At 66.7% G+C, this 113,572-nt stretch carries 106 protein-coding genes and 2 tRNA genes (1 of these 108 cut by a window edge); 65 read left to right on the forward strand and 43 right to left on the reverse strand.

Going from position 1 to position 113,572, the window contains the following annotated elements:
- Positions 1–27 precede the first annotated feature (27 nt).
- The 4 genes from egtD to NLI89_RS05735 form a co-directional block, all read right to left on the reverse strand.
- Positions 28–1,005, reverse strand: a complete 978-nt coding sequence (gene egtD / locus NLI89_RS05720) for an L-histidine N(alpha)-methyltransferase (protein ID WP_254686142.1) — start codon at positions 1,003–1,005, stop codon at positions 28–30.
- Positions 1,005–2,288: an ergothioneine biosynthesis protein EgtB gene (gene egtB / locus NLI89_RS05725; protein WP_254686143.1), complete on the reverse strand. Its 1,284-nt coding sequence runs from the start codon at positions 2,286–2,288 to the stop codon at positions 1,005–1,007. The genes egtD and egtB overlap by 1 nt, the downstream gene beginning before the upstream one ends.
- Before the next feature lie 61 nt (positions 2,289–2,349).
- Positions 2,350–2,943, reverse strand: coding sequence for a cob(I)yrinic acid a,c-diamide adenosyltransferase (locus NLI89_RS05730; RefSeq protein ID WP_254686144.1), 594 nt, complete (start codon positions 2,941–2,943; stop codon positions 2,350–2,352).
- 250 nt (positions 2,944–3,193) lie between these two features.
- Positions 3,194–3,424 (reverse strand): twin transmembrane helix small protein, encoded by a 231-nt coding sequence (locus tag NLI89_RS05735; RefSeq protein ID WP_056418893.1) that lies wholly within the window; start codon positions 3,422–3,424, stop codon positions 3,194–3,196.
- Positions 3,425–3,540: 116 nt separating this feature from the next.
- On the opposite strand from NLI89_RS05735, the gene NLI89_RS05740 reads away from it, so the two are divergent.
- On the forward strand, positions 3,541–3,891 hold the full coding sequence (locus NLI89_RS05740) for a DUF3147 family protein (protein ID WP_254686145.1): 351 nt from the start codon (positions 3,541–3,543) through the stop codon (positions 3,889–3,891).
- A 441-nt stretch (positions 3,892–4,332) separates the two neighbouring features.
- On the opposite strand, the gene gluQRS is transcribed toward NLI89_RS05740, so the two are convergent.
- Entirely contained in the window at positions 4,333–5,166 is an 834-nt protein-coding gene (gluQRS, locus tag NLI89_RS05745) for a tRNA glutamyl-Q(34) synthetase GluQRS (RefSeq protein ID WP_254686146.1), read from the reverse strand.
- Positions 5,167–5,255: 89 nt separating this feature from the next.
- On the opposite strand from gluQRS, the gene NLI89_RS05750 reads away from it, so the two are divergent.
- The 3 genes from NLI89_RS05750 (at position 5,256) to ppc (ending at position 9,290) form a co-directional block, all read left to right on the forward strand.
- Positions 5,256–5,822 carry an HNH endonuclease gene (locus tag NLI89_RS05750; RefSeq protein WP_254686147.1) on the forward strand — a complete coding sequence of 189 codons (567 nt, stop codon included), beginning with the start codon at positions 5,256–5,258 and terminating at the stop codon, positions 5,820–5,822.
- Positions 5,823–5,848: 26 nt separating this feature from the next.
- Positions 5,849–6,223 (forward strand): hypothetical protein, encoded by a 375-nt coding sequence (locus NLI89_RS05755; RefSeq protein WP_254686148.1) that lies wholly within the window; start codon positions 5,849–5,851, stop codon positions 6,221–6,223.
- 391 nt (positions 6,224–6,614) lie between these two features.
- Positions 6,615–9,290 carry a phosphoenolpyruvate carboxylase gene (gene ppc / locus NLI89_RS05760; RefSeq protein ID WP_254686149.1) on the forward strand — a complete coding sequence of 892 codons (2,676 nt, stop codon included), beginning with the start codon at positions 6,615–6,617 and terminating at the stop codon, positions 9,288–9,290.
- A gap of 153 nt (positions 9,291–9,443) precedes the next feature.
- On the opposite strand, the gene NLI89_RS05765 is transcribed toward ppc, so the two are convergent.
- Positions 9,444–9,836 carry an acyl-CoA thioesterase gene (locus NLI89_RS05765; RefSeq protein ID WP_254686150.1) on the reverse strand — a complete coding sequence of 131 codons (393 nt, stop codon included), beginning with the start codon at positions 9,834–9,836 and terminating at the stop codon, positions 9,444–9,446.
- Positions 9,833–11,887: a S9 family peptidase gene (locus tag NLI89_RS05770; protein WP_254686151.1), complete on the reverse strand. Its 2,055-nt coding sequence runs from the start codon at positions 11,885–11,887 to the stop codon at positions 9,833–9,835. The genes NLI89_RS05765 and NLI89_RS05770 overlap by 4 nt, the downstream gene beginning before the upstream one ends.
- 695 nt (positions 11,888–12,582) lie before the next feature.
- Between NLI89_RS05770 and NLI89_RS05775 the strand changes: the two genes are divergently transcribed.
- A complete protein-coding gene (locus tag NLI89_RS05775) occupies positions 12,583–14,391 on the forward strand; it encodes an aminopeptidase P family protein (RefSeq protein WP_254686152.1) in 1,809 nt (602 codons plus the stop codon).
- On the opposite strand, the gene NLI89_RS05780 is transcribed toward NLI89_RS05775, so the two are convergent.
- The gene (locus NLI89_RS05780) at positions 14,384–14,521 is read right to left on the reverse strand and encodes a hypothetical protein (RefSeq protein WP_254686153.1); all 138 of its coding nucleotides are present in this window, start codon (positions 14,519–14,521) and stop codon (positions 14,384–14,386) included. The genes NLI89_RS05775 and NLI89_RS05780 overlap by 8 nt on opposite strands.
- Positions 14,522–14,610: 89 nt before the next feature.
- Between NLI89_RS05780 and NLI89_RS05785 the strand changes: the two genes are divergently transcribed.
- A tRNA-Thr gene (locus NLI89_RS05785) sits at positions 14,611–14,685 on the forward strand.
- A 194-nt stretch (positions 14,686–14,879) separates the two neighbouring features.
- On the opposite strand, the gene NLI89_RS05790 is transcribed toward NLI89_RS05785, so the two are convergent.
- Positions 14,880–14,970 (reverse strand) — tRNA-Ser (locus NLI89_RS05790).
- Between the two features lie 88 nt (positions 14,971–15,058).
- Here NLI89_RS05790 and NLI89_RS05795 point away from each other — a divergent pair.
- Positions 15,059–15,916 carry a peptidylprolyl isomerase gene (locus NLI89_RS05795; RefSeq protein WP_254686154.1) on the forward strand — a complete coding sequence of 286 codons (858 nt, stop codon included), beginning with the start codon at positions 15,059–15,061 and terminating at the stop codon, positions 15,914–15,916.
- Here NLI89_RS05795 and NLI89_RS05800 read toward each other — a convergent pair.
- The 11 genes from NLI89_RS05800 to NLI89_RS05850 all read right to left on the reverse strand — a co-directional run bounded on the left by NLI89_RS05800 (position 15,913) and on the right by NLI89_RS05850 (position 26,357).
- Entirely contained in the window at positions 15,913–16,767 is an 855-nt protein-coding gene (locus tag NLI89_RS05800; RefSeq protein ID WP_254686155.1) for a pirin family protein, read from the reverse strand. The two genes, NLI89_RS05795 and NLI89_RS05800, sit on opposite strands and share 4 nt — an antisense overlap.
- Before the next feature lies 1 nt (position 16,768).
- Positions 16,769–17,341, reverse strand: coding sequence for an NADPH-dependent FMN reductase (locus NLI89_RS05805; RefSeq protein WP_254686156.1), 573 nt, complete (start codon positions 17,339–17,341; stop codon positions 16,769–16,771).
- Positions 17,342–17,528: 187 nt separating this feature from the next.
- Positions 17,529–18,323, reverse strand: coding sequence for a DODA-type extradiol aromatic ring-opening family dioxygenase (locus tag NLI89_RS05810; RefSeq protein WP_254686157.1), 795 nt, complete (start codon positions 18,321–18,323; stop codon positions 17,529–17,531).
- A 76-nt stretch (positions 18,324–18,399) separates the two neighbouring features.
- Complete coding sequence (locus NLI89_RS05815; RefSeq protein ID WP_254686158.1) at positions 18,400–19,458, reverse strand: spore photoproduct lyase family protein; 1,059 nt, start codon at positions 19,456–19,458, stop codon at positions 18,400–18,402.
- 36 nt (positions 19,459–19,494) lie between these two features.
- Positions 19,495–20,028 (reverse strand): response regulator transcription factor, encoded by a 534-nt coding sequence (locus tag NLI89_RS05820; RefSeq protein ID WP_254686159.1) that lies wholly within the window; start codon positions 20,026–20,028, stop codon positions 19,495–19,497.
- Between the two features lie 10 nt (positions 20,029–20,038).
- Positions 20,039–21,352, reverse strand: a complete 1,314-nt coding sequence (locus NLI89_RS05825; protein WP_254686160.1) for an ATP-binding protein — start codon at positions 21,350–21,352, stop codon at positions 20,039–20,041.
- Positions 21,349–22,065: an SURF1 family protein gene (locus NLI89_RS05830; RefSeq protein ID WP_254686161.1), complete on the reverse strand. Its 717-nt coding sequence runs from the start codon at positions 22,063–22,065 to the stop codon at positions 21,349–21,351. Before NLI89_RS05830 ends, NLI89_RS05825 begins: the two co-directional genes overlap by 4 nt.
- Positions 22,065–22,451 (reverse strand): cytochrome o ubiquinol oxidase subunit IV, encoded by a 387-nt coding sequence (gene cyoD / locus NLI89_RS05835; RefSeq protein ID WP_254686162.1) that lies wholly within the window; start codon positions 22,449–22,451, stop codon positions 22,065–22,067. Before cyoD ends, NLI89_RS05830 begins: the two co-directional genes overlap by 1 nt.
- Entirely contained in the window at positions 22,448–23,086 is a 639-nt protein-coding gene (gene cyoC, locus NLI89_RS05840; RefSeq protein WP_254686258.1) for a cytochrome o ubiquinol oxidase subunit III, read from the reverse strand. Before cyoC ends, cyoD begins: the two co-directional genes overlap by 4 nt.
- A gap of 19 nt (positions 23,087–23,105) precedes the next feature.
- A complete protein-coding gene (gene cyoB, locus NLI89_RS05845) occupies positions 23,106–25,106 on the reverse strand; it encodes a cytochrome o ubiquinol oxidase subunit I (RefSeq protein ID WP_254686163.1) in 2,001 nt (666 codons plus the stop codon).
- A gap of 9 nt (positions 25,107–25,115) precedes the next feature.
- Positions 25,116–26,357: a COX aromatic rich motif-containing protein gene (locus NLI89_RS05850; protein WP_439144479.1), complete on the reverse strand. Its 1,242-nt coding sequence runs from the start codon at positions 26,355–26,357 to the stop codon at positions 25,116–25,118.
- Between the two features lie 173 nt (positions 26,358–26,530).
- On the opposite strand from NLI89_RS05850, the gene NLI89_RS05855 reads away from it, so the two are divergent.
- Positions 26,531–27,862 (forward strand): MFS transporter, encoded by a 1,332-nt coding sequence (locus NLI89_RS05855; protein ID WP_254686164.1) that lies wholly within the window; start codon positions 26,531–26,533, stop codon positions 27,860–27,862.
- Between the two features lie 316 nt (positions 27,863–28,178).
- Here the strand turns inward: NLI89_RS05855 and NLI89_RS05860 are convergent, their stop codons facing one another.
- Both NLI89_RS05860 and NLI89_RS05865 read right to left on the reverse strand, forming a co-directional pair.
- Positions 28,179–29,339 carry an MFS transporter gene (locus NLI89_RS05860; RefSeq protein ID WP_254686165.1) on the reverse strand — a complete coding sequence of 387 codons (1,161 nt, stop codon included), beginning with the start codon at positions 29,337–29,339 and terminating at the stop codon, positions 28,179–28,181.
- 63 nt (positions 29,340–29,402) lie between these two features.
- Entirely contained in the window at positions 29,403–30,020 is a 618-nt protein-coding gene (locus NLI89_RS05865; protein WP_254686166.1) for a flavin reductase family protein, read from the reverse strand.
- A gap of 51 nt (positions 30,021–30,071) precedes the next feature.
- Between NLI89_RS05865 and NLI89_RS05870 the strand changes: the two genes are divergently transcribed.
- The 3 genes from NLI89_RS05870 to NLI89_RS05880 are packed head-to-tail and all read left to right on the forward strand — an operon-like array spanning position 30,072 to position 32,876.
- Complete coding sequence (locus NLI89_RS05870; protein ID WP_254686167.1) at positions 30,072–30,842, forward strand: cytochrome b/b6 domain-containing protein; 771 nt, start codon at positions 30,072–30,074, stop codon at positions 30,840–30,842.
- Entirely contained in the window at positions 30,839–31,600 is a 762-nt protein-coding gene (locus NLI89_RS05875) for a molybdopterin-dependent oxidoreductase (protein ID WP_254686168.1), read from the forward strand. Before NLI89_RS05870 ends, NLI89_RS05875 begins: the two co-directional genes overlap by 4 nt.
- Positions 31,601–31,649: 49 nt before the next feature.
- Entirely contained in the window at positions 31,650–32,876 is a 1,227-nt protein-coding gene (locus NLI89_RS05880; protein ID WP_254686169.1) for an SAM-dependent methyltransferase, read from the forward strand.
- Between the two features lie 156 nt (positions 32,877–33,032).
- Here the strand turns inward: NLI89_RS05880 and NLI89_RS05885 are convergent, their stop codons facing one another.
- The gene (locus tag NLI89_RS05885) at positions 33,033–33,512 is read right to left on the reverse strand and encodes an EF-hand domain-containing protein (protein ID WP_254686170.1); all 480 of its coding nucleotides are present in this window, start codon (positions 33,510–33,512) and stop codon (positions 33,033–33,035) included.
- 58 nt (positions 33,513–33,570) lie between these two features.
- Here NLI89_RS05885 and NLI89_RS05890 point away from each other — a divergent pair, with 58 nt between their 5' ends.
- Genes NLI89_RS05890 through NLI89_RS05900 form a run of 3 tightly spaced genes read left to right on the forward strand, consistent with a single transcriptional unit; the run spans position 33,571 to position 38,226 of the window.
- Positions 33,571–34,788, forward strand: a complete 1,218-nt coding sequence (locus NLI89_RS05890) for an argininosuccinate synthase (protein WP_254686171.1) — start codon at positions 33,571–33,573, stop codon at positions 34,786–34,788.
- A gap of 38 nt (positions 34,789–34,826) precedes the next feature.
- Positions 34,827–36,593 (forward strand): hypothetical protein, encoded by a 1,767-nt coding sequence (locus tag NLI89_RS05895; RefSeq protein WP_254686172.1) that lies wholly within the window; start codon positions 34,827–34,829, stop codon positions 36,591–36,593.
- A gap of 40 nt (positions 36,594–36,633) precedes the next feature.
- Complete coding sequence (locus tag NLI89_RS05900) at positions 36,634–38,226, forward strand: hypothetical protein (RefSeq protein WP_254686173.1); 1,593 nt, start codon at positions 36,634–36,636, stop codon at positions 38,224–38,226.
- On the opposite strand, the gene NLI89_RS05905 is transcribed toward NLI89_RS05900, so the two are convergent.
- The 4 genes from NLI89_RS05905 to NLI89_RS05920 all read right to left on the reverse strand — a co-directional run bounded on the left by NLI89_RS05905 (position 38,189) and on the right by NLI89_RS05920 (position 41,075).
- Positions 38,189–39,334: a GNAT family N-acetyltransferase gene (locus NLI89_RS05905; protein ID WP_254686174.1), complete on the reverse strand. Its 1,146-nt coding sequence runs from the start codon at positions 39,332–39,334 to the stop codon at positions 38,189–38,191. The genes NLI89_RS05900 and NLI89_RS05905 overlap by 38 nt on opposite strands.
- 179 nt (positions 39,335–39,513) lie before the next feature.
- The gene (locus NLI89_RS05910) at positions 39,514–39,978 is read right to left on the reverse strand and encodes a RidA family protein (RefSeq protein ID WP_254686175.1); all 465 of its coding nucleotides are present in this window, start codon (positions 39,976–39,978) and stop codon (positions 39,514–39,516) included.
- 204 nt (positions 39,979–40,182) lie between these two features.
- Positions 40,183–40,809 (reverse strand): HAD family hydrolase, encoded by a 627-nt coding sequence (locus tag NLI89_RS05915; protein WP_254686176.1) that lies wholly within the window; start codon positions 40,807–40,809, stop codon positions 40,183–40,185.
- Complete coding sequence (locus tag NLI89_RS05920) at positions 40,806–41,075, reverse strand: DUF3572 domain-containing protein (RefSeq protein WP_254686177.1); 270 nt, start codon at positions 41,073–41,075, stop codon at positions 40,806–40,808. Before NLI89_RS05920 ends, NLI89_RS05915 begins: the two co-directional genes overlap by 4 nt.
- Positions 41,076–41,130: 55 nt before the next feature.
- On the opposite strand from NLI89_RS05920, the gene NLI89_RS05925 reads away from it, so the two are divergent.
- On the forward strand, positions 41,131–41,493 hold the full coding sequence (locus NLI89_RS05925) for a response regulator (RefSeq protein ID WP_254686178.1): 363 nt from the start codon (positions 41,131–41,133) through the stop codon (positions 41,491–41,493).
- Between the two features lie 196 nt (positions 41,494–41,689).
- On the opposite strand, the gene rpmG is transcribed toward NLI89_RS05925, so the two are convergent.
- Positions 41,690–41,857, reverse strand: coding sequence for a 50S ribosomal protein L33 (gene rpmG / locus NLI89_RS05930; RefSeq protein WP_055881863.1), 168 nt, complete (start codon positions 41,855–41,857; stop codon positions 41,690–41,692).
- 190 nt (positions 41,858–42,047) lie between these two features.
- On the opposite strand from rpmG, the gene NLI89_RS05935 reads away from it, so the two are divergent.
- The 5 genes from NLI89_RS05935 to NLI89_RS05955 all read left to right on the forward strand — a co-directional run bounded on the left by NLI89_RS05935 (position 42,048) and on the right by NLI89_RS05955 (position 46,237).
- A complete protein-coding gene (locus tag NLI89_RS05935; protein WP_254686179.1) occupies positions 42,048–42,395 on the forward strand; it encodes a hypothetical protein in 348 nt (115 codons plus the stop codon).
- 3 nt (positions 42,396–42,398) lie between these two features.
- A complete protein-coding gene (locus NLI89_RS05940) occupies positions 42,399–42,965 on the forward strand; it encodes a TMEM165/GDT1 family protein (protein WP_254686180.1) in 567 nt (188 codons plus the stop codon).
- A 61-nt stretch (positions 42,966–43,026) separates the two neighbouring features.
- A complete protein-coding gene (locus NLI89_RS05945; protein ID WP_254686181.1) occupies positions 43,027–43,524 on the forward strand; it encodes a Dps family protein in 498 nt (165 codons plus the stop codon).
- Positions 43,525–43,799: 275 nt separating this feature from the next.
- Positions 43,800–45,392 (forward strand): cisplatin damage response ATP-dependent DNA ligase, encoded by a 1,593-nt coding sequence (locus NLI89_RS05950; protein WP_254686182.1) that lies wholly within the window; start codon positions 43,800–43,802, stop codon positions 45,390–45,392.
- Between the two features lie 71 nt (positions 45,393–45,463).
- The gene (locus tag NLI89_RS05955; protein WP_254686183.1) at positions 45,464–46,237 is read left to right on the forward strand and encodes a virulence factor; all 774 of its coding nucleotides are present in this window, start codon (positions 45,464–45,466) and stop codon (positions 46,235–46,237) included.
- A gap of 673 nt (positions 46,238–46,910) precedes the next feature.
- Here NLI89_RS05955 and NLI89_RS05960 read toward each other — a convergent pair.
- Together NLI89_RS05960 and NLI89_RS21725 are read right to left on the reverse strand one after the other, a co-directional pair.
- Entirely contained in the window at positions 46,911–47,684 is a 774-nt protein-coding gene (locus tag NLI89_RS05960) for a glutaminyl-peptide cyclotransferase (RefSeq protein ID WP_254686184.1), read from the reverse strand.
- A 32-nt stretch (positions 47,685–47,716) separates the two neighbouring features.
- The gene (locus tag NLI89_RS21725) at positions 47,717–48,571 is read right to left on the reverse strand and encodes a cold-shock protein (protein WP_302675630.1); all 855 of its coding nucleotides are present in this window, start codon (positions 48,569–48,571) and stop codon (positions 47,717–47,719) included.
- A gap of 319 nt (positions 48,572–48,890) precedes the next feature.
- Between NLI89_RS21725 and NLI89_RS05975 the strand changes: the two genes are divergently transcribed.
- The 5 genes from NLI89_RS05975 (at position 48,891) to rpoN (ending at position 53,285) form a co-directional block, all read left to right on the forward strand.
- On the forward strand, positions 48,891–49,511 hold the full coding sequence (locus NLI89_RS05975; RefSeq protein WP_254686185.1) for a ribonuclease D: 621 nt from the start codon (positions 48,891–48,893) through the stop codon (positions 49,509–49,511).
- Positions 49,508–50,164 (forward strand): LPS export ABC transporter periplasmic protein LptC, encoded by a 657-nt coding sequence (gene lptC / locus NLI89_RS05980; protein WP_254686186.1) that lies wholly within the window; start codon positions 49,508–49,510, stop codon positions 50,162–50,164. Before NLI89_RS05975 ends, lptC begins: the two co-directional genes overlap by 4 nt.
- A gap of 5 nt (positions 50,165–50,169) precedes the next feature.
- Complete coding sequence (locus tag NLI89_RS05985) at positions 50,170–50,718, forward strand: LptA/OstA family protein (RefSeq protein ID WP_254686187.1); 549 nt, start codon at positions 50,170–50,172, stop codon at positions 50,716–50,718.
- Between the two features lie 129 nt (positions 50,719–50,847).
- Positions 50,848–51,630: an LPS export ABC transporter ATP-binding protein gene (gene lptB / locus NLI89_RS05990; RefSeq protein WP_055881895.1), complete on the forward strand. Its 783-nt coding sequence runs from the start codon at positions 50,848–50,850 to the stop codon at positions 51,628–51,630.
- A gap of 143 nt (positions 51,631–51,773) precedes the next feature.
- Positions 51,774–53,285: an RNA polymerase factor sigma-54 gene (rpoN, locus tag NLI89_RS05995; RefSeq protein WP_254686188.1), complete on the forward strand. Its 1,512-nt coding sequence runs from the start codon at positions 51,774–51,776 to the stop codon at positions 53,283–53,285.
- Between the two features lie 150 nt (positions 53,286–53,435).
- On the opposite strand, the gene NLI89_RS06000 is transcribed toward rpoN, so the two are convergent.
- From NLI89_RS06000 to NLI89_RS06010, 3 genes are all read right to left on the reverse strand, one after another.
- Positions 53,436–55,070: a S10 family peptidase gene (locus tag NLI89_RS06000; protein ID WP_254686189.1), complete on the reverse strand. Its 1,635-nt coding sequence runs from the start codon at positions 55,068–55,070 to the stop codon at positions 53,436–53,438.
- 200 nt (positions 55,071–55,270) lie between these two features.
- The gene (locus tag NLI89_RS06005) at positions 55,271–56,281 is read right to left on the reverse strand and encodes a ligase-associated DNA damage response exonuclease (protein ID WP_254686190.1); all 1,011 of its coding nucleotides are present in this window, start codon (positions 56,279–56,281) and stop codon (positions 55,271–55,273) included.
- A gap of 400 nt (positions 56,282–56,681) precedes the next feature.
- Positions 56,682–57,287: a hypothetical protein gene (locus NLI89_RS06010; protein ID WP_254686191.1), complete on the reverse strand. Its 606-nt coding sequence runs from the start codon at positions 57,285–57,287 to the stop codon at positions 56,682–56,684.
- A gap of 92 nt (positions 57,288–57,379) precedes the next feature.
- On the opposite strand from NLI89_RS06010, the gene NLI89_RS06015 reads away from it, so the two are divergent.
- From NLI89_RS06015 to NLI89_RS06025, 3 genes are all read left to right on the forward strand, one after another.
- Positions 57,380–59,803, forward strand: a complete 2,424-nt coding sequence (locus tag NLI89_RS06015) for a ligase-associated DNA damage response DEXH box helicase (RefSeq protein WP_254686192.1) — start codon at positions 57,380–57,382, stop codon at positions 59,801–59,803.
- Positions 59,804–60,163: 360 nt separating this feature from the next.
- Positions 60,164–60,970, forward strand: a complete 807-nt coding sequence (locus NLI89_RS06020) for a retroviral-like aspartic protease family protein (protein WP_254686193.1) — start codon at positions 60,164–60,166, stop codon at positions 60,968–60,970.
- Positions 60,971–61,044: 74 nt separating this feature from the next.
- Entirely contained in the window at positions 61,045–62,442 is a 1,398-nt protein-coding gene (locus tag NLI89_RS06025; protein WP_254686194.1) for a M20/M25/M40 family metallo-hydrolase, read from the forward strand.
- Between the two features lie 160 nt (positions 62,443–62,602).
- Here the strand turns inward: NLI89_RS06025 and NLI89_RS06030 are convergent, their stop codons facing one another.
- Positions 62,603–64,519, reverse strand: coding sequence for a potassium transporter Kup (locus NLI89_RS06030; RefSeq protein WP_254686260.1), 1,917 nt, complete (start codon positions 64,517–64,519; stop codon positions 62,603–62,605).
- A gap of 214 nt (positions 64,520–64,733) precedes the next feature.
- On the opposite strand from NLI89_RS06030, the gene pdeM reads away from it, so the two are divergent.
- Entirely contained in the window at positions 64,734–65,396 is a 663-nt protein-coding gene (gene pdeM, locus NLI89_RS06035) for a ligase-associated DNA damage response endonuclease PdeM (protein WP_254686195.1), read from the forward strand.
- Between the two features lie 216 nt (positions 65,397–65,612).
- Here pdeM and msrA read toward each other — a convergent pair whose 3' ends face one another.
- The 4 genes from msrA to pabB all read right to left on the reverse strand — a co-directional run bounded on the left by msrA (position 65,613) and on the right by pabB (position 69,826).
- Entirely contained in the window at positions 65,613–66,272 is a 660-nt protein-coding gene (gene msrA, locus NLI89_RS06040; protein WP_254686196.1) for a peptide-methionine (S)-S-oxide reductase MsrA, read from the reverse strand.
- A gap of 49 nt (positions 66,273–66,321) precedes the next feature.
- Positions 66,322–66,468: a hypothetical protein gene (locus tag NLI89_RS06045; RefSeq protein ID WP_187502244.1), complete on the reverse strand. Its 147-nt coding sequence runs from the start codon at positions 66,466–66,468 to the stop codon at positions 66,322–66,324.
- A 348-nt stretch (positions 66,469–66,816) separates the two neighbouring features.
- Positions 66,817–68,016 carry a pyridoxal phosphate-dependent aminotransferase gene (locus NLI89_RS06050; RefSeq protein ID WP_254686197.1) on the reverse strand — a complete coding sequence of 400 codons (1,200 nt, stop codon included), beginning with the start codon at positions 68,014–68,016 and terminating at the stop codon, positions 66,817–66,819.
- A 49-nt stretch (positions 68,017–68,065) separates the two neighbouring features.
- Entirely contained in the window at positions 68,066–69,826 is a 1,761-nt protein-coding gene (gene pabB, locus NLI89_RS06055) for an aminodeoxychorismate synthase component I (RefSeq protein ID WP_254686198.1), read from the reverse strand.
- An 80-nt stretch (positions 69,827–69,906) separates the two neighbouring features.
- On the opposite strand from pabB, the gene NLI89_RS06060 reads away from it, so the two are divergent.
- Complete coding sequence (locus tag NLI89_RS06060; protein ID WP_254686199.1) at positions 69,907–70,575, forward strand: MBL fold metallo-hydrolase; 669 nt, start codon at positions 69,907–69,909, stop codon at positions 70,573–70,575.
- 259 nt (positions 70,576–70,834) lie between these two features.
- Here NLI89_RS06060 and NLI89_RS06065 read toward each other — a convergent pair whose 3' ends face one another.
- The gene (locus NLI89_RS06065; RefSeq protein WP_254686200.1) at positions 70,835–72,460 is read right to left on the reverse strand and encodes a M28 family metallopeptidase; all 1,626 of its coding nucleotides are present in this window, start codon (positions 72,458–72,460) and stop codon (positions 70,835–70,837) included.
- A complete protein-coding gene (locus NLI89_RS06070) occupies positions 72,457–72,900 on the reverse strand; it encodes an MAPEG family protein (RefSeq protein WP_254686201.1) in 444 nt (147 codons plus the stop codon). The genes NLI89_RS06065 and NLI89_RS06070 overlap by 4 nt, the downstream gene beginning before the upstream one ends.
- Positions 72,901–73,104: 204 nt before the next feature.
- Between NLI89_RS06070 and rpmF the strand changes: the two genes are divergently transcribed.
- From rpmF to NLI89_RS06095, 5 genes are all read left to right on the forward strand, one after another.
- Positions 73,105–73,284 carry a 50S ribosomal protein L32 gene (gene rpmF / locus NLI89_RS06075; RefSeq protein WP_128455117.1) on the forward strand — a complete coding sequence of 60 codons (180 nt, stop codon included), beginning with the start codon at positions 73,105–73,107 and terminating at the stop codon, positions 73,282–73,284.
- 35 nt (positions 73,285–73,319) lie between these two features.
- Positions 73,320–74,348: a phosphate acyltransferase PlsX gene (gene plsX, locus NLI89_RS06080; protein ID WP_254686202.1), complete on the forward strand. Its 1,029-nt coding sequence runs from the start codon at positions 73,320–73,322 to the stop codon at positions 74,346–74,348.
- Positions 74,345–75,313, forward strand: coding sequence for a beta-ketoacyl-ACP synthase III (locus NLI89_RS06085; RefSeq protein ID WP_254686203.1), 969 nt, complete (start codon positions 74,345–74,347; stop codon positions 75,311–75,313). The genes plsX and NLI89_RS06085 overlap by 4 nt, the downstream gene beginning before the upstream one ends.
- Before the next feature lie 94 nt (positions 75,314–75,407).
- Complete coding sequence (locus NLI89_RS06090) at positions 75,408–75,707, forward strand: integration host factor subunit alpha (protein ID WP_128455114.1); 300 nt, start codon at positions 75,408–75,410, stop codon at positions 75,705–75,707.
- A 4-nt stretch (positions 75,708–75,711) separates the two neighbouring features.
- The gene (locus NLI89_RS06095) at positions 75,712–76,140 is read left to right on the forward strand and encodes a MerR family transcriptional regulator (protein WP_254686204.1); all 429 of its coding nucleotides are present in this window, start codon (positions 75,712–75,714) and stop codon (positions 76,138–76,140) included.
- Positions 76,141–76,214: 74 nt separating this feature from the next.
- Here NLI89_RS06095 and NLI89_RS06100 read toward each other — a convergent pair whose 3' ends face one another.
- Entirely contained in the window at positions 76,215–76,730 is a 516-nt protein-coding gene (locus NLI89_RS06100; protein WP_254686205.1) for a MucR family transcriptional regulator, read from the reverse strand.
- Between the two features lie 754 nt (positions 76,731–77,484).
- Between NLI89_RS06100 and NLI89_RS06105 the strand changes: the two genes are divergently transcribed.
- From NLI89_RS06105 to NLI89_RS06185, 17 genes are read left to right on the forward strand one after another with little or no spacing between them, the layout of a single operon-like run.
- Complete coding sequence (locus NLI89_RS06105; RefSeq protein ID WP_439144480.1) at positions 77,485–77,745, forward strand: hypothetical protein; 261 nt, start codon at positions 77,485–77,487, stop codon at positions 77,743–77,745.
- On the forward strand, positions 77,742–79,082 hold the full coding sequence (locus NLI89_RS06110; protein ID WP_254686206.1) for an AtzE family amidohydrolase: 1,341 nt from the start codon (positions 77,742–77,744) through the stop codon (positions 79,080–79,082). The genes NLI89_RS06105 and NLI89_RS06110 overlap by 4 nt, the downstream gene beginning before the upstream one ends.
- Positions 79,079–80,416 (forward strand): NCS2 family permease, encoded by a 1,338-nt coding sequence (locus NLI89_RS06115; protein ID WP_254686207.1) that lies wholly within the window; start codon positions 79,079–79,081, stop codon positions 80,414–80,416. Before NLI89_RS06110 ends, NLI89_RS06115 begins: the two co-directional genes overlap by 4 nt.
- The gene (locus tag NLI89_RS06120; protein WP_254686208.1) at positions 80,413–81,330 is read left to right on the forward strand and encodes a 5'-methylthioadenosine/S-adenosylhomocysteine nucleosidase; all 918 of its coding nucleotides are present in this window, start codon (positions 80,413–80,415) and stop codon (positions 81,328–81,330) included. The genes NLI89_RS06115 and NLI89_RS06120 overlap by 4 nt, the downstream gene beginning before the upstream one ends.
- A 1-nt stretch (position 81,331) precedes the next feature.
- Entirely contained in the window at positions 81,332–82,915 is a 1,584-nt protein-coding gene (locus NLI89_RS06125; protein WP_254686209.1) for a gamma-glutamyltransferase family protein, read from the forward strand.
- On the forward strand, positions 82,909–84,309 hold the full coding sequence (locus NLI89_RS06130) for a Zn-dependent hydrolase (RefSeq protein ID WP_254686210.1): 1,401 nt from the start codon (positions 82,909–82,911) through the stop codon (positions 84,307–84,309). Before NLI89_RS06125 ends, NLI89_RS06130 begins: the two co-directional genes overlap by 7 nt.
- Positions 84,310–84,352: 43 nt before the next feature.
- Complete coding sequence (locus tag NLI89_RS06135) at positions 84,353–85,534, forward strand: pyridoxal-phosphate-dependent aminotransferase family protein (RefSeq protein ID WP_254686262.1); 1,182 nt, start codon at positions 84,353–84,355, stop codon at positions 85,532–85,534.
- Positions 85,531–86,406 carry an allantoinase PuuE gene (gene puuE / locus NLI89_RS06140; protein WP_254686211.1) on the forward strand — a complete coding sequence of 292 codons (876 nt, stop codon included), beginning with the start codon at positions 85,531–85,533 and terminating at the stop codon, positions 86,404–86,406. Before NLI89_RS06135 ends, puuE begins: the two co-directional genes overlap by 4 nt.
- An 8-nt stretch (positions 86,407–86,414) precedes the next feature.
- Positions 86,415–86,795 (forward strand): oxalurate catabolism protein HpxZ, encoded by a 381-nt coding sequence (gene hpxZ, locus NLI89_RS06145; RefSeq protein WP_254686263.1) that lies wholly within the window; start codon positions 86,415–86,417, stop codon positions 86,793–86,795.
- Positions 86,792–87,280 carry a 2-oxo-4-hydroxy-4-carboxy-5-ureidoimidazoline decarboxylase gene (gene uraD / locus NLI89_RS06150; protein WP_254686212.1) on the forward strand — a complete coding sequence of 163 codons (489 nt, stop codon included), beginning with the start codon at positions 86,792–86,794 and terminating at the stop codon, positions 87,278–87,280. Before hpxZ ends, uraD begins: the two co-directional genes overlap by 4 nt.
- Entirely contained in the window at positions 87,277–88,701 is a 1,425-nt protein-coding gene (locus tag NLI89_RS06155; protein WP_254686213.1) for an FAD/NAD(P)-binding protein, read from the forward strand. The genes uraD and NLI89_RS06155 overlap by 4 nt, the downstream gene beginning before the upstream one ends.
- Positions 88,698–89,030, forward strand: a complete 333-nt coding sequence (gene uraH / locus NLI89_RS06160) for a hydroxyisourate hydrolase (protein WP_254686214.1) — start codon at positions 88,698–88,700, stop codon at positions 89,028–89,030. The genes NLI89_RS06155 and uraH overlap by 4 nt, the downstream gene beginning before the upstream one ends.
- A 1-nt stretch (position 89,031) precedes the next feature.
- Positions 89,032–90,465, forward strand: a complete 1,434-nt coding sequence (xdhA, locus tag NLI89_RS06165) for a xanthine dehydrogenase small subunit (RefSeq protein WP_254686215.1) — start codon at positions 89,032–89,034, stop codon at positions 90,463–90,465.
- Entirely contained in the window at positions 90,458–92,740 is a 2,283-nt protein-coding gene (gene xdhB / locus NLI89_RS06170) for a xanthine dehydrogenase molybdopterin binding subunit (RefSeq protein ID WP_254686216.1), read from the forward strand. The genes xdhA and xdhB overlap by 8 nt, the downstream gene beginning before the upstream one ends.
- Positions 92,737–93,657, forward strand: a complete 921-nt coding sequence (xdhC, locus tag NLI89_RS06175; RefSeq protein ID WP_254686217.1) for a xanthine dehydrogenase accessory protein XdhC — start codon at positions 92,737–92,739, stop codon at positions 93,655–93,657. The genes xdhB and xdhC overlap by 4 nt, the downstream gene beginning before the upstream one ends.
- A gap of 14 nt (positions 93,658–93,671) precedes the next feature.
- The gene (gene guaD, locus NLI89_RS06180) at positions 93,672–94,976 is read left to right on the forward strand and encodes a guanine deaminase (protein ID WP_254686218.1); all 1,305 of its coding nucleotides are present in this window, start codon (positions 93,672–93,674) and stop codon (positions 94,974–94,976) included.
- Positions 94,976–96,115 (forward strand): nucleoside hydrolase, encoded by a 1,140-nt coding sequence (locus tag NLI89_RS06185; protein ID WP_254686219.1) that lies wholly within the window; start codon positions 94,976–94,978, stop codon positions 96,113–96,115. Before guaD ends, NLI89_RS06185 begins: the two co-directional genes overlap by 1 nt.
- A 3-nt stretch (positions 96,116–96,118) precedes the next feature.
- Here NLI89_RS06185 and NLI89_RS06190 read toward each other — a convergent pair whose 3' ends face one another.
- Complete coding sequence (locus NLI89_RS06190) at positions 96,119–97,060, reverse strand: LysR family transcriptional regulator (RefSeq protein WP_254686220.1); 942 nt, start codon at positions 97,058–97,060, stop codon at positions 96,119–96,121.
- A gap of 240 nt (positions 97,061–97,300) precedes the next feature.
- On the opposite strand from NLI89_RS06190, the gene NLI89_RS06195 reads away from it, so the two are divergent.
- The gene (locus NLI89_RS06195) at positions 97,301–99,781 is read left to right on the forward strand and encodes a TonB-dependent siderophore receptor (protein ID WP_439144481.1); all 2,481 of its coding nucleotides are present in this window, start codon (positions 97,301–97,303) and stop codon (positions 99,779–99,781) included.
- Positions 99,782–100,100: 319 nt separating this feature from the next.
- Positions 100,101–101,126 carry a purine nucleoside permease gene (locus tag NLI89_RS06200; protein ID WP_302675631.1) on the forward strand — a complete coding sequence of 342 codons (1,026 nt, stop codon included), beginning with the start codon at positions 100,101–100,103 and terminating at the stop codon, positions 101,124–101,126.
- A 745-nt stretch (positions 101,127–101,871) separates the two neighbouring features.
- Here NLI89_RS06200 and NLI89_RS06205 read toward each other — a convergent pair.
- Positions 101,872–102,687, reverse strand: coding sequence for an APH(3')-I family aminoglycoside O-phosphotransferase (locus NLI89_RS06205; protein ID WP_254686222.1), 816 nt, complete (start codon positions 102,685–102,687; stop codon positions 101,872–101,874).
- A gap of 366 nt (positions 102,688–103,053) precedes the next feature.
- Here NLI89_RS06205 and NLI89_RS06210 point away from each other — a divergent pair, with 366 nt between their 5' ends.
- From NLI89_RS06210 to NLI89_RS06260, 11 genes are all read left to right on the forward strand, one after another.
- The gene (locus tag NLI89_RS06210; protein ID WP_254686223.1) at positions 103,054–104,439 is read left to right on the forward strand and encodes a M20/M25/M40 family metallo-hydrolase; all 1,386 of its coding nucleotides are present in this window, start codon (positions 103,054–103,056) and stop codon (positions 104,437–104,439) included.
- Between the two features lie 149 nt (positions 104,440–104,588).
- Positions 104,589–106,208, forward strand: coding sequence for a sensor histidine kinase (locus NLI89_RS06215; RefSeq protein ID WP_254686224.1), 1,620 nt, complete (start codon positions 104,589–104,591; stop codon positions 106,206–106,208).
- Positions 106,205–106,813: a response regulator transcription factor gene (locus NLI89_RS06220; RefSeq protein ID WP_254686225.1), complete on the forward strand. Its 609-nt coding sequence runs from the start codon at positions 106,205–106,207 to the stop codon at positions 106,811–106,813. The genes NLI89_RS06215 and NLI89_RS06220 overlap by 4 nt, the downstream gene beginning before the upstream one ends.
- A 152-nt stretch (positions 106,814–106,965) precedes the next feature.
- The gene (locus tag NLI89_RS06225) at positions 106,966–107,427 is read left to right on the forward strand and encodes a PilZ domain-containing protein (RefSeq protein WP_368077248.1); all 462 of its coding nucleotides are present in this window, start codon (positions 106,966–106,968) and stop codon (positions 107,425–107,427) included.
- Positions 107,428–107,537: 110 nt separating this feature from the next.
- Positions 107,538–108,542, forward strand: a complete 1,005-nt coding sequence (locus NLI89_RS06230) for a sterol desaturase family protein (RefSeq protein ID WP_254686227.1) — start codon at positions 107,538–107,540, stop codon at positions 108,540–108,542.
- Positions 108,539–109,219, forward strand: coding sequence for a hypothetical protein (locus NLI89_RS06235; RefSeq protein ID WP_254686228.1), 681 nt, complete (start codon positions 108,539–108,541; stop codon positions 109,217–109,219). Before NLI89_RS06230 ends, NLI89_RS06235 begins: the two co-directional genes overlap by 4 nt.
- Positions 109,220–109,323: 104 nt before the next feature.
- Positions 109,324–110,268 (forward strand): LysR family transcriptional regulator, encoded by a 945-nt coding sequence (locus tag NLI89_RS06240; protein WP_254686229.1) that lies wholly within the window; start codon positions 109,324–109,326, stop codon positions 110,266–110,268.
- Positions 110,269–110,428: 160 nt separating this feature from the next.
- Positions 110,429–111,523, forward strand: a complete 1,095-nt coding sequence (locus tag NLI89_RS06245) for a putative urea ABC transporter substrate-binding protein (protein ID WP_254686230.1) — start codon at positions 110,429–110,431, stop codon at positions 111,521–111,523.
- 173 nt (positions 111,524–111,696) lie between these two features.
- The gene (locus NLI89_RS06250; RefSeq protein ID WP_254686231.1) at positions 111,697–112,515 is read left to right on the forward strand and encodes an ABC transporter permease; all 819 of its coding nucleotides are present in this window, start codon (positions 111,697–111,699) and stop codon (positions 112,513–112,515) included.
- Positions 112,512–113,300, forward strand: a complete 789-nt coding sequence (locus NLI89_RS06255) for an ABC transporter ATP-binding protein (protein WP_254686232.1) — start codon at positions 112,512–112,514, stop codon at positions 113,298–113,300. Before NLI89_RS06250 ends, NLI89_RS06255 begins: the two co-directional genes overlap by 4 nt.
- Positions 113,297–113,572 carry the start of an urea amidolyase associated protein UAAP1 gene (locus NLI89_RS06260; RefSeq protein ID WP_254686233.1) on the forward strand. It continues 531 nt past the right edge of the window, so 276 of the gene's 807 nt are visible here — the first part of the coding sequence; the start codon lies at positions 113,297–113,299; its stop codon lies beyond the right edge, outside the window. Before NLI89_RS06255 ends, NLI89_RS06260 begins: the two co-directional genes overlap by 4 nt.

Below are 113,572 nucleotides of genomic sequence, written 5' to 3' on the forward strand. Positions count from 1 at the left end.
CTGATCACCGACGCCGCCGCCCCATATTCAGGGCGCCGGTCGCTCCACCTGGGCCTCGGCCAGATACACGCCGAACAGCTCTTCAGGATCGGTCCACGCCGCCACCGGCGTCCACCCCCCCGATCGCAGCAGGATCCGTGCGTCCCGAGCACCGTATTTATGGCTGTTCTCGGTGTGGATCGTCTCGCCCTCGGTCATCTCGAACGATCGGCCATCGACCTCGAACGCCACGTCGCGCATCGCCTCGAGATGCATCTCCACCCGCGCGCGATCGTCGTTCCACACCGCCTTGTGCCGGAACGCCTCGACCGGAATATCGCCGGCCAGTTCGCGGTTGATCCGCTCGAGCAGATTCAGGTTGAACGCCGCCGTCACGCCCTGCGCATCGTCATACGCCGGCACCAGCACGTCCTCGCTTTTGATCCGGTCCATCCCGATCAACAGCATCGCGCCGATGCCGAGCGACGCCCGCATCGCGCGCAACAGGTCGACCGCCATCAGCGGGATCATGTTGCCGATCGTCGATCCCGGAAAGAACCCCAGTTTCGGCGTATCCGCGATCGTCTTCGGCAGGCTCAGCGGCCGCATAAAATCGGCCTCGAACGGCAGCACCAGCAGGTCGGGAAACTGCTCGCCCAGCACCTTCGACGATTCCCGCAGGAAATCGCCCGAGATATCGATCGGCACGTACACCGACGGCGCGACCGCATCGAGCAGGATCGGCGTCTTGGTCGACGATCCCGACCCGAACTCGACCACCGCACGACCCTCACCGGCGATCCTGGCGACCTCCGGACACACGGTCTCGAGGATCGAGCGCTCGGTCCGCGTCGGGTAATATTCGGGCAGGTCGGTGATCTTCTCGAACAGTTCCGAGCCGCGCCGGTCGTAGAACCACCGCGCCGGGATCGCCCGCGGCATCCGCGCGAGCCCGTCCAGCACGTCCGCACGGAATTGCGGGTCGGCAAGCGTCTGCTGGCCGTCCTCGATCTCAGGCTTCAACATCAAAGGTCTTTCGCGAGGCGCACGCCGGTGAACTGCCACCGTTGGTGCGGATAAAAGAAATTGCGATAGCTCGCCCGCACATGCCCGCGCGGCGTAGCACAGCTCCCACCCCGCAAAATGAACTGCGAACTCATGAACTTACCGTTATACTCGCCGACCGCGCCGTCGACCTTGGCGAACTTCGGATAGGGGCGATACGCGCTGCCGGTCCATTCCCAGACATCGCCAAAGAACGCCGGACCGCTCGCCGCCGGCCGAGGCTCGACCGGTCCCGCGACATCCATCTGGTTGCCGCCGGAGGCGTCGTGCGAGGCCGCGGCTGCCTCCCACTCGAATTCGGTCGGCAATCGCGCGCCGGCCCAGCTCGCATACGCATCCGCCTCAAAGAAGCTGACATGCGTCACCGGCGCGGCCGGATCGATCGCACGGCGACCGTCGAGCCCGAACCGGGTCCAGCCGCTCCCAGACTCGCTATCGCGCTCTTCCCAATAGAGCGGCGCGACGATCCCTTCCGCCTTCACCCACGCCCAGCCATCGGCCAGCCAGTGCCGGGCGTCGCGGTAACCGCCATCGGCGATGAATGCGGCCCATTCGCCATTGGTCACGGTGCGGTCGGCGATCGCGTGAGGCGACAGCAACGCGGCGTGACGCGGCCCCTCGCAATCGAACGCGAAGCCTTCGCTGTCATGGCCGATCTCGACGATCTCGCTGCCGCGCTCGATCCAGCCGATCGGACCCGGCATCGCCACCGGAATTTTGCGCGCCGCCGGCCACATCGCCGGCTCGAGCGGGTTCTCCGAAAACATGTGGAGGATATCGGTGACCAGCAATTCCTGGTGCTGCTCCTCGTGATGGCAACCGAGTGCCACCAGCGCCTGCGCATCCTCGGACAAGGTCGGCAGCGCATCGAGCAACGCCGCATCGACATGCGCACGATACGCGCGCACTTCGTCGAGCGACGGCCGCGTCACCATCCCGCGCCGATCGCGCGCATGGCGACGCCCCTCGGCCTCATAATAGCTGTTGAACAGGAACGGGAACCGCTCGTCGTGCAGCGCATAGCCTGCGACATGATCGCGCAGGACGAACGTTTCGAAGAACCACGTCGTGTGCGCCATGTGCCATTTGGTCGGCGATGCGTCGGCCATCGACTGCACCGTCGCATCGGCATCCGAGAGGGGAGCGGCGAGTGCGAGCGTCAGATCGCGCACCGCTGCAAACCGCTCGGCCAAGGGGGACGCTGCCGGCGCCGTGGCGCGATCGGGGCGGACGGGACTGGGCATCGATCTCTCCTCAGTTCTACGTCGACCGATGCGACGTTGGAACGCGAGCGACGAAACGCGCCTAACCGCGCGTAGCCCCCGGTCGCCATAGAACGTCGCCGGCACCGTTTTGGTTCACCACCCGCGATGCCACGAACAGGAAATCCGATAGCCGGTTAACATACGCTAATGCGGCCGGATTGAGCCGCTGCGTCTCGCTCGCCCCGACCGCGGAACGCTCCGCCCGCCGGCTGATCGCGCGCGCCAGATGCAGCGCGGCGGCCTCCGCCGAACCACCCGGCAGGATGAAACTGCGCAACGGGGCGAGGTGCGCGTTCATCGCGTCGATCTCGCGCTCCAGCCGCTCGACCTGCGAGGGCACGATCCGCAATACCATCTCCGACGGCGTAAAATCGTCCGCACCGGCTTCGTCCGCGCCGGCGGGCGTGGCCAGGTCCGCGCCGAGATCGAACAGGTCGTTCTGGATCCGAGTCAGCGCCGCCGCCATCGGCTGGTCGCCGAGCGCGATCACCGCGAGCCCGATCGCCGAGTTCGCCTCGTCGACATCGCCGATCGCCTGCATCAGCGCGCTCGACTTCGACACGCGCGATCCGTCGACCAGGCCGGTCGTGCCGTCGTCGCCGGTGCGCGTATAAATCTTGTTCAGCTTGACCATGAATGTTCCAGATTGAAGCGCATCAAAGCCCTGTCGCCCCCCACCAACCGTCACCCCAGCGAAAGCTGGGGTATCCCTCGTGACTCGCGACGACTGCTGCAACCCCGATCCTCCCCCGCCAGGGGGAGGTGGCGCCGAAGGTGACGGAGGAGGAGAACACGTAACGCTGGTTTCCCTTACCTCCCCCTCCGTCTGGCAAGAGCCAACCACCTCCCCCTGGCGGGGGAGGATCGAAGGTAACGTTCGCGCCCTAGGTCCGCCCCGCCGCGAACAGGATGACGACCACGATCAGGATCGCCAGCGCCTGGAAGAAGATTCGCTGCTGCATCATCCGATTCGATTTCAGCGACGCGGCACTCGGCCCGTTCCCATCGCGCACCTGCGCGCTGCCCTCCTGCAGGAACGACACGACGCCCCGCACCAGAGCCACGACGGTCGCGATCATCGCCGCGATCAGGAGGATGACGAGGAATGTGTTCATGACTCGAATGTAAGCGCGCACCGGCAGGGTAGCAATGGCGTACCCGAAGCCGGAAAATGACCCATGTTGCCGATAAGCAATGTTGCGGACTGCCGCGTGGGTAGCGCACATGGCGCATGCTCTATCTCGCGCTCAAGGCCCTGATTTCCGGTATCCTGATTGCCGCTGCGTCGGAACTGGCCAAGCGCTATCCCGGTTTCGGTGCGCTGGTGGCGTCGCTGCCGCTGGTATCGGTGCTCGGGATGATCTGGCTATGGCACGACAAACCCGATCCGCGGACGATGGCCGCGCACGCCGGCGCGACCTTCTGGTACGTGCTGCCATCGCTACCGATGTTCCTGCTGATCCCCGCGCTACTCCGCCACGGCGCGCCGTTCTGGCTGTCGTTGCTCGCGGGCTGTATCCTGACGATCGCACTCTATGCGGCGATGACCTGGGCGGCGCCGAGATTGGGGATCGAGCTGTAGCAGAACCAATCAAAACACCACCCCGGCGAAGGCCGGGGCCCAATTGGGAAAGCCGAGGTAACGGAGCGATGCGTTACGCCAGCAACGTCCCCCAACTGGGCCCCGGCCTCCGCCGGGGTGGTGGCACTTTACGGGCGTCACCCCTCCCTCACTGTTTCCCCGCGAAGGCGGCGACCCAGACTGGGCTCCCGCCTTCGCGGGAGAACAAGGAAGCATTAGCGACGTCACCTCCCCGGCGAAGGCCACCACCCCGGCAAGACCACCACCCCGGCAAGACCACCACCCACGCAAGGCAAACCACCCCGGCGGAGGCCGGGGCCCAATTGGGGGACGGTGCCGACCTGCCTCGGTCCTCCATTACCGATCTTCACCAATTGGGCCCCAGCCTTCGCCGGGGTGGTGGAAATCGATAGCGGTCGCGGTCGTTGCTTCAGACGCTATTTAACCAGTCCCCCGCACCCGAGCCGCCAGCGCCACCCCATCCTCCCCACCCGCGCGCATCTCCGCCAGCGACAACGCCCCGTCCCGCTTCGCCAACCGCCGCCCCGCCGCATCCACCACCAGCGGATGATGATGGTACGAAGGCACCGGCAACCCCAGCAAAGCCTGCAACACCCGGTGCACGTCCGTCGCCGCGAACAGGTCCACCCCGCGCACCACATCCGTCACGCCCTGCGCGGCATCGTCCAGCGTCACCGCCAGATGATAGCTCGCCGGCGCATCCTTCCGCGCCAGCACCACGTCCCCCTGCGCCAACGGATCCGCCGTCACCGTCCCGGCAATCGCATCATGCCACGCCAGCGCGCCGGTAATCGCCACCGCCTTCGCCATATCGAGCCGCCAGCAATGCGCTAGATGCGCGCGCGCGGTCACCTCCTCGACAGTCAGCCTCCGACAGATTCCCGGATAGACCGGCGCCGCATCCCCCTGCGGTGCGGACGCGCTCGCCGCGATCTCCGCGCGCGTACAGAAACATGGATACACGAGCCCGCGCGCCTTCAGCGTCTCCAGCGCAGCCCCATATTTCGCCAGCCGCTCCGACTGGAACACCAGCGAGTCCCACCGCAACCCGAGCCACGCCAGATCCTCGAGGATCCCCGCGACGAACTCGGGCCGACTCCGCGTCCCGTCGATATCCTCGATCCGCAACAGGAACCGCCCGCCCCGCTCGCGCGCGAAGTCATGCGCGCGGATCGCCGATGCCGCATGGCCCAGGTGCAACCGTCCCGTCGGGCTCGGCGCGAACCGCGTTACGACCGGTCCATCGCTCAGCACGCTTGACCGACCGCGGTGCGCCGTGCTGTCATGTCCTTGTCATCGCTGTCGTCCATAGGGCGCTCTGCGAAGCCTGAGTGGGAGGAGCCGTGTTTCACCCCGACCTGATACGCCACCCGGATGGTTGTCCGGCGCTCGTGCTGAATGCCGATTATACGCCGCTTTCTTACTATCCGCTCAGCGTCTGGCCGTGGCAAACCGCGGTCAAGGCTGTTTTCCTCGATCGTGTCGACATCGTCGCCACCTATGAACGCGAAGTCCGCAGCGCCAATTTCGCGCTGAAACTGCCCTCGGTGATCGCGCTGAAGCAGTTCGTCCGACCGTCGCAATTTCCCGCCTTCACCCGGTTCAACCTGTTCCTGCGCGACAAGTTCACCTGCCAATATTGCGGCAAGCTGCGCGATCTCACCTTCGACCATGTCGTGCCGCGCGCGCAAGGCGGTCGTACCACGTGGGAGAACGTCGTCACCGCCTGCTCACCGTGCAACCTCAAAAAGGGCGGGCGGACGCCGAAACAGGCGGGCATGCCGCTGCACATCGAGGCGATCCGCCCAACCAACTGGCACCTCCAGGAACACGGCCGCAGCTTCCCGCCCAACTACCTGCACGACACATGGCACGACTGGCTGTATTGGGACGTTGAACTGGAAGCGTAACGGCTTTCAAGACGACGGGAGATTCTATGCAGGTGAAACTGGTGGCGGCGCTCGCCGCAACGGGACTTTTCATGTCCGCGTGCGGCGACAAGGACGCGCAGCGCGCACAGGCCGACGCCAACGCGGTCGGCTTCGTGCCCCCCTCGGTGACGTCTCGCCTGGATTTCGGCGCCAGCATGGAACGCCGTTTCCGCACGCTCGACCGCAACGCCGACGACCGCATAACCAAGGACGAACTCCCCGCGCCGAACGCCCGCATCAAGGCGTTCGACCGCAACAAGGACGGCATCATCACCGCGATCGAGTGGAGCGAAGGCACGCTCGCCTGGTTCGACCGGATGGACCTCAACCGAGACGGCACCGTCACATCGGAAGAGCGCGCGGAGTCACGGAAGCGCTGAGCGTTCCCGTTCCGCCGCCACTGCTATCGACACCTTCAATTCCGTCACCCCAGCGAATTTTATTCCGTCACCGAAGCTAACGCCGGAGTATCTCTCGGGGGTTCGCGACGTACGCTCCTCCTTACCCGTCACCCCAGCGAAAGCTGGGGTATCTCTCGGGGTTCGCGACACCTGCCACACGTGGAGATCCAAGCTTTCGCTGGGATGACGGAGTGGGGCTGGAATGACGGAACAGCTAAGACGACGGCGCAGCCGCTAAAACCTGGGGCCGACGCCTAGGGGCACCCAAAGACAATAATATTACACCCCACCCGCGCAATACATTCGATTTCACGCCTCCCGCCCTCCATTCCCGGTTGACCTGAACCCTGCCGCAGCGCAGCAGGGAATCATGGCTAGCCTCCCCGCAATCGCGAACAATTCCGACATCCGCTTCCTCGGCAAACTGCTCGGCGACGTCATCCGCGCCTATGGCGGCGAGCGCCTGTTCGAGGCCACCGAGACGATCCGAAAAGCTTCGGTCGAGCGCCACCGCGACGCCTCCGAAGGCAAGCCCGGCGACGACCGCGCGGTCGATCTCAGCCTCGAAAAGCTCAGCCTCGACGAGACGCTCGATTTCGTCCGCGGCTTCATGCTGTTCTCGATGCTCGCCAACCTCGCCGAAGACCGCCAGGGCATCGCCGCGGAAGACGGTGCCGACCTCGCCTCCGCGATCGCCCAGCTCGAATCCGAAGGCATCGACCGCGCCCAGATCCGCGCGCTGCTCGACCACGCACTGATCGCCCCGGTCCTCACCGCACACCCGACCGAAGTCCGCCGCAAAAGCATGATCGACCACCGCAACCGCATCGCCGAGCTGATGGCGCTGCGCGATCTCGGCCGCGACACCACGCCCGACGGCGACAGCGTCGACGACGCCATCCTCCGCCAGATCGCGCTGCTCTGGCAGACCCGCGTCCTCCGCCGCGACCGCCTCTACGTCACCGACGAGGTCGACAACGCCCTCAGCTACCTGCGCGAGGTATTCCTTCCCGCACTCCCCGCACTCTACCAGCGCTGGGACCGCGCACTCGGCGAACGCACGCCCAGCTTCTTGCGCCCGGGAAGCTGGATCGGCGGCGACCGCGACGGCAATCCCTACGTCACCGCAGACTCGCTCAAGACCGCGCTGTCGAAAGCGAGCGAAGCCGTGCTCGGCTATTACTGCGACGCGGTACACGCGCTCGGCGCCGAACTGTCGATCTCGACCGAACACGCCCCCGCCGATGCCGCAGTGCAGGCGCTCGCCGACGCCAGCGGCGACGATGCCGCCAGCCGCAGCGACGAGCCCTATCGCCGCGCGCTTTCGGGCATCTACGCGCGCCTGTCCGCGACGCACGACGCGCTCACCGGCAAGCACGCCCCCCGCCCCGGCCGCCTCACCGGCGAACCCTATGCGAGCCCCGCCGACTTCCGCGCCGACCTCGTGACGCTCGCTCACGGCCTCGGCTCGGCGCTGAAGACGGGCGGCGCGCTCGGCCGGTTGATCCGCGCGGTCGAGACGTTCGGCTTCCACCTCGCCACCTTGGACCTCCGCCAGAACAGCGCGGTCCACGAACGAGTCGTCGCCGAACTGCTCAAGGTCGCTGGCGTCGAAGACGAGTACCTCGCGCTCGACGAGGACGCGCGCGTCGCGCTGCTCCGCCGCGAACTCGCCAACGCCCGCCCGCTCACCTCGCGCTTCGCCGCCTATTCCGAGGAAACCGCGGGCGAACTCGCGATCGTCCAGGCCGCCGCCGACGCGCACGCCGCCTACGGCCCGGCGTGCATCACCAACTACATCGTCTCGATGGCGCAGTCGGTCAGCGACCTGCTCGAAGTGAACCTCCTGCTCAAGGAAGTCGGCCTCTATCGCCCCGGCGAAACCCCGACCGCGGCGATCATGGCCGTCCCGCTGTTCGAGACGATCGGCGATCTCGAAGCCGCGCCCGGCGTCATGTCCGCCTGGTTCGCGCTCCCCGAGATCGCGACGATCTCGAAGGCGCGCGGCCATCAGGAAGTGATGATCGGCTATTCGGACAGCAACAAGGACGGCGGCTACCTCACCTCGACCTGGCAGCTGTCGAAAGCCTCGACCGCGCTCAAGCCCGTCTTCGCAGCCGCCGGCGTCGGCATGCAGCTGTTCCACGGTCGCGGCGGCGCGGTCGGGCGCGGTGGCGGCTCGGCGTTCCGCGCGATCCGCGCGCAACCCCCGGGCACCGTCCAGGGCCGCATCCGCATCACCGAACAGGGCGAAGTCATCGCCGCCAAATACGGCACGCGCGACGCCGCGATGACCAATCTGGAAGCGATCGCCTCGGCTACCTTGCTGGCAAGCCTGGAGCCCGAACGCCTCTCCAACGCCGACAACGCGAGCTTCTCGGCCGCAATGGACACGCTCAGCGACACCGCGTTCCACAGCTACCGCGACCTCGTCTACGGTACGGAGGGCTTCCGCACCTTCTTCCGCCAGATGACGCCGATCGCCGAGATCGCCGGCCTCAAGATCGGCAGCCGCCCCGCCAGCCGCACCAAGTCCGACCGAATCGAAGACCTCCGCGCGATCCCCTGGGTGTTCAGCTGGGCACAGGCCCGCGTCATGCTCCCCGGCTGGTACGGCGTCGGCCGCGCGATCGCCGATTTCGAGGACAAGGCGCTGCTGAAGGACATGGCCGAAGGCTGGCCCCTCTTCGCCTCCGCACTGGCGAACCTCGAAATGGTGCTGGCGAAGTCCGACATCGGCATCGCTGAACGCTATGCCGGCCTCGTCGAGGACGACAAGCTCCGCGAGATCTTCACCACGATCCGCGACGGCTGGCACCAGACCCACGACGGGCTTTTGCAAGTCACCGATCAGTCCCGCCTGCTAGAAAAGCACCCCGCCCTAGACGCCTCGATCCGCCTACGCCTCCCCTATATCGAGCCGCTCAACCTGCTCCAGATCGAACTGATCAAGCGCCGCCGCGCAGGCGAAGACGACCCCAGGATCGGCGAAGGCATCCTCCTCTCGATCAACGCCATCGCCACCGCCCTAAGAAACAGCGGCTAGCAAAAGCTCCCTCGCCCCTTCGGGGAGAGGGAAGGGGCCCGCCGCGCTTGCGGTGGGAAGGGAGAGGGGCGTTGGGATGGACGTCCCGAGCCTCAAACCCCTCACCCTTCCGCTCCTGCGTCGCTCCCTCCCTCTCCCCGGAGGGGAGAGGGACTAGGAGTAAAACGGTGCCGCCACATCCTCGCGCACCCGCATCAACCGCCCGGTCCCCCGATCCAGCAAAGCCCAGGTCGTAACCGCCTCCAGCTTCACCTTCCCGTCACCGCCCAAAAACCGAACATGCCGGTCGAACCGAGCCCCCTTAGGCGCCCCCTCGACCCACGTCTCGCCGGTCACCGTCTCCCCCGCGACCACACTCCCGCGGTAATCGATCTCATGCCGCGTCACGACCCACACATACGCCAGCTTATGCTCGGCCGGCGCCACCGCCTCCCAATGCGCGGTAGCGATCGCCTGGATCCACTGCACCCAGACCGCATTGTTCACGTGCCCCAGCTCGTCGATATCCGCGTCCTGCGCCGTGATCGAGAGCGTGAACCGGCTCACCCCGCGACGCCCAGCTGCCACAGCACGAACGCGTGTTCCTCCGCGCCCTCGCGCAGCGACTCGAACCGCCCCGACTTGCCGCCATGCCCCGCGCCCATGTTGGTCTTGAGCAACAGCACATTATCGTCGGTCTTCATCCGCCGCAGCTTCGCCGCCCACTTCGCCGGCTCCCAATAGGTCACGCGCGGATCGTTGAGCCCGCCGCTGATGAACATCGGCGGATAGTCCTGCGCCTTCACATTGTCGTACGGCGAATACGACCGGATCAACTCGAACGCCGCCTTGTCCTCGATCGGATTGCCCCATTCGGGCCACTCGCCCGGCGTCAGCGGCAGGCTCTCGTCGAGCATTGTGTTGAGCACATCGACGAACGGCACGTCCGCGATCACCGCGCCCCACAGCTCAGGGTCGGAATTGACCACCGCCCCCATCAGCTCGCCGCCAGCCGACCGCCCCGCGATCGCGATCCTGCCCGCCGACGTCCATTTCGCATCGACCAGCGCCTTCGCCACATCGACGAAATCGTTGAACGTGTTCGCGCGCTTCTCAAGCTTGCCGTCGAGATACCATTGTTGGCCAAGATCGTCGCCGCCACGGATATGCGCGATCGCATAGGCAAACCCGCGATCGAGCAGGCTCATCCGCCCCGTCGAGAACCCCGACGGGATCGCGTACCCGTACGCGCCATACGCATAGAGGAACAATGGCGCCGACCCATCGCGCACGAACCCCGCCGGATACACGATCGACACCGGAATTTCGGTCCCGTCCCGCGCGACGATCTTCAGCCGCTCGGTCGCGTACTTCGCAGCATCGTACCCGCTCGGGATCTCCTGCACCTTGAGCATCGTCCGCTCGCCGGTATCGACGTCATAGTCGTACACCGTCCCCGGCGTGACCATCGACTCATACCCGAGCCGCAACACCGTCATGTCGTATTCGGGATTGTCCCCCAGCCCGGCGACATAGCTCGCCTCGGGGAAGTCGATCCGCCTGCCCTCGGTCGGCGTCTCGTACCGATGGATCGCGATCTGATCGAGGCCATCCTCGCGCCCGTCGACCACGAAGAAGTCCTGATAGCACTCCACCCCGGTCATGTAGAATGTCGGCGAGGCCGGGATCAGTTCGGTCCACGCATCCGGCTCCTCGACCAGCGCGGTGCACAGCCGGAAATTCGGATCGACGTCGTTGGTGTGGATGAACAGCGTACCGTCATGCTCGTCCACATCATACTCACGCCCGACCTGCCGCGCGCTGACGAGGATCGGTACCGCGAGCGGCTCATGCGCCGGCAGCAGATACAGTTCGCTCGTCACATGGTCGCTCGTCGCGATCACGATCCACTTCCGCGAACTCGTCTCGCCGACGCCGACGCGGAACCCCTCGTCCTCCTCGTGGAACAGCACGACGTCGTCCGAGATCGGCGTCCCCAGCCGGTGGAACCGCGCGTTATCCGTCCGCCACTGCTCGTTCGCCAGACCGTAGAGGAACCCCGCATCGTCCGCGGTCCAGACGATCTCGCTGAGCATCCCCGGGATCACGTCGGGCAGATGCTCGCCGGTATCCAGATCCTTGACCCGAACCTCGAACCGCTCGCTCCCATTGTCGTCGATCGCATAGGCGAGATAGCGCCCGTCATTGCTGACCGAGAACGCGCCGAGCCGGAAATACTCGTGCCCCTCCGCCAAGGCCGGCTCGTCGAGCAACAGCTCGTCGTCACCGCCCGCGACCGGCTTGCGCCACCATTTCTTATACTGCCCGCCGGTCTCGTACGCGGTCCAGTAGAGCCAATCGCCATCCTTCTGCGGCACCGAGGATTCATCCTCCTTGATGCGCGCCTTCATCTCTTCGTAGATCGTGTCGACCAGTGCGGTATGCGGCGCCATCTGCGCCTCGAAATACGCATTCTCGGCCGCCAGATACGCCAGCACGTCGGCGTCATCGACTTCGGGATAGTTCGGATCCTTCAGCCACGCATAGGGATCCTCGATCGTCACGCCATGCGTGGTGAAGCTGTGCGGCCGCTGTTCGGCAATGGGGGGCGTGGTCATGCCGCCGTGTTAGCCGCGCCGCAGGTGGAAGCCAAACGCTGTGGCATTGGCGAGCGGCTGAAGAAGAGTGGCCAGCCACCCCATGCATCACTCGCAATGCCACCCCCCGCGATGCCACCACCGCAACGCCACCACCGCAACGCCACCACCCCGGCGAAGGCCGGGGCCCAATTGGAAAGGTCGCAGTAACTGCGCGCAGTCCTCCGTTACCATCGTCCCCCAATTGGGCCCCGGCCTCCGCCGGGGTGGTAGCGGCTGGTCCTGCGAACCTGCACCAAGCGCGTTTCCCCGCGAAGGCGGGGACCCAGTCTGGGCTCCCGCCTTCGCGGGAGAACAACGAGCGGGAACAGACGATGCCCGCTAGGAACACCACCCCGGCGGAGGCCGGGGCCCAGTTGGAAAAGTCGCAGTAACGACGCGCTGCGCTCAGTTAGCCACGTCCCCAACTAGCCCCCGGCCTCCGCCGGGAACGTGCGGAAAGTTCGCTGTCGACACAACAACGGTGTCGAGCCCCGCCCCAGCCCGCTGTCCTACACATCCCCTTTCTGCCACAACGCCCGGCATGGCCCGTCCCCGCTCGATCCGCCCCCGCGCCTCCGCCGCAGCACCCGCTACCGAGGGCATATCGAGCGTCGATCGAACCCTCGCCAGCGTCTGCACTTCCTATACTTCACTTTCGACGAGAGACTGAACCGATGACCCCGACCGCCCGCTTAGCCAACCGCCTAGCCGCCCTCCGCGCCCAGCTAACCACCGATAATCTCGACGGTTTCGTCATTCCCCTCACCGACGAACACATGAGCGAATATGTCGGTGGCTATGCCCAGCGCCTCGGCTGGCTGACCGGCTTCGGCGGATCGGCCGGCACCGCCGTCGTCCTCGCCGACCGCGCCGCGATCTTCACCGATGGCCGCTACACGATCCAGGTCCGCGAACAGGTCGACGGCGCGCACTGGGCGTATGAACCCGTCCCCCAGACCAGCCCCGCCGCCTGGCTCGGCCGCTACGCCCCCGAAGGCGGCCGGATCGGCTACGACCCCTGGCTCCACACCGGCACCTGGGTCGCCGACGCCACCTCAGCCCTAGCCGAACGCGGCGCCACACTCGTCCCGGTCACCACCAACCCCATCGATGCGATCTGGACCGACCGCCCCGCCACCTCGCCCGCCAAGCTGACCGTCCAGCCCGACCAGTTCACCGGCGCCTCCTCCGCCGAAAAGCGCGCAAAGATCGCCGACTGGCTTTCCGAGCACGACGCCGACGCGGTCGTCCTCACCGCGCTCGACTCAATCGCCTGGGCACTCAACATCCGCGGCGGCGACGTCGACCATACCCCCGTCGCGCTCTCCTATGCGATCGTCGGCGCCGACGGCACCACCGACCTGTTCGTCGCGCCCGACAAGCTCGACGACACGGTCCGCCAGCATCTCGGCAACGCCGTCCGCCTCCACGACCGCACCGCCTTCGCCGCGGCCCTCGCCACCTACGCCGGCAAGCGCGTTGCCGCCGACCCCGAACGTGCGGTCGCCGCGATCACGCAAGCACTCCAGGCCGGCGGCGCCAAGATCCTTCCCCTGCGCGACCCCGTCGTCCTCGCCAAGGCGATCAAGAACCCGGTCGAGATCGCCGGCCACCGCGCCGCCTCCGCGCGCGATGGCGCCGCGCTCGCGCGCTTCCTCCGCTGGGTCGAGATCGAGTGCGTGAAGGGCGGCCAGACCGAACTCAGCGCCGCCGCCAGGCTGCTCGCCTTCCGCGAACAGACCGGCGTCCTGAAGGACACGTCGTTCGACACGATCTCCGCCACCGGCCCCCATGGCGCGATCCCGCATTACCATGTCACCGAGGAGTCGAGCGCCCCGATCGAACCCGGCCAACTCTATTTGATCGACTCCGGCGGCCAATATGCGGACGGCACCACCGACGTTACGCGGGTCATGCCGATCGGCGAACCGACCGAAGAGATGCGCGACCGCTTCACCCGAGTCCTCAAGGGTCACATCGCGATCGCCACCGCGGTCTTCCCCGACGGCACGATGGGCGGCCAGATCGACGCCTTCGCGCGCCGTCCCTTGTGGGAAGCCGGCCTCGACTTCGCACACGGCACCGGCCACGGCATCGGCGCCTATCTGGCTGTCCACGAGGGGCCGCAGCGGATCGCTTCGCCAAACTATCCCGGCGGCGCGGCGATGGAGCCGCTGCGCGCCGGCATGATGCTCTCCAACGAGCCCGGCTATTACAAGGCCGGCGAATACGGCATCCGCATCGAGAATTTGATCCTGATCGAACCCCGCGCGATCCCCGGCGCCGACCGCGCAATGCTGGGCTTCGAAACGCTCACCTTCTGCCCGATCGAACGCACGCTGATCGAGCCGGCGCTGCTGACGGCCGAAGAGGGCCGCTGGGTCGACGATTATCATGCCAAGGTGCTGGCGGTCCTCACCCCGGAAATGACCGACGCGGAGGATCGCGCATGGCTGGCCACCAAATGCGCACCGCTTACTTGAGCGGGTCGTCCTCGGTCGCAGGCGCGGCGCTGACAGCACGCGCCTGCGCCTTCCGGCGTCGCAGATTCTCGCGCAGCGCGGCGGCCATGCGCTCGGCCTTCTCCGCCGCCTTTCGATCCCGATCGTCCATAAATACGCCCTACATTGTGGCGGGACAGCTTGACAATCGCCCCGCCCTCGTCTCTTAGCCCCACTCCGCCGGCAGCGATGCCAGCGAGTGCTGCCGTAGCTCAGTGGTAGAGCGCATCCTTGGTAAGGCTGAGGTCGTGAGTTCAATCCTCACCGGCAGCACCATTTTTCACCGGCCGGTCGACGATTCAGATGATCGTCGACCGGCACGGACCATCCGATACTCGTCGAGCGCAGACCGGACAAACGCCGGACAAATGTGCGTGTCGCCCTCGTATCAAGCGGCCTTCTGCAGATTTGGTACAGTCCACGAGCGAAACCGCCTTCACCGGAAAGGCTGCGATTCCTGTCGGAATGGGTGGCGGAGCGGGAGGGATTCGAACCCTCGATACGCTTTTGACGTATACTCACTTTCCAGGCGAGCGCCTTCGACCACTCGGCCACCGCTCCGCATTGCTCTGGAAGGGCGTCTGCTAGTGCGCGTTTCACGTACGCGCAAGCGATTGCGTGCGGGGATGCGCTCGGGCACTCTTCTGGCATGCTGAATCATCTTCTCGCTGCCGCGCTCGTACAAGCCGCTCCGGTCGCCGCCACGCTGCCGTCCGATCCGTTGCCTGCCGACTGGGTCGCGGTGCCGGACGACGAACTGCTGGTGTTTACGCTGGCCGATGGGCACCGGTTTACCGTGCGGCTGGCACCTCGGTATGCGCCCGTGCACGTCGCCAATATCCGCAAGCTCGCCGCGGCTCATTGGTGGGATGTCGGGACCAGCGTGTACCGGTTGCAGGACAATTACGTCGCGCAATGGGGCGATGCGACCGAGAAGAAGCCGTTCGTCGCGGGCGTCGTCGCCAATCCGCCGGCGGAATATTCGCATGCCGGGCCGACGATTGTGGCACGGCTGTCGCAGCGCGATCCCTATGCCGAATGGGCGGGGTATAGCCGCGACGGGTGGCCACTGGCGGGCAATGGCGCGACCGAGTGGCTGCCGCATTGCTACGGCATGGTCGGCGTCGCGCGCGATCTGGCGCCGAGCACAGGGAACGGCGCGGAGCTGTATACGGTGATCGGCCATTCGCCGCGTGCGCTGGACCGCAACATCGCGGTGGTGGGCCGGGTGATCGACGGAATCGAGTGGCTGTCGTCGCTGCCGCGCGGAACGGGCGATCTCGGTTTCTACAAGGCGGAAGGCGAGCGTAGCCCGATCGTTTCCGCCCGCCTCGCAAGCGAACTGCCTGCCGCCCAGCGACCGCGCTTCGAATATCGCGCGGCGGACAATGCGCGGTTCGCCGCCTGGATCGCGTCGCGCGAGAACCGGGCGGGGCCGTTCTTCACGGTACCGGCGGGCGGCGCGGACATTTGTGCCGCGCTGCCGCCGGTGCGCAAGGCGCCCTAGCGTATGACCGGCGGCTTGCCGAAGAGGCCGGCGTTATAGTCCTCGATCGCGCGGACGATTTCCTGACGCGTGTTCATGACGAAGGGGCCGTGAGAAACGACGGGTTCGCCGATCGGGTCGGCGTGGCCGTACAGGATCGTGGCGGGGGCTTCGGTGGTGACGGTGATGGTGTCGCCGTCCGGCGCGAACGTGGCGAGGTGGTGCGGCTTGATCAGCGTGCCGTTGGCCGAGGGGGTGCCGGCGACGACGTAGAAGAAGACCGCGCGGCCGCTCGGGGCTGGTAGGTCGACATGGGCGCCGGCTTCGAGTTCTACCGTCATCATCGCGACGTCGGTCAGCGATTCGATCGGGCCGTGCTGGTCTCCCAAACTGCCCGAGATCAGGTTGACGACGCCGCCCTCGACCGGGATCGCGGGAATGTCCTCGCGCTGGAGGCCGGTATAGGCGGGCTTGGTCATCTTGAGGCGGCCGGGGAGGTTGACCCAGAGTTGCAGGATCTCCAGCGGGCCGCCGTCGCGCTTGAACGAGGCGGGCGATATCTCCGCATGGATCAGGCCCGAGCCTGCGGTCATCCACTGGACGCCGCCGGCGCGGATGACGCTTTCGTGGCCGCCGCTGTCGAGATGCGCCATCTCGCCTTCCAAGATGAAGCTGACCGTCTCGAACCCGCGGTGCGGATGCGGGCCGAACGGGAGGCCGTTGTTGCCGGGGCGATAGGTCTGCGGGCCGTGATGGTTGAGGAACAGGAACGGGTCGACCTGCGGCAGGCCCGGCCCCGGTAGCGGGCGGCGGGTGACAAGATCGGCGATATCGTCGCGCTGGGCCGGATACTGGTTGAGGACCTGCCGCATGTCAGGACGCCTCGCGGTCGGCAGCGGTCGGGCGGGCGATGTCGGCGAGCAGGTCGTCTATGCCGCCGACGAGGAAGTCGAGCGTGCGCTGGTCGGTGAGGCGACCGTCGGCGATCTTCTCGTGCACCGCGCCGACGACCGCCTGGGGACGCAGGACCGTCCGGGCGCCGATCGAGGCGAGCGTCTCGTTCAGTTGCGCGTGAGCCCGCGCGCCACCGACTGCGCCGGGCGAGGCGGTGAGCGTGAAGACCGGTTTGCCCGTCAGCGTCGCCTTGCCGTGCGGGCGCGAGGCCCAGTCGAGCGCGTTCTTCAGGACGCCGGAGATGCCGTGATTATATTCGGGGGCTGCGATGACGATCCCATCGGCCGCGCCGATCGCCGCGCGCAAGGCTGCGACGGCGGCGGGGGGCGTGTCGGTGTCGGCGTCCTGGTCGTAGAGCGGCACGTCGTTCAACGCGAAGATCGTGAGCGCGGCCTTGTCGGCGACCGCTTCGCCGAGCGTGGTCAGGATCGCGGTGTTGTACGAGCCGCGGCGCAGGCTGCCGGAGATGGCGAGCAGGACGGGAAGGGGCATGCAAATTCCTTTAGCGTATTGAACGATGAATGGATCCTCCCCCGCCAGGGGGAGGTGGCTGGCGCTTGCCAGACGGAGGGGGAGGAAAGGGAGAACTGCTGTTCCGTTTCCTCCCCCTCCGTCACCTTCGGTGCCACCTCCCCCTGGCGGGGGAGGATCGTGGAGCGCCGGTGGCCGCCTGACCTCATCAGTTGAAACGGTAGCCGGAGATTGCGGTTTGCAGGACGCGTTCACCGTAGACCTGCGCCCCGGGTTGGTCGGAGGCGCCGGCGGCGACCATCAGCGGCAGGAGGTGCTCCTCGCGAGGTTGCGAGAGGCGGCCGGCGGGGGCTTCGGCCCAGCCGGCTAGCGCTGCCGCCCGGGCGGTCGGTTCGAACTCGACCGCGGCGGTCAGCCATTGGTCGAAGGCTTCGGACGGCGCGGTAAACCGGGGGTCGCCATAGCCGCGCATATTGTGGAAGCTCATGCCAGAGCCGACGATCAGGACGCCTTCGTCGCGTAAGGGGGCGAGTGCGCGGCCGGCGGCAGCGTGGAGCGCTGGGTCTAGATCGCCGTCTACCGACATCTCGACGACCGGGATGTCGGCGTCGGGAAATGCGACTTTCATTGGGATGAAGACGCCGTGGTCAAGGCCGCGGGTCGGATCGACGGTGGCGGTCAGGCCAGCACCGCGGATCAGGTCGGCGGCACGGGCGGCCAGCGCGGGATCGCCGGGGGCGTCGTAGCGCAGCTCGTAGGTGTGCTGGGGGAAGCCGCCGTAGTCGTAGATCAACGGCGGGGTGGCGGCACCGGTGAAGGCGAAGCCGCGCGTTTCCCAATGGCCGGAGACGACGAGGATTGCCTTGGGCTTTTCGGGCAGCGAGGCGGCAATCGACCGGAGGTACGCGGCCATGCCGGTCCAGTTGCCGGCGGGGTCATCCATGAAGAAACAGGGCCCGCCACCGTGCGGGATGAAGAGGCTTGGCTGGCGGATGTTGGTCATGATCTGGAGGTAGGCGGCGGTGGCGGCAATCGGAAGGCCGCGAATGGCAACGCTGCGTTGCCGGTTGGCGCGGCGGTCAGGTCCAGTAGAGGATCCGAGCCTCCGGGAGCTTGGCGGCGATCTCGTCCTGGAAGAAGCTGCGGAGCGCGCGCATCGTGTCGGCGTCGTAGACGTATTTGGTCGAGCCGAACTTGGTGCGTTTCTGCGTGCGGTTGGCCATGCTGAGGTCGAGTGACGAGCCGGGGTACCAGGTTTCGAGCACCGCCTTCGAGCCAGGCGTGTAGCGATGGGTGATCAGTTCGATCGTTACGTCGGGAACGTCGGCGAGCATCCTGCCCGCCTCCGCCAGCAATTTGCCATAGGCCTCGCGCCAGCCTTCCGCGGCGATGATCGGGGCGACCGTCAGGCCGATCCTGTAGCCGGCGTCCGCCATTTTCCGCAGCGCCGCCAGCCGCGCGGCGACGGGGCTCGTGCCGCCTTCGAAGCGCGCATAGGCGGCGGGGTTGATCGAGGCGCGCATGCGGGTGCGGCCGCGGTGGTCTAGCGTCAGCAATGGCTCGACCGCGTCGAACTTCGTCGTGAAGCGCAGTTGCACGTCCGCTTCCCACGCGCCGAAATGCGCGATCAGCGCGGAGAGCGATCCGGTGACGTGCTCGATGCCGAGCGGATCGGTGTAGCAGGACGCCTCGAACGTGGTGCCTTCGTGCGCGCGGGCGGTCGAGCGCGAGGTGACAATGCCCTGGCCGAGATGCGCGGGGAGTTCGGCGAGGATTTCGGGCAGGTTTGCGTAGACGCGGGTGATCGGCGGGCCCTTCAACGAGCCGGCGAGGTAGCAATAGCCGCAATGCGCGGGGCAACCTTCGGCGAGGTCGATCCGCCAGTCGGCGCTGGGGGCGATCGGCTGGAGCTTTCGCTTGGACGGTGGCGCGACGACCAGCGCGAGCGTCGCCTTGGCCTCGGCATAGGCGCGGCGGAAGTCGTCGGGGAGGTCGAGCTTGAGGCGGTCGCTCGGCAGGGTCGTGATGGGGATGCCTAGCGCGGTGGCTCGTTCCAAGATCGACGCGCCGTGGTCCCAGGTCAGCGCGGACGGGGTCGCGAGCAGGCGGCCGGGTTGCCAGAGTTTTTGGGAACGCATCGAAGGACAACGCGGGCCATCGCCGATGCGTTGCCGCTATTTGACCGGGCGCTTCTCGAGCTTACGCGCGAGCGTGCGGCGGTGCATGCCGAGGCGGCGCGCGGTCTCGGAGATGTTGAAGTCGGTTTCGGCGAGCGTGGTGTGGATACGCTCCCATTCGAGCGTCTTGATCGAGGTCGGGCGTTCGGAGAGTTCAGTGTCGACGCTACCCTCGGTGCGATCGAACGCAGCTTCAATGTCGTCGGTGTTCGAGGGTTTGACGAGGTAATGCGACGCGCCGAGCTTGATCGCCTCGACCGCGGTGGCGATGCTCGCGAAGCCGGTGAGGACGACGACGATGATGTCGGGATCGTGCGCGTGGAGCGTCTGGACGCAGACGAGGCCGGACGCGCCGCCGAGCTTCAGGTCGACGACGGCATAGCGCGGCGTGCGGTCGGCGAGTTGTTCGACGAGCTCCTCGTGGCTGGCGGCCTGCATCACTTCGTAGCCGCGGCGTTCGAACGAGCGGCGAAGCGTGCGGGCGAACGTCTCGTCGTCCTCGACGATCGCGAGCAGGGCGGGTTCGCTCATGCCGGAGTCCTCACGAGAGCGCGATCGCCGAGAGAGGCATGCTGATCGTGACTTCCGCGCCGCCGTCGTCGCAGTTCACGACGGACACGCCGCCACCGAGCTTGCGCATGACGTTGACCGCGAGGAACAGGCCGAGGCCGTGGCCGGGTTCGCGCTTGCTCGACTGATAGGGTTTGCCGAAGCTGGCGAGGCGCTCCTCGCTGAAGCCGGGGCCGCGGTCGCGGACGATCAGCGCGAGGTCGCCGTCGCTGCGTTCGCCGCGGAATGCGACCCAGTGCGGCGAGGCTTCGGCGGCGTTGTCGAGCACGTTGGCGATCACCTGTTTGAGCGCGGGGTCGGAGACGACCTGCGGATCGTCGCCGACTCGGGTGGTGTAGTCGAAATCGACCGAGGGGTGAACGGCGCGCCATTCGTCGACGATCGCGTCGAGGAACTGGTGGAGCGGCATGATCTCGGGCGCCTCGCCGCGCGCTTCGCCGGCGGAGAGCAGGATGCCGGTGACGATCGCCTTGCAGCGCTGCACCTCGGACTGCATCTCGACGATCTCGGCCTGGAGATCGGCGTCCTGCGCGAGCGTCGGCATGCGCCGCCAGTCGGCGAGGATGACGGCGATCGACGCCAAGGGCGTGCCGAGTTCGTGCGCGGCGCCGGACGCGAGCAGACCCATGCGGACGATGTGATCCTCCTCCGCGGCCTGCTGGCGCAGGTCGGCGAGGCGGGTGTCGCGGGCGCGCAAGTTTCCGGTGATGCGGGTCATGAACAGCATCAGCAGCGTCGCGATCAGCATGAAGCAGAGCAGCGAGCCGATCGTGTAGAGCAGAAAATACTCGCCGCTGTAATCGGGGGGCAGGACCAGCGGGCGGTAGTAGAGCGTGAGCACCCCGAAACAGGCGGCGGTGACGACGACGATCGCCCAGCTCGACCAGCGATCGAGCAGCACTGCGCCGAGCACGACGTGGAGCAGGTAGAGCGAGATGAACGGGTTGGTGGCGCCACCTGCGAGGTAGAGCTGCGTGGTGAGCAGGCCGACGTCGAATAGGAGCGCCAGCAGGAGCTGGATATTCGCGCCCTTGCGCCAGCCGTAGAGCGGCATGCTGGCGAGGTTGAGGCCGACCGCGGCGGCGAGCGCGGCCATCATCGGGACGAGCGGGAGGTCGAAGCCGAGCCCGAACCGCGCGAACAATATCGTGACGAACTGGCCGGCGACTGCGATCCAGCGCAGCGTCACGAGCTGCCGCATGTTGGCGTTGCCGGTCGCGTCGGTGCGGGCGGTGGCGAGCGCGAGCCAGCGTTGCCAGCCCTGGCGTGCGCCCGCAGAGGTCATGCCTCCTCTCGCCGCTTGCGTGCATCCTGGCGGACGAACACGACGAACGCGACGATCGTCATCGCAGCGAGCGCGAACCAGGTCAGCATGTAGACGAAATGGTTGTTGGGGAAGGCGATGATCGTCAGGCCGCCGACCGGGGCGCCCGCGCCGGATTTGTCCGCATCGACGAAATAGGGCGCGACGTTCGACAGGCCTCGTGCAGCCGCGATCGCCGCGACGTCGCGCGAATACCATTTGCCCGTCGCGGGATCGTTGCTGCGGAGGAAGCCGCCCTTGGGTTCGGTGATGCGGAGATAGCCGGTGATCGTGACCGGGCCGACCGGCTTGGCATGCGCAACGCGCTGCTCGGGCGAAACATAGCCGCGGTTGACGAGGACGGTGAAGCCTTCGCGCGTCCGCAAGGGCGTGACGACCCAATAGCCGCTGCCGAGTGCGGTGGCGGCACGCACCAGCGTCTCACGCGTATTGTCGAGGGTGCCGTCGAGGCGGATGCGGCGATAGGCGTCGGTGGTGGCGGTGATTGCGCCCCATGACGCTGGGCCGGGAGGGGCGGCCGGCGCGGCGTGCGCGCGGGCCGCGACCTGTTCGATCAGGTTGAGCTTCCAGGTACGGCGCTCGACCTGCCAGATGCCGAGCGCCATGAACCCGGCGAACAGCAGCAGCGCGACCAGGCCTGCGACATAGACGGCAGGGCCCGGTCGCGTCTTCATCACATGTCTGCCGCGGCCTGCATCGGCATCATGTTCGTGTTCATGTGGTACATCACCCAGATCGATCCGCTGAGCGTGATGACGACGAGGATGATCGTGAAGATCAGCGCCATCATCGTCCAGCCACCCTCCGACTTGCCGCTCATGTGCAGGAAGTAGATCATGTGGACGACGATCTGCGCGACCGCGAAGACCATCACGACCAGCGCGGCGGTCGACGGATCCTTGAACGCGTCGGTCATGACGATCCAGAACGGGATCGCGGTCAGGATGACCGAGAGGAAGAACCCCTTCAGATAGCTGCCACGCGTGCCATGCGCGGCATGGTCGTCGTGGCTGCCATGATCCGCATGCGCGTCATGCGTGGTTGCGTGCGTGTCGCTCATCGTAGGGTGCCCATCAGATAGACGAAGGTGAAGACGCCGATCCAGATGACGTCGAGGAAATGCCAGAACATGCTGAGGCACATCAGGCGGCGCTTGTTCGCGGCGATCAGGCCGTGCTTCTGGACCTGGACCATCAGCGTGACGAGCCAGATCAGGCCCATCGTGACGTGAAGGCCGTGGGTGCCGACCAGCGTGAAGAACGACGACAGGAACGCGCTGCGGGTCGGGCCCGCACCCTCGTGGATGAGGGTGGCGAACTCGTACATTTCGATCGACAGGAACGCGAGGCCGAACAGGCCGGTGAAGACCAGCCACATCTGCATGACGCGCTGGCGACCTTCCTCCATCGACAGCATCGCGAAGCCGTAGGTGATCGACGAGAACAGCAGCATCGCGGTGTTCACCGCCACCAGCGGCAGCTCGAAGATCTCCTTCGGGCTGGGGCCGCCGGCATAGCTGTTGCCGAGCACGGCATAGGCCGCGAACAGCACCGCGAAGATGAGGCAATCGCTCATCAGGTACATCCAGAAGCCCAGCATCGTGCTGCCGCCGTCGGGATGCTCATGCTCGTCGAGGTCGTAGAATGAGACCGGCCCAGTTGAACCTTGGCGCGTCTCGTTCAGACCGTCCTTCATGGGTATTGCGGACATCGCGTCAGGCTCCCTGGGTCGCGAGCTGGCGAGTGCGCGCGTCCTCGCTGGCGATCACGTCCTCGACCGGGATGTGGAAGTCGCGCTTGTAGTTGAAGGTGTGGAAGATGGTCGTCGCGAAGATGCCGACCAGCGTCAGCCCGGCGAGCCACCAGATGTACCAGATCATCGCGAAGCCGAAGGCCACGCTCAGTCCGGCGAGCACGACGCCCGTTCCCGTACCGCTCGGCATGTGGATCGACTTGAAGCCACTGACCGGGCGAACCGCCTTGCGCTCCTTCATGTCGTACCAGGCGTCCAGGTCGTGGACGATCGGCGTGAACGCGAAGTTGTAGTCCGGCGGCGGCGACGAGGTCGCCCACTCGAGCGTGCGGCCGTTCCACGGATCGCCCGTGAGGTCGGCGAGCTTCTCGCGGTTCCGGATGCTGACGAAGATCTGCATCAGGAAGGCACCGATACCGGCGGCGATCAAGGCTGCACCAAAGGCGGCGATGACGAACCAGATCTGCAGGTTCGGATCGTCGAAATAGCGCATGCGGCGGGTCACGCCCATCAGGCCGAGCACGTAGAGCGGCATGAAGGCGAAGTAGAAGCCCACGACCCAGCACCAGAACGAGATCTTGCCCCACGTCTCGTTCAGCTTGAAGCCGAACGCCTTCGGGAACCAGTAGTTGATGCCGGCGAACATGCCGAACAGCGTGCCGCCGATGATCACGTTATGGAAATGCGCGACCAGGAACAGCGAGTTGTGCAGCACGAAGTCGGCGGGTGGCACCGCAAGGAGCACGCCGGTCATGCCACCGATCGTGAAGGTCACCATGAAGGCGATCGTCCACATCATCGGCAGTTCGAACCGGATCCGGCCCTTGTACATCGTGAACAGCCAGTTGAAGATCTTGGCCCCAGTCGGGATCGAGATGATCATCGTGGTGATGCCGAAGAACGAGTTCACGCTCGCGCCCGACCCCATTGTGAAGAAGTGGTGCAGCCAGACGAGGTAGGCGAGGATCGTGATGACGAGCGTCGCATAGACCATCGAGCTGTAGCCGAAGAGGCGCTTGCCCGAGAAGGTCGAGGTGACCTCCGAGAAGATGCCGAACGCCGGCAGGACCAGGATGTAGACCTCGGGGTGACCCCAGATCCAGATCAGGTTGACGTACATCATCGGGTTGCCGCCCGAGTCGTTCGTGAAGAACGCAGTGCCGATGTAGCGGTCGAGCGACAGCATCGCGAGAACCGCGGTCAGCACCGGGAAAGCGGCGACGATCAGGATGTTGGTGCAGAGCGACGTCCAGGTGAAGATGGGCATCTTCATCATGGTCATGCCGGGGGCGCGCATCTTGACGATGGTCGCGACCAGATTGACGCCGGACAAGAGTGTCCCGATGCCGGCGATCTGCAACGCCCAGATATAGTAATCGACACCGACGTCCGGCGAATACGCCAGTCCCGAGAGTGGCGGCATCGCGAGCCAGCCGGTCCGCGCGAACTCACCGATGAACAGCGACATCATGACGATCACGGCACCCGCCGCGGTCATCCAGAAGCTGAAATTGTTGAGGAACGGGAACGACACGTCGCGCGCACCGATCTGGAGCGGGACGACATAGTTCATCAGGCCCGTGACCAGCGGCATCGCCACGAAGAAGATCATGATCACGCCGTGCGCGGTGAAGACCTGATCATAGTGGTGCGCGGTCAAATATCCTTCGGACCCGTTGAACGCCATCGCCTGCTGCGCGCGCATCATGATCGCGTCGGAGAACCCGCGCAGCAGCATGACGATCGCCAGGATGATGTACATGATGCCGATCTTCTTGTGATCGACGCTGGTGAACCACTGGTTCCAGAGATAGCCCCAGACCTTGAAATAGGTCAGCGCCGCGACGAGGCCTGCGCCACCGATCGCCACCATCGCGAACGTCGCGACGACGATCGGTTCGTGCAGCGGCAGCGACTCCAGGGTCAGGCGGCCGAAGATTGTCTTCAACAGAGTGTCGTTCATGATGGTTCTCTAGCCGTTCGCGACGGGGCGCGTGCCCGGCTTGGTTGAGGGGGTCAGCATCGTGTGGTTGCGGTTGGCGTCCGAGCCGGGCGCACTGTTCGCGCCGTCCCGTTTTATGTCGGCCGGTGCGGTCCAATGTTTCCCGCTTCCCTTCTGGTCGGCATCCTTCATCAAGGCGCCTTCGACGCGCTCGGACGAATCCTGCGGACCCTTGCCGCCATTGACGCCCGGCATCGCCATACCGGCATGCGAGTCCCCCCCGCCCTTGCCGCCGTGCATCATCTGCGACATGCAGACCTTGCCGGGCTGAACGCACTGTTCGACGACCAGCTTGAACATGTCCGGCTCGACCGCATTGTAATAGCGGACCGGCACCTTCTCGCTCGGCTTCTCCAGCTGGAGATAGCTGGCGCGGTTCAAACCGCCGCCGCGCTGCTTGACCTGGTTGATCCAGGCATCGAAGCCCGCGTCGCTCACGCCGTGGAAGCGGAAGCGCATGCCCGAGAAGCCTGCACCGCTATAGTTGGACGAGAAGCCCTCGTAGTTGCCGGGCTTGTTGATGACCGCGTTCAGCGTCGTCTGCATGCCGGGCATCGTGTAGATCATGCCGGCGAGCGCAGGGATGTAGAACGCATTCATCACCGACGACGAGGTCATCGAGAAGCGGATCGGGCGATCGACCGGTGCGGCCAGTTCGTTGACCGTGGCGATGCCGTATTCCGGATAGATGAACAGCCACTTCCAATCGAGCGCGACGACCTGCACCTCGAGCGGCTTGCCTGCACCATTGGCACCGTTGCCGACCTGCTGCTTGTCGACCAGATTGCCGACCGGCACATTGTTCGCGAGCGTCGGCGTATCGGGCTTGATCCGGCCGAGCGGGCGATACGGATCGAGCAGATGCGTGCTGGTCCAGGTCAGCGCGCCGAGCGCGATGATGATCAGCAGCGGCACGCCCCAGATCAGCAGCTCGAGGCCGACCGAGTGATCCCAGTTGGGCTCGTACTTGGCGGCCTTGTTCGACTGGCGATAGCGGAACGCGAAGAACAGGGTCAAAAAGATCACCGGAACGATGATCAGCAGCATCAGCCCGGTCGAGATCAGCACCAGATCGCGCTGCTGCACTGCGATATCGCCGGAGGGCGACATCACAACCCAGTCGCAACCGCTGGTGAGCAATGCCAAGGGCATGGCAACCAACCATTTTCGGGCCGAGATTTTGGTGCGGGAAAGCTGTGTCACGACGGTCATGCGGTCCCCCTACGCCTGCGTTGCGCTGCGCTACAGTGGACAATTTGTCCAATGGGCGCTGCACTGCAACATCGGCATGGCTTTATCATGTCCAAGGGTAGCATAGATTGCCCCTGCCCGCATCCGCCGGAACAGCGTATGATGGGTCCGCGCCCCGAAGAGCGAGTTGAAGAATGAGTGCAAACACGATCCCCGAGACGAGCTTCGAAGCCGACGCTCGCAGTATCCACAGCGACGGCGAGCACGTCACGCCCGGCGTGATCGCGATCGGCGTGGTGATCGGCCGCACCTCGGAGTTCTTCGACTTCTTCGTCTACGCGATCGCCTCGGTGCTGGTGTTCCCGACCCTGGTGTTCCCGTATGTCGACCGGCTGCAGGGCACGCTCTATTCGTTTGCGGTATTCGCGCTGGCGTTCATCGCCCGCCCGATCGGCTCGATCATCTTCATTGCGGTCGATCGCGCGTACGGCCGCAGCGTCAAGCTGACGATGTCGCTGTTCCTGCTCGGCACGTCGACCGTCGCGATGGGGTTCATCCCGAGCTATGAGTCGGTCGGCAACTGGTCGGTCGCGATCCTCGCCTTGCTGCGCATCGGCCAGGGTGTCGCGCTCGGCGGTGCCTGGGACGGGCTTGCCTCGCTGCTGTCGCTCAATGCGCCGGAGAAGCATCGCGGCTGGTACGCGATGCTGCCGCAGCTTGGTGCGCCGATCGGCCTGCTGGTCGCCAGCGGCCTGTTCGCGTTCTTCGTCGCCGCACTGCCGACCGAGGACTTCTTCGCCTGGGGCTGGCGCTATCCGTTCTTTGTGGCGTTCGCGATCAACGTCGTCGCGCTGTTCGCGCGCCTTCGTCTCGTCGTGACGCCCGAATTCGAAGACATGTACGCCAAGCGCGAGCTGGAGCCTGCGCCGGTGGTCGAGACCGTGCAGTCGCAGTGGAAGGCGATCTGGCTCGGCTCGTTCGTGCCGCTCGCCAGCTTCGCGCTGTTCCACATGGTCACGGTGTTCCCGCTGTCGTGGGTCGTGCTGTTCACGCGTGAATCGGCCGGTCGCTTCCTGGTGGTCGAAGTCATCGGCGCGATCATCGGTATCGGCGCGATGTTGGTGTCGGGTCTGCTCGCGGACCGATTCGGGCGTCGCACGATGCTCGGCACGATCGCGGTCCTGATCGCGCTGTTCGCGATCGCCGCACCGTCGCTGCTCGATGGCGGCGATGTCGGCGAGCGCCTGTTCATGGGCATCGGCTTCCTGCTGTTCGGTCTGTCGTTCGGCCAGTCCTCGGGCGCGATCGCGTCGAGCCTGTCGCCGCAGCATCGCTACACGGGGTCGGCGCTGACGACCGATCTCGCCTGGTTGTTCGGTGCGGGCTTCGCTCCGCTGGCGGCACTGCTGCTGACGAGCAAGCTCGGGCTGGCGGCGAGCGGCGCGTATCTGTTCTCGGGCGCGGTGTTCACGCTGATCGCGCTGGGGCTGAACAAGCAGCTCGCCAAGCGCGATATCGCGCGCTGAGGTTTGGGGACAACTAGCTCCCTAACCGACACCACCCCGGCGAAGGCCGGGGCCCAATTGGTAAGGCTGAAGTAACGGAGCGCTGCCCTTAGTCATCATCGTCCCCCAATTGGGCCCCGGCCTCCGCCGGCGTGGTGGTGATTGGGATAACTCCAAGCCCTTCCAAAACCGTCGCCTTCCACAACCGTCACACCAGCGAAAGCTGGGGTATTTCTGTTGGCGGACGCCGCGACCCGGAACGGGGAGATCCCAGCTGTCCCTGGGATGACGGCAGGAAAGACGTCAGCCGGCGAACGCTGGGATGACGGTTAGGCAGTCAGACCCTCCGGCGATCGATCGCCCAAGACAGCGCCCAGATCGCGAAGCCGCCGAGGGCCAGCGCCGTCCCGACCCAGCCGGTCGAGGGCAGGCCGAAGCCGCCCGCGATAGCCAGACCGCCAAGCCAGGGCCCGAGCGCGTTCGCGGTGTTGAACGCGGAATGGTTAAGCGCCGCCGCCAGGGTCTGCGCCTCTTCCGCGATATCCATCAGCCGGGTCTGCAGGATCGTCGACAGGCCTCCGCCGCAGCCGATCAGCACCACCACCGGCAACATCGCCCAGAGGTGCGGCGTGGCTGGCGCGTAGAGCGCTAGCGCCCCTGCCCCGAACAACAGCGTGATCCCCGCCGCCGGCATCAGCGCGACGTCGGCGGCCTTGGCGCAGACCAGGGTGCCGATCGTCAGGCCGACGCCGAACAGCGCGAACGCGACGGGGGTGAAGGCGGACGACACGCCGGTAACGTCGGTCAGTGTCGAGGCGAGGTAGGTGTAGACGCAGAAGATCCCGCCAAAGCCGATCGCGCCGATCGCCAGCGTCAGCCACACCTGGCCATTGCGCAGCGCCGCGAGTTCGCCGAGCGGGCTGGCGTCCTTCGCAGGCCGCAACACCGGCGCGAAGCGGAACAGCATCACCACCGTCGCCGCGGCGATGATCGCGACGACCCCGAACCCCCAGCGCCAGCCGAACCACTGGCCGAGACCGTTGGCGAGCGGCACCCCGGCGATCGTCGCGATCGTGAGCCCCAGCATCATCCGCGACACCGCCTGCGAACGCCGCTCATGCGCGACCATCGACGCCGCGACCAGCGATCCGACGCCGAAATACGCGCCGTGCGGCAAACCGCTCAGGAACCGGGCCAGCAGCATGAGGTGATAGGTCGGCGCGAGCGCGGACAGTCCGTTGGCGATTCCCAGAAACGTCATCAAGGCGATCAGCAGCGTGCGCCGTTCGATCTTCGCCGCCAGCACGGCGATCGTCGGCGCCCCCACGACCACGCCGAGCGCATAAGCGCTGATGACGTGGCCCGCGGTCGGCTCATCGATCCCGAGCCCCCGCGCGAACTGCGGCAACAGGCTCATCGCGGCGAATTCGGTGGTGCCGATCGCAAACCCGCCGACGGCGAGCGCGAGCAGCGCCATGCGCGTATCGACTGGTTTCATGCGGAGGTGGCTTTCGTAAATCGGTGCGGCAGCAACATGCTGCGCCGCAACATACGCCTCCTATCAGCCCGGCCGACGCATTTTGAACAAGGAATCCTCCGTGATGGCAAAGTAATCCGCGGGGCCGCCGCCGCGCAGGATCGGTTGCGCGCGCGCCGTCTGGTACACACCGTCCTCCAGCATCGCCGGGTCGATGTGGATCGCGACCGCTTCGCCCAGCACCAGCCACTGGTCGAGCGCGCGGCCTTCCTTGGTCTCGAGCCGGATCAGCTGCGTCAGTCTGCATTCGAACTGCGCGCGGCTGGCGGCGACGCGCGCCGGCTTCACCTTGGTCGAGGGTGCCATGTCGAGCCCGGCCAGCGCGAACTCGTCGACGTCGGCGGGCACGGTCGCCGACGTCGCATTCATCGCCTCGCCGAGATCGCGGGTGACGAGGTTCCAGACGAACTCGCCGGTCGCCTCGATATTGGCAACGCTGTCCTTCCAGCCCATCGACGAGAAGCCGATGATCGGCGGATTATAGTTGAACAGGTTGAAGAACGAATAGGGCGCGAGGTTCGGCACGCCATCCGCCGATACCGTGCTGACCCAGCCGATCGGCCGCGGCGCGACGATCGCGTTCAAGGGATCGTGCGGCAGGCGGTGGCCGTTTGCGGGTTCGTAAGAATGCCATTCGATCATGCGCTTATCCCTGCTAGGATCGGGTTCGACTGGCTATAGCGAAGGCCGCGCATGAACGATCCCATTGCCTACTCCGATTCCGTCCGCGGTTCCGTCCCTGGTTCCGTGGTGGTCGTCAAACGCCACAAGCTGGCGACCCGCGTCTGGCACTGGGTGACGGTGGTGACGATGTTCATCATGATCGGCAGCGGGATCGGCATCCTGAAAGCCCATCCGCGGCTGTATTGGGGCAGATACGGCGCGAATTTCGACACCGCCTGGACGACGCTGGACCAGTGGCCGGGATGGGTGGTGACGCTGCTCAACCTGCTGACGATCCCGGCGAGCTACAATCTCGCCATCTCGCGGCGCTGGCATTTGCTGTTCGCGCTGGTGCTGAGCTTCGCGCTGCTCGGGTTCATGATCGTGAGCCTGATCAACCGGCATTTCCAGCGCGACCTCCGCGTCCGCGCCGCCGAGCTTTCGCCGCGCGAAGTGGCGCATGACGTGAAGGAGCATCTCGCCTTCCGCTTTCATGATCCGAAGCGGCCGGGCGCGTACAATATCCTCCAGAAGCTGTCGTACGTGGCGACGATCTTCGTGCTGATCCCGGTGATGATCCTGACCGGGCTCGCCATGTCGCCGAACATGGATGCCGCATGGCCGTGGCTGCTGGAGATTTTCGGCGGGCGGCAATCGGCGCGCTCGATCCACTTCATCGCCGCCACCGGACTGGTGCTGTTCATAATCGCCCATCTCGCGCTGGTCATTCTCGCCGGCGCCTGGAACGAGGTTCGGTCGATGATCACCGGACGCTGGGCCGTGCCGGAGGACGTCGCATGAGTTCGTTGATTACCCGCCGGTCACTCGTTGTCGGTGCGACCGTCGGCGCGGGAGCGCTGCTGACCGGGTGCGACAAGATCGCCGCGAACCCCGAGGCGCGCAAAATCCTGTTCATGGGCGAGGACATGAACCGGGGGCTGCAACGCGCGCTGACGAACCGCAACGCGCTCGCACCAGAGTTCACCCCCGCGCAAATGTCGCCGATCTTCCGCTCGAATGGCACGCGCGATCCGGGAACGCCTGGATACACCGCGATGGTCGCGAACAACTTCGCGGATTACCGGCTCAAAGTCGGCGGGCTGGTCGATCGGCCGTTGTCGGTGACGTTGCCGCAACTCCGCCAGATGCCGTCGCGCACGCAAATCACGCGGCACGATTGCGTCGAGGGGTGGAGCGCGATCGGCAAATGGCATGGACCGAAGCTCGGCGCGCTGCTCCAGGCCGCCCGGATCCGCGACACCGCACGCTACATCGTCTTCACCTGCGCCGACCTGTACCGCGGCACGCCCTATTACGAGTCGATCGATCTGGTCGACGCGTTCCACCCGCAGACGATCCTGGCTTGGGCGCTCAACGACCGCGTGCTCGACGTCGCACACGGTGCGCCCGTCCGGCTGCGCGTCGAGCGGCAACTCGGCTACAAGCACGCGAAGTATGTGATGGCGATCGACGCGGTCGAAAGCCTCGCCGGGATCGGCAAGGGCAAGGGCGGATATTGGGAAGATAACGTGGATTATGACTGGTATGCAGGAATCTGAACCGCCGCGGGGGTAGCGCAATTCCGTACCAGTCATTAGCTAAAGCAGCATGGCTCTTTTCGATCGTTTCCTGGCCCGGCAGGTTAAAACCGGCGAACTCACTTTGGTCCATCCGGACGGCACGACCAAGCATTTCGGCAAGCCCGACCCCGCCTATAACCCCGTCACGATCCGGCTGACGCAACCCGGCGTGGCCGGCGCGATCGTCCGCCACCCGGCTCTCGGCGCGGCGGAGGCGTTCATGGACGGGCGCCTTGCAATCGACCGCGGCGACATCCGCGATCTGGTCAATCTTCTCAAGGGCAACAGCCCGTGGGAGCGGGGCGGCGGGCTCAATCCGTCGCTGCCGATCAAGCTGCTCGACAAGGTCGTCCACCGAGTCGACCGCGTGAACATGGCGCGCCGGTCGAAGAAGAACGTCGCGCATCATTACGACCTGTCGGACCGGCTGTACGACCTGTTCCTCGATGCCGACCGGCAATATTCCTGCGCGTACTTCACCGATCCGGGCAACAGCCTGGAGCAGGCGCAGAGCGACAAGAAGGCGCATATCGCCGCCAAGCTGGCGATCCAGCCGGGGATGCGCGTGCTCGACATCGGCTGCGGCTGGGGCGGCATGGCGCTGTATTTGCATGCGAAGACCGGCGCCGAGGTGCTGGGCGTGACGCTTTCCGAAGAGCAGTTGAAGGTCGCCCGCCGTCGTGCCGAGGAGGCCGGTGTCGCCGACAAGGTGAAGTTCGAGCTGATCGATTACCGCGCGCTGACGGGCAGTTTCGACCGGATCGTGTCGGTCGGGATGTTCGAGCATGTCGGCCCGGCGCACTACAAGGCGTTCTTCCGCAAATGCCGCGATCTGCTGACCGAGGAGGGCGTGATGCTGCTCCACACGATCGGCCGAATGGGCGGGCCGGGCGTCACCGACACGTTCACGACGAAATACATCTTCCCGGGCGGGTATAACCCGGCGCTGTCGGAGATCGTGCGCGGCTACGAGGGTCTTAAGTTCTTCCCGACCGATATCGAGGTGTTGCGCGTGCATTACGCGCTGACGATCGACCACTGGTATGACCGGACGGTGGCCGCGAAGGACGCGATCGTCGCGCTGTACGACGAGCGATTCTACCGGATGTGGACGTTCTATCTGGCGGGGGCCGCGGCGGCGTTCCGGACCGGCGGGATGGTCAACTACCAGGTCCAGCTGTCGAAGAGCCGGATGACCCTGCCGCTGACGCGCGACTACATGATCGAGGGCGAGCGGGCGTTGCGGGAGGGCTGACCTGCTCCCCTCCCTGAAAGGGAGGGGCTTAACCTGCTCCCCTCCCTGGAAGGGAGGGGCTGGGGGTGGGTCGGCCGCTTGGGATCAGCGGCGCCCGCAAAACGGGCCGACCCACCCCTAACCCCTCCCTTCCAGGGAGGGGAACCCGGTTGCGCTTCAGCGTGGCCCCTGCACTTCCGCCTTGGCCGCAGCGCGCTCGTCGCCGCCGATCTTGCCATCCTTGTTCGCATCGTATTTCGCGAACGTCGCCGCGAGCAGCGCCTGCGCCTCGGCTTGCGTCACCTTGCCGTCCTTGTTCTTGTCCGCGCTCGTGAACCACAGGTCCGCAAGGCGCTTGGCGTGGACCGGGTCCGGGCGGCCCGGCCCGACCTTCATGTTGCTGATCCGGCCCTGCACTTCGGCGCGCGTGAGGACGCCGTCCTTGTTGGTGTCCGACGCGGCGAATTCGGTCTTGAACTTGGCGGAGGCGGACGCGCGGGTTTCCTGCGCGAGCGCCGGGCTCGCGAGACCGGCGAGAACGAGAACGGTAAGGCTTTGGCGTAGCACGGTGCGGTAACTCCAGAGGATTTGCGGCGCGAATAGACCGGTTTGGTTGTACGCGCCATGAATGCGGGAGTTGCATGCGGCCGGTTGCATGGAAGCCGCCCAACGCATAGGGGCGCGGACATTGGACATTGCCCGAAGGACCCTGCCCGTGACCGATCAGATCAAACGTGTCGTTCTCGCCTATTCCGGTGGCCTGGACACGAGCGTGATCCTGAAATGGCTCCAGCAGACCTATAATTGCGAAGTCGTCACCTTCACCGCCGATCTCGGCCAGGGCGAGGAACTCGAGCCGGCGCGCGCCAAGGCCGAGATGATGGGCGTGAAGCCCGAGCACATCTTCGTCGACGATCTGCGCGAGGAATTCGTGCGCGACTATGTGTTCCCGATGATGCGGTCGAACGCGCTGTACGAGGGGCTGTACCTGCTCGGCACGTCGATCGCCCGGCCGCTGATCGCCAAGCGCCAGATCGAGATCGCCAAGATGGTCGGCGCCGACGCGGTCAGCCACGGCGCGACCGGCAAGGGCAACGACCAGGTCCGCTTTGAGCTCGGCTATTACGCGCTGTCGCCCGACATCAAGGTGATCGCACCGTGGCGCGAATGGGATCTCACCAGCCGCACCAAGCTGATCGAGTTCGCGGAAGCGCACCAGATCCCGGTGTCGAAGGACAAGCGCGGCGAGTCGCCGTTCTCGACCGACGCGAACATGCTGCACACCTCGTCGGAGGGTAAGGTCCTTGAGAATCCGTGGGACGAGGTGCCGGACTATGTCTATTCGCGCACGGTGAACCCCGAGGACGCGCCCGACGCGCCGGAATACATCACGGTCGATTTCGAGCGCGGCGACGGCGTCGCGATCAACGGCGAGGGCATGTCGCCCGCCACGTTGCTGTCGACGCTCAACGAGTATGGCCGCCGTCACGGGATCGGCCGGCTCGATCTGGTCGAGAACCGCTTCGTCGGCATGAAGAGCCGCGGGATGTACGAGACTCCCGGCGGCACGATCTATCAGCTCGCACACCGCGGCATCGAGCAGCTGACGCTCGACCGCGGCGCCGCGCACCTGAAGGACGAGCTGGCACCGCGCTATGCCGAACTGCTCTACAACGGCTTCTGGTTCAGCCCCGAGCGCGAGATGCTGCAGGCGGCGATCGACCACAGCCAGGAGAAGGTGTCGGGCACCGTCCGCCTGAAGCTCTACAAGGGCGGCGTGTACGTGGTCGGCCGCAAATCGCCGAACTCGCTGTATTCGGAGAAGGTCGTGACGTTCGAGGACGATCAGGGCGCCTACGACCAGCGCGACGCGGAAGGCTTCATCAAGCTCAATGCACTGCGGCTGCGGTTGCTCGCGAAGCGCGACCGGTAACTACGGTCGGTTAACCATGCGGCGCTACAGCCGCTCGGGTGGACCGCGAACGCTCTGAACTGGCCGGCGACCTCCTAGTCGCGCTTGGACTGGCGCTGGTGCTCGGAGTAGTCTGGGCCCTGCGCGACTGGTCTTCGCTGGCGGCGCTGCGACTGCCCGACACCGACGACGTCGTGCGCCTCCAGCAGGTGCGCGACTGGCTCGGCGGGCAGGCGTGGGGCGATCTGACCCAGTATCGGCTCGGCGCGGGCCTGCCGATGCACTGGTCTCGTGTCGCCGACCTTGGCCCTGCCCTGCTGATCGTCGCCGGTACGCCACTGCTGGGGGCGCACGGCGGCGAAGTCGTTGCGGTGGCGGTCTGGCCGATCCTGCTGTTCGCCTGCGCGCTGTGGCTGATCGGCCGGATAACCCGCCGACTGGATGCGGGCGCGGCGCGCACGGCGATGGTCGTGGCTGCGATCGCCTATCCCGCGACGACGATCTTCCTACCCGGACGGATCGATCACCACGGCCTGCAACTCGTGCTGCTGCTCGGCGCGACGCTAGCCGCGATGGGACCGTCGACCTTCCGGAACGGGGCTATCGTCGGAGTATGCGCGGCAACCAGCCTCGTCGTCGGGATGGAGACGATGCCGTTCTTCGCGGTCCTCGGCGCGGCGTCGCTCGGGGTATGGGCGCTATCGCCTGAAGAGGGCGATCGCCGCATTATCGGGATCGGCATCGGTACGCTGGCCGGGCTCGCGATCGGGGTGATGGGGTTTGCGGGGTGGCACTGGCGCTACCCCGCCTGCGACGGGTTCACGCTGCAAGCCGCGTCCGGGCTGGCGATCATGGCGGTCGTGCCGCTGGCCGTCGCGCTGCTGGGACGTCGGGCGAGATCGCTGCGCAGCCGGCTGGCAGTCATAGCCGCCCTCTCGCTGGCCGCGCTGGCTGTCGCGCGCTCGGCCGCACCATCCTGCGAGGCGCCCTATGGGCAGGTGCCGCCGCTGTTGCGCCAACTCTGGCTCGATCGTGTCGGCGAGGCGCAGTCGGTGTTCGCCGCACCGCCGGCCATGGTCTTCGGGTATCTGGGCGTCATGCTGGCCGGCGTCGCCGCATCGGTGTGGCTGATGCGCCGCAATCCCGATCGCAACGCCGCACTGTTGCTGGCGCTCCAGTGCACTGCGGTCGCGATTGCCGCCGTGCAGCTGCGCGGGGCCTATACCGGCGCGATGCTGGGCGCACCCGCTCTGGCCATCCTGATCGGCGCGGCACGGCGGCGCGGGACGCTGGCGCTCGTGACGGCATGGGTCGTTTCGGCGGGAATGGTCTATCCGCTGGTGGCGCAGGCCGTCACGCCATCACCGACGGGGTCGTCGACCGGAGCACCGATCCGCGACGGGACGACGACCGCGTCGTCGTGCGCGTCCCCCGCGATGATGGCGACGCTCGCGCGGCTTCCGGCAGGCATGGTTATGGCACCGATCGACATCGCGTCCTGGGGTATCGCCGCGACGTCGCATCGCTTCGTCGCCGGCCCGTATCACCGCAACACCGCGGGAAACCTGGCGATGTACCGCTTCTTTTTCAGTTCGCCGGCATCGGCAGAGGCGATCGCCCGCCGTTGGGCGGTTCGCTACGTGCTCTATTGCTACGGCGATCTGGGGGTTGCCGAAGCGTCCGGCAGCATCGCGGAGCGGCTGGCCACCGGCAGAATTCCGCGGTGGCTCAAGCCCTTGGACGGACCGCGCGCCTCGCTGTTCGCGGTCATGGAACACCCGACGAACCGCGATGCGCATCACCCGGGAGCAATCGAGACGCGGTAAGCGCTTGTGTGGAACTTGTCGCGTGTTCTAGACGCGCGGGATGGGGGCTGGATCGCGCACGACGGGGCTGAATTGGTGGCAGACGCGCGGCTTCGTCTTCGCGGTCGCGATCGCGTCGGTGATACCGTTGCTGTGGCCGGAGATCCCGCCGCTGGTCGACCTGCCGGGTCATATGGGCCGCTACCGCGTCCAGCTGGCGATCGGCGAGAATCCGTGGCTTTCGCAGTGGTATAACTTCCGCTGGCAGATGATCGGCAACCTCGGGATCGACCTGTTGATCGAGCCGCTCGCGCCGATCTTCGGGTTGCAGCTGGCGGTGAAGCTGATCGTGATGGCGATCCCCGCGCTAACCGTCACGGGCCTGCTGTGGATCGCGCGCGAGGTGCATGGGCGAATCCCGGCAACCGCGTTGTTCGCGCTCCCGCTCGCCTACAGCTATCCGTTCCAGTTCGGATTCGTGAATTTCGCGCTGGCGATGGCGCTTGCGCTGAACCTGTTCGCGCTGTGGCTGCGCATGGGGCGGCTCGGGCGGACCAAGCTGCGCACCGCGATCTTCATCCCCGTCTCGTGCCTGTTGTGGCTGTGCCATACGTTCGGCTGGGGCGTGCTGGGCGTGCTCGCCTTCTCCGCCGAGCTGATCCGCCAGCACGATATCCGCCGCGACAGCGACCCCAAGAGCTGGGCGCATGGCTGGTTCAGGGCCTGCATCCAGGCCGGGCTGAACTGCCTGCCGCTCGCACTGCCGATGGTCATGATGGTGGTGTGGCGCTCGGGCGATCATGTCGGCGGCAAGACGCAGGACTGGTTCAACTGGCGCTGGAAGATGAACTGGATCACGATGGTCCTGCGCGATCGCTGGATGGCGTTCGACATCGCATCGGTCACCGTGCTGTTCGTGATCCTGTTCCGCGGCGTGCGCGACCAGACGATCGAATATTCGCGCAACCTGGGGCTGTCGGCGCTGTTCCTCGCAGGCGTGTACGTGCTGTTGCCGCGGATCGTATTCGGGTCGGCCTATGCGGACATGCGGCTGGCGCCGTTCGTGCTGGCGATCGCGGTGATCGCGCTGCGGCCGCGGCATGGGTTGTCGCTGCGGGGCGCCGCCGTGCTGGCGGTGCTCGGGTTTGCGTTCTTCGGGGTGCGGCTGGTGGGGACGACGGTCAGCTACCTGATGTACGATCGCAGCTACGACCAGGCGATCGCGGCGATCGATACGGTGCCCGAGCGGTCGCGCGTCGTGTCGTTCGTCGGGCGCAGGTGCCGCGACGACTGGGCGTATTCGCGGCTCGAGCATGTGCCCGCGCTGCTGCTCGAGCGGCGGCTGGCGTTCACCAACGACCAGTGGTCGATGGCCGGGGCGCAGTTGCTGACGACGAACTACGCAGCGGCGCGGGGGTTCGCGCATGATCCGTCGGAGATCGTCAGCGACATCAAGTGCCGCGGTCAGTTCTGGCGGCCGATCTCGATGGCGCTGGAGAAATTCCCGCGCGATGCGTTCGATTACGTCTGGCTGATCCACCCGCCGAAGTTCGACCCAGCGCTGGTCCGCGACCTGACGCTGATCCGTCGCGACGAAACGAGCTTGCTCTACCGCGTCAACAAGCCTGCGGCTCGCCCCGCCGGAACGGAGTAAGCTCGCCAAGATATTCCTGCTGCTCGGCGACGGCTTCGCGTTCGCGGACGAGATAGTCGGCGATCGCGCGACGGAAGCTCGGGTCGGGGATGTAGTGCGCGGAATAGGTCGCGACGGGCGCATAGCCGCGCGCGAGCTTGTGTTCGCCTTGCGCGCCGGCCTCGACGGTCTTCAGGCCGCGCGAAATGGCGGCGTCAATCGCCTGATAATAGCAGAGCTCGAAATGGAGGAACGGCACCTCCTCGGTCGCGCCCCAATAGCGGCCGTAGAGCGTGTCCTCGCCGATCAGGTTGAGCGCACCGGCGATTGGTACGCCGGCGCGCTCGGCGAGGATGAGCAGGACGCGGTCGCCCATCGTCTTGCCGATCTGGTCGAAGAACGCGCGCGTCAGATAAGGCTGCCCCCATTTGCGAGCGCCGGTGTCCTGGTAGAACACCCAGAACGCATCCCAATGCGCGGGCGTGATCTCGACACCGGTGAGGTGGCGGATGGTGAGACCTTCGACCGCGGCGGCGCGCTCCTTGCGGATCGCTTTCCGCTTGCGACTCGCGAGCATGGCTAAGAAATCGTCGAAACTCGCATAGCCGTCGTTCTTCCAGTGGAACTGCGTGCCCTGGCGGATCAGCCAGCCGGCGGATTCGAACAGCGCCACTTCGGCGGGGTCGATGAAGGTGGCGTGCGCGGAGGACAGCCCGCTCTGGTCGGTCACTGCCTCCAGCGCGGCGATCAGCGCGGGAGCCTGGTCGCGATCGCGGAGGAGAAGGCGCGGGCCCGGCACCGGGCTGAACGGCGCGGCGATCTGGAGTTTGGGGTAATATTGCCCCCCCGCCCGCTCCCATGCGTCCGCCCAGCCCTGGTCGAAGACGTATTCGCCCTGGCTGTGGCTCTTGGCATAGGCGGGCGCGATTGCGACCGGCTTGCCGTCGGGACCGTCGACCACCACCGGCAGCGCCTGCCAGCCTGAGCGGCCGCCAACGCTCCGCGACGCTTCGAGTGCGGACAGGAAGGCGTGGCCGACGAATGGGTTGGCCGTCCCGGCGCAGGCGTCCCAATCCTCGGCCGCGATCGAGGTGACGCCTTGGGCGATGCGGGCTGTGACGGCGTTCATCCGCGATATTTGGGGTAGCGGCGTGCCGATAGCAAAGGCCGCGTCAGCTTATATCTCAGGAAAGCAGCCGCCCGTCCCCATACTCTGTTCTCCCGCGAAGGCGGGAGCCCAGGACCACATGCGCTGCGCTTGGCGACCCTGGACTCCCGCTTTCGCGGGAGAACAAGGATCTCAGGAGGTCAGGCGGAAACCTGGACGATCGCGTCGATCTCGACCGCGGCGCCAAGCGGGAGGACGGGCACGCCGACTGCCGAACGCGCGTGCTTGCCGGCATCGCCGAACAGGGCGACCATCAGGTCCGACGCACCGTTGGCGACCTTGGGCTGATCGGTGAAGTCGCCGGTCGAGTTGACGAACACGCCGAGCTTCACGATCCGCTCGACCCGGCCGAGCGTGCCGAGTGCGGCCTTCATCTGCGCGACGAGCATGAGCGCGCACAGCTTGGCGGCCTCCTGCGCGTCCTCGAGCGATACGCCGTCGCCGACGCGGCCGGTGACGAGCGTGCCGTCCTTGAACGGCAACTGGCCCGAGATGTGGAGCATGCCGTTCGCCAGCACGGTCGGGACGTAGGACGCCACGGGTGCGGCAGCCTGGGGGAGGGTGAGGCCCAGCTCTTCGAGCTTGCGGTCGATACGATCGGTCATGGGTGAGGTATCACCACAGGCGCGGGGGATGGGTCAAGTGGCGGGCAGGCCCTCCCCTTCTTCCTCCCTCCCTGGAAGGGAGGGGCCGGGGGTGGGTCGGCTTCCGCATTGCAAGGAACGGTTGCGACCAAAGCCAGCTCACCCACCCCCAACCCCTCCCTTTCAGGGAGGGGGGAATGGTGTGTTCGTGGTGAAGCAAGCGGCTCAGGCGGTCGCAGGTACGCCCGCTTCGAACCGCGCGGCGATCCAGTCCGCCGCCTCGCGCCAGTCGTCGATCCGTGCATGCGCTTCCGGCGCCTTCGGTACGCTCACCGCGAGCGTCGGCTCAGAGACCATGTGCAACCGGTGCACCCCCGGCGCGTGCTTCGCGACCGACTCGTGGTGCACCGCCAGATCGTCGACGAACACCGTCACCGGCGAGCCATATTCCTCGACCAGCCGCGAGACCGGCGTGCCCTTGCCGCCCTGGTTGCACTCGACCCGGTGGGCGATGCCGAACTTCGCCAGCTGTTCGATCCGCGGCTGGCGGCATTCGTCCTGGAGGTTGGTGAGGATGACGATATCCGCCACCTGCGCCAGCCGCTCCAGCGCCTCGACCGCATGCGGCACCAGCGTCTGACGATGCATCTCGCCCGGGAAGAACTCACCCAGCATCGCCCACATGTCCTCGCGCGACGGCGGCGGGCCGCCATCGCGCCGGGTCATCGCGGTCGAGAAGTCGCCGTGCTGGATCGCGAAGTCGATGTCGTGGCGCTCGTCGAGCCAGACACCGAAATGCTTGACCATGTGCAGCAGCACTTCGTCGCAATCGCTGATCAGCAACGGCCTCATCCTTCCAGCTCCATCCGGGCGCGGACCAGCGCCTCGGGCTTCACGCCGAGCGACTCGGCGCAGGCGATCAGGTCCGGCTCGTGGTTTTCGAGAAATCCGAGTGCGGCGGACAGCACAATAGGATCGCTCGCCCTTGCGCGGAGATCGTGCGGCTCGAGGCCGGTCACCGACAACAGCCGCATCGCGCGATCGGCCTCGACCAGGGTCCATACCAGCGCGCGCAGGGCGAGCGCCTCGGCGTCTTCGTTTGAATCGCGGTCGCGCATTGCCTATCGTGCCCTCTTTCCGGATAAGGTGGGTCTTTCCGGATAAGGTGTGGCGGTGACAAAGAAGGTGCTCGTTGTCGAGGACAACGAACTGAACCTCAAACTATTCTGCGATCTGCTGCGCGCGCACCAGTTCGCCGTCGAACCCGTGCGGGATGGCCGCGAAGCGGTTGCCCGGGCGCGGGATTTCACGCCCGACCTGATCATCATGGACATCCAGATGCCGCACGTCACCGGCTACGAGATCATCCTCGAACTGAAGGCCGACGAGAATCTGCGCGCGATCCCGGTGATGGCGGTCACTGCCTATGCGGGGCGCGAGGACGAGGAGCGGATCCGGGCAGCGGGCGCGGATTCGTATGTGTCGAAGCCGATCAGCCTGGCGCGGTTCATGGATGCGGTCGGGGCCTTGATCTAAGGCGGGAAGGCCCCCCTCCACACCGTCACCCCAGCGAAAGCTGGGGTCTCCCAGATACGGGCGCACCCTCGCGGCGGGAGATCCCAGCTTTCGCTGGGATGACGGACGTTCCCGACACAAACGCCAAAAGCCGCGGGGGTTACCCGCGGCTTTTCGGATCTTCGCAATCGAACGGCGGCCTGAGCCGCCGACTGGATTACTTGATCTTGGCTTCCTTGAACTCGACATGCTTGCGCACGACGGGATCGTACTTCGAGAAGGAGAGCTTCTCCGTCTTCGTACGGGGATTCTTCTTGGTGACGTAGAAGAAGCCGGTGTCAGCGGTGCTGAGCAGCTTGATCTTTACGGTGGTCGGCTTGGCCATGAGCCCAATTCCTATGGCTTGAAAATGCGAAAGCGGCGAACTGACGCCGCCGCTCCATCAAGGGCGGCGCATGGCGGACGCGGGCAGCGAAGTCAAGCTTTACGCCTGTCGAGTAGGCCAACATACCGCATTTAACCCGCTATTCACTACCCGAGGCGCTATATATCCTCAGACAACAGGAGCGGGGATCATGGGGCAGGCGCTGAGACTCACCGAGATGGATCGAATCGACGCCATGATCGCGGTGAAGGCCGATCTTGCCGCGCGAATCGCCGCAATCGACGTCCGGGCGCCCTATTCCCGCCCCTGCGACATCGCCAGCGAGATCGATGCGATCCGCGTGATCGCGCACAGCAACGGGCTCAATCCCGCGGTCACCGTCGCGCACTTCGTCGATTCGGCGCTGTCGCGCGGCGAGCATGGCGCGCTGGTCCATGGCTGGCTGGCGATCCTGCGCGACGCGGTCGGCTGCGAGCGGCAGGACGTCCAGGCGTGCCACGCGTTCGCCGCCGCCTGCTCGGTGCGCCTTGCCGGATAATCCATGGACGCCTTGATGGCGGCATTCGTCGCGGCCGGGTTGGCGCAGGTCGGCGACCGAACCGCGTGGCTCGCCGCGATCCTGTCGGACCGGTACGCCAAGCCGGGACTGGTCATCCTGATGGCGGCCGTCGCGTTGCTCGCGGCGAGTGGGTTGGCGGCGACGCTGGGCGCCGTGATCGGACCCAAACTCGCGCCCAACGCGCAGCAACTGATGCTCGCGCTCGCGCTGCTGTTGCAGGGCGGCGGGTCGTTCTTTCCCGCCAAGGCGCCCGAGCGGTTGACCGGCTGGAAGATCGGCGCGCTCGCCACCACCGCACTCGGCCTCTTCATCCTCGCGTTCGGCGACGGCGTGCAGTTCATCGTCCTGACGCTCGCCGCCCGCTCGCCCGTCCCGGCGCTCGCCGCGATCGGCGCGACGATCGGCTCGCTGATCGTGATCGTCCCCGCCGCCCTGATGGGCGAGGCAGCGTGGCTGAAACTCCCGCTCAAGCCGGTCCGTATCGCCATCGGAATCGTGTTCGTGATCTTCGGCCTTGTCCTCGCGCTTGGTGCGCTACGGCTCGTTTGACGCGAGGAGCATTTTCGCGTTCGGATCGTTTACGCAACGATCTTCAGAACCGGAGCTAGACATGGCCGACATCAATCCCGCCCTCGACACGCCGACCGACCTGCCGAGCAACAGCACCAAGTCGGTCGCCGACGCGCTGAACGCCGCGCTCGCCGATTGCTACGCGCTGTATCTCAAGACCAAGAACTTCCACTGGCACATGTCGGGGCCGCATTTCCGCGACTACCATCTGCTGCTCGACGACCAGTCCGCGCAGATCCTCGGCATCACCGACGCGATCGCGGAGCGCGTCCGGAAAACCGGCAACACGACGCTGCGCTCGATCGGCGATGTCTCGCGCCACCAGACGATCGCGGACAACGACATGGCGTTCGTCGGCGCGACCGAGATGCTCGCCGAACTGCGCGAGGACAATCTGAAGCTCGTCGAGCAGTTCCGCATCGTCAAGGATGCCGCCGACGCAGCCAAGGACAATGCCACCAGCGGCATCGTCGACGAATGGACCGACCATGCCGAGGAGCGCGCGTGGTTCCTGTTCGAGGCCAGCCGCAAGGGCTGAGCCACGCGGACCTCACGATCCTCCACCGCAAGGGGGAGGTGGCGCCTTTAGGCGACGGAGGGGGAGGACCACGCAACCGATGTTTTCCTTACCTCCCCCTCCGTCTGGCAGGGGCCAGCCACCTCCCCCTGGCGGTGGAGGATCGTGAGGCCAGCCACCGCCGAAACGGTCGGCTGACGGTAAGCCTCGAAGCGTAAAACGACCGTCGCCGGGACCACTCGGCGGCGGTCGTTTCGCATGTGCATCCCTTCGCGCGGCAGGCGCGTTGAACGACAATGCACGCTTTCGCCGCCCTGCTCGACTCGCTCACCTATACCCGGTCGCGCAATGCGAAGTTGAAGCTGATCGCGGATTACCTGCGCGCAACGCCTGATCCGGATCGCGGCTGGGCGATGGCGGCACTGACCGGCGATCTCGATCTCAAGGGCGTGAAATCGGCGGTGATCCGCGGGTTGATCGAGGAGCGCGTCGATCCGGTGCTGTTCCGGATGAGCCGCGATTATGTCGGCGATACCGCGGAGACGGTCGCGTTGCTCTGGCCCGAACCGACGGTTCCGGTCGATCCCACCCCCTTGTCGATCACCGATGTCGTCGAGCGCTTGGCGGCCCTGTCGCGTGCCGATGCGCCGGGTGCGCTTGCGGACATGCTCGACCGGTCGGACGCCGAGGAACGGTTCGCGCTGCTCAAGATGGCGACCGGCGCGCTGCGAATCGGCGTGTCGGCGCGGTTGGCGAAGACCGCGCTCGCCGATGCGTTCGGGCTTGATGTCGATGCGGTCGAGGAAGTCTGGCACGGTCTCGATGCGCCGTATCCGAGCCTGTTCGCCTGGGCCGAGGGGACGGGCGAGCAACCGACGCCGGCCGACGTGCCCGTGTTCCGGCCATTCATGCTCGCGCATGGTTTGGAAGACCTCCGCGTCGATCTCGCCGACTATGCCGCTGAGTGGAAATGGGACGGCATCCGCGTCCAGATCGTCCACGTCGCGGGCGAAACGCGGCTCTACAGCCGCACCGGCGACGACGTGACGGGCAGCTTCCCCGAGATCGCCGCCGCGTTTCGGACGCCAGGCACGGTCGACGGCGAACTGCTGGTGAAGGGCGAGCATCAGGGCGGCACGCTGGAGGATGGCGGTGGGGCGGCGAGCTTCAACGCGTTGCAGCAGAGGCTTGGGCGCAAGACCGTCTCCGCCAAGATGCTGGCCGAGTATCCCGCGTTCGTCCGGCTGTACGACCTGCTGATCGACGGCGAGGAGGATCTGCGCGCACTGCCCTGGACCGACCGCCGCGCGCGGCTGGAGGCGTTCGTGCCGCAGCTCGATCCCGAGCGGTTCGATCTCAGCGTAGTCATCGCCGCGGACGACTTCACCGCGTTGGAGGCGATCCGCGCCACCGCCCGCGATTCGGCGATCGAAGGCGTGATGCTCAAGCGTCGCGACTCGCCGTATGTCGGCGGGCGTCGCGCCGGGCTCTGGTACAAATGGAAGCGCGATCCGCTGACCGCCGATTGCGTGATGATGTACGCGCAGCGCGGCTCCGGGCGGCGCTCGTCCTATTATTCGGATTACACCTTCGGCTGTTGGACCGAGGAGGGCGAACTGCTCCCGGTCGGGAAGGCGTATTCCGGGATCACCGACGAAGAACTCAAGATGCTCGACAGCTTCGTCCGCAACCACACGCAGAACCGGTTCGGCCCGGTGCGCGAGGTGGAGAAGACGCTGGTGCTGGAGATCGCGTTCGATTCGCTGCACGATTCGAAGCGGCACAAATCGGGTGTCGCGATGCGCTTCCCCCGGATCGCGCGGATCAGGACCGACAAGCCCGCGGCGGAAGCGGACCGGATCGAGACGCTGAAGCGGATGATTACGTAATCCGCCCGTCATCGAAGCGCGCGACCTGACCGGCTATCGCGCTCGAACCTGCTCCGCGTAAGGATCGCCTGGTGAAGAATACGAAGCATCCCCGCACGGTGGCGGCACGGCGTTGGCGGCGCGGCGCGTGGGTGACCGGCATCCTCTCCGCGATCGTCGTATTGTTCGTGTACCTAGCGGGCTATTTCGACCGCGATCCCGTGCATGTGTATCCTGCCATCGGCGTCCATGCGGCGGGCGCACCGCCGATCGCCGTGGTCAATTTCTCGGGCGACATGGGGCTGCGCTTCCTGCTCGGCGCTTCTACGTCGCGTGGGCTGACGGAACACGGTATCCCGGTGGTCGGGATCACGACTCCGGCCCTGTTCGCGCGCTCTCGGACGCGCGGCGAACTCGATGCGATCGTCGCGGACGGGGTGCGGACGGCGCTGGCGCGGACCGGGGCGAAGCGGGTCGTGGTGATGGGGCAATCCTATGGCGCGGATATCGTCCAGACCGGGCTGGCCGACCTGCCCGCGTCGTTGCGCGCGCGGGTCGCGGCGATCGTGTTGATCCTGCCGGGCGACACGGTCTTCTACCGTGCCGATCCTTCGGGACTGCTCTACGACCATGGGACGCCGGACAGCATGGGGGCGACGACCGGCAACCGGCTGACTTGGGCGCCGCTCACCTGCATCTATGGGGTCGAAGAGACCGACAGCCTGTGTCCGCTGCTGACGGTGGCGAACGCGCGGAAGGTCGGGATGCCGGGCGGCCACAACATCCGCCACGATGCGGACGGGTTGCTGGCGCATGTTCTGGCGGCGATCCAGGCGGTGGCACCGGAGGCTGGGCGGAAATCTTAGGCCTGGGGTTTCAGGGTGCGGGTATGGCCAGCGTCGGCGACCCATAAGAGGCGGCGTGTCTAACTCGATGCAACACGCCGCACTGCGCACTCCCGCCCTCGTCCCGGCCTCGTCTCGGCTCCGGCTCCATCCCTCACCATTAGCCCGGCCTAGGCTTCGACCCGAGTCCAGCTTCGGCTTTGACCCCAGTCCAGCTTCGGCCTTGGCTCCGAGCGATGTCGCGCCGCTGCCCGCTGCCCGTCCCCCTCGACCGTCATCCCAGCGAAAGCTGGGATCTCCCCGTGTGGGACACCCCGCCCGCCAAACCGGGATACCCCAGCTTTCGCCGGGGTGACGGATGGGGGAAGCTGGGTGGCTGGGTGGCTGGGTGGCTGGGTGGCTGGATGGCTGGATGGCTGGAGGCTGCGGTCGCCGCTGTGGCCGCAGTAACCCCAGCAGCTGTCGGAAATGGCCACGACCGAATGAAGTGAAGAAACGGAAGAGGCAGGGACGTCGGCGCAGTCGTGGCGACGCGCGAGGTTGGGGGCTCGTATCGAGGTCGGCGTACCCGGCGTCAGCGTCGCAGTTCCGACCCCAGCGCCGCGTGTTCTCCCGCGAAGGCGAGAGGCCAGTCTGGGCTCCCGCCTTCGCGGGAGAACAAGAGAGAGGGGAGCGGACGGCGCAAAGGACCGGACTATTGCGGCGTGGCGGCGATCTTGATCTCGAACAGCGTGGGCCAGTATTTGCCCGTCACGAACAGCCGGTCCGCCTTCGCGTCCCAGGCAATGCCATTCAGCACCGCCTCGCGGTCGGTCGCGGCGATCTCGGCGACCAGCGGGCGCAGGTCGATCACCGCGGTGACCTTGCCGGTTGCCGGATCGATGCGGACCAGGAAGCCGGTGTGCCAGACGTTGGCCAGCAACGCGCCGTGGACGTATTCGAGTTCATTGATGTCGCGTAGCGGGCGACCGTCGATCGTCACCGCGACACGCTTGCGCTCGGCCAAGGTAACCGGATCGCGGACGATGATGTCGGCACTGCCGTCGGACTGGAGCAGCGAGACGCCATCGCTCGTCAGTCCCCAGCCTTCGCCGGTGTAGCGGTTCTGGCCCTTTGGCTTTAGCGTGCGGATGTCCCAGCGGTGGGCTATGCCGTCGTGCCAGGTGAGGCTGACCAGTTGGTCCTTCCACAGCGCTAGGCCTTCGCCGAACTGTGCGGGATCGATTCGCGCCTTGGCGAGAATCTTGCCGTCCTTGAGCGAGACGCGGCGAACGTCGGATTGGCGTTCCTGGCCGGTGCTCTCGTACAGCGCGCCGTCGTGCCAGAGCAGCCCCTCGGTGAACGCGGTGCGGTCGTGCGGGTAGCGCGCGACGATCGTCGCCGACAATACCGGCACGCGCGTCTGCGTAGGTGCTGCGGAAACGAGAACGGCCGGTCCCGCCAAAGCGAGACCGGCCGCAATCGTCATCCTACCGAACACGGTCGGACCAGTCAGCTGGATCAGCCGCCTGCGCTCAGGTTCACCGCTGCGTACTTGCCGCGACGATCGACCTCGAGCTCGAACTCGAGCTTGTCGCCCTCGTTCAGCGTCGCCATGCCGGCGCGTTCCACGGCCGAGATGTGGACGAAGGCGTCAGGCTGTCCGTCGTCGCGCTGGATGAAGCCGAAGCCCTTCATCGCGTTGAAGAACTTGACCGTACCGGTCGCCTTCTCGCCGGTGAGCTGACGCTGTGCGCCACCTGCACCACCGTCACGGTCGCCACCACGGGGCGCGCCCGGGCCGGCATCACGGTCACGCGGCGGGCCACGATCGGTGACGGCCATCGGCTCGCCGTCGATCTTGAGGTCGGTCGCCGAGATACGGCCACCGCGATCGACGAGCGTGAAGCCGAGCGGCTGACCCTCGGCGAGTGCGACCATGCCGGCCTGCTCGACTGCGCTGATGTGGACGAACACGTCCTCGCCGCCGTCATCGCGAACGACGAAGCCGAAGCCCTTCTGTGCGTTGAAGAACTTTACGACGCCCGTGCCTTCGCCGACAACCTGGGGAGGCATGCCGCGACCACCGCCGCCGCCGCCGCCGCCCGAGAAGCCGCCGCCACCGCCGCCGCCGCGGTAACCACCGCCGCCGCCGCCGCCGCCGAAGCTGCTGCCGCCGCCGCCGTAGCTGCTGCCACCGCCGCCACCGTAGCTCGAGCCACCGCCGCCGCCATAGCTGCTGCCGCCGCCGAACCGGTCGCCGCCGCCACCAAAGCTGCTGCCGCCGCCGAACTCGTTGTCGCCGCCGCCGAAGCTGTCGCGCTTATCGCGGCCACGCCCGCCACGGTTCCCGCGGCCACCTTTATCGAAACCCATAAGCTCTGTTCGTCTTCCCGGTTCGCCCGCAAATTTCTCAAAACCCTTGTGCCGGACGACGAACGCAGGTTTTCCAGCGCGAAACCTTTTGCGCCTTGAGGGGACCCTTAGCGCAAAATACAAGCCGTCGCGAATAGATTCTGATCCGAAGACGCCTGATTTGGATCGATACTGACGCAAGTGTCGCTCGCGAGCCACGACTCGTCGCAAGGTCGGCACCCAAGCCATCTTATCGCCCGATTCGACGGCGCAGCCCAATATAGGGCCATTCACCATAGGGCCATTGAGCGTTGCGCCGCGGACCGCTACGGCCACCGTCATGACAGTTCATCTCCACGAAGGCGACATTCCCGCCGATCTGTTCGCGGCCGGCGCCGCGATCGCCGTCGATACCGAGACGATGGGGCTCATCACCCCGCGCGACCGGCTGTGCCTGGTCCAGCTGTCGGACGGCGGCCCGGACGAGCATCTCGTCCGCTTCGCCGCGGGTGCGGGCTACGACGCGCCCAATCTGAAGGCGCTGCTGGCCGACCCGGCGCGCGTGAAACTCTATCATTTCGGTCGATTCGATATCGCCGCGGTCCAGCATTATCTCGGCGTGGTCGCCGCGCCGGTCTATTGCACCAAGATCGCGTCGCGGCTGGTGCGGACCTATACCGACCGCCACGGCCTGAAGGAGCTGGTCCGCGAACTGCTCGGCCAGGATATCTCGAAGCAGCAGCAATCGTCCGACTGGGGCAGCCCCGAACTGTCGGAGGCGCAGAAGGATTATGCGGCGTCCGACGTGCGCTTTCTCCACCGGTTGCGCGCCGAACTCGACAAGCGCCTGATTCGCGAGGGCCGGATGGAGCTCGCACAGGCCTGCTTCGACTTCCTGCCGACTCGCGCCGCGCTCGATCTTGCCGGCTGGCCCGAGATCGATATCTTCGCCCACGCATGACCCAGATACCGGCGCCCTCCCCGACTGCTCGCCGTGCGCGCACCGCACGGCAGGATTGGGCCGCGCCCGGTGGCAGTCACGATCGCTTCGTGGCGATCGCCCGCGTCGCGCTGCCGACGGCGATCGGCGTGCTGGCGGCGTTCCTGGTGATGGCGCCGCTGACCGCTGGCGGCGACGTGTCGTTCCTGCTCGACAAGAACAAGGTCGAGGTCGCGCAGGAGCGGATGAAGATCCAGGCGGCACGCTATCGCGGCGAGGACAGCAAGGGCCAGTCCTTCACGCTCGACGCGAAGTCCGCGATCCAGAAGAGCTCGGCCGAGCCGATCGTCCAGCTCAACCAGCTCGCGGCGCAGATCCAGCTGACCGACGGCCCCGCCAACATCAAGGCGAACACCGGTCGCTACGACATGGACACCGAGAAGGTGCAGCTGTTCGGCCCGCTGAACGCCACCGCGGCGGGCGGCTACGACCTGAAGACGACCAACGCGACGATCGACATGAAGGCACGCACGCTCGAAAGCGGTGGTGCCGCGACCGGCACCGTCCAGCAGGGGACGTTCAGCGCCAACAAGCTGCGCGCCAACCTCGAGGAGCGAACCGTGACGCTCGATGGCAATGCCCGCTTGCGGATCATCCCCAGAGGGCCGAAATAACCGCCATGCGCGCCACTCACTTATTCGCAGCCTTGTCTGCCGTCCTGCTCTCCACGACCGCGGTCGCGCAGCAGTCGCACAATTCCAACGCCCCGATCGATTTCGGTGCGGATCACATCGAGCTTCAGGACAAGGCGAACCGCGCCATCCTGTCGGGCAACGTCGCGGTCAAGCAGGCCGAGATGACGCTCAATTCGGCGCGGATGACGGTCGCCTATACCGGCCAGGTGATCGGCGGGAACCCGCAGGTCTCACGGCTCGACGCGTCGGGCGGCGTGATCGTCAAGCGTCCCGACCAGACCGCGCGCAGCCAGTATGCGATCTACGACCTCAACCGCCGCGTCATCACGATGCTCGGCGCGGTCACGCTGACGCAGGCGGGCAATACCGTGAATGGCGGGCGCCTGACGATGAACCTCGACACCGGACGTTCGGTGATCGACGGTTCGTCGGTCGCCGGGGGCAGCGCCGCAGGATCGGCCGCGAGCGGGGGCACCGTGACGCAGACCGGCGGTCGCGTGACCGGCACCTTCTCGGTCCCCAAGCGCAACTGACGCGCGAGCGTACCGCAGGGGCTTCCCTCCGGCGGCGCGCTCATGCATGTTTCCTGCCAAACCCCCGAGGTTCGGCGACACCTTCAACGCCGAGCGGTCGGCGACTGACTTTTGCGAGGGCCTGATCCCATGGACGCCACCACGCTGCCCCCGATCGAGGCCGTAGAGCCGATTTCCGAGCCGCCGGTGAGCAACGGGCTCCAGGTCGTCTCGATCGCCAAGTCCTACGACAAGCGCGTCGTGCTGACCGACGTGTCGGTGTCGGTCGGGCGCGGCGAAGTGGTCGGCCTGCTCGGGCCCAACGGCGCGGGCAAGACGACCTGCTTCTACTCGGTGATGGGGCTGGTGAAACCCGATTCAGGGAGGATCATGCTCGACGGCGAGGACATCACGAAGCTGCCGATGTACCGCCGCGCGATCCTCGGCCTCGGCTACCTGCCGCAGGAAACGTCGATCTTCCGCGGGCTGACGATCGAGAAGAACATCCTCACCGTGCTGGAGCTGTCCGAGCCGGACAAGGCGGCGCGCCAGCGGAAGCTCGACACGCTGCTCGAGGAATTCGGGCTGACCCGGCTCCGCGCGGCGCCGGCGATGGCACTGTCGGGCGGCGAGCGGCGGCGTGCCGAGATCGCCCGCGCGCTGGCGGCGGATCCGTCGATCATGCTGCTCGACGAGCCGTTCGCGGGCATCGACCCGATCTCGATCGCCGACATCCGCGACCTGGTGAAGGACCTCAAGCGCCGCGACATCGGCGTACTGATCACCGACCACAATGTCCGCGAGACACTGGAGATCGTCGACCGCGCATACATCATCTACGACGGTCGCGTGCTGTTCTCGGGCTCGCCGGCGGAACTGGTCGCGGATGCCAACGTCCGGCGGTTGTATCTTGGCGAAGGCTTCTCGCTTTAGGTTTATGGCGCCCTCCCCCGCCCACAGTCCCACTCCTCCCGTCACCCCAGCGAACGCTGGGATCTCCCGGTGAGAGCGCGCGCCCTAGCCGCGGGAGACCCCAGCTTTCGCTGGGGTGACGGTATCTGTTGGGGTAGCCTGGCATGAGCCTCGCCCCTCGCCTGGACATCCGCCAGTCGCAATCGCTGGTGATGACCCCGCAGCTCCAGCAGGCGATCAAGCTGCTGGCGCTGTCGAACCTGGAGATCGAGGGGTTCATCGCCGAAGAAGTCGAGCGCAACCCGCTGCTGGAAGCGAGTGCCGCGGAGGATAGCCCCGATCTTTCAGGCACCCCCGACCGCGAACCCGCTCCCGAAGTCCGCGACGAACGCGTCGCCGCCGACGAACTCGTTTCCGGCACCGGCGCAGGCGATGAACCGACACTCGACGTCGACTACGCCACCGAAAGCCATCAGCAGGACAGCGTCGCCGACGGCGGCAGCGGGATGGACGGCGCGCTCTCGATGACCGGCGCGAGCACGGGCGGTGCGGGCGGCGAGGACGGCCCCGATCTCGACGCGTTCGCAGATACCAGCCTCAGCCTCGCGGATCATCTGCTCGCGCAGGCCGGTCCCGCAATCCCCCGCGAGGACGCGTTCATCGCTGCGCACCTGATCGACCAGATCGACGAGGCGGGCTATCTCACCGTATCGCTGCTCGACATCGCCAACCGGCTCGGCGTCCCGCTGGTGCGGGTCGAGGGCGTACTGGCGACGATCCAGACCTTCGACCCGACCGGAGTCGGTGCGCGCGATCTCGCCGAATGCCTGACGCTGCAGGCCAAGGAAGCCGACCGCTACGATCCGTGCATCGCGTTGTTGATCGCCAATCTCGACTTGCTCGCGCGTGGCGAGCTGGCCCGGCTGAAGCGGATTTGCGACGTCGACGACGAGGACATGGCCGACATGATCCGCGAACTGCGCGGCTATGATCCGAAGCCCGGCTGTCGCTACGGCGGCGAACCCGCGCAGTCGGTGACGCCCGACCTGTTCGTGGCGCGGACTAAAGCAGGCTGGGCGATCGAGATCAACGCGTCGACTTTGCCGCGCGTGCTGGTCAACCGCAGTTACTATACCGAGCTGTCGGGCGGGCAGCAGGACAAGGCGTCGAAGGCGTGGCTGAGCGATTGCCTCGCCAGCGCGAACTGGCTGGTGAAGGCCTTGGATCAACGCCAGCGGACGATCATCAAGGTCGCGACCGAGATCGTGAAGCAGCAGGAAGCGTTCTTCCTGAAAGGCGTCGCGCACTTGCGGCCGCTGACGCTGCGCCAGGTGGCGGACGCGATCGAGATGCACGAATCGACCGTCAGCCGCGTGACCAGCAACAAATACGTCTCGTGCGCGCGCGGGCTTTACGAGCTGAAATACTTCTTCACGAGCGCGATCCAGTCGGCGGATGGCGGCGAGGCGGTGTCGGCACAGGCGGTGAAGTCCGCGATCCGCGCGCTGATCGACACCGAGGGCGCGAAGATCCTGTCGGACGACACGCTGGTCGAATTGCTGAACGCGAAGGGCTTCGACATCGCGCGCCGGACTGTGGCCAAATACCGCGAGGCGCTGGGGATCGGGAGTTCGGTGCAGCGCCGGCGCGCGAAGGCGCTGGAGGGGGTTCGGTAGCTCGCTGCCCCTGCGGATCCTCCCCCGCAAGGGGGAGGTGGCGCCGAAGGCGACGGAGGGGGAGGACACGACAACAGATGTTCCTCTTGCCTCCCCCTCCGTGTGGCGAGTGCCAGCCACCTCCCCCTGGCGGGGTAGGATCGCGCTGGCTCAGTTCGGCACCTGCCCCTCCGCCCCCGACACACTCGCCCCACCCGGCGGCGTCGCGCTCCGTGCCTCGCCCACCGCCTGATCATACCAGGACGCCAGATCCGCCTTCATCTGGTGCAGCGCCTCCGGATTGAGATACGTCATGTGCCCCGCGGGATAGTAGCGAAACGCCAGATTCCGCTGCCGCGCGGGATCGAGCATCATGTGGTTCAGGTCGTTCTCGGTCCCGAAGAACGGCGTCGCCATGTCGTAATAGCCATTCATCGACAGCACATTGAGATACGGATTCTCGCGCATCGCCGCGGCCAGATCGACCGCGGTGTTCGGGTTGTTCTGCGGCTGGCCGCCACGACCCGGCGCATCGTGCTTCCAGTTCCACGTCCAGCCCGGCGCATCGCGCGCGCTCAGCCGGTAAGGCATCTCGGTCTTGTAGCCGAGCGTGTGCGTCACGTAATCGTTGAACGTGGCGATGAACGCGCCGGCGATCGCGGTGTCGGACGCGTCGGTCTCGGGCCGCTCGCCCGCCGCGTCGCTGTCGATGCCGGTATAGCGCGAATCGAACCGCCCGAGCGTCAGCCGCTGGTCGCGCAACAGCTCCTTCTGAAAGCGGGCGAGGTCGATGCGGAGGTTGGCGCGCTTGATGAAGTCGGGCGAGATCCCGATCAGCTGGCTCATCCGGGTAGCGACCGTGTCGCGCTCCGCATCCGAGATCGTCTGCCCCTTCGACAGCGCCGCCGCGTATGGCCCGGTGGCGAACGCCCGCGCCTCGGCGACGATCGTCGCGACGTCGGCGGGGCGGTTCTGCAGGCGGTTGTGGTACCACGCGCTCGCCGCATAGCTCGGCAGGTAATTGAGGTAGATCTCGTCGAGCCCCGGCTGGCGGTAGCCATAGTTCATGATCGACGACAGCAGCACGACGCCGTTCAGCGCCATCCCGCGATCCTGCAACTGATACGCCAGCGCACCCGAGCGGGTGGTGCCGTAGCTCTCGCCGAACAGGAACTTCGGGCTGTTCCAGCGGCCATATTTGGTGGCGTAGCGCAGGATGCCCTTGGCGAACGCGTCGGCATCCTCGTCGACGCCGTAGAACGCCGACGGTTTGGTATCGCCGAGCGGCCGCGAATAACCGGTCCCGACCGCGTCGATGAACACCATGTCGGTCTTGTCGAGCAATGTGTCGGGGTTGGGCCCGAAATCATAGGGCGCAGGCTTGATGTATTCGGGGTTGGCGGTGCGCAGGCGGACCGGCGCGAACGAGCCCATGTGCAGCCAGAAACTGGGGCTGCCCGGCCCGCCATTGTAGAAGAACGTGACCGGGCGCTTGGTGCCGGGCTTCACCCCGTCGAGCGTGTAGCCGGTGTAGAACAGGCTGGCGGTCGGCTTGCCCTCGGTATCGCGCAGCGTCAGCGTGCCGACGGTGGCGGTATAGCCGAGCGACTTGCCGCCGACCGTGACGCGGCCCTTCGTCTTGACCTCCTGCTCGGCGACCGGCGCGTTGGCGTAATCCGCCTCCGCCTCGGCCTTCATCCGCTCGGCGTTGGTCTCGGTCTTGTCCTTCTTCGGCGCGTCCTGCGCGATGGCGGTCGTCGAGAGTGCGAGCAGTATCAGAGCGGCGAAGTTGGTCGAACGGGCCACGGAATATCCTTGCGACAGGGGCAATGTCCTATCCTGCCGTGTCGCGAGAGAAGCGCAAGCCTCCAGGTAAATCCTCCCCCGCCAGGGGGAGGTGGCTGGCGCTTGCCAGACGGAGGGGGAGGTAAGCGCAACCGCCGTTTCGTGTCCTCCCCCTCCGTCGCTCCGCGCCACCTCCCCCTGGCGGGGGAGGATTCGAGGACCTAGTCGTCCTCGTCCTCGAAGCCGACCAGCGCCAGCGCGCGCGCCTTGATCTGGCGGGTCATGCACCAGTGGACCAGCGCGTCCTCGCGGCCGTGCGTCACCCAGACTTCCTGCGGGGCGATCTCGGTCAGCGTGGTGGTGAGTTCGTCCCAGTCGGCGTGGTCGCTGAGGATCAACGGGAGTTCGACGTTCTTCTGGCGCGCGCGGCCGCGCACGCGCATCCAGCCGCTCGCCATCGCGGTGATCGGGTCGGGCAGCCGCCGCGACCAGCGATCGTTGAGCGCCCCCGGCGGGCACATCACGACATGCCCCGCCATGTCCGCCTTCTTGGCATCCGCGACCGGCAGGAGTTCGCCGAGCCGCACGCCATGCTCGGCATACAGGTCGCAGAGCTTTTGCAGCGCGCCGTGGATGTAGACCGGGGCCGCATGCCCGCGCTCGCGCAGTTCCGCGATCACGCGCTGCGCCTTGCCGAGCGCATAGGCGCCGACGACGACGCAGCGATCGGGGTTGGCGTGCAAGGCCGCGATCAGCTTGTCGATCTCGTCGCCGGTGTCGGGGTGGCGGAAGACCGGCAGGCCGAAGGTCGCTTCGGTGATGAAGACGTCGCATTTGACGGGTTCGAACGGCGTGCAGGTCGGGTCCGCGCGGCGTTTATAGTCGCCCGAGACGACGATCCGCTCGCCGCGATAGTCGAGCACGATCTGTGCGGAGCCGAGCACGTGGCCGGCGGGAACGAAGCCGATGTCAACCCCATCGTCAGCGGGCCCCATACGGATCGTCTCGCCGTAGGCGACCGGGTTGCCGGCTTGCGGACCATAGCGCGCGTCCATAATCGCGAGTGTTTCGGGCGTGGCCCAGACCGCTGCGTGGCCACCGCGCGCGTGATCGGCGTGGCCGTGCGTGACGAGCGCCTTCGCGGTCGGGATCGAGGGGTCGATCCACGCGTCGATCGGCTTGACGAGGATGCCGTGCGGATGCGGTTCGAGCCAGTCGCCGAGTTTTGCCATGCGGGGGTAACGCGTGACGCGGGGGTGCGGTGCCGTTGGCGGCGTGCGCGTGTGCCGTGACCCATGGTCCCCGTCATGCCGGACTGGTTCCGGCATCCACGCCTCCGCACGATCGAGAGCGGTGAGGTCGCGGAACGGTGGGCCCCGGAACGGGTCCGGGGTGACGGAGTGTTGGTGGGGTCTGTCATTCCCCTGTTCGGGACGAGCCGGAGTCGACGTCGCGGCGCGCGTTGGCGGCGACCGATCGATCCTCCCCCGCCAGGGGGAGGTGGCACCGCAGGTGACGGAGGGGGAGGACACGGAACATCGGTTGTCCCTTACCTCCCCCTCCGTCTGGCAAGCGCCAGCCACCTCCCCCTGGCGAGGGAGGATCGCAAGTCATTACACTAAAGGCCTTACACTAGCGCCGCCCGCCGACCTTGATCGTCGCCAGAATCTCGTCCATCCGCGCCGCCGCGACCGCCTGGGGCGGCGCAAGCCGGCCTGCCGGTGCCGCCGCCTTCACCGCATAGGTGATCCGGTCGATCGCATAGCAGGCGCCGTTGATGACGCTGCGGAAGTTGGTCGCGTTCACCTGCTGGCTCATGCCCGCGTCGCCGTTGGTGTAGACCGTCCAGCGGTGGCCGCCGAGCATCCGGTTGGGAAGCCGCTTGGCATGGCCGGCAACCAGCCCCTCGGTACCGCATTTGGCGACCACGCCCGCGCTCCGGCTGAAGCCGACCTGGATCATCTCGGTCACCTGCCCCTGGCCGTCGGTCGGTTTGGCGACCTGCCAGAAGCGGACGATGCCGACGCCGCGGCCGACCGGGGCGCCGTCCCACATCTGGCGCCAGCCGCTGTTCAGCAGCGCGCGGCCGGCGAAGTTGCGCGTCGGCATGAGGCTGGACGGATGCGAAAGGCGGACCATTCCGCCGCCGCCGACGAACGACTTGCTGGCGGCAGTGGCATTGGCGAACGGCAGGAGTGCGAGCAACGGTAGCGGCAGGAGATAACGAAAAAGCGACACCGATCGTCTTTCACAACAGAGCTTTAGCCAAAGTGGCGGTCGTTGCGCGCGCGGTCCATGGCGGTGCGGCGCGCTGCCCCCATATGACGACGATGCGTGAACAGGCCGTGAGCGACCTTCCCCTTCCCTTGGAAAACTGGTTCGCATCGCGGGGTTGGCGACCGCGGCGGCATCAGCGCGAGATGCTGGCGGAAGGGCGCGCGGGGCATCATGCCTTGCTCGTGGCTGCGACCGGCGCGGGGAAGACGCTCGCCGGGTTCCTGCCGACGCTGGCCGAGCTGATCGAGGCACCGACGACGGGTCTCCACACGCTCTACGTCTCGCCACTGAAGGCGCTCGCGGTCGACGTGCAGCGCAATCTGCTGACGCCGATCGACGAGATGGGCGTCGATATTCGCGTCGAGACACGCACCGGCGACACGCCGTCGGATCGCAAGGCGCGGCAGCGGATCAAGCCGCCGCAGATCCTGCTGACCACGCCCGAATCGCTGTCGCTACTGCTCAGCTATCCGGACAGCATCACGATGTTCGAGACCCTCCGGACAATCGTCGTCGACGAGGTCCACGCGTTCGCTACCGGCAAGCGCGGCGACCTGCTCTCGCTCTGCATGGCGCGGTTGCAGACGATCTCGCCGGGGATGCGCCGCGTCGCGCTGTCGGCGACGGTCGCGGATGCGGACGGCTATCGCGCGTGGCTCGCCCCCGATGGCGATATCGACCAAGTCGCAATGGTCCGCGGCGAGCCCGGCGCAGACCCGAACATCGCGATCCTGCTGCCCGAGGGCCGCGTGCCGTGGTCGGGACATTCGGGCCGCTATGCCGCCGCGCAGGTGATGGCCGAGATCGAGGCACACGAGACCTCGATCGTGTTCTGCAACACGCGCAGCCTCGCCGAACTCATCTTCCAGGATCTGTGGAAGGTGAACGCGAACAACCTCCCGATCGGCGTCCATCACGGCAGCCTCGCGAAAGAGGCGCGGCGGAAGGTCGAGAACGCGATGGCCGAGGGGAAACTGCGCGCGCTGGTCGCGACGTCGAGCCTCGATCTCGGCGTCGACTGGGGCAATGTCGATTGCGTGATCCAGATGGGCGCGCCGAAGGGATCGTCGCGGCTGTTGCAGCGGATCGGTCGCGCCAACCACCGGCTCGACGAATCGTCACAGGCGATCGTCGTGCCGGGCAACCGGTTCGAATATCTCGAGGCGCGCGCGGCGCTCGACGCGGTCGAGGCGGGCGAACTCGATGCGGATATCTTCCGCGTCGGGGCGCTCGACGTGCTGGCGCAGCATGTGATGGCGTGCGCGTGCGCGGCGCCGTTTCGCGAGGCCGATCTGCTCGACGAGATCCGCTCCGCGTTGCCGTACTCCGCACTGCCGACGGAGACCTTCGAGCGCGTGCTGCACTTCATCAGCGACGGGGGGTATTCGCTGAAGGCATACGACCGGTTCAAGCGGCTGACCAAGGATGCGGACGGGACGTGGCGCGTCAGCCATCCCAAATTCATCGGCCAGCACCGGCTGAACGCGGGGATCATCGTCGAGGCAACGATGCTCAACGTGCGGTTCGGCAATGGCCGCGTGCTGGGCCGCGTCGAGGAGGCGTTCGCGGCGCAGTTGAGCCACGGCGACACGTTCTTCTTTTCAGGGATCAGCCTCGAAGTGATGAAGATCGATCTCGAGGATCTGGTGGTCCGCGCGACCTCGAAGCCCGCGCGGATCCCGACGTACGGGGGCAGCCGGATGCCGCTGTCGACCAACCTCGCCGACCGCGTCCGCGGGTTCCTCGCGCATCCCGGTGACTGGGCGCGCTTCCCCGACGACGTCCGCGAATGGCTGGAGATGCAGGCGTATCGATCGGTGATGCCCGAACCCGGCCAGCTGCTGGTAGAGACCTTCCCGCGCGAGGGGCGGCATTACATGGTCGCGTATAGTTTCGAGGGGTGGAACGCGCACCAGTCGCTGGGCATGCTGATCACCCGGCGGATGGAGACGCAGGGGCTGAAACCGCTCGGCTTCGTCGCCAATGATTATGCGCTGGCGGTGTACGGGCTGGAGAAGATCACCGATCCGGCGTCGCTGTTCTCGGCGGATATCCTCGAACACGAGTTCGTCGAATGGGTGCAGCAATCGCACCTGTTGAAGCGCGCCTTCCGCGAGGTCGCCGTGATCGGCGGGCTGGTCGAGCGCCAGCATCCGGGCAAGCGCAAGACCGGCAAGCAGGTGACGTTCTCGACCGACCTGATCTACGACGTGCTGCGCAAGTACGAGCCCACGCATCTGCTGCTGGAGGCGGCCTGGGCGGATGCGCGGGCGCGGATGACCGATGTCGGGCGGCTGGCGTCGCTGCTCGATCGCGCGGCGGCGACGATGGTGCATGTCGATCTGGAGCGGGTCACGCCGCTGGCGGTACCGGTGCTGACGCTGATCGGGCGGGAGAAGGTGGCCACGAACAGTTCGGACGATGCGCTGCTGATCGAGGCGGATGCGATGATCGCGGATGCGATGCGGCCGGATTGAGAGGTGCCTCTGACAAGATTGCACCACCCCGGCGAAGGCCGGGGCCCAATTGGAAAGGTGGTTGTAACGAAGCGCCGCCCTCCATTAGCGACCTCGCCCAACTGGGCCCCGGCCTTCGCCGGGGTGGTGGCGTTTCGGCAGGGCATTCGTCTCTAACAACGACAGTTGCGCGCACTGTGGAATGAGCGCAGCATTTGCAGCATGCACAGGTGGCTAGCCCCTCTATTGCTAGTCATTTCCGCCCAGGCCAGCGCCCAGGACGCCGCTCCGCCGCAACAAAATGCTGCACCCTCTCCGAGTGCAGCATCCGCAGCAGAACCCGACCCTGCCACGCTCCTGTTCGGCGAAGAAGAAGCCCGCATGACGGTGCCCGTGACGATCGCCGGCGCCGGCCCCTTCCCCTTCGTCGTCGACACCGGCGCGCAGCGCACCGTCATCTCGCGCGAACTCGCCGCCACGCTTGGCCTCGCGCCCGGCCGGACCGTCCGTGTCACCGGCATGACCGGGTCGGACAGCATCGGCACCGTCGTCATCCCATCGCTGAAGGTCAGCGTGATCGGCAGCGCCCCGATCGAGGCGCCCGCGATCAGCGCGATCAACCTCGGCGCGCGCGGGTTGCTCGGAATCGACACGTTGCAGGATCACGCGGTGACGATCGACTTCGACACCAAGACGATGACCGTCATCCCCTCGCGCAGACGACAGCACCGCGAACGCGCGGGGCCCGACGAGATCGTGATCAGAGCGCGGAGCCTGTTCGGGCAACTCGTCGTCACCGACGCCTATTGCAACGGCATCCGCATCCGCGTGATCCTCGACACCGGCACCTCGGTCAGCATGGCCAATGGCGCGCTCCGCCGACGGGTCACGCGCAAACTCGGCAGCGCGGCGCGCTCGCAACCGGTATCGCTGACCGGCGTCACCGGCGAAACCGTAGTCGCCGACTACACCACGATCGACCGGGTCTCGATCGGCAACCTGACGCTCGGCGACCTGCCCGTCGCCTTCACCGCGGTCGACGCGCCACCGTTCCGCCAGTTCGGCTTGTCCGAGCGGCCTGCGATGCTGCTCGGGATGGACGTGCTGCAACTGTTCCGACGCGTCGACATCGACTTCGCCAACCGCGAGGTGCGGCTCGCCTTGCCCCGCGGAACACGCCGGCGTTGAGCGCGGCGGGGTCGAGGTTGCGTCGACGCGCGTTCGCTGCAACTCTCCCGATCGAAACGAAAAAGGGGACGACGATGCGCGCGACTGGTTGGCTACTTACGGCGGCGGTTCTTGCCGCGCCCGTCTCGGCGCAGGCCCAGTCGCGGCCCGACCAGAAGGCGTTTCTCGGGCTCTACAAGGAACTGGTCGAGACCAACACGACACTGTCCGCCGGCAGTTGCACGCAGGCCGCGGCGCAGATCGGCGCGCGACTGAAGACGGCGGGCTATGCCGATGCCGACATCACCTATTTCTCGGTGCCCGAGCATCCCAAGGATGGCGGGCTGGTCGCGGTGCTGAAGGGCTCGGACGCGGCGCTCAAGCCGATGCTGCTCCTCGCGCATCTCGACGTGGTCGAGGCCAAGCGCGAGGATTGGGTGCGCGATCCGTTCAAGCTGATTGAGGAAGGCGGTTATTATTACGCGCGCGGCACCGTCGACGACAAGGCGCAGGCGGCGATCTGGTCCGACGCGATGATCCGCTTCAAGACTGGCGGATACACGCCGAAGCGGACGATCAAGCTGGCGCTGACCTGCGGCGAGGAGACGACGTTCGCCTGGAACGGCGCGCAGTATCTGGCGAAGGAAAAGCCGGACCTGATCGCGGCCGAGTTCGCGCTGAACGAGGGCGGCGGCGGGCGGCTCGACGACAGCGGCAAGCGCCAGTTGCTCGCGATCCAGGTCGGCGAGAAGGCCGCGCAGAACTACACCTTCCTCGCCACTAACCCCGGCGGGCACAGCTCGCAGCCGACGCCCGAGAACGCGATCTACGAGCTCGCCGACGCGGTGAAGGCGGTGCAGGGCTATGAGTTTCCGGTGAAGTTCACGGACACGACCAAGGCGTTCTTCGCGGCGAGCGCGAAGGCGATGCCGGGCGAGATGGGCAGCGCGATCACGCGGCTGCTCGCCAATCCGGAGGACAAGGCGGCGGATGCGATCGTCAGCCGGGACAAGGCGATGCATTCGACCTTGCGGACGACGTGCGTGGCGACGCTGCTGAACGCGGGTCATGCGGAGAACGCGCTGCCGCAGCGCGCGACGGCGAACATCAACTGCCGGATCTTTCCGGGGGAGACGGTCGACGGCACGCTCGCCAAGCTGAAGGAACTGGCGGGAGCGAAGGTGACGGTGACGGCGAACCAGCCGGTGCGGCCGACCGCGATCCCGCCGACGCTCGATCCGAAGATCATGGGGCCGGTGACCAAGGTGGCGGCCAAGCACTTCCCCGGCATCCCGATCCTGCCGATGATGTCGACCGGCGCGACCGACGGGATCTTCTTCGAGGCGATCGGGATCCCGGTGTACGGCGTACCCGGCGTGTTCATCGACAAGGACATGGGCGGCATCCACGGCCTCAACGAGCGCATCCGCGTGGCGTCGCTGTATGATGGCCGAGACTACCTCTTCGATCTGGTGAAGGCCTTCGCGGGGTGATGCCGCATGTCCCTCTCCCCTCCGGGGAGAGGGAGGGAGGAGCCTTAGGCGACGGATGGGAGAGGGGCGTGAGGCTCGAGACGGTGCCCGACAACGCCCCTCTCCCTTCCCACGGCAAGCGCCGCGGGCCCCTTCCCTCTCCCCGGAGGGGCGAGGGAGGTTAGACGGTGACCTGTTCGCCCAGCTCCAGCACCTTGCCCGGCGGGATCTTCAGGAAATCGGTGGGATCGCTGGCGTTGCGTTGCAGGAACATGAAGATCCGGTCCTGCCACGGCGGCATGCCCTTCTCCGCATCGGGCTTGAGCGTGTTGCGGCCGATGAAGAACGAGGTGCGCATCGGATCGAGCCCGAGCTGCTCGGTCTTGTTGCCGACGCCGAGATCGCGCGGCACGTCGGGCGATTCCATGAAGCCGTAGGTCAGCACGACGATCGAGAAATTCTCGTCCACCCGCTCGACCTTGGCCCGCTGCGATTCCTCCACGAACGGCCGGTCCGCGGTGCGGATGCTGCAGATCAGGTTGCGCTCGTGGAGCACCTTGTTGTGCTTCAGGTTATGCAGCAGCGCGCCCGGAGTCGCATGCGGGTTGGCGGTCAGGAACACCGCGGTGCCCGACACGCGCTCGGGCGGGCGCTTTTCCAACGCGGCGGCGAGGTCGCTGAGCGGGATGCTCTGGCGCTTCTCGAACGCGCTGACGATCTTCTTGCCGCGCACCCAGGTGAAGATGACCAGCCCGATCGACGCGGCGATGACCAGCGGCACCCAGCCGCCCTCGATCACGCGCAGGATGTTCGCGCCGAAGAAGATCAGGTCGAGCGTCAGGAACGGCAGGATCGCCGCCAGCGCCAGCGGCCGCGACCAGTTCCAGCGGTGACGGACGACGATGTAGGCGAGCAAGGTGGTGACGACCATCGTGCCCGTAACCGCGATGCCGTACGCCGCCGCCATCGCCGACGACGTCTTGAACTGGATCACCAGCACCAGCACGCCGATCAGCAACAGCCAGTTGATCGCGGGCAGATAGATCTGGCCGGCGAACACCGCGGACGTCTGGCGGATGCGCAGGCGCGGGAGCAGCCCGAGCTGGATTGCCTGCTGCGTCAGACTGAACGCCCCGGTGATGACCGCCTGGCTGGCGATTACGGTGGCGAAGCCCGCGAGGATGATCAGCGCGGGGCGCAGCGATTCGGGCGCCATCAGGAAGAACCAGTCCTGATTGACGAACGGGATGCCGCGCGCCGCCGCATCCTCCAGCTGCGACAAGGCAAACGCCCCCTGCCCCAGATAGTTGAGCGCGAGCGCCGGGAAGACGAGGAAGAACCAGCCGATGCGGATCGGCAGCTTGCCGAAATGGCCCATGTCGGCGGTCAGCGCCTCGGCGCCGGTCACGGTCAGGAACACCGCGCCGAGCACGAACAGACCGGTGACGCCGTGCGTCGCGAGGAACGAGACGCCATAGGTCGGCAGGAACACGCGGACGATCGAGGGTTCGTCGGCGATGTGCCAGATGCCGAGCGCCCCGATCGCCACGAACCAGACGATGCAGACGGGGCCGAACAGCTTCGACACCTGCGCCGTCCCGCGCGCCTGGATCATGAACAGCGCGATCAGGATACCGATCGTCAGCATGCGGACGACGCCTTCGTTGAAGATGTGCGCCGCGCTCGGGATCGTCCGCAGGCCCTCCATCGCGGAGAGTACCGACAGCGCCGGGGTGATGATCGCATCGCCGTAGAACAACGACGCCCCTGCCGCGCCTAGCACGATCGCGATCCGCGACCGCATGCCGAGCGCGCGACGGGCGAGCGCGGCCAGCGCCAGTACGCCGCCCTCGCCCTGATTGTCGGCGCGCATCAGGAAGATGACGTATTTGACGGTGACCACGAGGAACAGCGACCAGAGCGCGAGGCTGAGCACGCCGAGGATCTCGCTGGGATCGATCCCGCCCGCCGACGTCTGGCTCAGCGCCTCGCGGAAAGCGTAGAGCGGGCTGGTGCCGATATCGCCAAACACCACGCCGATCGCGCCGACCGTCAGCGCGGCCAGCGCCGGATGCGGATGCAGATGCGCCGCCGACATATCGGCGGGCGCGCAGACCTGCGCCGCCACGCCGCCGGCGGGCGGTTTATGGACTGCGGCAGTTTGCGGTGTTCCGGCTTCGGACGACATGGCGCGAAAAGCGCTCCTCATGAAGGGACGGCGCGCTTTACGCCGATTGGGGACAGGCGCAAGTCCTGCCCGTCGTGGCGCATGCCCGCTTGATTCGCCGTGGCGGGGGCGGCATGGCGAGCGGATGGTTCCCTTTTCGTTCGGCGGACATGCGCTTCTGGCGTTGCCACAAGGCGCATTGTTCTGGCCGGAGCGGCGCGCGCTGCTGGTCGCCGACCTGCATTTCGAGAAGGCGAGCTGGTTCGCGAAACGCGGCCAGATGTTGCCGCCCTATGATTCGATCGCGACCTTGGCCGATCTCACCGCGCTGGTCGCGGCGACGGGCGCGCGCGAAGTCTGGTGCCTGGGCGACAGCTTCCACGACAGCGACGGGTGCGCGCGGTTACCCGAGCGGGCGCAGGACATGCTGCGGGCGATGACCGATACCACGCACTGGACGTGGATCACGGGCAATCACGATCCGGCGATCCTCGATCGGTGTGGCGGAGAGGTGGTGGACGAGGTCGTCGTCGACGGGCTGGTGCTACGGCACGAAGCCGACCGCGCGGAGACGCGACCGGAACTGTCGGGGCATTTCCATCCGAAGCTGCGATTGCGCGTGCGGGGGAAATCGGTGGCGCGGCGCTGTTTCGTGACGACCGCGACGAAGGTGATCCTGCCGGCGTTCGGGTCGCTGACCGGTGGGCTGGATGTGGACCATCCGGAGATCGTTCGTGCGGTGGGCGTTGGCGCGGAGGCTATGGTGCCGGTGGCGGACCGAATGCTGCGGTTTCCGGTTGCTGCTTAGTGTCGGCATTGCGTTCGCGCATTCCCGACCTGCCCCCGACCTGCCAGCGTCACCGCCCCAATCCGCTACGCCCCCACGTCCGTCACCCCAGCGAACGCTGGGGTCTCCCTCGTGGCTCGGGACGTCCGCCAAAACCGGGATATTCCAGCTTTCGCTGGAATGACGAGCTCGGGGTGGCCGTCTTTTAAAGGCTAGCGCCCCGGTTCGAGATCGCACTCACCTCGAAATCGTCGGAAACGCAGCCCTGAACGCCGCCACCTTCGGCTTGTCCCACATCACGATGTACGGATGCGTCGGGTTCCGGTCGTAGAAATTCTGGTGATACGCCTCGGCGGGATAGAACGCCCCGGTCTCCAGCTTCGTCACGATCGGCCCGGAAAACGCGCGCGTCGCGCCGAGTTGCGCGATGTACGCCCGCGCCACCTGCGCCTGCGCCGGCGACTGCGGGAAGATCGCCGAACGATAGCTCGGGCCGCTGTCCGGACCCTGGCGGTTCAAGGTCGTCGGATCATGCGCGATCGAGAAATAGACGCGGAGCAGCGTGCCGTAGCTGACGATTCGCGGGTCGTAGGCGATCTTGATCGCCTCGGCATGACGAGTCGTCTCGGCCGACACCTGATCGTAGGTCGCGGTCGCCTTGGTGCCGCCGGCATAGCCGGTCGTGACCGCCTTCACGCCCTTCACATGCTCGAACACCGCCTCCATCGTCCAGAAGCAGCCACCGGCGAGCACCGCGGTCTGGATACCGGGCGTCGCGGGAAGGTCGGTCTTGACGGCGGGGATGACGACGGCGCGGGCGCCCTGCGCGGTGCCGGTGGAGATAAACGCACCGGCAATACCAACGGCGGCGAGCGTGGCGAGGAGCGGCTTTTTCATGTGTCTGTACATGGGGTTGCCGCGATCGTTCGCCAAGACGCGCGTAAGATTAGCGAGTGGCGGGCGCGCTGTGTTCGAAATGGCTGGCGAAGGTCTGGCGCGCCTCGGCGGGCTGGAGCGCGAGCAAGCCGATCGCACCCAGCACGAAACCGCCGCTGAACTGCCAGAAGAAACTCGACTTTACGATACTGCGCATGATGCGATCCCAATGAAACCAAGTGACGACACCGACCGGGTGGGCCGGTGTCAGCTACGGACGGGCATGTCGTAGAGATGCCCGCCAACCACAATGTCGTTTTTAGAAACTCTCGATTAACGCGCCGTGGCCGATGCGTTCATCGTGCAGCAGGCATTGCCCGGCAGGATTGCCGGCAGATGTCGCCGCGTGTCTCGAATGTTGCCCGAACCTTCGATCCTCCCCCGCCAGGGGGAGGTGGCACCGAAGGTGACGGAGGGGGAGGATACGGAACAGGAGTTATCCCTTTCCTCCCCCTCCGTCTGGCAAACGCCAGCCACCTCCCCCTTGCGGGGGAGGATCAGGCGGTTACTTCAGCGCGGCGCAGGCCGTCTGGATGCGCGTGCAGGCCTCGCGGAGCAGCGCATCCGAGGTGGCATAGCTGATCCGGAACGCAGGGCTGAGCCCGAACGCCGCGCCCTGCACGACCGCCACCTTGGCATCGTCGAGCAGATAGCCGACCATCGCCTCGTCGGTGTCGATCAGGCGGCCGTTCGGGGTCGTCTTGCCGATCAGCTCGGCGAACGACGGATAGACGTAGAACGCACCCTCCGGCGTCGGGCAGTGCATGCCGTCGATCTCGTTCAGCATCGCCACCACCAGATCGCGACGCCCCTGGAACGCGGTGTTGCGCTCGGCGAGGAACGACTGGTCGCCGTTGAGCGCCGCCACCGCCGCGGCCTGCGCGATCGAGCACGGGTTCGAGGTCGACTGCGACTGGAGCTTGGCCATCGCCTTGATCAGCCACGCCGCGCCGCCCGCATAGCCGATCCGCCAGCCGGTCATCGCATACGCCTTCGAGCAGCCGTTGACGGTCAGCGTGCGCTCGAACAGCTCGGGGCAGGCCTCGGCGATGGTCGCGAACTTGAAGCCATCATAGACGATGTGCTCGTACATATCGTCGGCGAAGATCCAAACGTGCGGATGCTTCGCCAGCACCGCGCCGAGCGCCTTCAGCTCGTCGATCGTATAGCCGGCCCCGGTCGGGTTCGACGGCGAATTGAGGATCACCCACTTGGTCTTCGGCGTGATCGCCGCGTCGAGCGCCGCGGGGTCGAGCTTGTAGCCGACCTCGGGGCCAGCTTTGACGATCACCGGCACGCCGCCCGCGAACTGCACGACGTCGGGATAGCTCACCCAGTACGGCGCGGGGATGACGACCTCGTCGCCCGGATCGATCGTCGCGACCATCGCGTTGAACAGGGTGTGCTTGCCGCCGACGTTCACGCTGATCTGGTCGGTGGTGTAGGTCAGGCCGTTGTCGCGCGCGAACTTGGCAGCGATCGCCTGCTTCAGTTCGATCGTGCCGTCGACATTGGTGTATTTCGTCTTGCCGTCGCGGATCGCCTGGATCGCGGCCTCTTTCACGAAGTCCGGCGTGTCGAAATCGGGTTCGCCCGCACCGAGGCCGATCACGTCGACGCCTGCGCGCTTCAGTTCGAGAACGCGCGAGGTGATCGCGAGCGTCGGCGAGGGACTGATGCGGCCGAGCGCGGCGGATGCGTGCATGGTGTAACCTTTGCGGTTGTCCGCAGTACGCCTGCGGAATTCGCGGGCGCTATACGCTCCGCTTGGCCGAATTCGCAACCGTAACGATCGCCGGAATGAGGCCCCGGACTGCATTTCCGATGAAGAAACCATTGGCGAGGTCGGCGCGGGTGACCGGCGCCTCGATCGCGCGGCCTGAATCGAGCAGGTCTGCGCGGAGAATACCCGGGAGCAGGCCGTGACGTAGCGGCGGCGTGACGAGGCCGGTCCCACGTTGGACGAACAGCGAGGTGAAGCTACCTTCGGTCAGGAACCCGTCGGCATCCTCAAACAGCACCTCGAACGTGCCCGCGGCCTTGCGCGCATCGTCGTAAAAGGCACGCGCGGACGTCTTGTGGCGGAGGCGGAAGTCGGTCGCGGCGACCGGCAGCGGCACGATCGCGACGGTCGCTTGCGCAGGCGAGTGCGGCAGCGGCGCCGCCTCGATCGCGATCGCGCCCGAGGGGCTGAGCAACAGGCGGATGCGGCGGGGGCCGCGCAACCGGAAGGTCGCCGCCTGGAGTTCGTTGCGCGCGGTGTGGCGGTCGAAAGTGAAACCCAACGCTTGGGCGCTCGCCTTCATCCGCGCGAGATGCGCTTCGAGACGGGTCAGGCCGTCGTCGGGATCGAACGCCATCGTCTCGATCAGGTCGAAGCGGCGCTGGCCGGCGGTGACGAACGCGCCTTTCGCGTGGCATTCGTCCCATTCCGCATCGGAAGCGCTGTCGGCGACGATGCCCGAGCCGAGGCTCATCATGGCCGCGTCATCCCGAACCGCCAACGTCCGGATCGCGACGTTGAAGATCGCGTCGCCGTTCGCATCGAAGCGGCCGATCGCGCCGGTGTAGATGCCGCGGGTGCGCGCGTGCTCGACCTCGGCGATGACCTCCATCGCGCGCTGTTTGGGTGCGCCGGTGATCGATCCGCACGGGAACAGCGCGGCGAGCACGTCGACGGCGTCGCAGTCGGGTTTCAGCGTCGCGGTGACGGTCGAGGTCATCTGGTGGACGGTCGGATAGGTCTCGACGGTGAACAGATCGGGGACCGCGACGCGGGTGGCGACGCGCGACAGGTCGTTGCGCATCAGGTCGACGATCATCAGGTTTTCGGCGCGCTGCTTGGGGTCGGCGGCGAGGGCATCGGCGAGTGCGCGATCGGCTTCGGGCGTGTCGCCTCGTTGCGCGGTGCCCTTCATCGGGCGGCAGGTGAGCGTGTCGCCGTCGAGCGCGAAGAAGAGTTCGGGGGACAGCGACAGGAACCGCGTCTCGCCGGTGTCGATCAGCGCGCCATAGCCTGCCTTCGCCTGGCACCGCAGTCGGGCGTAGAGTGCGAGCGGGTCGCCGACGAACGGGACGGTGGCGGCGAAGGTAAGGTTCGCCTGGTAGATGTCGCCCGCCGCGATCAGGTCGAGCACGCGCGACAGGCTGGCGTCGTAGGTCTCGCGGTCGATCAGCGGCCGGGGCGCACCGGTCCACGCGCCGGCGGGTTCGGGGAGCAGCGCGGCGACGTCTTCGGGCGCTATCGTCTGGTACCCGGCGAACAGGCCGAACCAGAGCAGCGGGCCTTTGGTGCGGACGTCGATCGGCTTCGATGAGAGTGCAGCGCCGGCTTCGTAGGTGAGGTATCCGGCAGCGTGCAGCCCTTCCGCGCGGGCATCTCGCAACGCCTTGAGCGCCGGGCGTACCTCGGCGAGCGTATCGGCGCGGACGATCCGGACGGGGTCGCGGTACAATCGCGCCGGGGCCCCACCCTCACGGGCGTCGTCGAGCAAAACGAAGGGCGCAGTCCACATCGCCTTCCCTGTTGCACGGACGACGGGGCAAACCGCAAGCGGCGATTGCTCCAACCGACCCGCTATCCTATTTCAGCACCATGACAAATCCAGCCACTCCGCCCCTGCGCGCCGCGATCGTGCCGGTCACGCCGATCCAGCAGAACTGCACGATCCTCTGGTGCACGACGACGATGAAGGCCGCAGTGATCGATCCGGGCGGCGACCTGCCGCGGATCATGGCGGCGGTCGAACAGGCGGGGGTGACGGTCGAGAAGATCCTGCTGACGCATGGCCATATCGATCATGCCGGCGGGGCGAAGCGGCTGTCGAACGATCTGGGCGTGCCGATCGAGGGACCGCACGAGGCGGATCGCTTCTGGTTGCAGCGGCTCGACCAGGACGGGCCGAAATACGGGATCTCGGGCGTGAATTTCGAGCCGGACCGGTGGCTGGTCGAGGGGGATACGGTGTCGGTCGGCGATCTGGTGCTCGATGTGTACGAGACGCCGGGGCATACCGAGGGTCATGTGATCTTCCACCATGCGCCGTCGAAATTCGCGCAGGTGGGGGATGTGTTGTTCCAGGGGTCGGTCGGGCGATCGGACATGCCTGGGGGGAATCATCAGACGCTGGTAAAGTCGATCGTCGAGAAGCTGTGGCCGCTGGGGAGCGATACGAGCTTCATTCCGGGGCATGGGCCGGCGAGCACGTTCGCGCATGAGCGGGCGACGAATATGTTCGTGAGCGATCGAGCCTTGGCGGAATAGCTTTCTACCGTTCCCTCGCGAACGCGGGGGTCCAGGGTCACAAGCGATAGCGCCCGTAACCCTGGGCTCCCGCCTTCGCGGGAGAACGAGAAGAGGCAGAAGCGCTACCTACGAAGGCCCCACCCCGGCGAAGGCCGGGGCCCAGTTGGGGGACGAGGGTTGGCTGTCGTCGCGCTGCGTTATTGCCACCTTTCCAACTGGGCCCCGGCCTCCGCCGGGGTGGTTACCGCAGGGGTGGTTGCCAGCACGAGGGTTGGCCTTACTTCCGCTCCTCGGCAGTCTCAGCCCGAACCGACTTGAACTCCGACCCGTCGCGCCACTCCGGCCACAGGCGGCTATTCGCCAGCTTAGTCCCGATTGTCTGGAACAGGTCCACATCCTGCGCGGCACCGCGCAAATCCCAGTCCGCGCCCCACGCATCGCACGTCTGGTGATAGCATTTCATATAGCCGTCGAGCCACGCCTGCCCCGCAGTCCGACCACCCGTCACCAGGTCGGGCGCGCCACTGATCGCCATCAGCAGCAACGTCGGCACGCCGCGTCGCGCGACCGAGAAATGGTCGGCGCGGTAGAACAGCCCGCGTTCGGGGAGCGCTTCGGGTGTCACGACGCGGCCTTGGGCCTTTGCGGCGTCACCCAGCATGTCCTCGAGGCTGTTCTGGCCGGCGCCGACCAGCATCACGTCTTTAGCGGGGCCTGCGGTCTGGAGGATGTCGAGCGTCAGATTGGCGACCGTCTTCGCCGCCGGATAGACCGGGTTCACCGCATAGGTCTCGGAGCCGAGCAGGCCGCGCTCCTCGCCGCTCCACAGCGCGAAGACGAGGCTGCGATCGGTCCGCGGCGCCTTGGCGAAATTGCGCGCGAGTTCGAGCACGCCCGCCACGCCGAGCCCGTCGTCGTTCGCGCCGGGCCGGATCGTCCGCCCCTGCGCGTCGGGCGCGCCGACCCCGTAGGCGTCCCAGTGCGCGCCGAACATCACGACCTCGTCGGGATGCGTCTTGCCCGGCAGCTTCGCCAGCACGTTCTGGCTCACGGCGGTGTCGTGCTTCACCGGCAGGTCGGTGGTGAACGCCTGCTTCAGCGCGACCGGGCGGAAGTCGCTCCGCCGCGCTGCTTTCCGTAACGATGCCAGATCGAGACCCGAGGCCGCGAACAGGCGCGTCGCGGCGCCGCCTTCGAGCCAGCCCTGGAGCAACACCCGCGACTCGGGATCTTTCCGGACGATGTCGTAATTCTCGCCGGCCGGCGCTGTGACGGTGTTCCAGCCATAGCCCGCGCCCGGCGTGTCGTGGACGATCAGCGCGCCGACCGCGCCACGCCTTGCGGCTTCCTCGTATTTATACGTCCAGCGGCCGTAATAGGTCATCCGCCGGTCGCCGAACTTGCCCTTCGAATCGTCACCCGCGACCGCCTCGAAATCGGGGTCGTTGACGAGGAACACCGCGACCTTGCCCTTGAGGTCGAGCCCCTTGAAGTCGTCCCAGCCGCGCTCGGGCGCGCTGACGCCGTAGCCGACGAACACCATCGGCGCGTTGGCGATCGCGACACGGTCGACGCCGCGGACCGTGCTCAGATAGACGTCACGCCCCTGCACCAGCGCGGTATCGCCAGCCCGCACCGTGCCAGACCCCATGCGCGTGTGGACGAGCGGCACGGCTTGCGTCCAGCTGCCGTTGGGGCCGCCGGGCTGCGCCTTCATCGCCTTGAACTGCGCGATCAGCCAGGCGATCGTCCTGGTCTCGCCCGGCGTACCTGGCGCCCGCCCCTCGAACGCATCGGAGGCGAGCGTCTTCACGTCCGCGGACAATCGCTCGGGCGAGACTTGCGCCACGGCAGGGAATGCAGCCATCAGCGCCGCGACGGGAAGGAAGCGAAACGCGTTCATGCCCGGCCACCCGACGGCACGACCTGGAAGGTCTTCGCGGCCGGCACCGAATTCGCCTGATACGCGATCGCCAGCGCCCAACCGGCCAGCAACGCCATCAACGTCCATGTCACCAGCGCGCCCGCCGCCCGCGGCACGCTCGACGTCGCCCGGTCCATCCCGAACGCGTGCGCCACGCGGGCGATCACGAACACGACGCCCGCGATCCACAGCCACATCGCCGATCCGCCGGCGAGTTCGATCAGCCCCAGCAGGATCAGGATGAACGGCGCATATTCGGTGAAGTTCGCATGCGCGCGCATCCGCCCCTGCAACAGCGCGTTGCCGTTATCTCCCAGCAGCACCTTGTCCTTCACCCGGATCGGCACGATTCGGAAGGCGAGCCACAGATTGACGACGGCCGCGGCCGCTGCGATCGTCAGTGTCACGGGTAATATCACGGCGTTGCCCCTCGTTCAGTGTCGGACCGGGTCCTGCCACTCGCGACCAATGGTTGCAACGCGGGACGAAATCGCTATAGCGCCACGCTTCGCGAGCGTCAGGCCGCATGGGTTGCTTCAGGCGGCCGGCATTCATGTCGGTTGCCGAGTTCCGTGTCCGGGCGTACTCAGAGCCCCGACCTTTAGATTGAACAAGGTGCCGAAATGGCCGTCCCCAAAAGAAAAACCTCGCCCTCCAAGCGCGGCATGCGCCGTGGCCACGACTCGCTCACGATCGCGTCGTTCCAGGAATGCCCGAACTGCGGCGAACTGAAGCGCCCGCACAACCTCTGCGGCTCGTGCGGCCATTATAATGGTCGTGAAATCCTCTCGGTCGAGGGTTGAGGTCGCAAGCCTCTAACTTGAACGAAGGATAGCGAATGCCCGACAGCGGCTGGATCGCGGTCGATGCGATGGGTGGCGATGACGGGCTGGCAGTGATGCTCGCCGGTGTCGCCCTCGCGCGTCATCAATACGAGGGCATGCGCTTCCTGCTGGTCGGCGACGAAGCTGCGATTCGCGAGGGGCTCAAGGCTCATCCGAATCTGTCGCAGCATTCGGAGATCGTCCACGCACCGGAGGTCGTCGGGTCGAGCGACAAGCCGACCCAGGCGATTCGGCGTGCCAAGAAGACCTCGATGGGCATCGCGATCGACCTGGTGAAACAGGGTCGCGCCGCCGCTGCGGTGTCGTCGGGCAATACCGGCGCGCTGATGGCGATGGCGAAGCTGTCGTTGCGGATGCTGCCCGGGATCGACCGGCCGGCACTCGCGGCGCGCCTGCCGACGCTCGGCGATACCGACATGGTCATGCTCGACCTCGGCGCGAACACCGAGTGCGATGCGCGCAACCTCGTCCAGTTCGCGATCATGGGCGCCGCCTATGCCCGCACCGCGCTCGATATCCCGCACCCCCGCGTCGCGCTGCTGAATATCGGCAGCGAGGACATGAAGGGCACCGACGAGATCCGCGATGCCGCCGCCCAATTGCGCGCGACCCCGGCGGTCGACATGCAGTTCAATGGCTTTATCGAGGGCGACCGCCTGTCGCGCGGTGAAGTCGACGTGGTCGTGTGCGACGGTTTCTCGGGTAACATCGCGCTGAAGACCGCCGAGGGCACCGCGCGATTCGTCGCCGATCTGCTCAAGCGCGCCTTCCGCAGCTCGGTCCGCTCGAAGCTCGGCTTCCTGATCTCGCGCCCTGCAACCGAATTGCTGCGCGATCATCTCGATCCCAACAATCACAACGGCGCGGTCTTTCTCGGGCTCAACGGCATCGTCGTGAAGAGTCATGGCGGCGCGACCGATCGCGGCGTCGCGACCGCGATCGGCAACGCCGCCAAGATGGTCCGCAACGATCTGATCCGGCGCATCGCCGACGATCTCGGCAGCGTGGAGAAGGCGGCATGATCCGTTCGGTCGTCATTGGTACAGGCTCCGCCCTGCCCGCGCGCCGCGTGTCCAACGCCGAACTCGCGGAACAGGTCGACACCAGCGACGAGTGGATCGTCGAGCGCACCGGCATCCGCTTCCGCCACATCGCCGGCGAAGGCGAGACGACCGCGACTCTGGCCGCCGACGCGTGCCGCGCTGCTTTGTCCGCCGCTGGCATCGAGGCGCAGGACATCGACCTGATCGTGCTCGCGACCGCGACCCCCGACCAGACCTTCCCCGCCAGCGCCACGAAGGTGCAGGCGATGCTCGGCATCAACGATTGCGTCGCATTCGACGTCGCCGCGGTCTGCTCGGGCTTCCTCTACGCGGTGCAGGTCGTCGACAGCATGATCCGCAGCGGCGTCGCCCAGCGCGCGCTGGTCATCGGTGCTGAGACGTTCAGCCGCATCCTCGACTGGGAAGACCGGACGACCTGCGTGCTGTTCGGCGACGGCGCCGGCGCGATCGTACTCGAGGCGCAGGACACCGCGGACGAAGGCGGTCGCGGCATCCTGACGACCAAGCTGCACGCCGATGGTCGGCACAACGAACTTCTCTATGTCGACGGCGGCGTCTCGACCACCGGGACCGTCGGCAAGCTCCGCATGAAGGGCCGCGAGGTGTTCCGCCATGCGGTGACCAATCTGGCCTCGGTGATGACCGAATCGCTGGCGATGGCCGGGCTCGACGCGGACCAGGTCGACTGGGTCGTGCCGCATCAGGCGAACGCCCGCATCCTCGACGCGACCGCGCGGAAACTGGGCCTCGCGCCTGCCAAAGTCGTCGTGACCGTCGATCAGCATGCCAACACATCGGCCGCATCGGTGCCGCTCGCGCTCGACGTCGCGGTCCGCGACGGGCGCATCCAGCAGGGCCAGATCGTCGTGCTCGAGGCGATGGGCGGCGGGTTTACCTGGGGTGCCGCGGTTATCCGCTTCTAATCCCTTCGAAACATATCGATTCGCTTGTAGAACAAATCCCTTCCGATCGCCTTCGTGCCTGTGTAGGAGAAGCGCCGAGTCTGGGAGCTTGCGAATGACTATGACTGGCACTTTGACGCGGGCCGATCTGGCCGAGTCGCTTCACCGGGAAGTGGGACTGTCGCGTGCGGATTCGTCGAAGATCGTCGAACAGATCCTCGCAGAAATGTGTGGTGCTCTGTCGCACGGTGAGAACGTGAAGATTTCGGGGTTCGGGACGTTCGTGCTCCGCGACAAGGGCGAGCGCGTCGGGCGCAACCCGAAGACCGGCATCGAGGTGCCGATCGCACCGCGCCGCGTCCTCACGTTCCGCGCGAGCCAGATGATGCGTGAGCGCATCGTCGGTGCCGGCTGAACCAATGCCTGGCGACGCCGACGACGGCGCGCCCTCGACCGGCGGGACGGGCTCGACAGTTGAGGCGGGTTCGACGCCTGCCACCAAGACCGAGGCGGCGTTTCGCACGATCGGCGAACTGGCCGCCGATACCGGGCTGCCGCAGCATATCCTGCGCTATTGGGAAACGCGGTTCCCGCAGCTCCGTCCGCTTCAGCGCGCCGGCAATCGTCGCTATTACCGGGCCGAGGACGTAGCGCTGGTCCGGCGGATCGACACGCTGCTGAACCGCGAGGGCTATACCGTGCGCGGCGTGCAGCAATTGCTGTCCGGCGAAAAATCCGCACCGGCCGCAAGCGCGTCGACTCCCCCGGTACAGGTGCAATCGCCGATCCCCGCATTGAAGGCGATCCGGGCGCTGCTGGCGCAGGCGCTGATCGAGGACGCCGCCTGAGCGCGTTCCCCGACGGGCGTTCTTAAGGGCTATCGGAGATAACGGGGGAAGGCTCAGCCCTCCCCCGCCTGGTCTCAGGCGTCGCTGCCCAGCGTCTTCTTGGCGGCATCGAGTGCGGCCTTGCCGGTCTTGCGCACCGTCTTGACCGCGCCGTCGGCGGCCTTTTCGACGGTCGAGCCGGCCTTGCGACCCAGACCGATCGACTTCGCCATCGCGCGGCGTGCTTCCGAATAGGTCGCAGCGACCATCGGATAGTCGGGCTTGAGGTTGAAGCGCTCGCGGTACTGCTCGGGCGTCAGGCCGTTGGTCGAAAGATGACGACGCAACGTCTTGTACTTCTTGCCGTCCAGCATCGAGATGATGTGGTCCGGCGACGCGAGCGACTTGCGTACCGAAACCGCAGGCTCGGATGCAGGAACCGCTACAGCTTCGGGCTCGGCTTCGCCATTACCGGAAAGCTTTGCGACAGCGGCATGCATCGCCACCAGAAATGCCGGCACGTCATCGGCCGCAGTGCGGGTGTTGGGGTTTGCGAGCCATGCTGCCGTCAGTTCGGCAGCAAGCTCGACCGTGTTAATCGTATCCGTCACACTCTATCCTTGAATTCATTAATTAGCCCCCGCCGGCGAGCCCCTACGCCATTTGCATGGACTTGAACACCGTCGTTTGGTTAATTGCCAATATTGTTTGTTAACCTGCTGTTTCAACCCCGCGCCGCGCACTCATAACGACAGACTAGTCGGATGACACCGAAGTCATTCGACGAACATCGTGATGCGACTTAAGGGTGCATATCAGGCCGAACCGTCTGCCAGACACTTGGTCGACACGGTCGTTCCACCCAAGCCTTGATTAACGATTTTCTCGGCCTTGTCGGACAAGCGATCCCAAGCCGCCGATATTCGCCGGGTCGAGACTTCGAACAACGCTCGATACCCGGACCGAACCAGTTGTGACGATGCGTTGGCCGAAGCTAGGATCGTCAGCGTGAACCGAGGCTGACTTTGATCCCGGTCTGTAACCGCGCGATTTCATGCCGCTTCAGCCGCCTCGAACAATTGGCCGATTACCCGGTGCGCGCGGACAGTGCAGTCCGGCCATTGTCCAGTATCCTACAAGCGACGCTCCGAAGAGACGCCCGCGAATATCGCGGCCAGGGTGCGCTATTTTTTGCAACGATTAGTGCAAGTCATTGTGTTGGATCGGTCGGCCCAAACCGGGCATCCTCGCGCCAATGCCCTGTTCCGCTCCATCGTGTCGCCCGTATCGCCCGTATCGCGCTTATCGAAGCAGCCGCGTCGCCCGTAGATTCTTCGAGCCCCAGGCGCTTTGCCCGGCGTATCGGTGATGCTGCTTGGCGAACTCCAGCGCCTGCTGCGGCGGCTGCCCTTCGGCCGCGTCTCGACGCCCCGCAGCGCGCCGCCTGTGGCGCCTTCCGACGACGATACCGTCATGCCGCGAACCGAGGCCGAGATCGTCCAGGCCGCGGAAATACTCGGACTGATCGTTCCCGATGCCTGCATGCCGGGCGTGGTCGCAAACCTGGCGTTGCTCGACACGCATGCTGTTATTCTGCTCGGCCGACCTCGGCGGGTCGGACCATGAGACAGGCCCTTGCGATCGCTGCCGACGTGCGGGCCCGTCGCCTATCCGCCGCCGCGGTCGTCGAACGAAGCCTGCAAGCTTTGGTCGCAGACGACCACCGCCTCGGCGCCGTCACGCGCATCCTCGCGGATCGTGCGCGGCAGGACGCGCGTCAGGTCGACGCGGCGATTGCAGCAGGCCGCGATCCGGGGCCGCTCGCGGGCGTGCCGTACGGCGTGAAGGACCTGTTCGACGTCGTCGGCCTGCCGACGACGGCCGGCTCGACACTTTATGAGAACGCTCCCCCCGCTCTAGCCGATGCCGAGGCGATCCGTCGGCTCCGCGAGGCCGGCGCGGTCCTGGTCGCGACGCTGAACATGGACGAGTTCGCCTATGGCTTCGCGACCATCAACGCGCGGCATGGCACGACGCGCAATCCGCATGATCTCGATCGGCTCGCGGGGGGATCCTCGGGTGGATCGGCGGCCATCGTCGCGGCAGGCCTGCTGCCGTTCGCGCTGGGATCGGATACCAATGGCTCGATCCGCGTCCCCGCCAGCCTGACCGGCGTGTACGGCCTCAAGCCGACACATGGCGACCTGCCGATGAGCGGCGTGTTTCCCTTCGCCGACAGTTTCGACGATATCGGACCGTTCGCGACATCGGTCGCCGATCTCCGCTGCATCTGGGACGTCTTGCGAGGAACCGACTCCTCCCTGAACACGGGGACGGAGTTCCACGTCGCGCAGCTCGGCGGGCGCTTCCTGGACAATGTGGATCCCGATCAGCACGCGGCGATCGCCGGCGTCGCACCCGGTGCGCCGATACTCGACCTGCCCGACATCGCCCGGGCGCGATCCGCCGCGTTCCTGATCACCGCCTATGAAGGCGGCACGCTCCACCGCGCGGCGCTGGCCGAAAACGCGATGGCATTCGATCCGGCCACGCGCGACCGGTTGCTTGCGGGTGCGCTGATCCCGCGCGCGCTGTACGATGCCGCGCAGGACTTTCGCCGCACCTTCAAGGCGACGATCCTCGACTGCATCGCGGACCATGACGTCGTGCTTGCACCGGCGGCACCATGCGTCGCCCCGGCGGTGGCAGACCCGCGCATCCTGATCGACGGCGAACGCAAGCCGGCACGATCGGATCTCGGTATCCACACGCAGCCGATCAGCTTCACCGGCCTGCCATCGCTGTCGGTCCCGCTGTTCAGGCCGGGCCGGCTGCCGCTCGGGTTGCAGCTGATCGGGCGACCGAACGGGGAGTCGACGCTGTTCCGGTTCGCCGCCATGCTGGAAGAACGGGGGGTGATCGGAGTGTCTCCGCCACCTGGGACTTGGGGGGAAGACGCATGACAGCAGCCACGGGCCGGCTGGACCGATACTTCGCGCTGACCGAGCGCGGTACGTCGGCGCGTACCGAAGTGCTGGCCGGTTTCACGACCTTCCTGACGATGGCGTACATCGTCCTCGTCAACCCGGCGATCCTCGGCCAGGCGGGGATGCCGATCGCGTCGGTTGCCGCCGCGACGTGCTTTGCCGCGGCATTCGGCTCGATCCTGATGGGGGTCGTCTCCAACACGCCGCTGGCGCTGGCGCCGGGCATGGGGCTGAACGCGTATTTCAGCTTCACCGTGGTGCAGCAGATGGGTGTGCCGTGGCCGGTGGCGCTCGGCTGCGTGTTCATTTCGGGCGTCGCGTTCCTGATCCTGACGTTGACCGGTGTGCGACAGCTGATCGTCGCGGTGATCCCGATGCACCTGTTCGCCGCGGTGGCGGGCGGCATCGGGCTGTTCATCGGCTTTATCGGCCTCAAGAACGCCGGCATCGTCGTCGCCAATCCGGCAACTTTCGTCGCGCTGGGTGATCTAAAGGCACCGGGCGCAGCACTCGCGCTGTTCGGCCTGCTGCTGATCGCGACGCTGAGCGTGTGGAAGGTGCGCGGCGCGATGCTGATCGGGATCGTCGCGACCACGCTCGTCGCGTGGATCTTCGGCCAGGTCACCGTGACACCCGCGCCGTACAGCCTGTCCGCGCTGACCGGCACCGCGTTCGCGCTCGACCTGCCCGGCGTGTTCGGCTTGAGCGGCAAACACGGCCTCGGCCTGCTCGAAATCCTGTTCGTGTTCCTGTTCGTCGACCTATTCGACAACATCGGCACCCTCGTCGCGGTCACCAAGCGCGCCGGATTGATGGACGCAGCCGGCCGCATTCCCGGCCTCAACCGCATCCTGATGGCCGATGCCGCCGCGACGATCGTCGGCTCGGTTGCAGGGACCAGCACCGTCACCAGCTATGTCGAGAGCGCGGCAGGCGTGCAGGAGGGCGGACGCACCGGCCTGACCGCGGTCGTCACCGGCGTGCTGTTCCTGCTGACGATGTTCGTCGCGCCCTATGCGCAGATCGTGCCCCTGGCCGCGACCGCGCCTGCGTTGATCATCGTCGGCGGCCTCATGCTGTTGCCGCTCACCGAAGTCGCGTGGGAGGATCCGCAATCGGCGATCCCCGCGTTCCTGACGGTGGCGATGATCCCGCTGACCTTCTCGATCGCCAACGGCCTCGCCTTCGGGATTACCGCCCACGCCGCGCTGAAACTGCTGCGCGGACAGGCGACCGGCAAGGACTGGTTCCTGTTTCTCCTCGCCGGCCTGTTCGTGGTCCGCTTCGTCTGGATGAGTGCCGCCGCATGAAGATCGTCCTTGCCTTGCTCGCCATCGTCGCCACTGCCGCCACGCCCGCGGTTGCCGAACCGCTCGACCCCACCCCGCGCACCGTCGTGATGACCGCCTTCGCGCCCGAATGGGATTCGCTCGCGCATTCGGTCGACACGCCCAAGACCTACAGGATCAACGGCCTGACGTTCCTGACGGGTACGATGGCCGGCAAGCCGGTGCTGCTGATGCAGAGCGGCGTCAGCATGGTGAACGCGGCGATGAACACGCAACTCGTGCTCGATCGCTTCACCGTCCGCCGGATCGTGTTTTCGGGAATCGCCGGCGGCGTCGATCCGGCGCTGTCGATCGGCGACGTCGTCGTGCCGGATCGCTGGGCGCAATATCTCGAAGTCTCGTTTGCGCGCAAAGCCGGCGAAGGCTGGGCACCACCCGAGCCGGCCGACGGGGATGCGCCGAAGAACTACGGCATGATGTTCCCGCGCGGCGTCCGCGTCGGCAATGCTATCGAACCCGCTCGTCGCCATTACGCCTTCCCGGTCGACCCGGCGATGCTGGCGTTGGCGCGCAAGGTCGCGTCGGGCGTGAAATTGCGGCGGTGCGTGTCCGAGGATACCAAGGCCCCCGGTTGCCTGGCGGAAACACCGAAGATCGTCGTCGGCGGAACGGGTGTCAGCGCCAGCGTCTACGCCGACAACGCCGAGTTCCGCACCTATCTGTCGCAGACCTACAAGGCGCCGGTGCTCGACATGGAGAGCGCCGCGGTGGCGCAGGTGGCCTATGCGAACGCGGTCCCGGTGATCGTCTTCCGCAGCCTCTCCGATCTCGCCGGCGGCGATGCGGGCGCGAACCAGATGACAGTCTTCATGGAGCTTGCCGCTGTCAATTCCGCCGACGTCGTCCGCGCGTTCGTCGCGGCGCTGCCGAACTGACATGACGCTGACGACCGTCTCCGGCGCCAACGGCATGGTCACCGCCCCGCATCATCTCGCGGCGGACGCTGGCCTCGGCGTGCTGCGCGACGGCGGCAACGCGGTCGAGGCGGCGGTCGCGGTCGCGGCGACGTTGGCGGTGGTCTATCCGCACATGACCGGGATCGGCGGCGACGGCTTCTGGCTGATCCGCGAGCCGGACGGCGAGGTTCGCGCGGTGCACGGCTGCGGCGCCGCGGCGGCAAACGCCGACCTGTCCCTCTACGCAGGCCTCGACGCGGTGCCGACCCGCGGGCCGCTGGCGGCGAACACCGTCGCGGGGACGATCTCGGGTTGGGCCGCGGCGCTCGAACAGGCCGGCGGCATCCTGCCGCTCGACCGCCTTATGCGCGACGCGATCGGCCATGCCGAGGCGGGCGTCGCGGTCACTGCAGGTGGCGCAACGATCGCCGCAGCCAAAGGCGACGAACTACGCAATCAACTAGGCGCCTACGCCGCGGTCTTCGAACCCGAAGGCCGGCCGCTCCGCACCAGCGACCGACTCCGGCAACCGCGCCTCGCGCAGACCCTCCGCCACCTCGCCGCGAACGGTCTCGACGATTTCTACCGCGGTACGCTTGCCGAACGGATCGCCGCCGACCTCGAAACGCTCGGCAGCCCGGTCGCGCTCGCCGATCTTGCCGCGCACCGCGCTACCAGCCCGGCACCGCTGACCGTCCGCATCGCCGACGCACGCCTCTACAACACCGCACCGCCGACCCAAGGCATCGCCTCGCTCCTGATCCTCGCCCTCTTCGACCGGCTTGCGGCAAAGGAAGGCGACGGCTTCGACCATTTCCACGGCCTGATCGAAGCCACCAAGCAGGCCTTTCTCTGGCGCGACCGGCATTGCGGCGATCCCTGCTTCATGACCGACGAGCCGCAGGCGTTTCTCGACGACGGAGTCGCACTCGACGCCCTCGCCGCAAGGATCGACCCGAGCCGCGCGCTCCCTTGGCCACAACCGCCGCAATGGGGCGACACCTGCTGGTTCGGCGCCGCCGATGCCGGGGGCCGCGTCGTCAGCGCGATCCAATCGACCTATTTCGAGTTCGGATCAGGCCTCGTCCTGCCCGACACCGGCATCACCTGGCAGAACCGCGGCAGCTCGTTCCGCCTCGCCGAAACCGGCTGGAATGCGCTGAAGCCCGGCCGCCAGCCCTTCCACACGCTCAACCCCGCGCTCGCCCGCTTCGACGACAGCCGGACGATGGCCTACGGCACGATGGGCGGCGAAGGCCAGCCGCAGACCCAAGCGGCGCTGTTCACCCGCTACGCCCGCTACGGCAGCGATCTGCAACGAGCGATCAGCGCGCCGCGCTGGCTGCTGGGCCGGACCTGGGGCGAGCAAAGCACGACGCTGAAAATCGAGGACGGCCTGCCGGAGGAGCTTTACGCAGCGCTCGCCGAAGCCGGCCACGACGTCGAGCGCGTCGGCCCGCTGACGGCAATGATGGGCCATGCCGGCGCGATCGTCCGCCACGCCGATGGCCGCCTGGAAGGCGCGACCGATCCCCGCAGCGACGGCGGTGTCGCGGGATGGTGATCGCCCTGCCTCCCGGCGGCGCCCGCGCGGTCGCGCGTTGCGACGAACTCGGCGTGGCGCCCTACAGCGACCTCCCCGACAACCTCTACCGCGGCTATCTCACGCCAGCGCATCGCGCCGCGATCGACCGCGTCGGCGCTTGGATGGTGGACGCCGGCATGCAGGTGCGCCTCGACCCCGCCGCCAATTTGATCGGCCGCTATGACGGGACCAACCCTGACGCCCCCGCGCTGATCATCGGCAGCCATATCGACAGCGTCCGCGACGGCGGCCGGTACGACGGGCCGCTCGGCATCATGCTAGGCGTCGAAGCCGTCGCCGCGCTGCAAGGCCGCCGCCTCCCCTTCGCGATCGAGATCGTCGCGTTCGGCGACGAGGAGGGTTCGCGCTTCCCCGCCGCGATGCTGACGAGCCGGGCGATGGCCGGCACGCTCGATCCCGCCGCGCTCGACATGGTCGACGCGGAGGGCATCTCGGTCGCCGACGCCCTCGACGCGATGGGTTTCGACGTCGCCGAATACCTTGCCGCCGCCCGCAAGCCCGGCACCACACTCGCCTATCTCGAAGCGCATATCGAACAGGGTCCGCTGCTCGAAGCCGAAGGGCTCGCGGTCGGTACGGTCACCGGCATTGCTTCGCAACTCCGCTACGCGATCACCGTGACGGGTACCGCAGGCCATGCCGGTACCACCGCGATGCCGCTCCGCCGCGACGCGCTCGCCGGGGCCGCGGAAATGATCCTGGCCGTCGAGACGATCGCCCGGTCCGCCGTCTCCGACCTTGTTGCAACAGTAGGCAGCATCGAAGCTTCGCCCGGTGCGGCCAACGTCATTCCCGGCAGCGTGACCTTCACGCTGGATGTTCGCGCAGGCACCGCCACGCGACGCGACGAAGCGGCCGCGGATATCCTCGAAGCCTTCCGCGCGATCGCTGGAAAAGAAGCATCCCCCCCTACCTTGTTCCCCCGCGAAGGCGGGGGCCCAGGAGCCACGAACGGTATCGCGTGTGACCCTGGGCCCCCGCCTTCGCGGGGGAACAAGAATGGGGCTGAGCAGGACGGGCGTGTTGCCTGCCGCAACCTCGACATCGCGATCACCCGCATCCACGACCTCCCCGCCAGCCCGTGCGACCCAGCCCTGATGGACCTGCTGGACGCCGCCACCGCCGCCGCCGGCCACCCCGTCCGCCGCCTCGTCTCCGGCGCAGGCCACGACGCGATGGTCATGGCCGCGCTCTGCCCGACCGCGATGCTCTTCATCCGCTGCCGCGGCGGAATCAGCCACAACCCCGCCGAACATGTCGACCCCGCCGATGCCGACATCGCGCTACACGTCATGTCCGGCTTCATCGACAGATTGAGCGACCAGATGGGAGCGACCCTTGACCCTGCTTGACCCCCTGTTGTTCGGGGAAATCGACCCGCCGCAGCGCCTGCTGATGGGCCCCGGCCCGATCAACGCGCACCCGCGTGTGCTGCGCGCGATGGCCGCCGACCTGCTCGGCCAGTTCGACCCCGAGATGACCGCCTATATGAACCAGGTCATGGCGCTCTACCGCCCGGTCTTCGGCACGACCAACCCCTGGACGATGCTGATCGACGGCACCGCGCGCGCTGGAATCGAGGCGGCACTGGTCAGCCTCGTCACCCCCGGCGACACCGTGCTCGTAGTGAATTTCGGCCGCTTCGGACTCCTGCTCACGGAGATCCTCGCCCGCATCGGCGCGGTCGTCGAAACCGTCGAGGCACCGTGGGGCGAAACCGTCCCGCTCGACGCCATCGCCCGCGCCATCGACCGCACCGCCCCCAAGGTCGTCGCCTCGGTCCACGGCGACACCTCCACGACGATGGCGCAACCGCTGGAGGGCCTCGGCGCGCTCTGCCGAGCGGCGGGCGCGCTGAGCTATGTCGACGCCACCGCGACGATCGGCGGCATGGAGATCGCGACCGATCGCTGGGGAATCGACGTCGTCACCGGGGGCTTGCAGAAATGCCTCGGCGGCCCGTCAGGCTCGGCCCCGATCACGATCTCCGCCGCCGCCGCCGCGCACATCGCCGCGCGCCGCCACGTCGAGCGCGGCATCCGTCGCGACGATATCGTCGACGGCGCCGGGCCGCGCATAGGCTCGAACTATTTCGACCTCGCGATGATCATGGATTACTGGTCGGACAAACGCCTCAACCATCACACCGAAGCGACCTCGATGCTCTACGCGGCAAGGGAATGCGCGCGGCTGGCGCTCGGCGAAGGGCTCGATGCGCGCTACGCCCGCCACGCCTCCGCCGGCCGTGCGATGACTGCCGGCCTGCGCGCGATGGGCCTTCGCGTGTTCGGCGACGATGCGCACCGGATGACCAACGTCACCGGCGTCCACATCCCCGACGGCATCGACGGCGAGCGCGTCCGCACCGCGATGCGCGAGCATTTCGAAATCGAGATCGGCACCGCTTTCGGTCCGCTCCAGGGCAAGGTCTGGCGGCTTGGCGCGATGGGCTATAACGCGATGAAGCATAAGGTGCTGCTGACGCTCGCCGCTCTGGAGGCGTGCCTCAAGGCCGAGGGGTATCTGTTGCCCGACGGCGAAGCGGTGAAGGCCGCGCTTCAGGCCTGGCACGCATGACGCCCACGCGCGACCTGATCGGCTACGGCGCCACACCGCCCGACCCGCGCTGGCCAGGCGGTGCGCGCGTGGCGGTGCAGTTCGTCATCAACTACGAGGAGGGCGCCGAGAACTGCGTCCTCAACGGCGATGCCGGCTCCGAGGCGTTTCTCTCCGAAATGGTCGGCGCAGCAAGCCACCCCGACCGCGCGATGGCGATGGAAAGCCTCTACGAATATGGCGCAAGAGCGGGGTTCTGGCGCCTCCACCGGTTGTTCACCGAGCGCGCGCTTCCGGTCACCGTCTTCGGCGTTGCCCGCGCGCTCGAAATGAACCCCGCCGCAGTCGAGGCCATGCTCGCCGCCGACTGGGAGATCGCCAGCCACGGCCTGCGCTGGATCGACTATCAGTCCGTACCCGAAGCCGTCGAACGCGCGCACATCGCCGAGGCCATCGCCCTCCACACACGCCTCAGCGGCACCCGCCCGCTCGGCTGGTACCAGGGCCGCACCTCGCCCAACACAGCACGCCTCATCGCGGAGGAAGGCGGCTTCGCCTACGACGCCGACAGCTATGCCGACGACCTGCCCTACTGGGCCGGCCGGCAACTGATCGTCCCCTACACGCTCGACGCCAACGACATGAAGTTCGTGGCGCAGAACGGGTTCACCGAGGGCGACCAATTCTTCCGCTATCTCCGCGACACGTTCGAGCAATTGCGCAGCGAAGGCGGGCGGATGATGTCGGTCGGTCTCCACGCGCGCATCGCCGGCCGGCCCGCCCGCGCGCTCGCGCTCGCGAAATTCCTCGATCATGTCATCGCCAGCGGGGACGCTTGGGTCGCCCGCCGCATCGATATCGCCCGCCACTGGATGGAGGTGCACCCCGCATGACGCCCGTCTTGACGATCGACGATCCCGTGCTGCTCGCCGAAGTGACGCACGCGTTCGAGGACTATGAACGCGCGCTGATGGCCGACGATGTCGCCACGCTCGACGCGCTGTTCCACGCCGCGCCCACCACCAACCGCTACGGCGTCGGCGAAGTCCTGTACGGCATCGACGCGATCCGCGACTTCCGCAAGGGTCGGGGCGGCTCCCCCCAGCGCAGGCTCGGCCGGGTCGCGATCACGGTCTACGGTGACAGCTTTGCCACCGCCGACGCCGAGTTCCACCGCGAGGGCAGCGACCGTCGCGGCCGCCAGACGCAAGCCTGGGTAAAATTCGCCGACGGCTGGAAAGTGGTCTCCGCGCATGTCAGCCTCGAAGGGTCGACGCATTGACCGCCGCGGACACCCCCGTTCAGACTGACGCGTTCGTCGCCCGCCACGCCGCCTTGTTCGAGCACTCCCCCTGGGTCGTCGAGCGCGCCGCCGAGGCACTGCTCTTCACCGACGTCCACGCAGGCCTGATGGCCGCTGTCCATGCAGCAAGCCCTGGCGAACAGCTCGCGCTGATCCGCGCGCACCCCGAACTTGCAGGCAAGGCCGCGATCGACCGCACGCTGACCGAGGCTTCCACCGCCGAACAGGCCTCCGCCGGCCTGGACCGCCTCACGCCCGCCGAATTCGACCGCTTCCACACGCTCAACGCCGCCTATCGCGACCGCTTCGATTTCCCCTTCATCATCTGCGTCCGCCTCACCGACAAGGCCGGCATCCTCGCCGCGATTGAGCAGCGCCTAAGCAACCTTCGCGAGATAGAGATCGCCACCGCGCTCGCCCAGATCGGCGAAATCGTCCGGCTGCGGCTGGAGGACCTGCCATGATCGGCCTCCCCGCCCTCGAAGCGGACCTCGCCCGCCAGCTCGCCCTGATCGGCCACGGCGGCCCGGACTGGACCCGAGCCCGCACACATCCCGAAGGCCATGTCTACGACGTCGTCATTATCGGCGGCGGCCAGAGCGGACTCGCCGTAGCGTTCGGCCTGCTGCGCGAGCGCGTCTCGAACATCCTCGTCATTGACGAGAACCCCGCCGGCTATGAAGGCCCGTGGGACACGTATGCGCGGATGATCACGCTGCGCACGCCGAAGGGGCTCAACCCGATCGACTTCGGCGTCCCCGCGCTCAGCTTCCGCGCCTGGTACGAGGCGCAGCACGGCGCCGACGGCTGGGACGCGCTCGACAAGATCCCGCGCGGCGACTGGATGGCGTATCTCCGCTGGTACCGCCGCGTCCTCGCGCTACCGGTCCGCAACGACACGAAACTCGACCTGATCGAACCGGTGGAAGACGGTCTCTACCGCCTCCGCATTATCGGCCAGGCGCCGCTGCTCACACGCAAAGTCGTGCTCGCGACAGGCATCCAGGGCGGCGGCGAATGGCACGTCCCGCCGATGATCGCCGACGCGCTGCCCCGCGACCTCTACGCGCATACCAGCGAGCCGATCGACTACGCCGCCCTCGCCGGCAAAAGGATCGGCATCCTCGGCGGCGGCGCCTCCGCCTTCGACAACGCCAACGCGGCGCTCGAATCCGGGGTCGGCACCTGCGACGTCTTTCTCCGCCGCAAAGTCCTCCCGCGCATCAACCCGATCCGCCACATGGAGCGCGTCGGCTTCACCGGCCGCTATCCGGCGCTCGCGGACGCCGACAAATACGCGGTGATGGCGGCGTTCCTCGGCCACAGCCAGCCGCCGACCAACGACACGTTCACGCGGGCCGCCGCCAAGCCCGGCTTCGCGCTGCACCTCGGTGCGCCGTGGCTATCGGTCGCGGCAAAAGACGGCGCGGTCCGCGTGGCCACGCCGCAGGGCGACCACATGTTCGATTTCGTGGTGCTCTCGACCGGCCTCGTCAGCGATCCCGGCCTTCGCCCCGAGCTGAAGCTCGTCGCAGACTCGATCGCCCGCTGGTCCGATCGTTTCACGCCACCCGCAGGCGAGGCGAACCCGCTGATCGACGCGCACCCGTATCTCGGCGCGGGCTTCGAATTGCTGCCTCGTGTCCCGGCCGACGCATCAAGGCTGCACGGCCTGTTCGCCTTCAACTACGCCGCCCTGGTCAGCCTCGGCCTTTCCGCATCGGCATTATCAGGGCTTCGCACCGCACTGCCCCGGATCGTCAAAGGCATCACCGACCAGCTCTTCCTCGACGACCGCGAGGCCCTCGTCGCCGACCTGCTCGCATACGACGAACCCGAATTCGTCGGCGAATGGCCCAAACCTGCTCAGGACACCGCAGCATGACGACGCTCTCCACGCACGTCCTCGACACCACCCATGGCCGCCCCGCCGCCAGGGTCGCGGTACGGCTGTCGACCGCGGCCGGCGTATGGCTGTTCTCCGCCATCACCAACGCAGACGGCCGCTGCCCCGGCCTTCCCACCATCAAGCCCGGCCGCTATCGCCTCGAATTCTCCGTCGCCGACTATTTCCGCAACAGCGGCGTCGCGCTGCCCGATCCGCCGTTCCTGGACGTCGTGGGGATCGATTTCGGCGTGAGCGACGCCGATGGCCATTATCACGTACCGCTGCTCGTCTCGCCCTTCGCCTATTCGACCTATCGCGGCAGCTGACATGACCGTCCGTTTTCTCCTCGACGACATGATGGTCGAACTCGCCGACGTCGATCCGACCGCTACCCTGCTCGATCACCTGCGCTACCGGATGCGCCGGACCGGCACCAAGGAAGGCTGTGCGGAGGGGGATTGCGGCGCCTGCACTGTGCTCGTCGGCGACCTGGATAGCACGCGAGATGCAGTGACCTGGCGCGCGGTGAACGCCTGCATCCTGTTCCTGCCGATGCTTCACGGCAAGGCGCTGCTGACCGTCGAAAGCCTCGCCAAGGGCGGGGTCCTCACCCCGCTCCAGACCTGCATGGCCGAAAACGGCAGTTCGCAATGCGGCTTCTGCACGCCCGGCTTCGTCATGTCGCTCCACGGCCGCAGCATCGGCGCAGTCGGCCACACGCTCCCGGTCGCGGACGTGATCGCCGGCAACCTCTGCCGCTGCACCGGCTACGGACCGATCCTCGCCGCCGGTGAGAGCATCGGACCAGAGCCCCACGACGATGCCGCACTCGTTGCCAGGCTGAAGGCGTTGGCCGAAACCGACACCGTCTCCGGCAGCTTCGGCAACCGTAAATGGTTCATCCCGCGCAACCCGGCCGCGCTCGCGGACCTGCTTTCCGAATACCCCGATGCCCGCCTCGTCGCCGGCGCGACCGACGTCGGTCTCTGGGTCACCAAGGGCCTGCAGACGATCGACACGCTAGTCTTCCTCGGCGACATCCCCGAACTCGCCCGGATCGAAGACACCCCGGAGGGCCTGACGATCGGCGCGACGGTCCGCTACGCCGACGCGCACGATGCGTTCGCACGCCTCCACCCCGATCTCGGCGAACTGACGCGCCGCCTCGGCGGGCTCCAGATCCGCAACGCCGGGACGATCGGCGGCAACATCGCCAACGGCTCCCCGATCGGCGACGGCCCGCCTGCGTTCATCGCGCTCGGCGCAACGCTGACGGTGCGGGGCGTCGATGGGCGTAGGACGATGCCGCTCGAAGACTATTTCATCGCCTACGGAAAACAGGATCTCCGCCCCGGCGAGTTCGTCGAGAGCCTCCACATCCCCCGGCCCGGTCCCCACGACATCGTCCACATATCGAAACTCACGCGTCGCTTCGACAGCGACATTACCGCGGTCTGCGGTGCGCTCAAGCTGACCGTCCACGACGACAAAATCACCAACGCTCGCGTCGCCTTCGGTGGCATGGCCGCGACACCCAAACGCGCGACCGGATGCGAGGCGGCCCTCACCAACCAGCCCTTCACCCTTGCCACGATCCAGACCGCCATGGACGCCCTGCGTACCGACTATGCCCCCCTCACCGACGTCCGCGGATCGGCACCCTACCGCATCGAAGCCGCCGCCAACCTGCTGCTCCGCCTTTGGTACAAGTCCCAGGGCGAAACCGTCTCCGTGCTCGACCTGGAGTCCGCCGGTGCCTGATCACGCCCCGAAGCCCTCCAACCCCCATGACAGCGCCCGTCTCCACGTCACCGGCGCGGCGCTGTATGTCGACGACGTCGGCGAACCCGGCGACATGCTCCACCTCGCCTTCGGCCAAAGCAGCGAAGCGAACGCGCGCATCACCGCGATCGACCTCGCCGCGGTTCGCGCCGCGCCCGGCATCGTCGCCGTCTTCACCGCCGCCGACATCCCCGGGGCCAACAACGTCAGCCCGGTCGCGAAAGACGACCTCCTGCTCGCCGACGGTGAAGTCCTGTACGTAGGCCAGCCCGTCTTCCTCGTCGCCGCCACCAGCCAGCGCGCCGCCCGCGCCGCCGCCCGGCTCGGCACGATCTACTATGAACCCCGCCCGGCCAGCCTCACGATCGACGCCGCCCGCAAAGCAAAATCCGAGATCGAACCGACCCAGCGCATGGCCCGCGGCGACGCCCCCGCCGCGCTCGTCAAAGCCCAGCACCGACTGAGCGGCAGCTTCGCGATGGGCGGCCAGGACCATTTCTACCTCGAAGGCCAAGTCGCGATCGCCACTCGCGGCGAGGACGGCCAGGTCCACATCCTCAGTTCCACCCAGCACCCGAGCGAGATTCAGCACCTCGTCGCACACATGCTCGATCGGAACTCGGCCGACATCACCGTCGAGGTTCGCCGGATGGGCGGCGCGTTCGGCGGCAAGGAGACGCAGGCCGCCGCCTTCGCCGCCGCCGCCGCGCTGGTCGCGGACACGACCGGCCACCCTGCCAAATTCCGCTGCGACCGCGACGACGACATGATCATGACCGGCAAGCGGCATGATTTCGCGGTCGCCTACGACGTCGGTTACGACGACGAGGGCCGCCTCCTGGCGCTGCAACTCCGCCTCGCCTCACGCTGCGGCGCCACCGTCGATCTCTCGCCCGCGATCAACGACCGCGCGATGTTCCACTGCGACAATTGCTATTGGCTGCCCGATGTCGAGATTCTCTCCGAACGGCTGAAGACCAACACCGTCTCAGCCACCGCCTTTCGCGGGTTCGGTGGGCCGCAAGGCATGCTCGCGATCGAGCGCATCATCGACGACGTCGCCGCGCATCTAAGCCGCGACCCGCTGGAGGTCAGGCTCGCCAACCTCTACGCCCCCGGCCGCGACACCACGCCCTACGGCATGACCGTCGCCGACAACATTGCCCCGCCGCTCATCGCCAAGCTCCGCCGGGACGCGCGCTACGATGCAAGACGACAGGATGTCGACGCCTTCAACGCGCGTAGCCCGATCATCAAGAAGGGCCTCGCGCTCACCCCCGTAAAGTTCGGGATCAGCTTCACCACCACGCATCTCAACCAGGCCGGCGCGCTCGTGCACGTCTATGCGGATGGCAGCATCCAGATCAATCACGGCGGCACAGAGATGGGCCAGGGCCTCCACATCAAGATCGCGCAGATCGTCGCCGACGTCTTCGCGCTGCCGGTATCGCAGGTCCGGATCACGGCGACCCGCACCGACAAGGTCCCCAACACCTCCGCCACCGCAGCCTCGTCGGGCGCGGACCTGAACGGCATGGCCGCCTACAATGCGGCCATGACGATCCGCGACCGCCTGACCGATTTCCTCAAGCGAACCTATGACTGTGACGACATCCGGTTCACCCCGGAGGGCGTGGTCGCCGGCACGGAACGCCTCACCTTCCGCGACCTCGCCCGGAAAGCACATATGGGCCGCATCTCGCTCTCCGCGACCGGCTATTACGCCACCCCGGGCATCGCCTACGACCGCGCCGCGCACAAGGGCCGGCCCTTCTACTACTTCGCCTATGGCGCCGCGCTCACCGAAGTCGCGATCGACACCCTCACCGGCGAGCACAAGGTCCTTGCCGTCGACATCCTCCACGACGTCGGCCGGTCGCTCAACCCGGCGATCGACATCGGCCAGATCGAAGGCGGTTTCCTGCAGGGCCAGGGCTGGCTGACCACCGAGCAACTCGTGTTCGACGAACACGGCCGGCTGCTCACGCATTCCCCCGCGACCTACAAGATCCCTACCGCCTCCGATCGCCCGCGCCACGTGACGATCGCGCTGTGGGACGGCGCGAATGTCGAACCGACCGTCAACCGCTCGAAGGCGGTCGGCGAGCCCCCGTTCATGCTCGCCATCGCGGTCTTCTCCGCGCTGACCCAGGCCATCGCCGCGACCGCCCCCGACACACGCAGCCTGCCGCCGCTCGACGCCCCCGCAACCCCCGAGGCGATCCTGCGCGCGATCGCCGGCCACCGCACATGACCGATTGGCTCGCCTGGCTCCGCGACATCGCGCCGCGCGAACCCACGGCAATGATCAGCATCCTCGCCAGCGAAGGCTCCGCACCCCGCGGCGCCGGCACGCGGATGCTCGTCACCGCAACCACGCTCCACGGCACGATCGGCGGCGGCCAGCTCGAATACCGTGCCGTCGAGCAGGCCCGCGCCATCCTCGCCCATCCGGCCGGCACATGGCGCGTCCAGGATTATCCGCTTGGACCTTTGCTCGGCCAATGCTGCGGCGGCCGCGTGCGATTGCTGGTCGAGCATGTCGACTCCACCGCGCTCGGCTGGATCGCGGATGCGACCGAAGACAGCGTCCTCGTCTCGACGCTCACCGCCGACAAGGTCGCGCGGCGCATAGGCCCGGATGCGATCCCCACCCCGCTTTCCGCCCGAGGACCGACGCCGCTCGCTGGAACCACCTTCGCCGAGATCGTCGGCCGGCGCAGGCGCCCGATCTACCTCTTCGGCGCCGGTCATGTCGGACAGGCCATCGCCCGCCACGCCGCCAACCTCCCGTTCCGCCTCGCCTGGTTCGACACCCGCCCGGCCTTCGACGCGATCGACGGCGTCGCGATCGTCCCCGAAACCGGAATCGCCGCGTGTGTCGCCGAGGCCCCCGCCGACAGCGCGATCCTGATCCTCACGCACGATCACGCGCTCGACTATCAGTTGACCAGGGCCGCGCTCGATCGCTCGCCGGTCGCGTTCGTCGGCCTGATCGGATCGGCGACCAAGCGCGCCCGCTTCGACGCACGGCTGGACCGCGACGGCATTCCCGCCGAATCCCGCGCGCGCCTCACCTCGCCGATCGGCATCGCGCGCGTTGCCGGCAAGGAGCCCGACGTCATCGCTATCTCGACCCTCGCCCAACTCCTGCAATTGAAGCCCCTGTGATTGAAGCTCCTGTGATGCGCAAAGCCTTTCGCGGCGAGATCCTGTCGGTCGCGCACGATCCCCGCGCCGACCCGGACGCCGTCCGCCACGAAGCCGACGGTCTGATCGTGATAGAGAACGGCGTGGTCGTCGCGCGCGGCGACTATGCCGACCTCGCCGAGCGCTTCGCCGACGTCCCGACCGAGACGCTGCCCGGCCTCATCGTCCCCGGCTTCATCGACGCGCACGTCCATTATCCACAGATGGACCGCATCGCCTCGCACGGCGCGCAGTTGCTCGACTGGCTCGATCGCCACATCTTCCCCGCCGAACGCGCCTTCGCAGAGCGCGCACACGCCGATGCGGTGGCGGGTGCCTTCCTCGACGAACTCCTCCGCAACGGCACCACCAGCGCCCTCGTCTTCCCGACCGTCCACGCGCAGTCGGTCGACGCGCTGTTCGAGGCGGCCCTCACCCGCAACATGCGCGTCATCTCGGGCAAGGTGCTGATGGACCTCGGTCCCGAAGGCCTCGCCGACACCCCGGACCTCGCCCGCAGCGAGACCGAAACGCTGATCCGCCGCTGGCAGGGCAAGGGACGGCTCGGCTACGCGATCACGCCGCGTTTCGCCCTCACCTCTTCAGACGACCAGCTCCGCGTCGCCGGCGACCTCGTGGCCGCGCATCCCGGCGTCCTGCTGCACACACACCTGTCCGAGAACGTCCACGAATGCGCCGCCGTCGCCGCACGGTTCAGCGATGCGCGCGACTATCTCGACGTCTATGACCGGTTCGGGCTGGTCGGGGTGCGCTCGGTGTTCGCGCACGGGGTGCATCTGTCGGACCGCGCCTGCACCCGCCTCGCGGAAAGCGGCGCCGGCATCGCGGTCTGCCCCAGTTCGAACCTGTTCCTCGGCTCCGGCTTCTTCGACTTCGGCCAGGCCGACGCCCACGGCGTCCGCCTCGGACTGGGCACCGACATCGGCGCCGGCACGAGCTTCTCGATGCTCCACACCGCTGGCTTGGCGTACCAGGCGGCGCTCGCCCGCGAAGACGCACTCGACCCGTTCCGCGCGCTCTATCTCGCCACCGCCGGCAGCGCCCGGCTGCTGCATATCGACGACCGCGTCGGCAGCCTCGAGGTCGGCCAGGAGGCCGATTTCGCGGTGCTCGACTGCGCCGCAACACCGTTGCTGGCGCGCCGAACACGCGGTGCCGGTCTCGCCGAACGCCTGTTCGCCCTACAGATCCTCGCCGACGATCGCGCGATCAGCCGCACCTATGTGCTGGGCGATTGCGCCTGGGACAAGACGACTGGCTTTGCCGTGGAGACGCAGTGATGACGACCCGAACCGCGCCGATCCGGCGCGCCCTGACCGCGCTCCTCCTGTGCCTTACGATCGCGACGGGGGGGCTCGCCGAAGCGCAGGACCGCCGACGGAAGGTGATCATCGACGACGAAGGCTTTGCCCTCATGCACCTGATGCTGCTCGACGCGCCCGACGTCGACGTCGTCGGCATCACCACCGTATCGGGCAACGTCTGGGCCAATCGCGCCACCGCGCTCGCCTTGCGCGGCGTCGAGATCGCCGGCCGCACTGATGTTCCGGTGGTCCAGGGCGCGACCTACCCGCTGCTCAATTCCGAAGCGCTGACCGATCGCTGGGAGACGCTGTACGGCAAGCTCGTCTGGAAAGGCGCGTGGATGAAGGCATGGGTCGAGCCTACCCAGCAGGCCGCCCCACCCTATTACGGCCCCACCGACCCCGTCCTGCTGCCCGGCGGCAACGCCAGGATCAAGCCATCGCCCGAGATCGCCGCGCTGTTCCTGATCCGGATGGTTCACGCGCACCCGGGCGAGATCACGATCGTCGCAGCAGGCCCGCTCACCAACCTCGCCCTCGCGCAACGCCTCGATCCGAGTTTCGCCGGTCTTGCGAAGGAACTCGTCTACATGGGCGGCAGCCTCAACCCGAGGCAGGTGCTCGCGAACACGTCCGCCGGCGACTTCGCGCGCGAATACGTCAACACGCCGCGCCGCGAGTTCAACATCCGCTTCGATCCCGAGGCCGCCAGTATCGTCCTGCACAGTCCGTGGAGGCACATCACGCTCGTGCCCGTCGACCCGGCGACCGCGACGCAGTTGAGCCCCGACCTGCTCGGGCGCCTCGCGAAGGTCGCCACCCCCGCCGTCGCGAAGTTCATCGGCGCGATGGAGCCCGGCTTTCCGCTGTGGGACGAGGTTGCCGCGGGCGTCTGGCTCGATCCGACGATCGTCATCGCGAAGGAAACGCTGTTCGTCGATGCCAATACACAGTTCGGTGCGGGGTATGGCGACCTGCTTTCCTGGGACAAGGCCTATCGGCCGGGCCTGGGGGAGCAACCCGCGGACGTCGTTCGCGCGGTCGATCCCGCCCGACTGGAGACCTTGATGACCAGGCTCATCGCCAACGCCGCGCGGCCCGCCAAGCGGAGATAGTCGTCACGCCTGCGGATCGACGGCGGCCTCCATCGACGCCGGATAGCTCAACTGCGCGAACCCGTTCTCGATCTCGCGCAGGACGATCCCCGCGGCATAGGACGGCGTCCGCGCCGAGGCCGTGCACAGCGCGAGGATCATCGGTCGCAGGATCGCGTCGGAGATCTTGGTGAACGACAACAGCCCGCGCCGCACCTCGGTCGTCACGTCGATCGACGTCAGGATGCCGATCCCGACGCCCTGCAACACCAGCGACGTGATCATCTGGATATTGTCCGACGTCACCGTCTTGTCGACGACCACGCCGGTGATCCCCTCCAGCACCGCGATCTGCTGGCATACCGCGAGCGGTTCGGCAGGTACGATCAACGCCGATCCCGCACAGGCCGAAAACCGCGCCTCGCGTTGCCGGCCGAGCGGATGCCCGGCCGGGGTCAACAACCCGAGTACGACCTCGACGAACGCCCGCACGGTGATCCCGCGAAAGGACTGCGGCTCGAAGAAGATCCCGAAATCCACTTCGCCGCTCAGGATCGCGCTGCGCACCGCATCGTTGTTCAGCACCTTGATGCCGATCGTGATGCCGGGATACTGGCTCTGGATCGCGTGGACGACGCTCGGGATATAGCCCTTGGCGAGCGCATCGATGATCGCGATGTCGACATGCCCGCGTTTCAGCCCGCGCAGATCCTCGATCTGGGTACGGACATCGGCCATGTCCTTCTGCCAGCGCAGTCCCGAGGCCATCATGATCTCGCCGGCCGCGGTCAGCCGAAGCCCGGTCGGCAGCCGCTCGAACAGCGGCATGCCCATGTCCGCCTCGACGTTCAGGATCTGCCGGTCGATCGCCGACGCCGAGACGTTGAGCACGTCGGCGGCCTTGCGGATCGACCCCAGCCGGCCGACCGCAAGGAAGTAGCGCAGGAAGCGCGAAAAGGCGGGCATAGACCTCTCTAATTTTTGCAACGGGCTGCCGAATTCATTGCATTTGATCGTGGCACGTCAAGCCCCTACCCGAAGATCATAAAAGAAAAGTCCGGGGGCGGATCGACACGACACTATTGCCGCGGCCGTCGGGACGGGCGCGGCAATGATGGGGATAAGAACTCGTAGAGGCGCTGGGGCATCTCGCCGTCAAGTTCAGGGGGAATAAAGACAATGGTACGGATTAAGGGCTCCGGCTCGATGATTTCCGGTGTGCAGTGCGTGCCCGGGCGTGCGCCGTTGCTTGCACTGGCCGCAGGCCTGCTTTGCGGCACCGCAATCGCCTCTCCCGCATTCGCCCAAACCGCCAGCTCGGCCGCGGTCCAGGCCGGTACCCAAGCTGACGGGGCGCAGGAACCGGTCGACGAGGCGGCGGAGATCGTCATCACCGGGTCGCTCGACGCGCTGCCAAACAAGGACGTCGGGACGATCTTCGGCTTCAACAAGACGCTGGTCGAAACCCCGCGATCCGCCTCGACGATCAGCGGCGAGCAGATCGAGCGGTTCGGCATCACCGACATCTACGATCTCGTCGCGCAGGCACCGGGCACCTTCACCAACTCGTTCTTCGGCGTCGGCGGTGCGCTCGATATCCGCGGCACGCCGGGCGAGGTGTATTTCCGCGGCGTCCGCCGGCTCGACAATCCCGGCAACTATCCGACCCCGATCGGCGCATCCGACCGGATCGACATCGTCCGTGGCCCCGCCTCGCCGATCTACGGCCCGTCCAAGACCGGCGGCTACATGAACTTCGTGCCCAAATCGGCGCGCGTGAAGGGCGGTGCGCTGCTCGACCATGCCGAGGGCGAGGTCAGTTATACCGGCGGCAGCTGGAACCGGAACGTCCTGAAAGCCGAGGTGCGCGGGCCCGCCCGGCTGCTCGGCACCGAGTTCGGCTACAGCCTGTATGCCGAGGTCGAGGATTCGGGCAGCTATTACCGCAACATGTCCACCAACCAGACGGTGTTGCAGGCGGCGTTCGACAACCAGCTGACCGACACGCTCCGCATCGAGTTCGGCGGGATGTACCAGAAATATTCGGGCCAGCAGAATGGCGGCTGGAACCGCCTGACGCAGGACCTGGTCGACAACGGCACCTACATCACCGGCAGCGCCAAGCCGCTCGACACCAATGGCGATGGCCAGCTCTCGACATCGGAGTTCACCAGCGTCGGCAGTTTCTCGCCGTTCGGCACGTTCGCGTGCGGCGGTGGCAGCACGTCGGCCGCCTCGTTCACCGACGCGTGCTTCACCGGCACCTATCCCTATCTCGCGCTACAGAACACCGGCACCGCCAAGCTCAGCCGCAAGGACGTCCTGACCGGCAAGGACGATTTTCTCAAGAACACCGCGAAGACCGGCTATTTCGACATCATCTTCGACGCCGGCAACGGCTTCGAGATCAAGAACCAGCTGTTCTATGACGGCTACAACAACGACAACCAGAACGCCTACGGCTTCTCCCAATTCCACGATTCGTGGGCGCTGGAGGACAAGATCGTCGTGTCCAAGGCGTTCAAGACCGATATCGGCAAATTCTCGTTCCAGGTGTCGCCGTCGATCCGTTATACCGACTTCCTCCACGGCGATGATTTCGACTTCGAATATTTCCACCGCGTCGACTTGACCCAGGGCTACACGCCGCTGTCCGATCGCCTGCTGTCGACCGAATGCGACTGCGACTACACGAACTATGTGAAGGGCCATTACACCGACTATGGCCTCGCCGGGCTCGCCGATCTCGACTTCGACTTCGGCCTCGATCTGGTCCTCGGCGCGCGCTACGACGTTATCGACGCCAAATCGACGACCGACCCGACCAAGGTCCGCGTCGTGCCGACGGTCCTGACCGGTACCGGCAGCACCGGCGCATGGTCCTGGACCGCGAGCGCATCGTACAAGCTGCCGCTCGGCCTGATCCCCTATGTGACGGCCTCGCGCCAGTCGACCGTGGTCGCCGGCCAGGGGGCGGAGATCGCGCCCGCCGACGTCGCCGGCGAGAATTTCGTCGCCGCGTCGAAACTCTACGAAGGCGGGCTCAAGGGCAGCTTCCTCGACGACAAGCTCTACGCCGCCGTCTCGGTCTACAAACAGACCCGCACCGATCACAACGTCCAGTCGTCGACCGTGAACCAGTCGGTCGAGACAAGGGGCCTCGAAGCCGAAGCGCGCTGGGCGGTCGACAAGCACCTGTTCATCACCGGCGCCTATACCCGGACCAAGGTCTACAACCTCACCTTCCTGGATGCGGGATCGACCTTCAGCTTCTTCGGGATCGAGGATCTGGTGAACGTCACCGATCCGACGCTGTTCCTCGGCGGCCAACCGGGTGGCCTCGTCCCGATCCCCGACAAGGAGGCGTCGCGGCGACAGGGCATTCCGACCAATCTCTACTCGGCCACTGCCAGCTACGCGTTCGACAACGGCATCGCGCTGACCGCCAGCGTCGTCCAGGTCGATTCGGTGTTCTCCGGCCAGTCGCGCGTCGTCAAGCTGCCCGCCTATACGCTGGTCGATCTCGGCGCCTCGTTCCAGAAGGACAATTGGCTGTTCCGCGTGGTCGTCAAGAACGTGACCGACACGACCTATTACCGCGCCAACTTCACCGAATTGTTCGGCAGCACCATCGTCCTGCCCGAGAGACCCCGCAGCTTCCAGGGCTCGGTCATCTACAAGTTCTGATGCAAGCGACCGCCGCCACCCGATCGAGACGGCATCGATCCTCCCCCGCCAGGGGGAGGTGGCGCTGAAAGCGACGGAGGGGGAGGACGCGGAACAGGCGTAAGTGCCTGCCGCCCCGCTCCGTCAAAGTCCTCCCACCTCCCCCCAGGCGGGGGAGGATCGATGCCGTTCTGAACCAGGATAGCGCAGAACAACCGTCACCGGAGACACCGCCCCCATGCACCCCCTGACCCGCGCAGCCCTCTACGCGAGTGCCGCCCTCGGCCTTGTCTCCCAGCCCGCCAACGCCGTGCCCGCTGACGCCGCGCCCGCCAAACCCATGCCAACGACCAGCATCGAGACCTGCGCCCCGGCCGCGCCCTGCCCCACCCCGCTCGAGATCCGCGCCGTCCTCGTCACCATGTTCGAGATCGGCAAGGACACCGGCGACGCCCCCGGCGAGTTCCAGTTGTGGAAGGAACGCCATCATCTCGACATCCGCATCCCGTTCCCGCAGGCCGACCACGACCTGTACTATGATCCGTCGAAGCACGTCCTCGCGATCGTCACTGGCATGGGCACCGCACATTCGGCCGGATCGACGATGGCGCTCGGCCTCGACCAGCGCTTCGACCTGACCCACGCCTATTGGCTGGTCGCGGGGATCGCCGGGATCGATCCGGAGGACGCCTCGATCGGCTCGGCGGCCTGGGCCCGCTACCTCGTCGATGGTGACCTCGCGCACGAGATCGACGCGCGCGAGATCCCTAAGGACTGGAAATCGGGCTATTTCCCGCTCGACCGCAAGGGCCCGAACGATCCCCGTCCTGCGGCCCCGCATGGCGAGATGTTCGCGCTCAACGCCGCCCTGCGCGACTGGGCCTACACCCTCACCAAAGACATCGCGCTTCCCGACGATCCCGCGATCACCCGGGAACGCGCCCGCTACGTCGGCTATCCGATGGCGCAACGCCCGCCGTTCGTCCTCAAGGGCGATCAGCTCGCCGCCGCGACCTTCTGGCACGGCCGGATCCTCAACGACTGGGCCAATGCCTGGGTCGATTATTGGACCGCCGGCAAGGGCGCGTTCGTCACCTCGGGCATGGAGGAAACCGGCACGTACCAGTCGCTCCTCCAGCTCGCCAAGATGGGCCGCGTCGACAAGGACCGCGTCATGGTCCTGCGCGCCGGCAGCAACTTCACCATGCCGCCGCCCGGCATCGCGGCAGCCGACTATCTCCTCCGCGAAAACGAAGGCTTCTCCGGCATGACCGCCGCCCTCGAAAGCCTCTACCGCGTCGGCTCACCGGTGATCGACGAACTCACCACCCACTGGGACCGCTACGAAAAGACCATCCCGCAATGAGCCAGTCTTCGATCAGCCAGTCTTCGATCAGCCGGTCTTCGGTGCCCAGCCCGCTTCCCCCGGCGCCACCCGCTTGCCCGTGATCGACGCGCCGGGACGCCCGGTAAGGCGGGCTGGACCTGGTAGCGCGGGGTGGATGCACCGACCCACCCCGCACCCCTAGCCGGCGATTACCGGCAACGGCGCACCCGGCGATGGTTGCGCCATACCATCCGGCAGCGCGGACGGTGCGCGCGTGGCCCTGGCCGTGGCGGCGGACGATCCACGCCGGGCGGCGGCGGAGGAGGACCTTCCCGCCCCCTTGGCGGCGGGGGCGGTCCGTCCTGAGCGATTGCCGGCGCCGTCACGCCAACACTCAAGAGCAGTCCGCCTGCAATAAGCAGATGAGTGATCTTCATTAAAGTCTCCAAGAGCCGATGTGTGGCTCCATTCGCGCTTAAAGTCAGGAGATAGCGCGATAAAGGCCGGGATCGTCGAATCCCGCCAATAGAAGAATTTCCTACATTATCTTACAAAAGATTACAGTGAACCAGGAACAGATCGCCCTGCACTGTATCCCAATGCCGCGACCGGGGATTTTCCAGCGGTGGTCCTTGCAAGGACTGACCCGAGCATGTCGCGGATTCCGCAGTCGCTGAGTAAGTCGATCGTAGGAAAGCGATGCTAGAAAAATTCGACCCGTGGTAATCTGCTTACCGGGCTCAAACATCTAAGAGAGCGCCTCCTGGGGCGTCGCTGCCGGACTTTAAAACATTTCATCCAGCAAGAGGTGAAACTGAAGCTTGCGTTCGTCGGCCTCTGCGACGCCGTACTGTTCAATAAGCCGGTCTTGTAGCGATGCATCGAACTCCCCGAGGCAATTCCACAATATAGCCAGGTCTTGGTAGCGGTCCGCGATACCGACCCTGCTGGCGTCGATGCAGCCGACCACTTCACCATCGAGAATCAGGATATTATCAAGCGAGAAGTCGCCATGCGTGACGACAGGGTCGGAGGGCATCGGCAGCAGGTGCTGCATCGCTTCCCAAACCTGCTCCGCCGTCCAGCCTTCGCGCTCGTCGTCAAAGTCGTCTTCGTCGACCAGATCCGCGTCGATGCGTTCACGCGCCCGTGAAAGGCGGTAGGCATGATCGCTGTTGAAGGGGCATTCGCTGGTCGGGATGGCATGTAGACGCCGCAGAAACGCGGCGAGCGCATCGACTATCCCAATACCGGTATCGGGTTGCGCCTCCAGAATCTGGTATGCGGTCTGTCCAGGCACTGCCGTCATCAGCAGCCATGCCTCGTCCTGCGTGGCGACGAAGCCTTCGACGGCAGGGACGGGAATGTACCTTCCCAGCCAACGCAATCGGACCATTTCGTCGGTTATGTCGCCAGCGACGGAGCTTCGCCCATGCTTGAGGAACAGGTCAGGCGCACCTATCTTACTATGCAGCCGATAAACGGCACCGCCTGATTCCCCGACGTTATCGCGCGCCCACTCATACCCCACCAAGGGCGCGGACATACTCGCCGGCAACGATATGGCTGCACATGCCTCTTCCCGATCTAAATCCATCATCCCTCACCGTTCGCGACGCCTTATGACAATCGAGGTTGGCTGAGGGTAGCCCAGCAGTGAGGACGTTCCGTGTCTTCGGCTTCCCGAAAAAGACCCCTTAGCGGGACAGCCCGGCGATCGTGCCGATAGCCGTCCGGTGCACTCGCTTTCCCAATGTCTATTCCCGATTGGTCTTTCCCAACATGACTGTCGGAGACGGAGAAACGGGAAAGATCGCGCTTAACGAATGGCAGCTATCGGGAGCCCGGATCGCCAGCCTGAACGGCCCGATATGGGCGATTATCGCAGTTCCAGCGCTGCTCAGCCTTTGACGTAGTCTCGCCTGCGGGTGATGATTGGGCATATACCTTCCGAGGAAAGACGACGATGACACTGAAGTTCCTCCTGACCTGCGCCGCGATGACCGCCGCGATCCCCGCCTCGGCCCAAACCCAAACCCAGACTCCCGCCGCCAACGGCCTTGAAATCGCCAAGAAGATGATCGCCTTTCGCAGTGTGCGCGGGCCTGGCAACCAGACGCCGCAACTCGCCGCGTATGTGAAGGCGACGCTGGTCGCGGGCGGCTTTGCGGCGAACGACGTGACGATCACCCCGGTCGACGACACCGCCTATCTGATCGCGACATGGCGCGGCAGCGACGCCGCGTTGAAGCCGATCGTCCTCTCGGGGCATATCGACGTGGTCGAGGCCAAGCCCGCCGACTGGCAGCGCGATCCGTTCGTGCCGGTGGTCGAGAACGGCTATCTCTACGGCCGCGGCGCGACCGACATGAAGCTCGACGCGGCGCTCGTCATCGCGACGCTGCTCGACATGAAGAAGGCCGGTTACACGCCCAGGCGCGGCATCGTCCTGGCGCTGTCGGGCGACGAGGAAACCGCGATGAAGACGTCCGCGATGATCGCCGAGAAGCTCAAGGGCAGCGAGATGGCGCTCAACATCGACGGCGGCGGCGGGCTGTACGCGGAAAACGGCAAGGCCGAGTATTTCACGATCGGTGCCGCCGAAAAGACCTATGCGGATTTCCAGCTCGAAGTAACCAACCCGGGTGGCCACTCCTCCGCGCCGCGCAAGGTGAACGCGATCAACGCGCTGTCCGCAGCGCTCGTCCGGATCGGCAATTACCGCTTCACGCCGCAATTGTCGCCGATCACCAAGGGCTATTTCGAGGGCGTCGCACCGCGCCAGACGCCCGAGATCGGCGCCGCGATGCGCGCCTTCGCGGCCAACCCCGAGGACCGGAAGGCGATCGAGACGCTCGCCGCCAATCCCGGCTATGTCGGCCAGATCGGCACGACCTGCGTCACGACCATGATCAGCGGCGGCCACGCGCAGAACGCGCTGCCGCAGCGCGCGACCGCCAACATCAACTGCCGCATCTTTCCCGGCGTGAAGCCGGCCGCGGTGATGGCCGAGCTGGAGCGGGTTGCGGCCGATCCTAGCGTGAAGTTCAGCGACGTCACCGAAGGCTCGAACCCGACCGACGCCTCGCCGCTCCGGGCCGATCTCACCGGCGCGGTCAAGACGGCGATGGGCAGGATCCGCCCCGGCGTCCCGGTGTTCCCGAGCATGTCGGCGGGCGCGAGCGATTCGATGTGGTATCGCTCGGTCGGGGTGCCGAGCTACGGCGTCAGCCCGACGTTCATCAAGCAGTCCGACGACTTCAGCCACGGCCTGAACGAGCGCACCCCGATCGACAACGTGCCGCTCGCGATCACCTATTACCGCTCGCTGCTGACCGACCTGACGAAATAGGCGGTCGGCGGACGGCGCATGGCCCGGCGTTTCAGGCTTGGGTCATGCGCCCGATCGGCGCGAGGGCCGAGGCGCCGCAGCCTCGTGCGGCGATATTCCGGGTTTCGCCCGGATAGGCCGCGCCGCCCGGATCGTGCAAACAGGGGCCGATGACCTCCTTCGCCCCGTCCCTTGCCGAGTTCCGCGCCGCGTCCCGTCTCGCCACCTTCGTCCCGACCACGGCCGACCTCCCTTGGCTGGTCGGCTATGCCTGTGCATTTTTCGGCGCGCATCACGTCGCGGCGGAATGGGGCGGTCACGGCTATTATTCGCTGCTGTATCCGGCGGCCGGATTCCGCATGGCGTTGCTGTGGCTGCGGGGCCCGCGGCTGGTGGGCGGCGTAGTCGTAGCCGAGATCCTCGTCCAGCTGGCGACCGGCATCATCGATCCGGCGTCGGCGGAATGGTCCACGCATCTGGTCGGCGTGATCCGCCCCCCGCTCGTCTATGCGCTCGTCGTCCTGCTGGTCCGGACGATGGCGGCGCGCGCGAAGACCAGCATGAGCGTCGCGCCGATGCCGCTCGGCCTCGCCTCGGTCGGCGCCCCCGTCGCGGCGGCGCTGACCAGCCTGCCCTGGTCGCTGCTGCGCCCCGACCTGACCGGCGTTTCCGGGCTGCGCGACGTCGTCACGTCGCTGACCGGCTTCGTGGTCGGCGACCTGCTCGGCGTCCTGCTGCTGACGCCGCCGCTGCTGTGGCTGGTGGAGCTGGCAACCAGCACATCGGCGGGCACATCGACACGCCCCGCGCGACCCGACATCGCCGCGGTGACGGAGGCCGTGCTGGTGCTCGCCGCGTCGTTCGCGACCGAAGTGCTGCTCGGCGCGATCGGCCTGGGGACGCCGCATACGCCCGTGTTGCTGGCGGTGGCATGGATCGGGCTGCGGTTCGGCCGCACCGCCAGCTGGCTGTCGATCATCGTCGTCGCCGCGATGGTCCTGCCGCAGACCGCGATGCCGATGCAGATGGCCGAGCGGCTGGCGCTGCACATGAGCCTCGCCTCGATCATGGTCGTCGGCTATCTCGCGGGCAGCTTCGCGGATGCGCAGGCCCGCATGCGCGTCGATCTGGAGCGGCGCGACCGGCTGCTGTTCCAGGCCGAACGGCTCAAGACCCTGCGCGCGATGTCGGTCGCGGTCATCCATGAGATCAGCCAGCCGCTCTCCACCTTGGCGATCGAGGCCAAGCACCTGCACGAACTCACGGTCTCGGCCGATCCCGAGATCGCCAGCACCGCCGCGCTGATCGACCGCAAGGCCGCCGCGCTCTCGATCCTGGTCCGGCGGCTGCGCCGGTTCGGCGGGCGCACGGTCGACCAGCCCACCCCGCTGCCGCTGGCGACGCTGATCGACACGGTCGCCGCACTGGCGCAGCCGGAGGCCAAGGCTCGCAACGTCAAATTGTCGATCGAGTCGGTCGATCCGGACCTCGTCGTGCTCGCACAGGAGGTCGAACTGGCGCAGGCGATCGTGAACCTGGTGCGCAACGCGGTCCAGGCCGGCGGCAGCGAACCGGTGCGGCTGACCGTGAACACCGAAGGCGACCGCGCCCGGATCATGGTCGTGAACCGGCCCCGGACGGATCGTCCCGTGCAACCGGGCATGGGTGTCGGCGTCCTCGTCGCCCGCGCGATCGTCGAGGCGCATGGCGGCAGCCTCGTACGCGACAGCGACGCCAATGGGGCGATGCGCGCCACCATCGTCCTGCCGCTCCTGAGGAACCCCGAATGATGCAGCCCCGAAACGAGACGCGCTGCGAGCCGGCGAGCGGGCTGGTCTATGTGGTCGACGACGACCGCGATCTCGGCGCCGCGGTCGCGCGGTTGCTGAGCCGCCACGGCCATGTCGCCACGCCGTTCCTCGATCCCGCCCCCCTGCTCGAAATCTATCCGCAGGCGCCGGCGCACTGCATCGTCACCGACGTGATGATGGGCGATATCGACGGGTTCGATTTCGCCGATCGGGTGCGGGCGCTCGATTCGACCGTCGCGATCGTGTTCATGACGGCATGGCCGACGACCGCCAACGCGGTGGATTCGGTACGCCGCTATGGTGGCCTCGACTATCTCGAAAAGCCGATCGACGAGGATCGCCTGCTCGCCGCGGTGTGCGAGGGCGTCGCCTGGTCGAAGGCGCAACGGCTCGCCTCGGCACGCACCGCGATGCTGACGCCACGCCAGCGCCAGGTGTTCGATCTGCTGGTGAAGGGACACAACAACCAGGCGATCGCCATCGCGCTCGATATCAGCCCGAAGACGGTGGAGGATCACCGCGCCGCGATCGTCGCCAAGACCGGCACCAACGGCATCGCCCAGTTGATCGCGCTGGCCGGCTGACCTCGACGCCCCGGTAACCGGACGCGACAGCACCGATCCCGGCACGCCTCGGTATATTTCCCGGATTGGTCGTGCCGGCAACTCGGGTTACCGATCGCGATGGATGGCACCGCCCGATCGGAAAGATATTGCGCGCTTTGAGGGAATTGTCGGTGCCGTGCCGCATGAACGTGAACGGCACATGGTCGGACGGATGCATCCATGACCTGTCCGACAAGGGCCTGCTTGTTTCGAGCGCCAATCCTCCCGCGATCGGAACCTATGTCGACATCCGCCGGGGGACGCTGGTGATTATCGGCAGGGTCGTCTGGACTGGCGGGCGTCGCTTCGGCGTACGGACGCAGGACGCGGTCAGCATCGCCGCGCTGCTGAGCGAACCCGTCCAGACCACACGCCCGGCAACCACCGATCGACGCGGGCCGGCGCGCGAGGAGGCCGACCGGCGCACCGTCGCCAGCGCCGACCGGAGCCGGCAGCGGGCGTCGGCATTCCAGTTCGTCTGCCTCGCCATCATCGGCCTGGGCATCGCCTGTTGCGCCGCGCTCTACAGTTACCAGACTCTGGCCGCCCCGTTCGACGTGGTGACCGGCGTACTCGACGCCCCCGCGGACTGACGGACGACACAAACCCTGCCCCCCTCCCCACGATATACGTCCGATGACGTATGACGCCGCCCCGCGATCTCGGGCATCTACCCCTCGAGACTTGATATCGCGGGGACAAGATGAACGGAGTTCGCGTCGGCAAGAGGATCATCGGAGCACAGGCGCCGGTCATCGTGGGTTGGGACAACATCCCCAAGGTCGAGGGCGGCCCGGCGAAGCAGATCTTCTTCACCTGGTTCCAGCCGACGATGCTGTTCGCGCTGATAGCCTTCTGGTTCTACGCGCCCAATTCGATCGCCAAGGCATCGACCGCGATCGGCATCGGCATCGGCTTCAAGCTCCTTCTGCTCGGGCTCGAATGGCTGGCCCCGCGCCATGAAAGCTGGCGGCTGACGTGGAAGGAACTGACCACCGATCTCTTCTATGTCGGGATCGGCTTCACCGTCGTCCGCATGATCGACAGCTATATCGGCGACGGTGCGATGATCGAGGCGATCCAGCATTCGTTCGACTGGGAGAAGTTCGCCTGGTTCACCGGCCTGCCGTTGCTGGTGCAGGCGTTGATGATCTCGCTGCTGTTCGATTTCGGGCAATATTGGATGCATCGCGGGATGCACAACTGGCATCCGCTGTGGCTCGCGCACGCGCCGCATCACTACATCACCCAGCTCAACGTCAACAAGGGCGCGGTCGGCAATCCGGTCGAGCTGTTCCTGATCGGGCTCGGCATCGGCGGCTTCTTCGATTTCGTGCCCCGCGCCGCCCTGCTCGCAGGGGCCTTCAGCCTGGCGGTCGGCACCTATCAGCACATCAATGTCCGCTTCAATTCGCCGCGCTGGTGGCGTTTCCTGTTCAACACCACCGAGCATCACAGCGTGCATCATTCGCAGGACTTCGAAGCGAGCCGCAGCAATTATTCGAACACATGGGTCATCATCGATCGCCTCTTCGGGACGTGCGTCGACGGCGAAGCCGAACTGCTCGGTATGGAAGGCGGCCGCCCGATGTCGGTCCGCGAAACGATGACCTACACCTTCACCGAAGGGTGGAAGTCGGCCAGGGAACGGTTCGGTCGGCGGTCGATGGGCCCGATGACGTCCGCCCCGCTGGTCCCCGCAGAATGACCGGAGCCGCTTCGGCCGCAGACCGGGATTCGGCGTTCGACGCAACGTCCCCACGCGCGTCGCTCGGATACTCCGTCTATCGGCGCTTCGTCGACGGGATCTGGCACGTCGAGGGCAGTCTCGCGCTAGCCCCGGGCGACTCCGCCAACGACGCCTTCGAACGGCTCGACCCGCTGTTCCAGCAGACCGGGACGACCCACGACCGGGCAGGCGACACGCTGACGTTTCGCAAGCAGGGCCAGCCTGCACAGGACAAGATGGCCGTTTTCGACGGCGGCGTCCTGCGGATCGAACCGGGTGCCGCCGGGCTGGTGTTGCGATACCGGCTCGCCAGCCGGGCGCTGCTGTTCTGCTTTCTCGCGCCGCTGCTGTTTCTCGCCTTCGCCCAGGCGACGATCGTCCTCGGCAAGTTCGAGCAGGCGAGGACCGCGGCCAAGGGCAAGAAGCCCGAGGTGAAGAAGCCGCCCGTGGTGCTGAACCCGATCGACAAGGCGCTGGGCGCCCCCGAGCCCGACCCGCCGAAAAAGAAGAAGAAGGCGGACGAGGACGACAAGAAACCTTCGCCGACGCCGGCCTATGTCTTCGCGGGCATGTTCGCGGCCCTCTACGCCGTCGGGCGGGTTCTCGAAGATCGGCGGATCAAGGTGCTGTTCCGACGACGCCTGCTGGGCGCGTAGCATAGCGACGATCGACCCGGTTCACGATGTCACCCCATGAATTCAGGGCGCACGTTGCGTATGAACGTCGCGCGGCTAAGGATGCGCTCCAAGATCCTGGAGCCATGTGTTTGGTCGATAGCGCGTTCCTGCCTGACAAGACGTTCGCCAGTCGGGTCGACTGGAACCTGCTGCGGACCTTCGTCGAGATCGTTCGCGCCGGCGGGATCGGCGCGGCCGCCCGAAAACTGAACAAGCAACAGCCGAGCATCAGCGCCGCGCTCAAACGGCTGGAGGAACAGGTCGGCGAACAGCTGCTGAACCGCTCCTCGTCCGGCGTCGAGATGACGGCCGCGGGCACCGCCCTGCTCGGCATCTGCGAGGAGATGCTCGAAGCGGCAAGGATGGTGCCGCACCAGGTCGCGCAGGCGACCAAGCGGGTCGAGGGCATCGTCCGCATCCAGCTGATCTCGGCGGTCGCCTCCACCGAGTTCGACGAAGCGATCGCCAGCTTCCACCGCCGCAATCCCAACATCCATATCGAGATTCGCGTCTCGCCCTGGCGCGCGGTGCTCGACGCGCTGGAGCATGGCGAGGCCGAGATCGGCGTCGGTTACGACAGCAACGCACGGAGCAGCCTGGTCTACGAGCCCCTGTTCGTCGAACGCCAGCAACTCTACTGCGCGCGCAGCCACCCCCTGTTCGGGCACCGCGTCGAGCGGCTGGGCGAGCTGAAGGACGAGGGCTTCGTCCTGACCGGCGAGGACGAACTCGACACCATAACCCGCCTACGCCGTCGCTACCGTCTCGGCACGAAGGCGAACGGTCATGCGGAGGACATCAACGAGGCCGCCCGGCTGATCACCCTCGGCGTCGGCATCGGATTCCTGCCCGTGCTCGCCGCGGCGGACGCCGTCGCGAAGGGGCGCTTATGGCCGCTGCTCTACGCCGATGCGGAGCCCGCCTACGACATCTTCCTGCTCGCGCGGGCCGAGCCGTCGCGCGATACCGCCACACAATTGTTTTTGGACGAAGTGACCCGAAGGCATAGGGCGCAACGCAGGGCATAGATTTCATCTATGCCTTTCATCATCATTTTGCCTCTTCATCGATGATCCCCGGCACGCCAACGTCGCCAAAGGGGTGATGCCTGCATTCGCCGTCCTGTTCCCGGTCATGCCGGAGGACGGAGGCGCGCTGGCATCATCGGGTGGCTAAGGGGTGTACTTGATGGTGTCTCGACCGTGGCTGAATGGTGTTGCAGCAGCAGCCATGTTGCTGGCGCTGGGCGGTTGCGGGAGCAAGACGTCGGGATCCGCGACCGACGCCGGCGTCGTGAAGAAGGATTTCACGATCGGCTGGTCGATCTACACCGGGTGGATGCCCTGGGCCTATGCGCAACAGTCCGGGATCGTGAAGAAATGGGCCGATAAATACGGCATCGATATCCGGCTGGTTCAGGTCAACGACTATGTCGAATCGGTCAACCAATACGCCGCGGGCAAGCTCGACGGCGTGGTCTGCACGACGATGGATGCGCTGACCATTCCGGCGGCGGGCGGCAAGGATACCACCGTGTTGCTGATCGGCGATTATTCCGACGGCAATGACGGCGTGGTGCTCAAGAACGGCCGGACGATGGCCGACATCAAGGGGCGCTCGGTCAAGCTGGTCGAGCTGTCGGTGTCGCATTTCCTGCTCGCGCGCGGCCTCGAGCTGAGCGGAATGAAGCTCGCCGACGTGAAGACGGTGAACACCGGCGACGCCGACATCGTCGGCGCGTTCGCGTCGCCGGGCGTGAACGCGGTCGTGACCTGGAACCCGCAATTGTCGACGATCCGCGCGACGCCGGGCGCGACGCAGGTGTTCGACAGTTCGAAGATTCCCAACGAGATCCTCGACACGCTCAACGTCAGTACCGCGACGCTCAAGGCCAACCCGAACCTCGGCAAGGCGCTGGCCGGCATCTGGTATGAGACGATGGCGATCATGACCCGCAACGACGCCGCGGGCCGCGCCGCGCGCGCGACCATGGCCAAGGCCGCGGGCGCGACCGAAGCGAGTTTCGACGAACAGCTCAAGACGACGCACCTGTACGCGAAGGCGCAGGACGCGGTCGCCTATGCGGAGAACCCGGACCTGATCATCGTGACCGACCGGGTCCGGCAGTTCAGTTTCGCACACGGCCTGTTCGGTCCGAGCGCGAAGTCCGTCGATACGATCGGCATCACCTTCGCCGGCGGCAAGACGCTCGGCGATACCAAGAACGTGAAGCTGCGGTTCGACCCGAGCTACATGAAGCTGGCGGCGGACGGGAAGCTGTAGCCCCGGAGCGCAGACAAAGACGACGAGCAACGTCGGGACAGCCGTTCCGACGAACGGAGGAGCATGCCTTGGCCATGCGTGAAATCGGGGGATGAAATGAGCGTATTGCCAACACATTCCGCCATGACGACGCCCGACACGCGCGCCCGGAGCGTTGCGCCTGGGCATCCGCGTTGACCCGGCTCGTCGACATTCGCCTCGGCCGCGGGGCACGATTGCTGCTGGGCGCGCTGCCGATCGTGGCGCTGCTGTTCGTCTATCTGCTCGCCTCCGAGGCGCGCCACCTCGACAATCCCGCCGACAAGGTGTTGCCGACGTTCGAGGCGATGGCGCAGGCCATTCGCGGGCTCACCACCGATCGCGACCCGTCGACCGATCGCATCATCCTCGTCGCCGACACGCTGGCGAGCCTGTACCGGCTGGGCATCGGCCTTGCCATCGCGACCGCGACCGCGCTGGTGCTCGGCCTGCTGCTCGGCGTCATGCCGCTCGCGCGCGCCATTCTCGGCCCGATGGTCGCGGTGATCGCGGTCATACCGCCGGTCGCGGTGCTGCCGATCCTGTTCATCGTGCTCGGGCTCGACGAAGCCTCGAAGATCGCGCTGATCGCGATCGGTATCGCGCCGTTCATGACGCGCGACCTGACCAGCTTCGTCGCCAACCTGCCGGTCGAGCAATCGGTCAAGGCGCAGACGCTCGGCGCCAATAGCTGGCAATTGGCGATCCGGGTCGCGCTGCCGCAACTGATGCCCCGCTTGATCGAGGCGCTGCGGCTGTCGATGGGGCCCGCCTGGGTGTTCCTGATCGCGTCCGAGGCGGTCGCCTCCGATGTCGGGCTCGGCTACCGGATCTTCCTGGTCCGGCGCTATTTCGCGATGGACATCATCCTGCCCTACGTCGCCTGGATCTCGCTGCTCGCGATCGCGACCGACGCGCTGATGCTGTTCATCAGCCGCCGCAGCTTCCCTTGGGCGCATGGAGCCGGCCGGTGAGCCCGCTGCTCGAAATGCGAAACATCTGGGTCGAATATGGCGACAAGATCGTGCTCGAACGCGTCTCGCTCGAGATCGCCGAGCGCAGCTTCGTCGCGGTCGTCGGCCCGTCGGGCGCCGGCAAGAGCACCTTCCTCCGCCTGATCCTCGGCCAGGAAGCGCCGAGCCGCGGCCAGGTGCTCCTCGACGGCCAACCGATGCGCGCCGAATGCGGCCCCGATCGCGGCGTCGTGTTCCAGCGCTATTCGGTGTTCCCGCACCTCACCGCGCTCGGCAACGTGATGTTCGGGATCGAATGCGCGCAGGCGCCCTTTGCGGCGCGCCTGTTCGGGGCGCAGCGGCGCGCGGCGCGCGAGACCGCGGTCGAGATGCTCGCCGCGGTCGGCCTGGAACACAGCCTCGACGTCTATCCGGCACAGATGTCGGGCGGCATGCAGCAGCGGCTGGCGATCGCGCAGGCGCTGGTCAAGCATCCCCGCATCCTACTGCTCGACGAGCCGTTCGGCGCGCTCGATCCGGGCATCCGCCTCGACATGCACGCGCTCATCACCAGGCTCTGGCAGGAACGCGGCCTCACGATCGTGATGGTGACGCACGACATCGGCGAGGCGTTCAAGCTCGGCACGCGCGTGCTCGCCTTCGACAAGCGTCGCCACGATCCGCACGCGCCGCACCGCTTCGGCGCCACCACCACCTACGACCTGCCGCTCGATCGCAAGACCCTGCCTCCGCAGGCGCTGGTCGACGCGATCGGCGGCAACCTTCCACAGCGAGACCTAGCATGACGAACACCGCCGATCCGACCGGAGCCCGTGATCACGCCCGCGCCATGGCAGGCACGCGCGTCGAGGCCATGCCCACACTTCCCGCCACCGCCGTCGACGCGCCGGGTGACCCGGTGTGGGAGGAAACGATCGCGCCCGGCGGCTACGCCTCGCGCCGGATCGCCCGCGGCACACGCCTGCGGCTGATCGACCTCGCCGGCGACGCCTGCGCCTCGATGCTGGTCTTCAACGCCGAGACGCCGACCGAGCGGCTGAACGTCGCCGACACGCTC

The organism is Sphingomonas faeni (genome assembly GCF_024273235.1).
Taxonomy (GTDB): Bacteria; Pseudomonadota; Alphaproteobacteria; order Sphingomonadales; family Sphingomonadaceae; genus Sphingomonas; species Sphingomonas faeni_A.

Excerpts from the sequence above, each read along its gene's own strand:
- NLI89_RS05815 (WP_254686158.1), bottom strand. The coding sequence starts at position 19,458 with ATGCGTTCCCAAAAACTCTGGCAACCCGGCCGCCTGCTCGCGACCCCG.
- NLI89_RS05810 (WP_254686157.1), bottom strand. The coding sequence starts at position 18,323 with ATGACCAACATCCGCCAGCCAAGCCTCTTCATCCCGCACGGTGGCGGG.
- cyoC (WP_254686258.1), bottom strand. The coding sequence starts at position 23,086 with ATGAAGGACGGTCTGAACGAGACGCGCCAAGGTTCAACTGGGCCGGTC.
- NLI89_RS05755 (WP_254686148.1), top strand. The coding sequence starts at position 5,849 with ATGCAGGTGAAACTGGTGGCGGCGCTCGCCGCAACGGGACTTTTCATG.
- rpmG (WP_055881863.1), bottom strand. The coding sequence starts at position 41,857 with ATGGCCAAGCCGACCACCGTAAAGATCAAGCTGCTCAGCACCGCTGAC.
- NLI89_RS06125 (WP_254686209.1), top strand. The coding sequence starts at position 81,332 with ATGACGCTGACGACCGTCTCCGGCGCCAACGGCATGGTCACCGCCCCG.
- pabB (WP_254686198.1), bottom strand. The coding sequence starts at position 69,826 with ATGTGGACTGCGCCCTTCGTTTTGCTCGACGACGCCCGTGAGGGTGGG.
- NLI89_RS06110 (WP_254686206.1), top strand. The coding sequence starts at position 77,742 with ATGAGACAGGCCCTTGCGATCGCTGCCGACGTGCGGGCCCGTCGCCTA.
- NLI89_RS05945 (WP_254686181.1), top strand. The coding sequence starts at position 43,027 with ATGGCCGACATCAATCCCGCCCTCGACACGCCGACCGACCTGCCGAGC.
- NLI89_RS06050 (WP_254686197.1), bottom strand. The coding sequence starts at position 68,016 with ATGCACGCATCCGCCGCGCTCGGCCGCATCAGTCCCTCGCCGACGCTC.
- puuE (WP_254686211.1), top strand. The coding sequence starts at position 85,531 with ATGACGCCCACGCGCGACCTGATCGGCTACGGCGCCACACCGCCCGAC.
- NLI89_RS05825 (WP_254686160.1), bottom strand. The coding sequence starts at position 21,352 with ATGACCTCTGCGGGCGCACGCCAGGGCTGGCAACGCTGGCTCGCGCTC.
- NLI89_RS06200 (WP_302675631.1), top strand. The coding sequence starts at position 100,101 with ATGCCAACGACCAGCATCGAGACCTGCGCCCCGGCCGCGCCCTGCCCC.
- NLI89_RS06235 (WP_254686228.1), top strand. The coding sequence starts at position 108,539 with ATGACCGGAGCCGCTTCGGCCGCAGACCGGGATTCGGCGTTCGACGCA.
- NLI89_RS05850 (WP_439144479.1), bottom strand. The coding sequence starts at position 26,357 with ATGACCGTCGTGACACAGCTTTCCCGCACCAAAATCTCGGCCCGAAAA.
- NLI89_RS06220 (WP_254686225.1), top strand. The coding sequence starts at position 106,205 with ATGATGCAGCCCCGAAACGAGACGCGCTGCGAGCCGGCGAGCGGGCTG.
- NLI89_RS05950 (WP_254686182.1), top strand. The coding sequence starts at position 43,800 with ATGCACGCTTTCGCCGCCCTGCTCGACTCGCTCACCTATACCCGGTCG.
- NLI89_RS06190 (WP_254686220.1), bottom strand. The coding sequence starts at position 97,060 with ATGCCCGCCTTTTCGCGCTTCCTGCGCTACTTCCTTGCGGTCGGCCGG.
- NLI89_RS06065 (WP_254686200.1), bottom strand. The coding sequence starts at position 72,460 with ATGAACGCGTTTCGCTTCCTTCCCGTCGCGGCGCTGATGGCTGCATTC.
- msrA (WP_254686196.1), bottom strand. The coding sequence starts at position 66,272 with ATGAAAAAGCCGCTCCTCGCCACGCTCGCCGCCGTTGGTATTGCCGGT.
- NLI89_RS05770 (WP_254686151.1), bottom strand. The coding sequence starts at position 11,887 with ATGACCACGCCCCCCATTGCCGAACAGCGGCCGCACAGCTTCACCACG.
- NLI89_RS06195 (WP_439144481.1), top strand. The coding sequence starts at position 97,301 with ATGATTTCCGGTGTGCAGTGCGTGCCCGGGCGTGCGCCGTTGCTTGCA.
- NLI89_RS05875 (WP_254686168.1), top strand. The coding sequence starts at position 30,839 with ATGAGTTCGTTGATTACCCGCCGGTCACTCGTTGTCGGTGCGACCGTC.
- rpmF (WP_128455117.1), top strand. The coding sequence starts at position 73,105 with ATGGCCGTCCCCAAAAGAAAAACCTCGCCCTCCAAGCGCGGCATGCGC.
- cyoB (WP_254686163.1), bottom strand. The coding sequence starts at position 25,106 with ATGAACGACACTCTGTTGAAGACAATCTTCGGCCGCCTGACCCTGGAG.
- cyoD (WP_254686162.1), bottom strand. The coding sequence starts at position 22,451 with ATGAGCGACACGCACGCAACCACGCATGACGCGCATGCGGATCATGGC.
- egtB (WP_254686143.1), bottom strand. The coding sequence starts at position 2,288 with ATGCCCAGTCCCGTCCGCCCCGATCGCGCCACGGCGCCGGCAGCGTCC.
- NLI89_RS06210 (WP_254686223.1), top strand. The coding sequence starts at position 103,054 with ATGACACTGAAGTTCCTCCTGACCTGCGCCGCGATGACCGCCGCGATC.
- egtD (WP_254686142.1), bottom strand. The coding sequence starts at position 1,005 with ATGTTGAAGCCTGAGATCGAGGACGGCCAGCAGACGCTTGCCGACCCG.
- NLI89_RS06020 (WP_254686193.1), top strand. The coding sequence starts at position 60,164 with ATGACGGTGCCCGTGACGATCGCCGGCGCCGGCCCCTTCCCCTTCGTC.
- NLI89_RS06025 (WP_254686194.1), top strand. The coding sequence starts at position 61,045 with ATGCGCGCGACTGGTTGGCTACTTACGGCGGCGGTTCTTGCCGCGCCC.
- NLI89_RS05910 (WP_254686175.1), bottom strand. The coding sequence starts at position 39,978 with ATGACCGATCGTATCGACCGCAAGCTCGAAGAGCTGGGCCTCACCCTC.
- NLI89_RS05830 (WP_254686161.1), bottom strand. The coding sequence starts at position 22,065 with ATGAAGACGCGACCGGGCCCTGCCGTCTATGTCGCAGGCCTGGTCGCG.
- NLI89_RS06130 (WP_254686210.1), top strand. The coding sequence starts at position 82,909 with ATGGTGATCGCCCTGCCTCCCGGCGGCGCCCGCGCGGTCGCGCGTTGC.
- rpoN (WP_254686188.1), top strand. The coding sequence starts at position 51,774 with ATGAGCCTCGCCCCTCGCCTGGACATCCGCCAGTCGCAATCGCTGGTG.
- NLI89_RS06090 (WP_128455114.1), top strand. The coding sequence starts at position 75,408 with ATGACTATGACTGGCACTTTGACGCGGGCCGATCTGGCCGAGTCGCTT.
- NLI89_RS06115 (WP_254686207.1), top strand. The coding sequence starts at position 79,079 with ATGACAGCAGCCACGGGCCGGCTGGACCGATACTTCGCGCTGACCGAG.
- NLI89_RS05915 (WP_254686176.1), bottom strand. The coding sequence starts at position 40,809 with ATGAGGCCGTTGCTGATCAGCGATTGCGACGAAGTGCTGCTGCACATG.
- xdhC (WP_254686217.1), top strand. The coding sequence starts at position 92,737 with ATGACCGATTGGCTCGCCTGGCTCCGCGACATCGCGCCGCGCGAACCC.
- NLI89_RS06060 (WP_254686199.1), top strand. The coding sequence starts at position 69,907 with ATGACAAATCCAGCCACTCCGCCCCTGCGCGCCGCGATCGTGCCGGTC.
- NLI89_RS21725 (WP_302675630.1), bottom strand. The coding sequence starts at position 48,571 with ATGGGTTTCGATAAAGGTGGCCGCGGGAACCGTGGCGGGCGTGGCCGC.
- NLI89_RS05805 (WP_254686156.1), bottom strand. The coding sequence starts at position 17,341 with ATGCCCCTTCCCGTCCTGCTCGCCATCTCCGGCAGCCTGCGCCGCGGC.
- NLI89_RS06085 (WP_254686203.1), top strand. The coding sequence starts at position 74,345 with ATGATCCGTTCGGTCGTCATTGGTACAGGCTCCGCCCTGCCCGCGCGC.
- NLI89_RS05905 (WP_254686174.1), bottom strand. The coding sequence starts at position 39,334 with ATGAACGCCGTCACAGCCCGCATCGCCCAAGGCGTCACCTCGATCGCG.
- plsX (WP_254686202.1), top strand. The coding sequence starts at position 73,320 with ATGCCCGACAGCGGCTGGATCGCGGTCGATGCGATGGGTGGCGATGAC.
- NLI89_RS05795 (WP_254686154.1), top strand. The coding sequence starts at position 15,059 with ATGCTGAATCATCTTCTCGCTGCCGCGCTCGTACAAGCCGCTCCGGTC.
- NLI89_RS05735 (WP_056418893.1), bottom strand. The coding sequence starts at position 3,424 with ATGAACACATTCCTCGTCATCCTCCTGATCGCGGCGATGATCGCGACC.
- NLI89_RS06045 (WP_187502244.1), bottom strand. The coding sequence starts at position 66,468 with ATGCGCAGTATCGTAAAGTCGAGTTTCTTCTGGCAGTTCAGCGGCGGT.
- NLI89_RS05730 (WP_254686144.1), bottom strand. The coding sequence starts at position 2,943 with ATGGTCAAGCTGAACAAGATTTATACGCGCACCGGCGACGACGGCACG.
- NLI89_RS06240 (WP_254686229.1), top strand. The coding sequence starts at position 109,324 with ATGTGTTTGGTCGATAGCGCGTTCCTGCCTGACAAGACGTTCGCCAGT.
- NLI89_RS05865 (WP_254686166.1), bottom strand. The coding sequence starts at position 30,020 with ATGATCGAATGGCATTCTTACGAACCCGCAAACGGCCACCGCCTGCCG.
- NLI89_RS06230 (WP_254686227.1), top strand. The coding sequence starts at position 107,538 with ATGAACGGAGTTCGCGTCGGCAAGAGGATCATCGGAGCACAGGCGCCG.
- NLI89_RS05870 (WP_254686167.1), top strand. The coding sequence starts at position 30,072 with ATGAACGATCCCATTGCCTACTCCGATTCCGTCCGCGGTTCCGTCCCT.
- NLI89_RS05975 (WP_254686185.1), top strand. The coding sequence starts at position 48,891 with ATGACAGTTCATCTCCACGAAGGCGACATTCCCGCCGATCTGTTCGCG.
- NLI89_RS05880 (WP_254686169.1), top strand. The coding sequence starts at position 31,650 with ATGGCTCTTTTCGATCGTTTCCTGGCCCGGCAGGTTAAAACCGGCGAA.
- NLI89_RS05885 (WP_254686170.1), bottom strand. The coding sequence starts at position 33,512 with ATGCAACCGGCCGCATGCAACTCCCGCATTCATGGCGCGTACAACCAA.
- NLI89_RS05820 (WP_254686159.1), bottom strand. The coding sequence starts at position 20,028 with ATGAGCGAACCCGCCCTGCTCGCGATCGTCGAGGACGACGAGACGTTC.
- lptC (WP_254686186.1), top strand. The coding sequence starts at position 49,508 with ATGACCCAGATACCGGCGCCCTCCCCGACTGCTCGCCGTGCGCGCACC.
- NLI89_RS05900 (WP_254686173.1), top strand. The coding sequence starts at position 36,634 with ATGGGGGCTGGATCGCGCACGACGGGGCTGAATTGGTGGCAGACGCGC.
- NLI89_RS06215 (WP_254686224.1), top strand. The coding sequence starts at position 104,589 with ATGACCTCCTTCGCCCCGTCCCTTGCCGAGTTCCGCGCCGCGTCCCGT.
- NLI89_RS06030 (WP_254686260.1), bottom strand. The coding sequence starts at position 64,519 with ATGTCGGCGGCGCATCTGCATCCGCATCCGGCGCTGGCCGCGCTGACG.
- pdeM (WP_254686195.1), top strand. The coding sequence starts at position 64,734 with ATGGTTCCCTTTTCGTTCGGCGGACATGCGCTTCTGGCGTTGCCACAA.
- NLI89_RS05940 (WP_254686180.1), top strand. The coding sequence starts at position 42,399 with ATGGACGCCTTGATGGCGGCATTCGTCGCGGCCGGGTTGGCGCAGGTC.
- NLI89_RS05920 (WP_254686177.1), bottom strand. The coding sequence starts at position 41,075 with ATGCGCGACCGCGATTCAAACGAAGACGCCGAGGCGCTCGCCCTGCGC.
- NLI89_RS05740 (WP_254686145.1), top strand. The coding sequence starts at position 3,541 with ATGCTCTATCTCGCGCTCAAGGCCCTGATTTCCGGTATCCTGATTGCC.
- NLI89_RS05800 (WP_254686155.1), bottom strand. The coding sequence starts at position 16,767 with ATGCGGCAGGTCCTCAACCAGTATCCGGCCCAGCGCGACGATATCGCC.
- NLI89_RS06095 (WP_254686204.1), top strand. The coding sequence starts at position 75,712 with ATGCCTGGCGACGCCGACGACGGCGCGCCCTCGACCGGCGGGACGGGC.
- NLI89_RS05935 (WP_254686179.1), top strand. The coding sequence starts at position 42,048 with ATGGGGCAGGCGCTGAGACTCACCGAGATGGATCGAATCGACGCCATG.
- NLI89_RS05855 (WP_254686164.1), top strand. The coding sequence starts at position 26,531 with ATGAGTGCAAACACGATCCCCGAGACGAGCTTCGAAGCCGACGCTCGC.
- lptB (WP_055881895.1), top strand. The coding sequence starts at position 50,848 with ATGGACGCCACCACGCTGCCCCCGATCGAGGCCGTAGAGCCGATTTCC.
- NLI89_RS05985 (WP_254686187.1), top strand. The coding sequence starts at position 50,170 with ATGCGCGCCACTCACTTATTCGCAGCCTTGTCTGCCGTCCTGCTCTCC.
- NLI89_RS06005 (WP_254686190.1), bottom strand. The coding sequence starts at position 56,281 with ATGGCAAAACTCGGCGACTGGCTCGAACCGCATCCGCACGGCATCCTC.
- xdhA (WP_254686215.1), top strand. The coding sequence starts at position 89,032 with ATGACCGTCCGTTTTCTCCTCGACGACATGATGGTCGAACTCGCCGAC.
- NLI89_RS06135 (WP_254686262.1), top strand. The coding sequence starts at position 84,353 with ATGGGCCCCGGCCCGATCAACGCGCACCCGCGTGTGCTGCGCGCGATG.
- NLI89_RS06185 (WP_254686219.1), top strand. The coding sequence starts at position 94,976 with ATGACGACCCGAACCGCGCCGATCCGGCGCGCCCTGACCGCGCTCCTC.
- NLI89_RS06245 (WP_254686230.1), top strand. The coding sequence starts at position 110,429 with ATGGTGTCTCGACCGTGGCTGAATGGTGTTGCAGCAGCAGCCATGTTG.
- guaD (WP_254686218.1), top strand. The coding sequence starts at position 93,672 with ATGCGCAAAGCCTTTCGCGGCGAGATCCTGTCGGTCGCGCACGATCCC.
- NLI89_RS06120 (WP_254686208.1), top strand. The coding sequence starts at position 80,413 with ATGAAGATCGTCCTTGCCTTGCTCGCCATCGTCGCCACTGCCGCCACG.
- NLI89_RS06015 (WP_254686192.1), top strand. The coding sequence starts at position 57,380 with ATGCGTGAACAGGCCGTGAGCGACCTTCCCCTTCCCTTGGAAAACTGG.
- NLI89_RS06205 (WP_254686222.1), bottom strand. The coding sequence starts at position 102,687 with ATGATGGATTTAGATCGGGAAGAGGCATGTGCAGCCATATCGTTGCCG.
- NLI89_RS05780 (WP_254686153.1), bottom strand. The coding sequence starts at position 14,521 with ATGGACGATCGGGATCGAAAGGCGGCGGAGAAGGCCGAGCGCATGGCC.
- ppc (WP_254686149.1), top strand. The coding sequence starts at position 6,615 with ATGGCTAGCCTCCCCGCAATCGCGAACAATTCCGACATCCGCTTCCTC.
- NLI89_RS05775 (WP_254686152.1), top strand. The coding sequence starts at position 12,583 with ATGACCCCGACCGCCCGCTTAGCCAACCGCCTAGCCGCCCTCCGCGCC.
- uraH (WP_254686214.1), top strand. The coding sequence starts at position 88,698 with ATGACGACGCTCTCCACGCACGTCCTCGACACCACCCATGGCCGCCCC.
- NLI89_RS05960 (WP_254686184.1), bottom strand. The coding sequence starts at position 47,684 with ATGACGATTGCGGCCGGTCTCGCTTTGGCGGGACCGGCCGTTCTCGTT.
- NLI89_RS06155 (WP_254686213.1), top strand. The coding sequence starts at position 87,277 with ATGATCGGCCTCCCCGCCCTCGAAGCGGACCTCGCCCGCCAGCTCGCC.
- NLI89_RS05860 (WP_254686165.1), bottom strand. The coding sequence starts at position 29,339 with ATGAAACCAGTCGATACGCGCATGGCGCTGCTCGCGCTCGCCGTCGGC.